This is a genomic window from Algoriphagus mannitolivorans DSM 15301 (assembly GCF_000429425.1).
Lineage (GTDB): Bacteria > Bacteroidota > Bacteroidia > Cytophagales > Cyclobacteriaceae > Algoriphagus > Algoriphagus mannitolivorans.
The window spans coordinates 115,343-230,685 of sequence record NZ_AUBV01000009.1; the positions used below are offsets into that span (position 1 = coordinate 115,343).

The window sequence follows — 115,343 nt, forward strand, 5'->3', positions numbered from 1 at the left end:
TCTCCCGGAGAAAAATAAAGATGATTGATCCCGTGGTGTAAGGAATCTGTGTAGGTTCCCACAAGGAATTGGTAACTTAGGTTTTCCACGGCTTGATTTTGGGTTTCGGAAGGAGAGGAAGGATTGCAGGCATAGCAAAATCCTGTCAATACCGACATCCAGACATATCTTAGTTTCATGAGATGAAAATAGAAAATTAATCTGTGAGAATAGTTTTAATTACGCTTCAAAAATGAGTGATGTTGTATGTGATAAATGAATTTTTTGAGCTAAAACATTGAAGAAATTTTAAAAATGATGCTAAAAAATACAAAAAATGCTAATTTGCTTAACCTATTAATTTGACCCTGATGCAGCAAGTTTATGACACCCAAGTCGCCAAGCGATTTACGATTTATAACAGTCTTTTTTTAGATCTTCCCTTTGATGATATCTATGTCACCGGAACCCTATTGCCATTTTTAGGTAAGGCCTGTGAAAAAGGATACCAAGAGGGAAAAACTCCCGTAGAAATCATTCATGGTTTTTTTGAGGAAATGATGCCGGGAGAATCTGAAAAAAGGAAGAGTGATTTCCTGTTTCAGATGATTCAATATGTGGAGCGCCAAGTTGTTCTTTTTGATTCTATTGAGGACGCAGCTTACGACAAGATCAATGACATCAATGGTAAAGGATCCATCAAGGCTTTGATCTCCCGAGTGGAAACAGACAAAAAGAAGAAAGAATTGGTCGAAAAGCTTAAGACTTTTTCCGTTCGATTGACCTTGACGGCTCACCCCACACAGTTCTATCCCGGAAATGTTTTGGGAATCATCACCGATCTGGAAAATGCCATACGGACAGATGATCTTGAAAACATCAATCTTCTGCTTCAGCAGCTTGGGAAAACCGGCTTTATCAACCGTGAAAAGCCGACTCCTTTTGATGAGGCAATCAGCTTGATCTGGTATTTGGAAAATGTATTCTACCAAAGTATTCCGGATATCGTGATTCGATTGCTGAAAGGACTTGGAGAACCTATTCATACTTGGGAAAACCCAGGGATTCTTAAGGTCGGCTTTTGGCCGGGAGGTGATCGAGATGGAAATCCATTTGTGACCCATGAAACTACCCTTCAGGTAGCTGATCGCCTCAAAAAATGGCTGATGAGATGCTATTACAGGGATTTGCGGAAGCTGAAGAAGAGACTCACCTTCAAAAATGTGGAGGAGCTGATTGCCAAAGCAGAGCGGGGAATTTTCGATACACTTTTTGAAAACAAACAGGTGTACAAATCCAAAGATGACCTGTTGGCTATTTTGCTGGAAGCCAGAGAGGCATTGATCACGCATCATGACGGACTGTTTTTGAATCTTCTGGATGAATTTATCCTGAAAGTGAGAATCTTCGGGTTCCACTTTGCCCATATGGATCTAAGACAGGATAGCCGAAAGCATGATGCTTTGTGGGAGGAGATTTTCTCCATTCAGGGGAAAGAGTTTACCGGAACCGAGGAGGAGTTGATTTCCAAAGTCATGAAGACCCGTGGTCTTCCTTCCTTGGAAGACTTCCAAGAGCCATTCCACAAGGAAATGCTCCAATCTCTGGGTACCGTAAAAGCTATTCAATCCCTAAATGGGGAGGAGGGACTTCACCGTTATATCATTTCCAATTGCCAGTCGGTCCTACATGTGCTGGAAGTTTTCCAGCTGTCAAGACTGACTTTGGGAGCCAAGTCAGGAAATCTCCCACTGGATATTGTTCCTCTTTTTGAGACCGTGGATGATTTGGCGATGGCACCTAAAATCATGGCCCAATTGTACGAGACTCCCGAATATGCAGAGCATATCAAGTCCAGAGGAATGAAGCAAAACATCATGCTTGGATTCTCCGATGGGACCAAAGACGGTGGCTATCTCAAAGCCAACTGGTCCATTTTGATTGCCAAAGAAGAGCTTTCTGAGGTTTCTAGAAAATACGGAATCAAGGTGGTATTCTTTGACGGAAGAGGAGGACCTGTAGCCCGTGGAGGGGGAAACCTACACAACTTCTATGCTTCCTTGGGAGAAAAAGTTGAGAATTCAGAGATCCAGGTGACGATTCAGGGACAGACGATTTCTTCGAATTATGGCAAGCAAGTGTCCTGCACCTATAATCTCGAGCAATTGCTCAGTGCGGGTTTAGAAAATCACCTTTATCCAGACTCAGAAAAAAATCTTAATCCAAAGCAACGGAAACTCATCCAAACCTTAGCTGATTCGGGATACGACTATTACAAAAAACTAAAAAATCACCCGAAGTTTGTTCCCTATCTCGAGCATGTGGCTCCTTTGAAATTCTTCGGTATGACCAATATTGGTAGCCGTCCCCTGAAAAGAGGAAAAGGTTCCGGATTGAAGTTCGAAGACCTTCGAGCGATTCCATTTGTCGGATCTTGGGCCCAAATGAAGCAAAATATTCCAGGTTTCTTTGGGGTAGGAGCAGCTATCGAGGCAGCCGAAAAAGAAGGAAGATTGGATGAAATCAAAAAGCTGTACCAGGAAAGCCTATTCTTCCGAACCTTGCTGAGCAATTCCATGCAATCCTTGAATAAGTGTTTTTATCCTGCAACAGCCTATTTGGAGAAAAACCCTGAATACGGAGAGTTTTGGAAAATGCTTTATGAGGAATACCTCAGATCGGTAGAAAAGATCAAGGCGATTTCAGGAATGAATGAGTTGTTGGAAGATAATCCTGTGACCAAAAAGTCCATCGAAATCAGGGAGAGAATTGTGCTTCCCTTGATCACGATTCAGCAGTATGCGATTCAGAGAATTTTGGATGAAGGGAAATCTTCAGAAACTCTGGACAAACTCATCCTTCGGGCCATGTTTGGAATCATCAATGCTACCAGAAACGCAGCCTAAGAGCTTGGACTAAACAGGAAAAGCCTCTTTGAAAATCAGAAATAGCCTAGGGTTCAAAAACCCCAGGCTATTTTTTTAGAAAGTTTCATTAATGTTCAGGTAAAACCCTCCATTTCCATTTTGGCCTATGCCGTAATCCGCGGTGATGGTCGTTCTTTTTTCTTTATTGATCATCACGCGGAGTCCCAGACCATAACCTGGATTGATTTTCTCAAAAAGTCGCTCCTGATTGTTGCTGACATTTAGTGTATTTTCCCTTGTTCCACCGCTAAAGCTTGCTCCATTGACAAATAAGGTACCTCCAAAGGTGTCCTTTTCCCTTTGTAATGGAAATCTCCATTCTGCTTCTCCATAGACCATATTTTCTCCCCGAAATCTACCTTGGGCATAGCCTCTTCCAGCTCTTCCAAACATATCCCATCCTAGAGAAGGAAGATTCATGTAAGGTAGTTTTCCAGTGACAAGGAAATTTCCCATTCCCCACACGCCTATTAAATGCCGTTTTCGGGCGGGGTTGAGGTTGAAATAATGCCGATAATCTAACAGTAAGGTGCTGGAGGATTGGGAAGACCCCAAAAACTCCGGATTGATTTTGTATTGAATCCAGGCGAAATTCTTTTCATAGGGAGAAACTGCTACGTCCCTGTTCTCCATAACCACATTCATAGATATTCCCGAGAGGGAATACTTTTCAGTCGAAAACCCTTTTTCTCGATTGTAGTCATCATGTGAAAAGTTGAAAAATTGCCCACGATCCTCGGATAAGTAATTTTGGATTTTGTGGTGAATGTCCAAATGATAGCCTGGTCCTAGGTAAAAGCTTGAATTCCCAATTCGCTTCAGAAAGGTCTCATAGAAACGGGTAAGCCTGAAGTCCATTTGTTGCTCACCCTGGAAAATCGGGAATTTGATCGGGTCGGCATCAAATCCATTGGGAGACGAACTCCCCAATCCATAGGTAGGTTGGGAGGTAATGAAATACCGCCAGTCTCCAAGAAGTATAGTCTTATTCCCTGCGAGGAAAATATTATGTCTGGAACTGAAAATCCATTGATTTTTTGTGGTGTACAATAGATTTCCAACCAAGTTGGACAATTTGGTAGCCAGAGGATCACCCATGTACCAAGAAGCTGAAGGAGCCAATCCAAACATCCAACCATTGGCAGGATTGGAGGCTACTGCCGGTAAAGGGATGAAACTGAAATGATACACTTTATTAGGGACATAGGAGCTTGTGTCGGATTGGGCAGATAGCCGAAGGGTGATAGTAAAAAATATCCCCAGAAGTAAGAGTGGCTTCATGATCGGAGTTGAGATGGTAATTTACTTCAATCTAGTCCAATGGAATGAGGTTCCAACGGAAATATTCCCAAAGGCGGAATAAAAATTAGGAATAGGGAATAATGAATGCATCATCCTCTGGCATAGCCTAGGGAGTAATCCCGGGCTATTTGGATTCTCCTTCTCCAAGATCGAGCAGGATTGCAAGAATGAAAATTTCTGGTATTTTTTGGCATGAAACCCAAACTATCCGAACCTCTGACGCCTCGCTATACTTTCAACCAAACTTACCTCTGGCTAATATCCTTGACCGCCGCCCTGGGGGGCTTTTTGTTTGGCTACGACTGGGTGGTCATCGGCGGTGCTAAGCCTTTTTACGAACCATACTTTAATGTCAGTAGTGTAGCGAATCAGGGTTGGGGTACCAGTTCGGCCCTAGTCGGCTGTATGATCGGAGCGGGATTGTGCATCTTTTTGAGTGATGCCTTGGGGAGAAAACGCCTGTTGATCGCCTCTGGGTTTTTGTTTTCCCTTTCTGCGATCGGCACTGCTTTGGCAGATAGTTTTTTTGCATTCAACCTGTACCGAATTCTAGGTGGAGTGGCTATGGGGATTGCCTTAAATCTTTCTCCATTGTACATCTCTGAAATGTCACCTGCGGAGAAGCGGGGAAGGATGGTCACCATCAATCAATTGCTAATCATGTTTGGGGTGCTGCTTGCCCAGCTGGTCAATTGGCAGATTTCTCTTCTGGATACCGAGATGGCGGATGAAGCGACTTTTGAACAGATTGCTCAAAGCTGGAATGGACAAACTGGATGGAGATGGATGTTTGGGGCGGAGACCGTTCCTGCAATGCTCTTTTTCGGGCTGATGTTTTTGGTGCCGGAGAGCACGCGATGGATGATCAAAAATGGCCAAACGGATCAAGCACGAAAGGTACTGGTTAAAATCGGAGGCTTGGACTATGCTCAAGACAGTATTCGGGAAACACAGGAGACTTTGGAGAGGGGAGATGATTCCCAGATCAATCTCAAAGCCCTGTTCCAACCTAAGATCATGAAGCTATTGGCTCTTGGGATATTTTTGGCATTTCTGCAGCAGTGGAGTGGCATCAATGTAGTGATCTATTATGCGGCGGACATCTTTCAGGCTGCAGGTTTTAACCTGAAGCAAATGATGCTGAATATCGTTGTGATCGGAGGAGTAATGGTAGCCTCAGTCTTTGTGACTTTGGCCACTGTGGATCGATTTGGAAGGAAATCCATCTTAATGACCTGCCTTGCCGCGATGTCACTCATCTATGCCGGAATAGGCTATTCCTTTTTTGCAGATTTGGGAGGGGGAGTTGTGGTGATTTTGGTTTTGGCTAACGTGATGTTTTATTCCATATCCCTGGCGCCTTTACTATGGGTTTTGCTTTCGGAGATTTTTCCAACCCGAGTACGAGGTGCGGCAATTTCAATCGGTGCCTTAGCCCATTGGGTTGGCAATTTTACCCTGACCTATTTTTTTCCTGCGATCAAAGAAAATCTTGGTTGGGCCAATAATTTCTGGTTGTATGGGATGATTTGTGTCTTTGGCTTTTTGGTCCTGTGGAAAGTGCTTCCAGAAACCAAAGGGAAGTCTTTGGAGCAGCTTGACAGGGAATTATCCTGATTTTTTGATAGAAAAAATCAGCGCTATTTCTTCAAAAAGCTTTTGACCAATTCCCTTTTCACAAAGACAATAAAAAACCAACACATCCAACCGACGATTGCTCCGATAGCTGCCCCAAGAAGGATGTCAAAAGGATAATGTACGCCCAAATAGATTCGGGTATAGCTTACCACGATAGCATAGAGGTAGAGCCAGCCCATGTATTTAAGCTTGCCTTTCATCTTAAAATTGAGGAACGTGGCTAGGCCAAACGTATTGGCAGCATGGGAAGACACAAAGCCATAAAGTCCGCCACATCTTCCGTAGTTGTGGATCATTCCTTCCCATCTTGGATCGTGGCAGGGCCGAAGTCTTTCCATCAGGGGCTTTAGAAATCCCGAGGTGAATTGATCTGAAATCAGAATAGTGAGCATCACTCCTCCATATACCCACCAGCAGTTTTTGGGATCGGCTTTGTAAATCTTGTAAATCAGAAATGCATACAAAGGAACCCAAGTGAAGGTTTGAGTCATTTGAAAAACGATCGGATCCAGCCAATCCCAATGAAAAGAATTCAGCCAGAGGAAAAACTCCTCATCCAGATTTTTCAGAGTTTCAATCATGGTACAAAAGTTAGCCAGTCCATTTCCTTTTTCAGATGCTCCAAAGTAAATGCCTCTGGGCTTCCATGCTTAGGCTCATGCATATAGGTCCATTCTGCCTGTGGAGGCATGCTCATGAGGATACTTTCGGTACGGCCATTGGTATCAAGCCCAAACTTGGTGCCTGCATCCCAGACCAGGTTGAATTCCACATACCGTCCTCTTCTCAGATTTTGCCAAGCTTTTTCCTGCTCCCCAAAAGGGATCTTGGAGTTTTTCTCCATAAAGTACCCATAAACCTCAGGGAATAGCCTACCAATGGACAAGGAAAAGTCCAGAATCTGCTGGAATTCCTCGTCTGTTTTGCCGCTGAGTCGATCATAGAATATTCCGCCTACTCCGCGCGTTTCATTTCGATGACGGATAAAAAAGTAGTCGTCAGCCCATTTTTTGAACTTAGGATAATACTCGGAATCAAACTCATCACAGACTTTCTTTACTTCCTGATGAAAATATTTGGCATCCTCCGGAACGACGTAGTGAGGGGTTAGGTCAATTCCTCCTCCAAACCAATTCACTCCGTTTTCCATTTCGAAATACCTGATATTCATGTGAATGATAGGTACCATTGGGCTGAAAGGGTGGAGGACTATGGATACACCAGTGGCGAAAAAGTCAGCTTTTTCCAATCCGAGCTTTTGGAGGATTTTTTCCGGAGTAGGGCCATGGACTGCTGAGAAAGCTACTCCTCCTTTTTCGATAATAGCTCCGGATTCAAAGATTCGGGTTCGGCCTCCTCCGCCTTCAGCTCTGTCCCAAGCATCTTCACGGAATTTGCCATTGCCATCAGCTTTTTCAAGACTTTGGCAAATATGATCCTGCATTTGGCGGTAGATTTCCGCAATTTCCTCTTTTGATTTTCTACTCATCAGCTATTAGAAGGGATATCCGATCCCAAAATTAAATACTGTTTGACCTCTTGTCCCAAAAGGTCTTCTGAAAGATAAATTATCCAAGACCCAGCGCTCTCCTTCGTCTTTGGAAGGGTCGATGGCTTTGGTGGCAAGGTCTAGCCTGATCACCAGGAAGTCGAAGTCCATTCTCAAACCGAGGCCTGCTCCGACAGCGATTTCTTTGTAAAAACGATCCCATCTGAAATCCGCACCGGGCCGAGCCGGATCCACTCCGATCATCCAAGAGTTGCCGGCATCCAGAAATACAGCCATATCAAAGAATCCGACTAAATTTCTGCGGTATTCCAGCATACTTTCCAAAATCATCTCTGCAGGTTGCTCGTTGACATAGTCATATTCTCCCCCAGCTCCCAGTACAGGTTTGGAGCTTCCCGGTCCGAGGCGTCGGGCCTGCCAGGCACGGATACTGGTACCACCACCGGCGAAGAAATATTTTTCATAAGGCAATACTCCCGCACTCACACCGTAAGGTCTTGACCATCCGAAATTAAGTCGATAGGCTACCGTTTGTTTTTGGTTTAAAGGATAATACCTTCTAAAATCCACCTGAGTTTTGAGCCACTGAAAGTTGGCATAATCGATACCCGGTTCATCATTACTCTGGACATTGAGGAAGTTCAGCGATGTCCCTCCGCTTTCTACAAATAACCGAAGCAAAGAAGCCCTTTTGGTACTGAAGTCCCCATATCGGTTGAAATTGATTACCGTTTGTCCTGAAAAACTGCTGACAAATGAGGGCAAGAAAGACCAGATCAGGTTGTTGCCATTGGATTGTAAATTCTCCAAGACTTGTAAGAATTCATTAGTAAGAACAGGAGTCCGGATATAATTGATATCTGCGGCATTCAGTGTAAAAGCTTGACGGTTGTTTCGGGTCTGCCAGGTGTAAGAAAGCAATCCGTTGATTGAGTTTCTTGTGTATTCGGGTCGGTTGGTATGAAGATAACCAAACTGAACCCGGGTGTTGGGATTATACTTTCCAAAAGTCTGAAGGGCTCCTGGCGAAAAGGGAATTAGAAATCTTGGGAAAATCACGGAAACTGACCCGTTGAGTTCGGTACTTTGATAGACTCCTTGACCGGTCGCGGAAGCCACCCCTTCCAATCCTGCTCGAAAATTAAACTCCAGTATTTCTCCGGCTCGGAAGAAGTTACGGTTACGAAGAGCGGTACTGAAAAATGGACCGGGAAGCTGCTCTGTGATGGTCAAGCCCACCTGATTTGTGAGTTGGTATTTTTGATTGGGTTGAGTGAAAATATTGGCCGTAAGAGAGGTGCCAAGTGTATCGAAGGAAATGTTGACAAACCGAAAGAGGTCCAGGTTATTCAGGAGTCTTTGAGTATCGATGGTGTTTTGACGGCTGTACCGGGCATTTTTTTGAATCTGGATTCTTGAAGCCAGGATTTTTTCAGAATATCTATCTCTGTAAAAGGAGAAATCTATTCCGTTAAAACTATTTCTGACGCTTCGGTCCACAAACTCGCTGCTTGGTGGATTTATTCTAAAATTGATGGAATCAATTGTATAGGGCTCATGCTTTTCTGAAAAAGTGGGCTTTTGGATGATTTCTTCCACATTCACTTTTTTCTCCGTCGTGTCTTTGAAAACGATGTAGTTGACATAGGATTTGGAAAACATGAAGAATCCGTTGTTTTTCAAAAGATCTTCGATTCTGTTTCTTTCTGCTATGATGTCATCTTGAGAATAAATAGCTCCCGCCTTTAGATGTGTACTTTTTTTATTGGCCTCCAGGATTCTTTGGATTTCCTCATTGTCTGTTTTCCGGTAGATCGTGTCCATGATGTAGGGTTCACGCTCTTGGATCTGATAGGTGACATATGCTTTTTGACCTTTGGTTTCAAGCATATAGTCCACTGAGGCATCAAAAAAGCCATGATTGACCAAATAGCCCTGAAGATTGCTGACGGATTTTGCGGTAAGTTCTTCATCAAAAATCTCAGCTGGATTGCCGGTTCTCATCAATCCGTTTCCAAACTCCAGCTTTTTCTCCAAGCTTTCTACTTTAGAATTGACCCGATAGAGTCTTTTTTCGATTTTCCTTGTGTTTTCTACCGTGTCCTCGGCTGCTCTCAATTCCCTGAGTTTTGCCTTGGTTTGGGTTAGTTTTTCAGCAACTTCCGCGCTGTCATAGAATTTTTTTCCAAAGCGATAGATATTGACTCCCAGAGAGGTGCCCAAAAACCTGGTGTTGGGTTCCTGTTCTAAAAGGTTGTAGAGTTGTTCCTGACTGGCCTTTTCTACCCCCTTCAGTTCATTTTCATAGACCACAAATTTGTCCTCAGGCACATTTCGGGTGAGGGAGCAGGCATAGCAAACCCAAAGCAGAGCGATAAAAATTATATATTTGGAAGATTTCAATTTGTGGTAATCTACAGGGATGCTGAGCAAAAATACGGTTAAGTTTATAAAATCCTTACATCAAAAAAAATACCGAACGGAGACAGGGAAGTTCTTTGTAGAGGGTGAAAAAAGTGTTTTGGAGGTTTTAGAGTCAGGATTTTCCATTGACATGATTTTGATGACGGAGTCTTTTGAACAAAAGCATTTTCGGAAATTAACCTCCTTCTCCGGACAGAAGCTGATACTTACCCAAAACCAACTGGAAGGATTGGGGCAGTTTCAATCCAATGATTCGGCTCTCGCAGTGGTTCAAATGAAACCCAACCAAGCTTTCCAGCCTGAGGAGGGTGAAATGATTTTGGCATTGGATGAAGTTCGTGATCCTGGGAATTTGGGAACCATCATTCGGATTGCGGATTGGTATGGGATCAAGAAACTCGTTTTTTCCCCTCATACTGCAGAGTTTTATAATCCCAAGGTGATTCAGGCGACGATGGGGTCATTTACCAGAGTTGAGTTTTTTTATGAAGATTTGGGAAAAGTTTTTAGCCGATGGAATCTTCCGGTGTATGGAGCCTTTTTGGGAGGAGATAATATTCATTCACTCGAGAAAATCACTCCCGGAGTAATTTTGATGGGAAATGAATCCAATGGGATTTCTGCGGATACTGCAAAATATGTCAACCAAAAAATAACGATTCCTGCATTTGGGCATGCAGAATCCCTTAATGTGGCCATTGCCACAGCAGTCATTTGTGATAACTTCAAACGACTGATAGGGAAATGAAATCCAAACTATCCCAGACTTTGGCAAAAGTCGGAATCAATGGCTTCCTGTTAGGTATTTTTATCGCCATTGCTTTAGCTTCCATTTTTCCCGAATTCGGATCTGAGGATTCTGGAATTCCCTGGAAACCAATGATCAATGTGGGCATAGCTTTGGTATTCTTTTTCTATGGGGTAAAGCTCGATCCTGTTCAAATCAAAGCAGGTCTTTCCAATTGGAAATTACACTTGTTAATACAATCTTCCACTTTCCTGCTGTTTCCGGCCTTGGTGTGGGTTTTGATGGGTATTTTTCCATGGATTGAGGAGGAGTTTCAATTGGGGATCATATATCTGTCTTCTCTTCCTTCCACTGTAAGTGCTTCGGTGGTGATGGTATCTATTGCCGGGGGAAATTTACCCGGTGCGATTTTTAATGCCAGTATTTCCAGTTTGCTGGGAGTCGTAATTACTCCGGCGTGGATGGGAGTTTTGGCCGGTGGAGTAGAGGGAGAGATTGATTTTTGGGCAACTTTGGGAGAATTGTCAGTCAAAGTGATTCTTCCGGTAACGCTTGGAATTCTGAGTCATGGATGGCTTTTCCCCAAACTTCAAAAAGTCCTCCCGAAACTAAAATATGTTGATCAAACTGTCATCATGGTGATTGTTTTCACCTCATTTGCAGAGTCCTTTGGTCAGAAGATATTTTCAGCTTTTTCAATCTCGTCGTTGCTCATTACCGCACTGACCTTGCTTGGGATCTTTATTCTGGTTTTGGTCATCATGTGGGGATTAGGGAAGGCGATGGGTTTTTCAAGAGAGGATCAAATTACCACCTTGTTTTGCGGATCCAAAAAGTCCCTGGTGCATGGTGTGGTCATTGGTAAAGTTATATTTCCCAATGCAGCAGTCTTGGGCTTGGCGCTATTGCCGGTCATGTTGTATCACATCCAGCAGCTGATCTTGGGAAGCATGCTGGCTGGCTATTTGGGAAGAAGGAAATAGCAATAGGGATAATTATCCAAAAGAAAAATAAAAAGCCAGTTGGCTGGCGTTCTGGTTATTTTCAGAAACAGTCAACTGGCTCATAAGCTCAGAGGTATTTTTTCGAAAGCTCTTCTACCAAGTCCAGATAGTCTTGTGTGGCTTCTTCCTTGGATTTTCCTTTGAAGGTGAGCCAGGAGTTGTATTTCGCGGCAGCTTTGAAGTCAAATCCTCCCGGTCTTTCTCCTAGATTATCTCCTTCGGTGGCTTGTTTGTATAATCCGTAGAGTTTTAGGAGCTCTTCGTTTCCAGGTCTTGTGGTGAATTTTTGTGTTAAGGCAACAGCTTCTTCTAAAGTGGATGGTTTCATGAGTTTATGGAAAATATTTTATGATTTTGTCAAATTTGGTTCCATTCTCTGAAATGAGGAATCCGCTAATAAAAAAAGCCAGCTGCGAGGCTGGCTTCTTGATAAATGTCAAAACGGATTAACGCTTGTTCATGCTAACATAGTCTCTTTCGGTAGCACCAGTGTACACCTGACGAGGACGTCCGATCGGTTCTCCATTTTCTCTCATTTCTTTCCACTGAGCAATCCAGCCTGGGAGACGTCCCAAAGCAAACATTACTGTAAACATGTCGGTAGGGATGCCCAAGGCTCTGTAGATGATACCGGAGTAGAAGTCTACGTTTGGATATAGCTTGCGATCCACAAAATACTGATCGTTCAAGGCTGCATATTCAAGCTCTTTTGCGATATCCAATACTGGATCTTTTACGCCTAGTTTGCCCAAAACGTCATCTGCAGCTTTCTTGATGATTTTCGCTCTTGGGTCGAAGTTTTTGTAAACTCGATGTCCAAAGCCCATCAATCGGAAAGGATCGTTTTTGTCTTTGGCTTTGTCTAGATATTTCTTGGCATCACCGCCGTCAGCTTTGATCGCTTCCAGCATTTCGATTACAGACTGGTTGGCTCCACCATGCAAAGGTCCCCAAAGGGCATTGATACCTGCTGAGATGGATGCATAGATAGAGGCCTGAGATGAACCTACAATCCTTACGGTAGAAGTAGAGCAGTTTTGCTCATGGTCCGCATGAAGGATCAACAGGGCATCCAAAGCTTTGGCTACTACCGGATCGATTTCATACTTTTCAGCAGGCAGGGCAAACATCATTTTCATGAAGTTGGAGCAGTAATCCAAAGAATTATCAGGGTAATTCACCGGATGCCCCATTTTGTTCTTATAAGCCCAAGCGGCAAAAGTTGGCATTTTTGCCAAAAGTCTAATGATGCTCAGGTTGATGTCTTCTGCACTTCTGTTTGGATTCAGAGAGTCAGGGTAGAAGGCAGAAAGAGAACAAATCAAGGAAGAAAGAACTCCCATTGGGTGAGCATTGGATGGGAAACCGTCCAGGATTTTCTTGATGTCCTCATGAACCAGTGTATGGTAGGTGATTTCCTTGGTGAAGTCTTCGTATTGAGCCTGGGTTGGCAATTCACCATAGATCAATAGGTAAGCCACCTCAATGAAACTGGACTTTTCAGCCAAATCCTCAATTCTATATCCTCTGTATCGAAGGATACCAAGTTCTCCATCCAAAAAAGTAATTGAGCTGGTGGTAGAGCCAGTATTTTTGAATCCAGAGTCTAGAGTGATCAGACCAGTGGCGCTTCTAAGTTTGGCAATGTCAATAGCAGGTTCGTTTTCTGTCCCGATGATTACGGGGAATTCAAATTCTTGTCCGTTGTAGGACAGCTTGGCGGAGTCAGACATATCGTTAGTTTGGATATCTATTGTATTTAAAACTTCAAAATCGGCCTTAAGTTAATAAAATCGCCCATTTTTTAAGGAAATTATTCCACCGGCTAGGGCAATATTATTTTAAGATATTAATTGTGATAAAAGGTTTTTACAACCACTTGTTTGTAAAGGTTTTGCAGTTCTTAAGTCTAAGAAATTTTCTTTGGTAGATTGGAGTGGTTTTCCAAAGAAACAGAAATAGCCCCGAAGGGCTAAAATTACTCGCAGAAATGCTCAAATACTTCTACCAAATGATCACCGATCATCTTGGCATTTCTTCCTTCGATGTGGTGTCTTTCGATGAAGTGAACCAGCTCCCCGTCTTTGAACAAGGCCATAGCCGGAGAAGATGGAGGATAAGGCAATACCATTTCTCTAAACTGAGCGACAGCATCGCGGTCATTTCCCGCAAAAACCGTTGCCAAGGTGCTAGGTTTTTTCTCAGCATGCTCCAGTGCATACCTTACCCCTGGACGGGCAGCACCTGCAGCACATCCACACACAGAATTGACTACCACGAAAGTAGTTCCTTTGTGATTTGGACCTAGATGCTCGGCAACTTGCTCTGCAGTTCTGAATTCTTGGAATCCTACATTGGAAAGTTCTGCCCGCATGGGAGCAATTAGTTCTTCAGGATACATATGGATAGGTGTTTTAATTGTTCGTTTTTATAAAAAGCCCAATTCAAGTTTGGCGGCTTCGGACATCATGTCCTGCGAGTAGGGAGGGTCAAAAGTGACTTCCACTTCCACGTTGTTTACGCCTTGAATCTGTTGGATTTTATCTTTGACTTCTGAAGGGATAAATTCTGCTGATGGACAATTTGGGGAGGTCAAAGTCATTTGCACATAGACGTTGTTGACTGGATACACGGTGATCTCATAGATCAATCCCAATTCATAGACGTCCACGGGAATCTCCGGGTCATAGACCTGTTTGATGGCTGTGACTACCTTGTCTCTCAAATTTTCCACTTGCGTAGTGCTTTCTGTTTTGTTTTCCGCTTCCATTTCAGGCGTTTTGTTTGGCTTGAAAAGCCAATGCGTAAAGTTTCATCTGCTTGATCATCGCTGCCAGACCATTGGATCTTTGACTTCCAATGATGCTCCCCATTCCGATTTTTTCGATAAAATCCAGCTCTGAATGAATAATTTCCTCAGGTCTGCGATTGTTCAAAACCCGAATTAGTAAGGAAATCAGTCCTTTGGTTATATCCGTATTCGAATCGGCCTGATAATGTACTTTTCCATCACGGTCATCGGCGATAAGCCATACTTTGGATTGACAGCCTTTGATGATATTTTGTTCCACTTTCTCCGCCTCAGGAAAAGGCTCCAAATTTCCGCCCAGCTCCATGATGTAGAAGATAGTGGACTCTTTATCGTCACCCAGAATTTCGAATTCGGATACAATCTCTTCTTGTACGTCTTTAATACTGCTCATTTATTCTTCAATCTTGCTATTCGGGCTACCCCCTCAGCCAGTTGTTCAATTTCTGATTTGGTATTGTAAACCGCAAAAGAAGCGCGGACAGTTCCCTCGATTCCAAATCGTTTCATCAGAGGCTGGGTACAGTGATGGCCGGTACGTACGGCAATTCCCCTTGCATCCAGCATTTGACCCACGTCAAATGGATGCATCTGATTGATATTGAAGGATAATACAGAGACTTTATCTTGAGCTGTTCCCACTGGGATAAAGCCTTTGATGTCCTTCATCAGCTCATTGGCGTAGGCTAGAAGTTCATCTTCATGAGCTTTGATTTCAGACTTTTTCAAGTTTTTGATAAAATCCAAAGCAGCTTTGAAAGCAATAACATCCGCGATATTGGGTGTGCCAGCTTCAAACTTGAAGGGAATGTCGTTATAAGTGGTTTTCTCAAAAGTCACTTCTTTGATCATTTCTCCACCTCCCAAAAAAGGAGGCATCGCTTCCAGTACTTCTCTTTTTCCAAATAAGACTCCCAAGCCTGTAGGGCCATAGAGTTTATGAGCTGAAAAAGCCATGAAATCACAATCCAAGTCCTGCACATCAATTTCCAAATGTGATGTGGATTGAGCTCCATCCAAGAGAACTTTTGCGCCAACCAAATGTGCGGCATCAATTATCTTTTTGACAGGATTGATAGTTCCCAAAGCATTGGAGGCGTGGACGATGCTGACGAGTTTGGTTTTTGGGGAAAGAAGTTTTTCGAATTCCTCAAAAAGGATTTCTCCGGCCTCATTGATAGGGATTACCTTAAGAATAGCCCCTTTTTCCTCACAGAGCATTTGCCATGGCACGATATTGCTATGATGCTCAAGGGTGGAAATGATGATTTCATCACCTTTTCCGATGAATTTTCGCCCAAAAGTCAAAGCCACCAGATTGATACTTTCGGTGGTTCCCTTGGTAAAAATTATTTCCGCTGACTCTTTGGCATTGATAAAGTCCCGAACAGACTCCCGGGTATTCTCATAATATCGGGTAGCACGATCAGCCAAGGCATGGGCTCCTCGATGGATGTTGGAATTGTCCAACTCATAATAGTTGACCAATGCCTCAATGACCGCCTTGGGCTTTTGGGTAGTAGCGGCATTATCAAAATAAATCAAGGGCTTGCCATGCACTTCTTGATGAAGTACAGGAAACAAGCCCCTGATCTGATCGATATTTAAATTCATAGCTTAGAATTTACTACCCAATCGCTCCTGAATCAGGCCGATTGCGTAGTCTCGGAAGCTTTCATCTTCGATTTTCTCCAGCACTTCACCGGCAAAGGCGTACAACAAAAGTCCTTTCGCAGAAACTTTGTCAATACCTCTAGCCTGAAGGTAAAACAGTGCTTCTTCATCCAACTGACCAACGGTACATCCATGAGAGCATTTCACATCATCTGCCCAGATCTCCAACTGAGGTTTGGTGTTGACGATGGCATCTTCTGAAAGAAGGATATTATTGTTCTGTTGAAAAGCATTGGTTTTCTGTGCATCCTGACGGACAAAAATCTTTCCATTGAACACTCCGCGACTTTGGTCTGCCAAGATCCCTTTGTACAATTCATTGGATTCTGCATGAGGAATGGTATGGTCCACGTTGGTGTGATTATCCACGTGTGTTTTTCCATTCAGCATATAGATCCCATACATGTTGCCTTCCGAGTTACTTCCCAGTAGGTTCAGACTTAGATTATTCCTAACCATGTCCCCTGAAAGGGAAAGATTTACTGAGGTAAAGCGGGCATCTTTCAGAATATCCGTCTCAATATTGCTGACTTCAATGGCATTTTTGCCTTCGTTCTGAATCCGGTAGTAGTTGATTTGGGAATTGATACCGCCTTTGATTTCAACTACTTTGTTGACAAAATAAGATTGCTCACCTAAGCTTACGGTCATATCCATGAAAGTAGCTTCGGCAAAATCCCCGGATTCTATCCATACTCTAGGCTGAATAACTTGCCCTTCGTTGGCTTGACAGAAAGAGAGTAATAAGATTGGCTTCTCTATTTGAGACTTTTTCGGAACAGAAATAAAAATTCCATCCTGAAAAGAAGCCAAGTTCAAGGCAGCGAAAGCGTCTTTTTCTGGCTTTGCGATGCTTCCTAAGGCAGTATTCTCTTTCGCTGAAATAAAATCAACTTCTACTCCTTCGATCTTGGAGGATAGCTCTGGTAAATATTTTCCATTGGAAAATACCAAAACGTCCCCTTGAAACCCCTCGAAAATAGCCGATTGAACCATTTCTGGCGTGACAGTAATCGGAAGGGCAGGGGAGAAGCTCAGAATGCTAGATTCCAGCTTTTTGGTGATCGGAGTGAATTTATATTCTTCGGCTTTTAGCGCAGGCAGTCCTTGAGCCTCAAGATTTTCTTTCCCTTTCAATCGAGAAGACGAGAAATTATCAGGGGCTGCAGCCAAAAGGCCTTGGATTGTATCTTGTATAGTCAAGGTACTCATGAGGTTTCGTTTTGTGTTCAGACAGTGGCGGAATCCACTTCTTCTTTGATCCAGTCGTATCCTTTTTCTTCAAGCTCTAGTGCGAGTTCTTTGGTACCGGATTTTACGATTCTTCCTTTATAAAGAACATGCACGTAGTCAGGTACGATATAATCCAACAAACGCTGGTAGTGGGTAACTACGATGGTTGCTGTTTGGTCTGACTTCAGTTTATTGACACCGTTGGATACAATTCTAAGGGCATCGATGTCCAAGCCAGAGTCAGTCTCATCCAAAATGGAAAGGGTTGGCTCTAACATGGCCATTTGGAAGATCTCATTTCTTTTCTTTTCTCCTCCGGAAAAGCCTTCATTCAAAGATCTGCTCAGTAGCTTTTGGTCAATTTCGACCAAGGCCATTTTTTCTTTCATCAAAGAAAGGAATTTCACAGCGTCCAAAGGTTCTTGACCTCTATACTCCCTTACTTGATTCAAGGCAGTTCTCAAGAAGTTGGTGGAAGATACACCAGGGATTTCTACCGGGTATTGGAAAGCAAGAAAAACGCCTTCGCGTGCTCTGTCTTCCGGAGCCATTTCCAGCAATTCTTTTCCTTTGAAAATAACCTCGCCTTCGGTCACTTCATACTCTTCGCGTCCTGCCAAAACAGAGGCAAGAGTAGATTTGCCGGAACCATTTGGGCCCATGATGGCATGAACCTCGCCAGCTTTCACTTCCAAATTGATGCCTCTAAGAATAGGCGTACCCTCTACAGAGGCATGTAGATTTTTTATGCTTAACATGATTTGAAATTTTTCAATTTTTGAATCTTCCAATTTTGCAATTGGATTACCCGACTGAGCCTTCTAGAGTTAAAGCCAGTAGCTTTTGAGCTTCCACAGCAAACTCCATCGGCAACTGGTTTAGGACTTCTTTTGCGTATCCGTTTACAATCAAGGCAACTGCATCTTCCGTCGCAATACCTCGTTGGTTGCAATAGAAGATTTGGTCTTCCCCGATTTTGGAAGTGGTAGCTTCATGCTCCACCTTCGCTGACGGATTATTGATATCAATGTATGGGAAGGTATGAGCTCCACATCTATCTCCCATCAATAGGGAGTCACACTGAGAAAAGTTTCTGGCATTATCTGCCCTTTTCATCACCTGAACCTGACCTCGGTAGGAGTTTTGAGACTTACCGGCAGAGATACCTTTGGAAACGATTCTGGATTTGGTGTTTTTACCAATATGAATCATTTTGGTTCCGGTATCAGCTTGCTGATAATTGTTGGTAACTGCCACGGAGTAAAATTCACCGATGGAATGATCTCCTTTTAGAATACAAGAAGGGTACTTCCAAGTCACCGCAGAACCTGTTTCCACCTGTGTCCAGGAGATTTTAGAATGATCTCCTTCACAGATACCTCGTTTGGTTACAAAGTTGTAAATCCCTCCTTTGCCTTCCTTGTCACCAGGGAACCAGTTTTGCACTGTGGAATATTTCACTTCAGCATGGGCTGCCGCGTAGATTTCTACTACCGCAGCATGAAGTTGATTTTCATCTCTTTGAGGAGCAGTACATCCTTCCAAATAGGAAACATAGGAAGATTCCTCGGCAACGATTAAAGTTCTTTCAAACTGACCAGTGTTGGCTGCATTGATTCGGAAATAGGTAGAAAGCTCCATCGGGCATCTTACGCCTTTTGGAATGTAGCAAAACGAACCATCTGAAAATACAGCCGAATTCAAGGCCGCATAATAGTTGTCTGTCATTGGGACTACTGACCCCAAATATTTCTTCACCAATTCAGGATGCTCTTTCACGGCTTCACTGAAGGAACAGAAAACAATACCCAGCTTACCTAAGGTGTCTTTAAAAGTGGTAGCCACAGACACTGAATCCAAAACCGCATCTACAGCTATACCTTGCAATCTTTTTTGCTCATTGAGTGAAATACCCAATCGCTCGTAGATCGCGATAAGCTCTGGATCTACTTCATTCAAGCTTTTTGTTTTCTTTGCCTGCTTTGGGGCAGAATAATATTTCAAGGCCTGAAGGTCGATCTTGGGATAAGTAACGTTGGCCCAAGATGGTTCAGCCATATTTAGCCAAGTACGAAAAGCCTTAAGCCTCCATTCCAAAAGCCATTCTGGTTCTTCCTTTTTTGCGGAAATCCATCGAATGATGTCTTCATTCAATCCAGCAGGGGCTTCGTCGGTCTCATAATTGACTGACCAGCCGTGCTCATATTCTTTGGAGGTAAGTTCTTCTAAAATCTGATTGTCTTTGCTCATGCGCTGAGTTATTTAGACTAATTACATTTTAACTGCGAAGGTACAACATATTCTTAAAAAATAATGTTCAGCCTCATTTGAAAAATCTATCAGTCATTAGGTTTTTATTTGCCTGTTGTCCTCAAATGCCCTGAAATTCAGTATGGAAGTACATGAATAAAAAAGTCCGGAAACTACCGGACTTCCTTTAGATAGATAGGTATATAGGACTTTTAGATTAAATTAGATTTAATCTAAATAGAGTTACTTTTCCTTATCGAAAAACTGAATTGGTCTATTGATACTTTCTTCCAAAACAATCAAAGTCTCCGTACGATCAATTCCGTCCACTTTTTGAATGCTGTCTAGGACCAGTCGAAGGTGGTTGGTATCTCTGCAGATTATTTTGGCGAAAATGGAATAATTCCCCGTGGTGTAATATGCACTAACCACTTCAGCAATTCCCTTTAGTCTTTCAATAACATTATCATACAAGGAACTTTTCTCGAGGTAAATTCCCAAAAAGGCTGAGATGTCATACCCAAGCTTTGAAAAATCAATGTTCAAAGTGGCGCTTTTGACAATTCCCATGTCTTCCAACTTTTTCATTCTCACGTGAACGGTACCAGAGGAAACGAAAACTTTTTTGGCAATTTCGGTGTAAGGAGTCTTCGCGTCTTCGTTCAAAAGCGAAATGATCTTTAGGTCTATGTTATCGATATCTAAAATTTTGTCCATTTTCCCTAGTAGGATTTAGATGATTGTTAATGAAAGTCGCCGTAAATTAAAGATTGTTCAAAATATTGCAAAATTATTTTTTCAATTTGTAATTAAAGGAAAAAACCTTTTATTTTGGCCTTGATGAAAAGTTTCAAATAATTATTTGGTTTTTATCGATTTCAATTCATCTTTTGTTTGAAATACGTCTTAACTCCAAATATTTGATAATCAATAGAAAACTTTTAATCTCTAAAGTTATATTTGGGTTTATATTCTGAAAAGGGTCTTGCTGCTGGCAAGACTTTTTTATTGCTCTTTTTTACATTTAAAATACAAAAAAATGTATTTCAACTTTGTTTATTTGTAGAATTGTTTTAATTTCGAACCGTCCACCCTTTGTGAATTATGAAACTTCTAATCGCTTCTGCTTTTCTTTTATTTTCCGGTTTCCCTTTGGAAAATCCTAGGGCCTCTGCTCAACAAAATACTGAACTTAGTTTTTTGGTAGAATCTTCGATTTCATTCAACAGGCTTATTATTAATAAGATAAAATCTTCTGAATCAAGAGAAGAAGGCCTCAATGAAAAAGAATTGAAGTTCGAGCCCCTGACCATGGTGGAAATGAACATGGCCAGAAACTTAAATTCGCATTGGGTTTGGCCTGAGTACACATTGGAAATGATTGACAGTTATTCTCCTTTTTTGTTTAGGACTAAGAAAAGTCAAGAATTGGAAGAGGTGACAATCATGCTAAATGTGAATTCGAAAGGAAGAATTTCCGGCTTTGAAGTACTTGGTGAGGTGGATAAAGGCACCAAAGAAAGACTGGATCACATGATTCGAAAAATGCCAGTCTGCAAGCCTGTTCCAGGTTTTGAATCCTATACCCCTTCGATTTTTGAATTGACGATCAAAAAATAAACGTTGAAAGTAGTCCCAGTCTTAGCAAGAACTACAAAGAAAATATTCATTGAAAATGCTCGGTATTGCACCGGGCTTTTTTTTTAAGCGGTTGGGTAGCCCAGCGAGTCAGTATTTATTTTTACACACCAACCTGATCCTTTACCATGAAAAAAACAATCTTGTTTTCAGCAGCTTGTCTTGTATCAGGACTTGCAGCTGCGCAGGTAAAATCTTTTCAAGCAGAAAAGCTTTTCCCTGAAAAAAATTCCAAACTGAAATTCCATACCGTTTCTGGCGAGAGGCATGGACCTTCATTTTTTAAAAAGTTTGAATTCCCGGAGGTAGAGTACACTCCTCAGGAAAAATTGACTTTCGATAAATACCATACGGTAGATGTCATGTACCACTGGTACGAAAAATGGGCTCAACAATTTCCTGAAATAGTGGATTTGTATGTAGTGGGAGAGTCTTACGAAGGTCGTCCGATTTATCAAATGACCATCACTAACAAAAAGACGGGAAAAGACACCAACAAACCAGCTGCTTATTTTGAAGGTGGGAGGCATTCCGGAGAAATTACTTCCAGCGAATCCATCCTATGGTTGACCCAGCATTTGTTGGAAAATTATGGGAAAGATTCTGAGATTACTGCTTTGATTGACTCCAAAGCCATTTACCTACGCCCACAGAATAATCCTGACGGCTCCAATCTATATCTCTACACAGAGCAAAGAAACCGAAGTACCGTAAAACCGGATGATACTGACCGGGACGGATTGATCGATGAAGATCCGGAAGAGGATATGGATGGGGATGGAGTAATCTATCAAATGCGTAAAAAGGCAGTTACTCCTGAAGAAAAAGAGAAGGCCAACTTTATCATTGATCCCCGTGATCCAAAAGGCAGGCTGATGAAAAGAACTTTTCCCGGAAAGGGAGAATATCTTATGTACACAGAAGGCATTGACAATGATGGAGATGGCAACTACAATGAGGATGGCATTGGAGGATTGGACCTTCACCGAAATTATCCTGAAAACTGGAGACCCAATACTGGAGGCGACTTGACCGGTAGAGGATTCACCCAGTTTGGGGCAGGCGAATATCCCTTAAGTGAAATTGAAACTAGGCATACCGCGCTGTGGGTGCTTAGTCATCCGAATATTTCAGTGGCAAATTCCATGGATACTCGTGTGCCTATGCACTTGCGACCACCATCTACCTCTAAGTCTGAAGAAAGAATGTATCCTGAAGATTTGGCGATTTACAAGGAGATTGATGAGTTGGGGCTTTCCTATACCAATTATCCTTGGGCAGGGGATGTATATGAAACCTATGCTACTCGCTACAAAGTAAACTCCATGACCGGGGATCCACTGAAGCCGGAGCCATTGTTTGGACATGGGCCAGATTTTGGATATTTCTATTACGGAAGTATCTGGTACGGAGATGAGCTTTGGAATAATGGAGCCATGAAAGACTACGACGGGGATGGAATCTACGATGACTATGATGGTCTGATGTGGGATGATGAAGCCAATGGAAGCAGAGGGTTCAAAGTTTGGACTCCATTTACTCATCCTACCTTGGGTGAGGTGGAAATTGGAGGGTTTCATCCTAAGTTTTTTGGGCAAAATGGTCCACCATGGCAATTGGAAGATTGGGCCAAAAAGCAGGCTCAGTTTAATCTTGCCATGGCGAAAAGACTTCCTCAGCTGACTATTTCAGATTTGAAAGTGAAAAAGGTAGCTAATGGTGAATATGAAATTACGTTGGAATGGTCTAATACCGGAAAGCTTCCGGTGGCATTGGAACAAGCCAAACTGGTAAAAATTGTCCAGGAAGATCGGGTTTCCTTGGAATTTGACAAGGAGTTGACCAAAGGATACGAAGATGCCAAACTTAAAATCACCAGCCCGGATCTTTATGACAAAACCATCTATGCCGGATATACCGGAGTTGGAGAGAAAAAGTCAGCTACTTTCAAAGTAAAAGTAGAAAGCACCGAACCTGTAAAAGGCAAGATTAAGCTTTCTTCTACCCGTGGCGGATATCTGGAAAGAGAATTTACCCTAAAACCCTAATTATAACTACAGATGTATTTCAAGCGAATTAGCTTGGGTCTTTGGATTGTTTTTGCTGCGCAATTGAGTTTTGCGCAGCAAAAAAGATCCCTGACTCATGCGGACTATGATGGCTGGGAAAGTCTCTCGGCAACTAAAATCACCAAAAACGGTCAATATGTTGGCTTTCAAGTTTCCCCTCAGGAGGGCGATTCCAGATTTGAGGTTTTTCCTTATAAAAACCCAAGCCAAAGAACTGTAATTCCCCGCGCTTCTGCGGCCTCATTTACCCCAGACGATGCGTTTTTGGTAGGAAAAATCGTCCCCCAAAAAGACTCCGTCCGGTTGTTGAAGTTGCAAAAAAAGAAGAGTGACGACCTTCCCAAAGACAGTTTGTTTATTTTCAACTTGGCCTCGGGTGATTTGGAAAAACTCCCAAGGGTAAAGTCCTTTGGTATTCCAACAGAAAAAGGTAGTTGGATTGCTATTCATTTTGAAAAGGAACTTCCAAAAAAAGCAGATCCAAGCGACTCCACTGCCAAGGCTGAAAAACCCAAAAAGACAGACGGAACCAAGCTTTTGGTCCGCTCTCTGGACGGCTCAAAATCTTGGGAGTTTGAGCGGGTGAAGTCATATTCTTTTGCTCCGAATGGAGATTATTTCCAATATACTTTAGCCGAAGAAGATACTTTGGACAACAGCGCAGTTTATGTGCTTAACCTTTCCTCTGGAGAGAGTAAGTTGGTTTTGGAAAAAATGACAACCTACTCCAGTACGACATTTTCTCCTCAGTCGGCAAAGTTGGCGCTGATTGCGACAGATGATTCGCTGAAGGCAAAAAAGCCTTTGCATACGCTCTATGTCTATGATATCAAGTCCGGAACCATATCCAAGAAACTGGAAAAGGCAGAATTGAAATTTAATCAAGGTCGTATCAGCCCGGATGGAAGTATAAGGTTTTCTGAAGATGAGAATCGGCTGTTTTTTGGAGTTTCGCCAGATTATAGGGACTACGCTTATGCGAATGATACCACCATTTTGGATGAAGAAAGAGTGAGTTTGGATATCTGGGGATGGCAGGATGCTGAGATCCAACCTATGCAGTTGAAAAACAAATCCCAGGAGGAGAGAAAGACTTATTGGTCGGTAATGGATCTGAAATCAGGAGCGGTAGTTCAACTTGCGACTCCAGAGATAGACATTATCACGCTGGAAAATAAGATCAGGCATGACATTGCTTTGGCTTCTTCAGATCAAGCATATAGAAGAAATTACAGCTGGGATATTCAGATTGGAAGAGATTTGTATGTAGTTGATTTGAAAACAGGTGCCAAAACTCTGATTGAGAAAAATGCCTCAGGATTTGCAAGGCTTTCCCCTGAAGCCAAGTATGCCTATTGGTACGATGGCAGAGACAGCAGCTGGGTAGCCTTTGATTTGGCTGCCAAAAAGAAAATCAATCTGACAAAAGCTCTCCCTGTTGGTTTCTATGAGGATTTGCATGATTCCCCATCACTGCCTGGTAGCTATGGGACCGCAGGTTGGTTATCGGGTGACGCCGCATTTTTGGTGTATGACCACTTTGATATTTGGAAAATTGATCCCAAAAATCCAGCGGCAGCGATCAATTTGACACAAGGAGAAGGAAGAAAAAACCAAATCGTTTTCAGGAGAGAGAGTTTGGAGTTTGACGAGAGATCGATTGACACTAAATCTCCTTTGATCCTTTCTGCTTTCAATGAGACTACCAAAGATGCAGGATTTTTTTCCGGAGATATTGAGGGAAAAAATGCTCCAAAACAGTTGCTTATGGCACCTGCCAGCTTCAATGGTTTTACCAAAGCCAAAGAATCTTTAAATGTTTTGATAAGGAGAAGCACCTACATCGAGAATCCTGATCTTTATCTCACGGATTTGAGCTTCAAAAATTTGACTAAAGTTTCCAATTTGAATCCTCAACAAGAGGGTATCAAATGGGGGAGTGTTGAATTGGTTTCTTATTTGACTACTGATGGAGATCCTCTTCAGGGATTGTTGTTTAAGCCAGAGGGATTTGATCCCGGTAAGAAATACCCAATGATGGTTTACTTCTATGAGAGAAACAGTGACGGTCTTCATAATTACAGAACTCCGGCACCAAGCCGATCTACCATCAATATTCCGTTTTTTGTGAGTAATGACTATCTGGTATTTGTACCGGACATCAAGTATGAAATCGGTCTTCCCGGACCAAGTGCTTTCAACTGCATCATTCCTGGTGTCCAGGCAGTGATCGCCAAGGGCGGCGTGGATACGGAGAATATGGCCATCCAAGGACAGAGTTGGGGAGGATATCAGGTAGCTTATTTGATTACTCAAACGAACATGTTCAAGGCAGCAGGAGCTGGTGCTCCTGTGGTAAATATGACCTCAGCCTACGGCGGAATCCGCTGGGGTACAGGAATGAGCCGAATGTTCCAGTATGAACAAACTCAATCCAGAATCGGTGGTACGCTGTGGGAGAAGCCGATGTATTATTTGGAGAATTCCCCACTATTCATGATGGATAGAGTGCAGACTCCTGTATTGATCATGCATAATGACGAAGACGGTGCCGTGCCATGGTATCAGGGCATAGAGATGTTTATGGCCTTGAAGCGATTGAACAAGCCGGCATGGTTGCTTCAGTACAATGGGGAGGATCACAACCTAACTCAAAGGAAAAACGCCAAAGATCTTTCCGTTCGATTGAGCCAATTCTTTGATCACTATTTGAAAGGAGCTCCTGCACCACTCTGGATGACAGAAGGTCTTCCAGCCGTGGAGAAAGGTAAAACCTTGAAATACGAATTGGGCAACTAAACGAAAGCCCCGGATTCTGAAGAATCCGGGGCTTTTTGTAATACTAAATCACGATTTTTAATCTATCAAACCGCCACTGCAGCCTTGATATGTGGATGAGGATCGTATCCGACTAATTCGAAATCCTCGTATTTGAAACCAAAAATATCTTTCACTTCAGGATTGATTTTCATAGTGGGTAATGGGCGGATATCCCTGCTCAGCTGCAATTCTGTCTGCTCTAAGTGATTCAAATACAAATGGGCATCGCCGAAGGTGTGGATAAATTCCCCAGGCTCAAGATCACATACCTGAGCAATCATCATGGTGAATAAGGCGTAGGATGCAATATTGAACGGCACACCCAAAAATACATCCGCACTCCGCTGATAAAGCTGGCAGGACAGTTTCCCCTCAGCCACATAAAACTGAAACATGGTATGGCAAGGAGGAAGGGCCATTTGATCTACGTTAGCCACATTCCAGGCACTGACTAGATGTCTTCTGCTGTCGGGCTTGGTTTTGATTTGATGGATGAGATTTTTGATCTGATCGATTTCTCCGCCTTTTCCATCAGGCCAGTGTCTCCACTGATACCCGTAAACCGGACCTAAATCTCCATTTTCATCAGCCCATTCGTCCCAGATGGAAACTCCGTTTTCTTTCAGCCATTTGATATTGCTGTCACCGCGAAGAAACCAAAGCAACTCTATGATGATGGAGCGTAGGTGAAGTTTTTTGGTGGTGACTACCGGGAATCCATCGGCTAGGTTGAACCGCATTTGGTGTCCAAAAATGCTCAGGGTTCCAGTCCCGGTACGGTCAGATTTCTTCACTCCTTCACGGAGAATTCTTTTCATCAAATCGTGATATTGCTCCATTTTTTTCTATTGGATTATTGCCGGCAAGATACCAAGTTCACTTAAAAATAGGAATCTCAATCCAACAAAGATCTCCTTAATCGATTTATATTGTCCGACGATTGTCTTATAAAATCTATTTTGCTAAGCCGCATGTTTACCAGGTCTGGAGCGAATATTCTTTTTGGTTTTGCCATCTTGTGTTCCATCCTGCTGCTTTCTTTAGGGCCAAAACTTAGGTTTGATTACGACTTTGAGCAGTTTTTTCCCGATTCGGATGCTGACTTGACTTTTTACAGAGAATTTTCCAAAACCTTCGGCACAGACAATGATTATTTGCTTTTGGCTTTTGAAAAAAGAGACGAAGAGGGGCTCTCTGATTTTTTGATCAACTTAAAGACTTTGCAGGAAGACTTGGAGTCCTCGGCTCAAGTAAATACAGTCTTAAGCGTTTGGGATATTCAAAAACCAGTCATAGGACTTTTTGGATTGAGAGTAATACCTGCTTTGGAGGTAAAGGAGGGAGCAGTAAACTGGAATATAAACCCGAATGATCTTAAGGGTACGTTTTCCTCAAAAACGGGAGATTCTTGGTTATTACTGGTAAAAAACCGAGCTGGGATTAGTAAAGAGGAGGGAGATCTTCTCTATCAAAAAATCAGAGGGCATATTGAATCGTCTCCACTTCACCTAAAGGCAGTGGCTGGAAAGATCCAGACGCAAGGGGATTTTGTGGTCTTGATGCAGCAGGAGTTTGGGATGTTTTTTGCCCTATCTCTCATTCTAATGCTGGGGTTATTGATCGCAGTATTTCGGACTTGGTGGGGAGTACTGATACCAGTTTTGGTTTTGGGGATTGGAGTGCTTTGGGCATTTGCCTTGATTTTGGGGATAGGCAAAAGTCTGGCGCTGATGTCCGTCATGCAGCCTACTATTTTCTTGGTTGTGGGACTGAGCGCTTTGGTACATATTTTCACCCATTTTCAAAAGAAAAGGAAATTGGGTCTGGCTCATGAGCAAGCAGTGCGGGAAAGTTTTCAGGAACTTTTTGTGCCTGTTTCCCTAACTGTTTTGACCACGGCTTTGGGTTTTCTTTCCCTTTATTTCACCACGATTCCCGCATTGAAGGATTTTGGTTTAACCACAGGAATTGGAATTTTGGCTGTCTTTGCTGCGGTTTTGGGCTTTGCACCTTTTCTGCTTTATCGTCTTGGAAAGAGCACAAAAACCAAATATTCATTTTCATCTGCGGAGATTGGAATGGCTCCATTTTTCATCTGGATAGTAGGCAATCGAAGATGGATTCCTTGGGCTTTCCTGAGCCTATCGGTCTTTGGAATTTGGGCGGGAAATCAAATCCCCGTCAACGGATTTCTATTGGACAATTTGCCAGAAGATCATCCGATCCAACAGGATTTTATCTTTTTCGATGAGGAGTTTGGGGGTTCTAACCCCATAGAAATTTACCTTAAAACAGGCTTGAATTCCAGTTCCTTGGTGGAATATGAGGTTCTTCAGCAGATAGAAACAGTTGAACATAAGCTTCAGGAGCTTTTTCCAAAAGCAGAATTCATTTCGCCGATTACCTTGGTAAAAGCACTCAACCAAGCCCAAAATCAAGGTTCGGAACGTGCTTTCACTTTTCCGTCTCAGGGGCAATTTTTAAGGATGAAGAGCTATCTGGGGCGATTTATCGATAGAAGCGGCAAAGAGGTATTAACCCTAGACCGCAAGGAAGGAAGAATAGGAGGGAGAATCCCAGACTTGGGGACTTTGGAAATGGAAAGAAAGCGGGCGGAATTTTTCAGCTTCTTAGAAAATGAAGTAGATCAGGATTTACTCCAAGTCCGCTGGACCGGCACTTCTTATTTGATTGATCAGGGGCACCAAACCGTGACTTTACAGATGGCTCGAGGATTGGGAGTGGCCTTCTTGTTGGTCGGTTTGATCGCTGGAGTTTTGTTTCGGTCTTGGCGTATTTCTTTCATTTTATTGATTCCAAATGTGGTGCCTTTGTTGTGGATGCTGGGAGTCATGTATTTGCTAGGTGTGGAGTTTAAGCTCACTACTGCAATTCTTTTCACGGTGGCTTTTGGGATCGCTGTGGACGATAGTATTCATTTCATGACTCGTCTACGTCTAGAAATGAGTAAGGGAAAAAGCTTGTTTTATGCTTTGAAAAGAACATTTCTGGAGACGGGAAAGGCATTGATTTGGACTACGGTGATTTTGGTCGCAGGCTTTTCCTTGTTTTTGTTTTCCAGGTTTGGGGTTACTTACTATTCCGGCTTGCTGATCGGCACATCTTTAATTTTTGCATTGGTAGCAGATCAAATTCTACTTCCTATAATGCTGATGCCTATGAAGAAAGTCTGGGAAAAGAAGCAAGAAAAAAAGGCTTATTCCGGCAATTGAAATGTAGCAGAAACAGGGTAATGGTCTGAATAATCCACTTCCCTATGAGTATGAAAATAAACAGGGTTAAGTTCTGGACTGGCGAAAATATGATCGATTCGAAGGAAAAACAGGATTCGGTTGAACGTAAATCCAAATCCCCTTCCCGCCAATTCAAATGCGTTTTTTAGCTTTTGACTCAGCTTGAAATAGGCGTAAGAATAGGGGATTTCATTTAGGTCTCCCATCAAAATTACCGGGTGAGGGCTGTTGCTTAGATGTTCGAAAAGAATATCCAATTGCTCGGCCCGGGCCATACTGCCACGGTGAAGTTTTCCCAGAGTTTTTCGATACACTTGCTTTGCTTGATCATAATTATCCAGAGCCTCAGCTTGTATGGCCATGGATTCCAGATGCGTATTGTAAATCCTCAAGGTGTCTGAACCAACCCGGATGTCGGCAAACATCGCCCCATTGGAATATTTGGTGTCAAACACGACTCCATCATGAACGATTGGGTATTTGGAAAAAATAGCCATGCCTAAGGAGCGTCTATCGCTGTTTCCTTCTCCTGCTTGATAGCTGTATTGGTATTCGCCTTCCTTGCTCAAGATCTTGAGAGAGTTTTTGGAAGGGGAGGTGTTGTCTTGGTAGAATTCCTGAAATACTTTGATGTCAGCGGGATGATCTCTAAGCCAGGTATAAATATTTGGGTCAAATTCTCCTGTAGTTCGTCTTTTGTAGTCAAACATATGGGCATTGTAGGTCAATACACGAAGCCCGGGTTCATTTTCAGAAGAAGAGTGAAATTGATAGGTGATTACAAAGAATTTATACCCGATAGCCAAAGCCAAAAGAGGAATCAAAGCTGATTTTTTCCATGAAATAGCCAAAATGATAAAAAGAAAAATATTGACCGCGATGATTACCGGGATCAGGAAAGGTAATAAACCTACGTAGGGGAAATTTGTGGGCGAAACCAAAACGCTCAGATAGAGTGCCATGGTAACCAAAAATACTATCCAGCAAATATATTTCATCAAAAATAATAGTGGTTTGGATTTCGTGAGCTTCCTTGGGCAATTTTAGGTCCAAAAAACCTAAAATTCAAAGTTGTTTATTCGAAGGTGCTATTTGCCCAAGGATACGGCAAAAATATAGATTCGTTTCTTTTGGCCTCTTGTTTGATTTGAATCCATTAACTTACCTTTACGTAAATACCCTATCGTCTATCAGCTCATCACCGACATGAAAAAGAACATTTTGTTTGTCCTAGCCACTTCCGCCGCAATGGCTTTTTATGGTTGTGGTTCCAAAAACACGGAAACAGCCGAAACCTCAGAAGCTGCAGTTGAAGAAGCCTCTGAGGAAGAAAAGAGGCCTAGCCCATTGGAGGTAAAAGAAGGTTCCATTGGCGCAAAATCAATAAAAGTTCAATACGGGTCTCCTGCGGTAAAAGGAAGAACCCTTTGGGGAGATTTAGTTCCTTACAATGTAGTCTGGAGGACAGGAGCCAATGAGGCGACATTTATCGATGTGCCTCAGGATATTACTGTGGAAGGAAAGCCACTAGCAGCTGGCAAGTATTCCTTGTTTACCATTCCCAAAGAAACGGGAAAATGGACTGTCATTCTGAACTCTGACTGGAATCTTGAGCATGGACATTTTCAGTATGATGAAAAAAATGATGTGCTTAGAGTAGAAGTGACCCCAGTTTGGGAAGAAACCACCACAGAGCGTCTTTCCATTGATATTGAAAGCCCGGGTTTGGTTATCCGTTGGGACAAATTAAAGCTTCCAATTACCATCCAATAGTTAATCTACTCATCGGTTCTTCCGGGGAGTTTTCTTTTCTAGCTAATTTTTTTTTAGTTTTCCTTTCTGGTACAAGAAGTTCTGGTTTGAAATTCCTGTGCCCTAGCTATTTCACCCCAAGCAAGCGTATGAAATTTCTTTCCTTTATCCTGGTATTCCTGATGACGGTAGCCTTGGCTATTGTCATTTCCATACCACTCGGACAGATTCCTCCCATTGCTCCTTTGTTGGATCCCAATCATGGATTTTGGCAAAACACCCTCAGTGAAGATCAACTGGCGAAAGAGGAAATTTCCTTGAAAAACCTATCAGCTCCAGTGGAGGTAGTGTATGATGAAAATCTAATCCCCCACATTTTTGCTCAAAATGAGGAAGATCTCTACCGAGCTCAGGGATATGTGACCGCTCAGCACCGGCTTTGGCAAATGGAATTTCAGACCATGGCAGCTGCAGGCCGAATATCTGAAATAGTTGGTCCGATGGCATTGGACTTGGATAGAATGACCCGGAGAAAGGGTTTGGCTTTCGGAGCTGAATTGGGATTGAAATATCTACAAGAAAAAGACCCGGAGACATTGGCCTTGGTAGAGGCATATGCTGACGGAGTGAATCAATATATCGCACAGCTTAATAATGCAAGGCTTCCGGTAGAATATAAAATTTTGAATTATAGACCAGAACCATGGTCTGCCTTTAAATCCCTGCTATTGCTCAAATACATGTCTGACATGTTGGTAGGAGACCGGGATCTGGAATTCACCAATTTGAAGGCAATTTTGGGAGAATCTAAGCTCAACAAGCTTTTTCCTGAATTTCCTAAGGATAATGACCCGGTGATCGAAGCAAGCAGGGTCTGGGATTTTACCCCAATTGCTATAACACGTCCAGATAGCATTGCCTATCCTATGGAGCAATTAATCGCATCACCTCTTCCTCAGCCTGTGGAGGGTGTAGGCTCAAACAACTGGGCAGTAGCAGGCAAAAAGACCAAAAATGGTAATCCAATTCTGGCGAATGATCCTCACTTAAGTTTAAATCTCCCCTCTCTATGGTACTCCATGCAGCTGACTACTCCCCAGCATTCCGTAAAAGGAGCGACCTTACCTGGTGCTTTGGGTGTGATTTCCGGATTCAATGAAAATATTGCTTGGGGAGTAACCAATGCGACCAAGGATGCCAGAGATTGGTATAAAATTGTATTTCAGGACGAAACCAGAGCTACTTATAAGTACGGTAACGAATGGAGACCCACTCAATTTCGGGTTGAGGAGATAAAAGTAAAAGGAGAAGCAACTTTTCTGGATACCGTAGTCTACACTCATTATGGCCCAGTAGTCTATGACAAAAGCTTCCGAGGAGACCGACAAGACACCAATTTTGCCTTGAAGTGGACCGTGCACGAAGGTTCAAATGAGCAAAAGACCTTCATTCTGATGAATAAGGCAAAAAATCATGCAGATTACAATGCTGCTTTAGACCATTACGCAGCACCTGCGCAAAACTTCGTCTTTGCGGCAAAGAATGGAGATATAGCTTTAAGGATTCAAGGTAAATTCCCTCTAAAATGGAAAGGCCAGGGGAAATACTTTATGGATGGATCCAATCCCAAAATGGAATGGCAGGGATATATCCCAAATTCTCAGAATCCCAGCACCTTAAATCCTGAAAGAGGATTTGTCTCCTCCGCAAACCAACACCCAGTAGATCCTTCTTACCCATATTATGTATTTGACAATTCTTACGAGCATTATCGAAATCGAAGAATCAATAATAGTTTGAGAGAAATGGAGCAGATCACGGTGGAGGACATGAAGAATCTTCAATTTGATGATTACAATCTTCAAGCCGCCGAAGCATTGCCTGTGATGCTCAGATATTTGGGCGAGCACAAAGCAGGTACTCCAGAAGCCGAGAAATACTTGAAGGAACTTTCGGATTGGAATTACAAAGCTGCTCCCAATCAAAAAGCTCAATCACTTTATTCAATTTGGTTTGCCGAAACCGCCGAGAGCGTTTGGCGGGATTTGAGAAGCTATGATGTGCCTCTGGTTTCTCCAAACTCCTACCAAACTATTCAATTATTGACGAATTCACCTAAAGACTCGGTTTTTGATATCAGAAATACAGAGGCATTAGAAACAGCAGAATTTCATGTCAGAGTAGGTTTTGATTCTCTTTTGGTAGCTATGAAAAAGTGGGAAGAAGAGGAGGGGGATTATTCATGGGCAAATTATAAAAAGACCACCATCCAGCATTTGGTACCAACTTTCAAATCATTCTCGGTATCCAATATTTACACGGGCGGTGGTTCGGGTATTGTCAATGCCACGGGAAGCCGTCATGGAGCAAGCTGGAGAATGGTAGTTGAGTTGGGAGACGAAGTAGAAGCTTATGGAATTTACCCTGGTGGACAATCTGGTAATCCAGGCAGTAAATATTACGCTAATTTTATTACCAAATGGGCTAATGGAGAATATTTGAACTTTAATCTCCGCACTCCAGATCAAACCGATGGTGTCTTGTTTAAAACCAGCTTAAAGTAATCAGAAATGAGATTTATTCTATTGACTATTCTAGTGGTACTGTTAGTGGTCTTCTTGGGGCCTTTAGTGCCTTTTTGGGGCCTGATGATCGGTATTGGGCTTTTAAGTGCACTGATCCTACCCACAGGATTTGGTGGGTTTATGGGAGGTGGATTAGGAATGGGGTTTACTTGGGTAGGAATCAGCATTTATCTGGGTTTGACCTCAGCGAGTGCCTTGCCAGACAAAATGGGAGAATTATTAGGTGGGGTTTCAGGGATGACTTTGGTAGGAGTGGTTGGCATTTTAGGCTTTTTATTAGGTGGCTTCAGTGGATTATCAGGAGTTCTTTTTAGAAAAATGATCAAGCCGAGCCCTAGAAATATTTACAGAGGTTAAGAACTAGTTTTTTGAGTATATTTTTCCACCAAAATTTCTTCAATTATTTTTCCAATTTCGCATAATGAGTACCTTTGTTACTCATTATTCCGGGATTTTTTATGTTAGAATCTTTGATCACATCCAAGACCAGGCTGAGGCTTTTGGTCAAGTTTTTTGTCAACTCCCAAAATCATAGCCATTTGAGGGGCTTGGCTGAGGAGTTTGGAGAATCCACCAATGCTATTCGTAAAGAACTGAATAATCTCACTCAGGCCGGGATTTTGGTAAAGCATTCGGATAAAAACAAAATTGAATATCAGGCAAACGTCAAGCATCCGTTCTTTACTAACATCCGGGATATTATTCGAAAGTATTTAGGTCTGGATATGCTATTGGAGCAGATCTTGGAAAGAATGGGAGAAGTGGAGCAGGTGGTACTAACCGGTGACATTGCCCGCGGTAGCGACACTGGGACTATTGACGTACTGGTAACCGGAACGAACCTGAATGATGAATATATCAATCATTTGACCAAAAGAATTGAACAGCTGATTGACCGTAAAGTGCTGTTTACCTTGGCCACTGGAAGAATTTCTTCTGGAGGACTCATTCTGTTTGATAGACAGGCAGGAGTTTGATTTTTTGACAATTTAAATGCCTTGGTAGGTTCCGATTGGGACTGAAAGGGCGAAGCTGTATCTAGATTGACATTATGTTAGGGAAATTTTGCAACTTTGACGTCTTGAATTCGGAATTGAAAAGCAAACTAATTTATCCACTTGTTTTGAAAAAATTTTTGGCTTTTGTCCTGATCTTTTTGGGATTAGGACTTATTGGATTTGCTCAGAGCCTGAGCAATTTAAGTACTCTAAAGGTGGACAATCTATCTGATGCTCAAATTGAACAGTTGATCAAGAGAGCTGAAGCCAGTGGATTGACAAGTTCGCAGCTGGAGTCCTTAGCTCAGGAGCAAGGTCTTTCACCCATTGAGGCAGGTAAACTCCGAGAAAGAATTTATGGGCTAAAAAGAAAAACCTCCGGGTCAACTGGTGTTAGTACTTCAGGTATGAGGTCATATGCCAGCGATGGAATGGAAAATGATCCATTTGACTCCATTAGAAGAGCGGATCCATACTATGATCTGACTCCTTATCAAAAGAAAATATTTGGCTACAAACTCTTTCATAACCGAAATCTCGATTTTAACCCAAGCTTAAATATACCCACTCCACAAGGCTACGTCATAGGAGGAGGCGATCAGATGTTGATCGATGTTTATGGAGTTTCTCAGCAGTCCTATGATGTAACCGTAACTCCCGAGGGTAGAATTATGATCCCAAATGTAGGAGTGATTCAGGTAGGAGGTAGTACAATTGAGGCAGCCAGCTCAAGGATCAAATCTGCATTGAGTAGGATTTATTCAGGTTTGGCAGGTAGTAATCCTAATACTTTTCTTGAGGTCAGAATAGGAAATATTCGGTCCATCAAAGTTTCAATGGTTGGCGAACTGAGCAAGCCGGGAACTTATACTTTACCATCTTTTGCGACTGTGTTCAATGGATTGTTTGCTGCGGGTGGGCCTAATGAAAACGGTGCATTTCGAAATATTCAGGTATATCGCGATAGCAGGCTTGTGGCGACAGTTGACATTTATGAGTTTCTCACCAAAGGTGTACAAAGTTCAAATATTACCCTTCAAGATAATGATGTTGTAATTGTCCCGCCAGTTCAGGCAAGGGTTGAAATCAGCGGTCTAGTTCGCCGGGAAGGTTTTTTTGAGGTTAAACCAAGTGAGCATTTGACCGATTTATTTGTGTACACCGGAGGATTTTTGCCAAATGCGTATAGGGATAGAGTGACTGTCAGAAGAATTGAAAATAAAGAAAAAAAGATTTTTGATGTCACTAAGGAGGAGTTTGATTCTTTTTCTCCAAAGGATGGTGATGAAATATTGATTAGCGAATCTTTGACTCGATTTTCCAATCGAGTTCAAATCGAAGGAGCTGTATTCAGACCCGGGGAATATTCCCTGGAAAATGGAGAGCTAACTGTAAAGCAATTATTAGAAAAAGCAGAAGGACTAAGACCGGAGGCCTTTGTAAATAGAGCAACTCTCTACAGGACCAATTCAGATTTAACTTTGGCTGCTGAGTCGCTGGATTTAAATGGGATTCTGAATGGAAGTTCACGTGATATTTCCTTGAAGAATGAAGACTTGTTGTTTATTCCGAGCAGATATGATATTCAGGAGGAGTTATATGTGAAGATTTCAGGAGAGATCAATAGCCCAGGAACTTATCCTTATGCCTCTTCCATGACCGTTGGTGATTTGATTCTCAGGTCTGGAGGTCTTTTGGAATCAGCAACCAATTCTTCCATTGAAATTGCTCGAAGAGTCAGGAATGCATCAAGTCCAGGTCGGATTGCTGAGATTATTACCTTGAACATTAATCCAAATTTGACCTTGACAGAAGCAGAGAAGAATATGCCTTTGCAAGCTTTCGATCATGTATTTATCCGAAGAAGTCCGGGGTTTGAAAGGGAACAATTGGTAAGAATCTCCGGTGAGGTGATTTATCCAGGTGAATTTGCTTTGGCCGGTGCCAATGAAAGAATTTCCGATGTGGTGAAAAGAGCTGGAGGCTTGACTCAATTTGCTTATCCAAAAGGGGCGAATTTAGTCAGAAGGACTTTATATTATAAAGGATTGACTGAGGACCAAAAAAGGGAACAGACATTGAAAGAGATGCGATCCAATTTGGACCCCGAGAAGTTTAGAAAAGGGAATGAAGCGGAGAACCTGCTTTACGAAAGACTGGATAAAAAACTAACCGAGCTTGAAACCAATAGAGCAGAGGAGGCAATGAGACGGGAGAAGGCTAGGTTTAATCAATTTTTTACCCAAGATAGTGTCGCCTTAGACTCTGCGGTAAATGCCCTGAGAAAGAAAGAACAGGATTTGGTAGGGATTGATTTGGAAAGCATTTTGGCAAATCCCGGAGGTCCCGAAGATTTGATCCTTCAGGAAGGAGACATTATCCAAATTCCAAAACAACTTCAAACAGTCCGGATGATTGGAGAGGTCTTATTGCCGACAACCACCCGATTTGTAAGAACTCAAGGACTAAGAGGCTATATTTCCAAAGCTGGAGGATTTTCAGAGAAAGCGCGAAGAAGCAAGACCTATGTCATTTATGCCAATGGAGATGCTCGAAGAACCCATTCTTTTTTGGGATTGAAGTTTTATCCAAGTTTGGAACCGGGAGCGGAAATTGTTGTCCCTGAAAAACCATATCGTGAAAGAATCACTGCAGGTACTTGGATTGGAATTGCTTCCAGTCTTGCTACCGTTGCCATTTTGGTTCAAACCTTAGTGAATAATTCCAATTAATTAAAAATTATGAAAATTGCTGTTGTAGGAACTGGCTATGTAGGCCTAGTTTCGGGAGCATGTTTTGCGGATGTCGGGATTGATGTCACCTGTGTAGACATTGACCAGAAAAAGATTGATAAGCTCAAAAATGGGATTATGCCTATATATGAGCCTGGACTGGAAGAAATAGTCGTAAGAAACTATAAAAGCGGGAGACTTCATTTTAGTACCGACCTGGGAGAAGCAATTCAGGGTGCAGAAGTTGCTTTCATAGCAGTAGGGACACCTCCAGGGGAAGATGGTTCTGCAGACTTGAAGTATGTCTTGGCAGTGGCAGAAGAAATAGGTACGAAAATGACGGATTATATTGTCGTGGCGACCAAGAGCACTGTGCCGGTTTCTACAGGGGAGAAAGTTAGAGCTACCATCCAATCAGCATTGGATAAGAGAAATTCTGATTTGCCATTTGCGGTAGCATCCAATCCAGAATTCCTGAAAGAAGGCGCTGCTGTTGAGGACTTTTTGAGACCAGACCGAATAGTGATCGGGGTAGATGATGAGCGTGCTGAGAAAATTATGCAGCGCTTGTACAAGCCATTCCAGCTCAGCGGAGAAAAGATTATCTACATGGATATTCCATCTGCAGAGATGACTAAGTATGCTGCAAATGCCATGTTGGCAACCAAAATCTCATTCATGAATGACATCGCGAATCTTTGCGAAAGAGTAGGAGCAGACGCGACTATGGTCAGAAAAGGGATTGGTTCGGACCCGAGAATTGGAACCAAGTTTATTTATCCCGGGGTAGGGTATGGAGGATCTTGTTTTCCGAAAGATGTCAAAGCCATCATCAAGACAGCCAAGCAGTATGGTTATGATCTTAGAGTTTTACAAGCGGTAGAGGATGTTAATGAGGATCAAAAGTTCATCCTAGCAGCTAAGGTGAAAGCTCATTTTGGAGATGACCTTTCTGGGATGACTTTTGCCATGTGGGGCTTGAGTTTTAAACCCAACACCGACGACATGAGGGAATCACCGGCTGCAGTGATCATCGACGAACTGCGAGCTGCTGGAGCTAAGATAAAAGCCTATGACCCTAAGGCCATGGACGAAGCAAGGGAACATTATATTTTCGACAAGGTGACGTATTGCAAGGACGCTTATGATGCCTGTGTGGATGCCGATGCTTTACTTTTGGTGACTGAATGGTCTGAATTCAGGATCCCAAGCTGGGATGCTGTAGGCAAGCTTTTGAAAAACAAAGTAGTCTTCGACGGAAGGAATATATACGACCGAAAATATTTAGGAACCTTAGGGTTTACTCACTACGGAATTGGACTTAAATAATCTGGTTTACCAATGATCATTGCTGGGGCTGGAGGACATGGTAAAGAGGTTTTGGCATTGATCCGAATGTTAGAACCAAAGCTGCCTTCTTGTATTTTCTTCGACCAAAACCAAGAAATCCCTTCAACATTAGACCGAGTTAAAGTCATAAAATCAATTCATGACCTTCAATCTTCCTTAACCAAATATTCAACCTATTTCTTAGGAGTCGGAAATCCCGAATGGAGAGAGAATCTTGATCTTTTATTGTCAGAAAACGGAGGAGTTTTGGGGTCAATTCATGCACCAACTAGTGTGATTCAATCCGAATTGAGTTTTGCTGATGTCATGTCATTTGGGTTTGTAGGCCCAATGGTCCAATTAGGCAGGGGGGTATTAGTCAATACTCGGGCTCAAGTCCATCATGATTGTCAGATCGGAGATTATTCTGAAATAGGACCAGGAGCAATAGTTCTTGGAAATGTCAGAATGGGAAAAAAATGCAGGATTGGAGCTGGTGCGGTAATTCTTCCGGGGATTGACTTGGGAGATGAAGTTATCGTAGGTGCTGGCGCAGTAGTGACAAAAAATATCCTAGCTGGTGAAGTGGTAGCTGGAGTGCCTGCGGCGTCAATAAACTCAAGAAAAACCAAAAACATATAAATTTTAAGTAACCCTCCCAATCATCTAGTAAAGATTCACTAATGCAAATAGATTCAGAACAATGGGATCTTATTATAGAGCCAAAAAACAAACTTTTTGACCTTAAACTCAAGGAGGTTTGGCGATATAGAGATTTACTTTTTTTGTTTGTCAAAAGAGATATTGTTTCCTTTTACAAGCAGACCATCCTTGGCCCTATTTGGTTCTTTATCCAACCTATTTTTACTACCCTGGTCTACATGTTCGTTTTCGGCAATTTGGCCGGATTATCAACTGATGGACTTCCCCAGCCGCTATTTTACCTAGCGGGGATTACTTCCTGGAATTACTTCGCTGACTGCCTGAATAAGACTTCTACAGTATTTCGGGACAATTCAGCAATTTTTGGAAAGGTCTATTTTCCCAGAATTGTGATGCCTCTGAGTATTGTCATCTCAAACCTCTTGAGATTTGGTGTTCAGATGCTTTTGTTGCTTGTAGTCGTTGGTTATTATTTACTATCAGGGTTATCTATTTCCTGGGATTTTCATTTGTTGCTGTTCCCGGTATTTGTTTTGGCGATGGCGATGCAGGGATTGGGGTTAGGAATGATTATTTCGTCTCTGACTACGAAGTATCGGGATTTGGTGTTTTTGCTGACTTTTGGAGTTCAACTCCTAATGTATGCGACGACTGTCATTTATCCTTTGTCTAGCCTGAGTGGGAAGTTATATTATTTGGTGGCTTTGAACCCAATGACCTTCATCATTGAAGGAATTAGAAAAAGTTTACTTGGAGTGGGAGTCTTCGATATTTATACTTTGACCTACACCTTAATTACATCTATTGTTTTGTTTTTTGTCGGATTGGTGATTTTTAATAAAGTAGAAAAAAGTTTTGTGGATACTATTTAAATAGGATTTAAGTTTCAAATGCCAATTGCAATTAAAGTAGAAGAAATTTCTAAAGCCTATCAGTTGGGAGAGTTTTCATCTGGTACTTTATCTAGAGATTTAGAACGTTGGTGGGCTTTATATAGAGGACGCGAAGATCCTTTTTTGGCTGTTGGTGAGACCAATGACCGATCGCAAAAAGGAAAAAGTGATATCGTTTGGAGTCTAAAGGATTTAAATTTTGAAATTCATCAAGGCGATGCGGTTGGTATTATCGGAAAAAATGGAGCAGGAAAAAGTACTCTCTTAAAGGTCTTAAGTCAAGTTACTGCCCCGACAACAGGTAAAATTAAAGTTAAAGGAAGAATAGCCAGCCTTTTAGAGGTTGGCACAGGCTTCCATCCTGAATTGACTGGTCGGGAGAATATTTTTCTGAACGGTGCGATTTTGGGGATGCGGAAAAATGAAATTGCTCGAAAATTCGATGAAATCGTTGATTTTTCAGGGGTGGAGAGGTATATCGATACCCCGGTCAAGCGATATTCTTCTGGAATGTATGTACGATTAGCCTTTGCAGTTGCTGCCCATCTGGACAGTGAAATATTGATTGTCGATGAAGTTTTGGCTGTTGGGGATGCTGAATTTCAAAAAAAGTGCCTCGGTAAGATGGGGGATGTCAGTAAGGGCCAGGGTAGAACGGTTTTATTTGTAAGTCACAATCTAGCTAGTGTAAAACAATTATGCACAAAAGGATTGGTAATGAGAAATGGCTCTTTGGTTTTTAATGGGGATTCCTCAAATGCAATAAACTACTACTTAAAAGAAGAAAAGAATTCCATAGTAAGAGACCTTTCTTGCTTAAAAGACAGGAGTGGTAACGGTTCGGTGACATTTAAAGAGTTTTATCTTGAGAATGAGGATGGAGATTTGATAAATACTATTTTGACTGGGCAAACCATTTTCTTTTGCTTTAAAATTGAAACCAATGTGGCCAACTCAAAGATTGATTTAGGTTTTTCAATTCATTCTGAGAGTGATGAGTCTTTATCTGTTTTATATAGTTCTTATCAAAATATCCTATTTAATTCCTTTGAAACAGGAACAAGGGTAGTGAAATGCAAGATTTCTGAATTTCCATTTGTTGAGGGTGCGTATTCTATTGGGGGGAGGTTACTCAATAATGATATTGAAGCAGATTGGCCCAAAGATCGTATAGGAGAAATAACTGTAGTAAAAGGTGATTTTTATAATACTGGTAATCTTGGTATTAAAGGTAAGGCGCAATATTTGATAAAAGGAGAATGGTTAAGTCATTGATTAAAAGTTTTGTAGATAAACTTACCCCAGCCCGGCTGAAACATTATTATCGGTCTGACATAGAAAGAGAACTTTTGTTTGGTACTATTTCGTATTCGCAAGAAGGTGAAGATTTATTATTACAGAGAATTTTTGAAAATAAGGCAAGCGGGTTTTATGTAGACGTAGGCGCACATCATCCAGAGAGATTTTCCAATACTTATTTGTTTTATAAAAAAGGCTGGAGAGGGATCAATATTGATGCTATGCCAGGAAGTATGAGACCATTTGAGGAGTTGAGACCTGATGATGTCAATTTGGAAGTTCCAATTTCGGATAAGGCACAAAAATTACTGTATTATGTTTTTGACGAAAAGGCCTTGAATTCTTTTTCTGGTGAAAATGCTGAAAAATATATTTTAAATGGATATAAAGTAGAAAAGAAAATTGATCTTTTCACCAAGCGCCTTGATGAAGTTTTGGATAAATATCTTTCAGACGGGCAGACCATAGATTTCCTTTCTATTGATGTAGAAGGTTTAGATTATCAAGTTTTATGCTCAAATGATTGGAAGAAATATAGACCCAAAATTGTTTTAATAGAAGAATTGGCGAGTAAATCATCGGTCGAGTTCCCGAAAGAAGGGCTGAGCTATAGATTTATGGAGGAGAATGGATACAAACTTTTTGCAAAAACTCTGAATACTTTGTTTTTCAAAGACAATCTGAACCCATGAGGACCCCGATTCTTTTTTTGGTTTTTAACCGACCAGATACCACTAAAAAAGTTCTTGACCGGATAAGGGAAATCAAGCCTGAATTCCTTTATATAGCGGCTGATGGACCTCGTCCTGATAAAGAAGGTGATGTTGAAAAGTGTCAAGCAGTTAGAAAATTAGTATTGGATGAAATAGATTGGGAATGTGATATAAAAACCAATTTTAGAGATCAAAATCTTGGCTGTGGAAAAGCAGTCAGTCAGGCAATTTCTTGGTTTTTTGAACACGTCGAGGAGGGTATTATTTTGGAAGATGATTGCTTGCCTCATCCGTCTTTTTTTTCCTATTGTGATGATCTATTGTCATTTCATAGAAATGATGATCAGGTGCTTATGATTTCGGGAAATAATTTTTTGAGTGGAAAAGTTAATATTCCTTGGGACTATTATTTTTCTTCATTTGTTCACATTTGGGGATGGGCTACCTGGAGGCGAGTGTGGAAAGAATATGATTTAAAAATGGTGAATTTGAATTCAAGCCAACTCAAAAAGCAGCTTGATCAAAGGTTTGGAGATAGAAGAATTTCTGAGCAATGGATAAAAAACCTTAGTGCATGCCAAAATGGGGAAATTGATACTTGGGACTATCAACTTCAATATTTGGTTTGGAACAGGAAGGGACTTACAGTTATGCCTAAGAATAACCTTGTTTCAAATATTGGTTTTGGTCCTGAGGCGACACATACCACGGAAGAATCAAAGTTTAGTAATTTACCATCAGAAGCTCTATCCCTTAAAACTAGACCTAAAAACTTTGCTGTTTTTGAAATCGCAGACAAAATTGCTATCGAGGAACTGTATGGAAGGCAAGATGATGAGGTTAGGAATAAATCATTTTTAGGAAGAAATGTATTAGACCCTTTAAAGACTTTTTTGGGCAATGCATTCCCTAAGTTTCTTTTGAAATATCGAGCCTATCGTCAACGCTAGGCAGTCTAAAAATGATATAAACTATAGAATATTCAACATAAAACTATCAGGTTTAAAGCGGTCTTTGAAGCTTATGAATTCTAATTTTTCAATGTAAAGACTTTAGAAGAGCTTGATTTAAAAAGTATTTGATTAAGATAATGAAGTGTCGTGTTTGTTCGAAGCCGGGTATAAGCCTTTTTAAAGCCATTGTTTTAAAGAGATACCACGTTGAGTATTTCAAATGTTCTTCTTGTGGATTTATTCAAACAGAAGATCCTTATTGGTTAAGTGAAGCCTATGAGTCAGCTATTACTCAACTAGACATAGGGCTAGTCTCCAGAAACCTTCATTTTTCAGAAGTACTTAGGGGATTTTTTGATCATAGAATCTTCAATGATAACGGTGTATACTTGGATTATGCGGGTGGTTATGGTTTGTTTGTCAGAATAATGCGGGATTTAGGGTTTAATTTTTACAGACAGGACACTTATTGTGAAAATTTATTTGCCAAACATTTTGATTTGGAGGACCTACCCCAAAACCAAAAGTTTGATATTTTGACTGCATTTGAAGTTTTTGAACACCTCCCAGATCCGAAAAGCGAACTCAAGAAGATGTTGGATTATTCTGACACCTTGGTTTTTTCGACTTTACTTCAACCACATGGGGACTTGACTCCTGAAAATTGGTGGTATTTTGCCCCTTCAACTGGGCAGCATGTGTCTTTTTATTCCAAACCCTCTTTGGAATACTTAGCAAAAGAATTTGAGCTAAACTTTTATTCCAACGGATCAAATCTTCATATTTTTTCTAGAAAGCAGCTATCCTCTAATCCTTTTATAGAGAATGAAAAATCTTTTTTGGAGAAAGTTCTTTTGAAAATTGGTAGAATAGTTAAATCAAATGCATCAAAAGTGGAAAGGGAAAGCTTGACTCAGAAAGACTTTGAATATATAAAGAGCATTCAGTAAAATGAGAATTCTTCTAGACCCAGAAATTTTTTCACTTCAAAAATTCGGAGGGGTTTCAAGATATTCGGCAGAGATAATCCAATTTCTTTCTAAGAAGAGAGATGTTGAGCTAATTTGTCCTATTTACTTCACTGAAAATTTGCATTTAAAGCAAAATAAAATTGCTAAATTTTTTAAGTCTGCTTTACCAAAAAGAGTTAAAGAGTACTTGAAAAGAAGGGGACAAAATGAATTTGAAGATTATTTGAACCAAGGATCTTTTGAGGTTGTAGTGTCTACTTACTATACAAAATCCTTGGTCAACTATTCTGGGGATAAGCCTTTTATTTTGACTTTGCATGATATGATTCATGAGAAATATCCTGAATTAGAGAAGGATAGTTCAATCATTCAAGACAAAAAAAAACTTATAGAAAAAGCCACTAAAATTATTGCAGTCTCAGAAAATACAAAGAGAGACATCATTAATTTATATCCAGGTGTATCCCAAGATAAAATTGAGGTAATTTATTTAAGCCATTCTCTTCAAAAGAACAAATCTGGAATCAAAAGCTTTTCTTTGGTGGATCTAGATTCAGACTTTTTACTTTTTGTGGGAAATAGGGCATACTATAAAAATTTCAACTGGTTTATTCACTCGATAAGTGATTGGCTAAAAGCCAATCGAATGCCATTACTTTGTTTAGGAGGAGGATCATTGACCAAAGATGAACTACAGGTTGTTTCCTCACTAGGATTAAGTGAACTGGTCAAGCAATATTCCTTCGAAGATGAGGAATTATACACTTTTTATAACAAAGCTTTTGCTTTTGTTTTTCCGTCAAAATATGAGGGTTTTGGAATACCTGTCTTGGAATCTATGTATGCAGAATGCCCTGTTGTTTTACCTAATCATTCCTCTTTCCCTGAAGTGGCAGGGAATGCAGGAGTATACTTTGATTTGGATGACCCAAAGTCCTTAGTTGCTCGCTTAGATGACCTATTAATGAATAAAATATTCAGGTCTTCCATAATTGAAAATGGGAAAAACCAAGTGAAGAAATTTTCATGGGGGAAAACGATGCAAGAATGCCTTTCCTTATATCAATCTGCGGCAAAGCCTAATCATAACCCACTTTGATAAATAATAAAATTTCAGTCATCACGATCAACCTAAATAACTTGGAAGGGCTGAAAAAAACGGTTGAGAGCGTTTTAAATCAAGACTATCCAAATTTGGAATATTTGGTTATCGATGGAGAGTCCAAGGATGGGAGTCAGGAATACCTCCAAGCTCAAGTTTCTGGTATTGATTACTTGCTCTGCGAAAAGGATTCTGGCGTTTACGAAGCCATGAATAAAGGAATCAAGAATGCAACCGGAGATTATTTGATTTTCTTGAATAGTGGGGATTTTTTTGAAAGTTCGAAATCGCTTTCCAAACTAATTCAACAATCGAATGGAGAAAATTTGGTTTTTGGAGATATCGAGGTTGTAGAATCAGAAGGGTCCTATGTCAAAAAATATCCCGACGGGCTGTCTTTTAGATACTTTTATTACGATTCTCTTCCTCATCCCGCCTGCCTGATTTCCAAAAGTCTATTTGACGAGATCGGTATGTATGATACCGAAATGAAAATTGCTTCCGATTGGAAGTTTTTTATGCTTGCGGTTATAAAAGGTGGGTGTAGCTATCGTCATGTACCTGAAGTTATCTCCGTTTTTGACGCGCAAGGAATGAGTTCTTCCCCTTCTAATTCAGATGCCTTGGAGCGGGAGAGGAGACATACGCTTAAGAGATATTTCAATATCAATTATAAGTTCTACAGCATTTATTTGAAGGTTCTTAGAAAGAGCTTTTACAAAAAAATATAATTGTCAGTTCATAAAATGAGTCTGGATCCATTGGTTTCTGTCATCATCACTTGCTATAATCAAGGGAAGTATTTAGCAGAAGCTATAGAATCTGTTATCAATCAATCCTATTCAAATTGGGAATGTGTGATTATCAATGATGGATCAAAAGATAACACGGAGGAAGTTGCCCTTTCCTTTGTAGGGAAGGACCCAAGAATCCGCTATTTCTCACAAGCCAATCAAGGTGTAGCTGCCGCAAGAAACAAAGGGCTTTCGGAAATATCCGGAGACTTTATTCAATTCCTGGATGCGGATGATTATTTGCATCACGGGAAATTTTCTACTCAGGTAAAAAGATTGGAGGAGGAACTAGAGATCGATGTGATTTTTGGTTCAAGTAGGTATTTCTTTGAAGACGAACCAGAATCCTTTTATCCTTTGCATTTTCGAGGGGGGCCTCCATGTGATATTACCTTTCAGGACAGGTTTCAGGTGGAAATGCTCTTCAAACATAATGTTTGTACGAATTGCGCTGCAATGTACCGAAAGAGTAAACTTGGTTCCTTGCAGTTTAAGAAAGTGATTTTTGAAGACTGGGTTTTCAATTTGGAATGTGCCTTACTGGGGATGAAATTTCATTTCGATAATTCCTTTTCAGCTCAATCCTATATTCGAATTACTTCCTCCAGCCAGATGGTACAGCATGCGCTTCAGGCCAAGGAGATCCAGAAATTTCAGGGTTTCCTATTGGGATTGGTAAAAGAATATCGATATCCTCTGGCGACAAAAATTGTTTTGGATGATACCTCCATCCTGCCAAACACCTGGAAAGATTATGTCAGAATGGTCACTCCTCCGATAGTAATTTCTATTGGGAAAAGCATCAAGAGCAAATTTTCCAATTGACCTATTTCCTGATTTAGGTCCCGTAAATGATTTCTAATTACCTTCACTTACCAATCAAGAGATTCTGATGAAAAAAACTTCCCGGGAGATTTTAGGCAAGCCAGAAATAAACCTAATTGAGTTAGGAGAATATTTTTATTTCCGTCGGAAAATTGTCTTTTGGAGTATCCTGGTGATGCTTTCTTTAGGTACTGCCAGATCCATCTTCTCTCCAAAATTGTATGAAGCGACCTCCATAAAGCTTTCAGAGGAAGAGACCTCTGGACAATTTGGGCTGGGTCAGCTTGGAGCCTTGGCAGGATTCTCTGGAATTAATTTTCAATCTCCAAACCAAACCGGAAGCATCTCCCCAGAGATGTATCCGGAAATTTTGGAAAGCAAGCCTTTCCTGATCGATCTCGTTCATGAGAAGTTTTATTTTGAATCTCAAAAGGACAGTCTAACCCTAGAAGAATATTTGGTGGAGGATTATTCCAGTAAGCCATTCAATATAATCATGGGAGCGATTATGGGTTTTCCTTCCAAAATAGGGACTCTGTTCTCGAGTAAGGAACCTCAAATCAGTCCGATTGTCCAGTCGGCACTTGAGGAAAAAGGAAGTTCATCCTATTTAAGAATCACCCCAGAGGAGGATTTAGCTAGTGAATTATTGAAGGCTCATATCAAAATTGAGGACGAAGGGAACATGATAACCTTGAGTACCAAAATGCCTGAACCTCTAATTGCCGCGGAATTAAATAATATCATTTTTGAAAAGATTGTCAAATATGTGACGGACTATAAAACCCGGAAGCTCCGAATCAACCTTGAGTTTATCGAAGAAAGAACTAAGGAGGCTGAAGATAAATTTATTAACGCTCAAATCGCCTTGGCTTCATTCAGAGATTCCAATCAGGGAATAATTTCCCAGCGAGCTAGGTCCAGAGAGGAGCAGCTACTTGCCGAATTCAACATTGCTTTTAATCTCTATAATTCAATGATGCAGGAATTAGAAACCTCCAGAATTCAATTGAAGAAAGAGACTCCTGTGTTTTCCGAATTTGCATCCCCGATTGTCCCTAATAATCCCACTCAAACTCCCTACTGGAAATCCTTCATCATTTTTACATTTTTAGGTGTCATCGTTGGGGTAGGAATTATCATCTTCCAAATGGCAAGAGAATATTTCAAGCCATTATTTAAAACTGCCTGAGAAGTCAAATTTTTAAAATCATCCATTGATTTCCCTAGTTGTTTCATCTTACAGAAAAGAAGATTTCACCAAATTTTCTAGTAGTGTCGAAGAAACTATCGGAGTTCCTTTCGAAATAATCAAGATTGAAAATCGCAATCAATTCAATCTATCCAAAGCGTATAATCAAGGAGCTCGCCAAGCCCAATTTGATTGCCTAGTTTTTGTTCACGAAGACGTCACCTTTGAATCCGAAGGTTGGGGAAGGAGTCTAATTTCTTTATTTGGGGATAATCCTGACGTTGGCATAGTTGGAGTCGCCGGTGCGATAAAAAAGAGCTATTTGCCGACTGGATGGGGCACGGGTACAAGTTTATTCGACCGGATTCATATGAACCAAGGCTCCCAAAACGGAACCGAATTTCAATCGACCCAAAAAGAGAATGCGGTATTTGAGAAAGTCAAGGTATTGGATGGAGTGTTTTTAGCAACACAAAAAGACATTTGGGAGGAGTTTCCTTTTGATGAATCTCTCGATGGATTCCATCTTTATGACATTGATTTTAGCTTGAGAATCACTCAAAAATACACGGGAATCATCTCTTACGAGATTTTACTTACCCATTATTCCACAGGCAACTATGACTCCGATTGGGTTCAAAAAACTCTAAACTATCATTCTCGAGTTGACAAAAGAGACCTTTTTGATAGAGATGAATCTTATTTTTCAAAGTCTCGAAGGGCTTGGTACAAGGCGCTGACTTTTCCTAAAATTCACCTAATCCAAAGAAAGAAATTTTTGGATCAAATGGGGATGGATTTGCTTTCCTCTGTTCATGCTTTTTGCTTCAGATTTCCTTGGATTGGGAGAATTGTTTTCAAAAGTTTGGCCGTTTTGGGCTTATAAATGCATCTAGGCACTAATGTCTGAGAAAGATTCCAAACGGATTTCAGTAGCCATGACCACCTATAATGGGGAAGTCTATTTGAGAAAACAACTGGATTCTATTCTTAATCAAACCAAACAAGTGGATGAAATTTGGGTGGGAGATGATGGTTCTACTGATGGTACCTTGTCTATTTTGGAAGAATATTCCCAGAAAACAAACCTCCAATTTTTTACCAATTCCAAAAATCTTGGGTTTGTCAAAAACTTTGAAAAAACCCTTCTCAAGTGTACAGGAGATTTGATTTTTCTTTCAGACCAAGATGATGTTTGGTTTCCAAAAAAGGTGGAAACCATGGTGGGGATGATGGGAGACAATCTACTAATTCATTCTGATTGTCGACTGATCGATGAAGAAGGACATGTTTTGAAAGAACTTTTCAAAGGAGAGATCAGGACCCATAATCAGGCGGAGGACTTTTTATTCGCCAATGTGGTCACCGGCTGTACGGCTCTGATAGACCGGAAATTATTGCAGATAGCATTGCCTTTTCCGAAGGGAGTTCTCTACCACGATTGGTATTTGGCATTGATTGCATCCTATCAGGGAAAACTCGCCTATATTCCCCAACCTTTGGTGGATTACAGGCAGCATTCCTCTCAGGATACTGGAGCAGGGGCAAGTGGGAAAAACAGTATTCTGAGAAATTGTTTGAAACGAATTCGAGGTATCGAGTTTCCAGCCATGATTGCTATCAAAAACCAGTTGGGTAATTTGCTTGCGATTCAGGGGAAATTTGAGAGTGATCCCAAGTTTCATCGATATCAACAGTTGGTTATAAAGTCTCTAAAAGACTACCTAGATCACTTTTTCCATTTAAGATTCGGAGCCTTTTATGCCCACCGTTTTCTTGGAAAAAATCGGTCCTTAGCCTATCGACTATTTCTCCAATTGAAGTTTTCTGTAGGATAATGCCAGAGAATAAACCTGAAATAATTCCAACAAATACAGCCTGTTCTGTTGCGCTTTGTACCTACAATGGTGAAAGGTATCTGGCAGAGCTGTTGGATTCCTTGCTCAATCAAACCCATGTTCCTGAGGAACTGGTCGTGGTGGATGATTGCTCTACAGATCGTACTGTAAAAATTCTTCAAGACTATTCCTCCAAATTTCAAGATTTCAAGTTAATCATCCAGGAAAAAAACACCGGGCCGATTGAGGCGTTCCGACTCGCCATCCAGCACACTTCCCACACGAGGATTTTTTTGGCTGATCAGGATGATAGTTGGCATAAGCAAAAGATTGAGGCTATGCTTCAAAAATCTTTCGGGCACCAGGAACACCTTCCATTGTTGGTTTTTTCAGATTTGGAAGTTGTAAATGAGGAAGGGGAATTTCTCCATTCTTCTTTTTGGAAAATGGCAGGGTTAAACCCCCATCAGACAACTTTTCAATCCTTGATGTTTGGCAATACTGTGACAGGTTGTGCCTCCATGATCAATGCCGGAATGCGAGAGCTTTTAAAAACCATTCCAAAAGGAGTCCTCATGCACGATCATTGGATTGCCTTGATCGCCTATGGATTGGGTCATGTGGAGATTGTAAATGAGAGTTTGGTGAGCTATCGGACTCATGCAAATTCAGTTACCTCAAAAGATTCAGTAGACTTATTTTGGAAATTAAAGACACAATGGAAGCAGTTTTGGAAGAATTCGGATTCTTTTTTATCTGCTGAAATCCAACAAATGATCCAATTTGAAAAGATGTTTGGTTCATATCTATCCTCGGAAAATTTGGCCTATCTAAAGGATTTTGTAGAAATGGAGAGCCATTCTTTTTTTCAAAAAAAGTTGAAAAGTCTCAAAAAATATTCCTGACCTAGAGGGTAAAATCCATCATTTATGCAAAAAATACTTGTAACAGGAGCAAATGGACAATTGGGTTCTGAAATAAAAAGTCTAGCAGACTCAGTTCCATTTGAATTTCTTTTCACGGATGTGGAAGAATTAGACCTGACTAATGCGCCTGCTATTGAGACTTTTTTGGATTCAAATCCAGTGGATGTAATTGTGAATTGTGCGGCGTATACCGCCGTAGACCGTGCCGAACAGGAAATTGAGTTGGCAGATCGAGTGAATCATCTTGCACCAAAGTTTTTGGCTCTGGAGGCGAAAAAAAGAAACCTCAAGTTTATTCATGTTTCTACGGATTATGTTTTTGATGGGGAAAACTTTCGGCCTTACCGAGAAACAGATCATTGCAATCCCAAAAACATTTATGGCAAGACCAAATGGGATGGGGAAAGGGCCGTTCTTGAGGTTGGATTGCCAAATTCAATGATCATAAGAACCTCTTGGGTCTATAGTTCTTTTGGACATAATTTTGTCAAAACCATGAGGAGATTAGGCAAAGAAAGACCCGAGATAAATGTGGTAAATGATCAAATAGGATCACCCACTTTTGCCCAAGATTTGGCAGCATGTATTCTGGATAGTTTTCCCAAACTAAAGAATTCCAGCACAGAGGTTTATCATTTTTCCAATGAAGGGATTTGTTCTTGGTTTGACTTTGCTAAAGCTATCATGGAAATGAGTGAAATTCCTTGCAAGGTGAATCCTATTCCTTCCAGCCAGTATCCTACCCCTGCCAAAAGACCATTTTATTCAGTTTTGGATAAATCCAAAATCAAAAAGGATTTTGGGATCACCATTCCCTATTGGAGAGATTCGCTTGCTGCATGTCTGGGTTTATTGGATTGATAAACAACTAATTATTCCTGTCAAATTTTGATTACTCCGGTAATTTCTAAATCAAAAATTCATTCCTTTTTGGCGACAGGAATGTTTTTTTTGGTGGTTTTGATCATGACCAGACAGGTTCCATTAAAGCCTTTTTCTTCGTTGATGAACTTGGCTCTTTTTGGTTTTTTTGCTTTTCAGGCCAATTTCATTCTCCAAAAAACAGAAAGATCCAGACTCATTCTTTTACAGCTGATTGTAGGTTGGGGATTTTTGATGTTGGGATATTCGGCTGCTTTCGGAAATTCTCTGGGCACTTCTTTGCGGTTTTTGATAATCCTTGTTTTGATTCAAGGTGCCTTTTTCATCAATCCAAAAACCAGCTATATCCGAATTTTGATTGGGTTTTTGGTTCTTCAGTCCGTTTTCCTGATCAGCCTACACTTAATTCTCAATCTTTTTTTCAACATGTCTTCCTACATGTTTTTGAGGCTTTTTTTCCAGGCTCAGGGTTGGGGAGATGTATACACTTTCAATGGATTGTTCTACAATATCCAAATTCTGGGGAATGCCTTACTTCCATTTGGGGTCTTTGTCTCCTTGATTTACTATACTGGAATCAAAAGAGTTATTTTCACCGGAATTTTATTTGTAGGGATGTTGGTTGCGGGGAATTTTGCCTTTCTTTTGGGGGTGACTTTTTTTATGATCAGTTTATTTTTAGTAACTGAAAAGTATTCCACGAAGAAATTTGTTGCTGGATTTTTCGTCCTGATAATGATTGGGATTTTAGTAGCTCAACCAGCGATGAATTACCTGGACAAAACTGTTTCGGCTAAAGCTCAGGAATCGAATCCAACCCGAATTGACCAAGCAGAAGTATTGTGGGGAAACCTTACAGAAAATCCCTTGAATTTTCTTCTCGGGAAAGGTCTTGGAAATACGCTGAAGGTAAAAACAAAATGGAGGGATTATACTGATAACATCTATTTTGAACTTCAGTCCCTTTACTTTTTAAACCAAATGGGGATTTTGAATTTCCTGATTTTTGTAGGAGCGAATATTGGATTGGTCTTCTTGTTTTTGACCAATACAAAAGTCAAAGTGATCTACTTCGCTTACATTTTATATGCCTTTTTCAATCCATATTTTTTGGACACTTCCCACATAGTGGTCATCATTACTTTAGTCTCCTTAAATCAAGCTTTGGAAAAGCGAGAATCCCATCTTCTCCCAAATGAAGTATAAGATTACTGCAATATTTGTAGCTTATAATCCTGATCTGGAGGCCTTAAAAAAGTCTGCCCGAATCCTAAAGGACCAAGGTTGCGAGATCTGTTTGGTAAATAATTCAGTGGAGGAAATTGAACCTTTCTTTCCTTATATGAAGGTGATCAATTTTGGAAAAAATAAGGGGATTGCTCAAGCCCAATCCACTGGAATGGAGTGGGCTTTTCAAGAAAATAAAAGTGACTTTATTCTTCAAATGGATCAGGATAGTATTCCTGCTCCTGATTTGGTGGAAAATTTACTTTCTGCTTGGGAAACCCTGACTTTGATGGGCCAAAAGATTGGTCTAATAGGATCCCTAGATATAGACAAGGATACTTTTATCTCATCCCAGGCTAAAATCAACAAAGGAAAGGAAATAGGGGAAACAGGATTAATAGCGGTAAGTGAAATTTTAAGCTCAGGAAGCCTGATCCCAAAATCCACTTTTCAACACTTAGGGGGGCCAGATCCAAAGCTATTTATTGATTTGGTTGATTTTGAGTATTGCTGGAGGATCAATTATTCTGGCCTTAAAGTAATTAAAAACCCTTCAGCTAAGATTTATCACAAATTAGGGGAGGGGAAAGTGAAAGTTTTTGGACTCTTGCCGGTAGGATTACCAAAGCCTTTTCGCCATTATTATTCTGTAAGAAATACCGTTTATATAGTTTTGAATGGAGAGGCTCCAATTTTTTGGAAAGTATCCAATATCTTTAAATTATTATTTAAACTAATTATATATCCTTTCGCTCTCCCTCAAGGGAAGGAGCGATTCAAGTTTATAGTTAAGGGATTAAAGGACGGGGTCATGAAAAGATTTGAAATTATCAATGCTTGAATTTAAGTTTTCGGTTTTATTACCGATTTATAACAGAGAAAATCCGGAATTTTTTAGACTCTCACTTGATAGTTTGGTGAACCAAACCTATTCCGCCAGTGAAGTTGTCATTGTCAAGGATGGTGTTTTGACTCCTGCATTGGATCAGGTCATAGAAAGTTTTACCGACAAACTTCCTCTAAAAATTGTTCCCCTCGAAAAAAACGTCGGGTTAGGAGAAGCCTTGAGAATTGGAATTTTACATTGTTCCTATGAATATATTGCCAGAATGGATTCTGACGATATTTGTATTCCAGAACGATTCGAAAAACAGGTAAACACCTTCCTCAAAAATCCAGGTCTAGATATCCTAGGAAGCTATCTTCAAGAGTTTGAAAATACCCCAGGTGACATTAACGTGATTCGAAAAGTTCCCACAGAACATTCTGATATTCATACCTATACTTTTTACAGATGTCCATTTAATCATCCCACAATTATGTTTAGGAAATCTGCAGTATTGGGTGTGGGATCATATCAAAAAATGCCCTTTTTCGAGGACTATTTTCTTTGGATCAGAATGGCAAATGGGAATTGTGTGTTCCAAAACTTGGACGAAGTATTACTTCATTTCCGAATAGGAAACGACATGATCAGAAGACGGCATGGATTAACCTATGCCAAACATGAAATGTCATTTTTTACCTATTGTTATCAACAGGATATGATTACGTTAGGTCAACTGCTAAGATTTTACACGAGATTTCCAATTCGCCTTTTACCAGTGCCATTTTTGAAGAAATTCTACGATATAGTCTTAAGAAAATAATATTTTCAGTGCAATTAAATTGCTCTTCGCGAATTAGTGTTTTAAAAGGAAAATTGATTTTTTGTTCCATTTTCCTGATTTCTTTATTGGGGAAAAGTCAGACTTTGCCAGTTGGAACGTCCTTTTATGAGGATAGACTCAGAAGATTGGATTTATCAGGCCAAACCGATAATGATATATCATTCTTGGTAAGGCCAATTGATTTCAAAGAGATAAAAACGAATTCTCCAGATTCACTTCAATATCAACCTTATTTAAGGGAAAATTTTGTTGGTAAAAGTGAAATTTTACTATTGCCGATGCAGGTTTCCTATAGGTTCAACCCGGATAACTTAACTACCTATGGGGATAGACTGATGGTTCCAGCAGCTGGGCATCAGGGATATTTGACTTTAGGATTTTTTGCAAGATTGGGACAGGTGAGTTTGCAAGTTTCCCCTGAGGTGGTTTTTGCGGAAAACAAACCTTTTCCCGGATTCTCCCAAAATTTAAGCCCAGAAGTGACCTATGCAAGGTTTATTTATTGGAACAATGGAGATAATCCTGAAAGGTTTGGGATAAGTACCTATTCAAAAATTTGGTGGGGTCAGTCAAAGTTATCCTGGAGTGGAAGAAGTTTGGAGTTTTATATAGGTACTCAAAATATTTCCTGGGGCCCAGGGCAATTTAATTCTTTGATATTCAGTGCTAATGCATCTGGTTTTCCACATGTGAGTTTCAATACAGTTAACCCATTAAAGACTTTTTTAGGGTCATTTGAGGGTCAGGTAATTGTGGGAAGATTGGAGAATTCATTTTTTGATCCCTCTCAGCATGATGCGCTAAATCAGACCTATTTTCTTCCTTTTGAGTCAGATTGGAGGTATCTAAATGGATTTACAATTAATTATCAGCCGAAATGGTTAAAAGGAATTTATGTTGGGTTAAATCGGACTTTTCAGGTAAACAATAATTTGTTGGGAAATAGCTTTAAGGATTACTTTCCAATATTTGAGATCTTTCAAAAGGAGAATTTTTTTGAAAATGGAAATAGCCTTGTTTATGACTCCAAGGGTACAGATCAACAGGTTAGTGTATTTGCCAGGATAGTTTCAAAAAAAGCGAAAGCTGAAGTTTATTTTGAATTCGGAAGAAGGGATCATTCATTTAATTGGAGGGAATTTATCCTAAATCCTGAGCATGCCAGAGCCTATATCTTAGGCTTTCAAAAGTTGGTTTCCCTAGCAAGACCAAATAATTACCTCCAGTTCAGAGGAGAAATTGTACATCAGCAGGAATCAGTAAATCGCTACATCCGATACTTGGGACTTGGAGGAAATTTAACCTGGCATACCCATGGAACTTCCAGAGGATTTACAAACTTTGGCCAGGGATTGGGGGTAGGAATCGGAACTGGAAGCAACAGTCAGCTATTAGAAGTTTCTAAAGCAAACAATGAATCCAAAATAGGAATTCGTTTTTCTCGGCTTGAAAACAATCAGGATTTTTTCTATCGGGCATTTGGGCAAATGCAAAATGCCAATCCATGGGTGGATTTTGGAATTGGGTTAATCTATGAAAAGCAATGGTCTCGTCTTACGCTGAGCTCTAAAATCGATGGGGTAGGTTCTAATAATTTTCAATGGGAATCCTACCAAAATCCACCACCATCTATAAAAGGAAGCCCTTGGACCCACCGCTTCATGGGACAAATCAATTTGATTTATTCCTTGAAAAGCCACCGTTAAATCGAAGAGCACCAAATCAATTTATAGTAAATAGGACACTTTAGTGATATTGGTCTAATCTTTTGAATGACCAATTAGGAGGTAAATGCAAAATGAGTAATTTTGGTACTCATTATAGTGCCCTTGCAGGATGTTTTGCGCCTTCCTTTTTTGATCTAAAATCTCTATATCCAAAAACGGTAGTCCAAAAAATATCTGGAAGTACTTTGCTAAGTCTAGGGACTGACCGGGCGAAGCTTTATATTATCAAAATTAAGAGTCTATTCATCATCATTTTTCTATGTTAAAGCCAATTAGAGAAGTAAAAATTGGAATCATTGGTTTGGGCTATGTAGGTCTACCTTTGGCAGTTGAATTTGCCAAAAAGTTTCCTGTAGTAGGATATGATATTGACAAAAAAAGAGTCATTGACTTGTTAGATGGCAGGGATTTTACTCTGGAAGTAGAAAATGAACTTCTTCAATCAGTTGTTGTTAGACAGTCTCCTAATTCAAAAGGGAAAGGTCTTTTTCCAACTTTTGAGAGTAGTGAACTGGCAGATTGTAACGTCTATATCGTGACAGTACCTACTCCGACCGACAGGTACAACCGACCAGTTTTAACTCCGATGCTTAAAGCTTCAGAGAATATCGGTCAGTATCTTCAAAAAGGAGATGTAGTCATCTATGAGTCTACTGTTTATCCGGGAGTAACGGAGGAAGAATGTGTGCCCGTATTGGAAAAAGTTTCTGGGCTAAAATACAATTCAGACTTTTTTGCAGGCTATTCTCCGGAACGAATTAATCCGGGTGATAAAGAGCACACGGTGGCCAAAATTCTAAAAGTGACTTCAGGAAGTACTCCGGAAGTTGCCGAGTATGTGGACCAGCTTTACCGTCAAGTGATCACCGCAGGTACTCATAAAGCTTCCTCTATCAAAGTAGCCGAAGCGGCAAAGGTTATTGAGAATTCCCAGCGGGATATCAACATTGCTTTTGTCAATGAGCTTTCCAAGATTTTCAATCTTTTGGGTATTGATACCCAGGAGGTGCTGGAAGCTGCTGGTACCAAATGGAATTTCCTGAAATTCAAGCCGGGCTTGGTTGGAGGTCATTGCATTGGCGTGGATCCATTCTACTTGGCTCAAAAAGCTCAAGAAGTAGGGTACCATCCTGAAATTATCCTGGCTGGCAGAAGATTGAATGACAGCATGGGTAAACATGTCGCAACAGAAGTCATCAAACTGATGATGCGAAAAGACCTAAAAGTCATTGACTCAAAAGTGTTGATTCTTGGCTTTACCTTCAAGGAGGATTGTCCTGATGTCCGTAACACGCGTGTGATTGACATTTACCAAGAATTGAAGTCCTTTGACATGGAAGTGGATGTTTATGATCCTTGGGCAAATCCTGCGGAAGTAAAGCATGAGTATGGGATTTCCATTACATCAGGTGATCATGCCCCAGAATTATCTGCCTATTCTGCAATCATCCTAGCAGTAGCTCATAGACAATTTAATGCCTTGTCTATTCAGAAATCCCCGCAACAGGTTGTGTTTGATGTGAAGGGATTTTTGGATAAAGAAAAGGTGGATGCGAGATTGTAAGAAGTCTGCTTCTATCTCGCTTAAAAATGTATATTTTTACCCAAATTTTAATTTGAATGATATCATCTAAATTTCAGAGCTTTTACCTTCCCGGTTGCTCTTCTATATTGCTGTTGTTTCTGATTTTCAGTAGTTCCTGTGTATCAAATAAGAAACTACTATATCTTCAGGATTTGGATACAGGTCAGCAGACAACACCCTATTCCAGCAAAATCTTTCCATATGAGGAGGAAAAATATAGACTTCAAAACTACGATATTGTTGAAATCACAATAAAAACACCAAGTGAGGAACTAAACAAAACCTTCAGCATAATATCTGGAGAACAATCCAATATGAATATGAATATGGGGCCGAATGGTGGCGATTTGTTCTATCTCAATGGATACACCTTGGATGAAGAAGGGATGGTTGAAATCCCGTTGCTTGGAAAACTGCGAATTGTAGGACTTACTCTTGATGAGGCAAAGGATTTAATCGGATCAAAGGTCCAAAAATATGTTCCGGATAATAACTATTTTATCAGAGTTAGGTTGGGTGGTATTAGGTTTTCTGCTTTGGGGGAATTTAATGCTCCCGGCAAAGTCACGATTCTTCAAAATAGGGTAACCATTTTTGAAGCATTGGCTTCGGCAGGGGATATGACCACAATTGCAAAACGTGATGAAGTGATACTTTTGAGACAGTATCCCGATGGAAGTCAAATCCATAGAATCAATTTGAATGACAGAAATCTATTGAATTCCGAATTTTATTTTATCAAACCAAATGATGTGATTTATGCCGAACCGCTTAAAGTCAGAGAGCTAGGGGCAGGAACGAATTTTATTCAATCTTTGGCTTTAATTACCTCCACCGTCTCCACTATCGCCCTTATACTAACGATAGTTAAGTAACATCCATTTCTTATGAATTTTGAAACAAACGAAAACGACTTCATAGTGGAAGAATCCGGTTATGAACTTAAAACTATATTTTTAAAAATTTTCCAAAAATGGCTATATATTTTAGGATTTATAGTTTGTTGTTTGGTTTTAAGCTTCTTCTATACTAAGACCTCCATTCCCCTTTACAAGGTGGAGAGTATGTTTTTTATCAAAGAGAAAGAATCACCTTTGGCCATTTTCGGTTCTCAATCTCTTATAGAAAATTCTTCGATGGGGCTTCAGAATGAAACCATAATCCTCAAATCTAAACCTGTAGCTTTAGAAGTTCTCAAAAAGCTTGATTTTCAAGTTGAATATTTTCAGGATGGTAGGTTTGTAGATACTGAATTATATAACAATAAACCAGTTTTAATAGAAGTTGATTGGAAAAGTCCTCAAGTAATTGATGGTCTTATAAATTTAGAATGGAAAGACAACAATCAATACGAACTTTCTTTCATCGAGGACCATTACAACAAATTACTTCCAGATGGAAGCAAAGTTTCTTTTGGATTCAATCCTGAACCAATCACCGGAAAATTCAACGATTGGCTCATAAATAATGAACTAAAAATAAAAATCATGAAGATATCCACGGAGACCTCAGGCTCTGTGATGTTCAAACTTCGGGATTTGAATTCTTTGGCTTCGTATTATTCAGGTTCCTTAGAAATTGAACCTGTCGAAAGAGGGGCATCAATTATGTTGCTTTCTGTAAAAACTCCAAATGCCCAAAAAGGCGAAATTTATCTCAATACCTTGATGGATACTTTTTTGGATATGGAATTGGATCAAAAAAATCTATCTGCCAGCAAAACCGTTAATTTCATTGATAGCCAAGTAGCTGGAGTTGCAGATTCTTTGAGGTTTTTTGAAAACCAACTCCAGAATTTCAGATCTTCAAATAGAACCTACAATCTTAGTTCCGAGAGTTCTTCTGTTTATGAAAGACTAATGGAATATGAAAATCAAAGAACTCAAGAGAGATTTAAACGAAATTATTACCAAAATTTAAAAACATATCTAACTCAAGAAAACTATCAGGATATTATTGCTCCTTCTGGTATTGGAATTGAAGATCCTTTTCTTAATGGTTTGATTACAAGCTTGATGGAACTTCAGGCTGAGAAGTCTAGAATGTTGGCGGTCCAAACTGAAGCTGCACCCGCTGTGATAGAAGTCAATAGGAAAATAAAAGATTTGAACCGCTCTATTTTGGAAAACCTTCAAAATATTGAAAGAAATTCTAATTCTTTATTGAAAGATCTTGACAACCAAATTGCACAAATTGACAGATCATTTTCAAATTTGCCAGAAACAGAACAGCAACTCATTCGACTTCAAAGGGAGTTTAGCTTGAGTGAGAACTTATATAATTATCTAATGGAGCGCAGGGCAGAGGCAGCAATATCTAAAGCCTCTAATGAAGCAAACAATAAGATCGTTGAGCCTGCGAAAGGTGGATATCAAATAAGTCCCACCCCATTGAAAAATTATTTGATAGCAATTATCCTTGGGTTGTTTTTCCCTATTGCGTTTATTGCGACTAGAGAATTATTTCGAACAAAAATTGAGGATGTACAATTTCTGGAAAATAAACTAAGAATACCTTTATTAGGTACCATTTTACTTAATAAAAAATCTAGTAATCCTTTGGTTGTTCTAGAACAAAAAAGATCAGGAATTTCTGAGTCCTTCCGCTCCTTGAGAGCGAATATGAAATTCATATTGAAAAAAGATACTCAATTAACCTTTTTAGTAACTAGTACAATTTCTGGAGAGGGAAAAACTTTCTGTGCAATGAATCTTGCTGCGGCATATAGCCTGACAGGAAAGAAAACAGTACTTGTAGGCTGCGACATGCGAAAACCAAAGATTTTTGAAAGCTTTGATCTCAACAATGAAATTGGACTTTCTACCTTTTTAAGTGGCCAGGAAAAAGATTGGAAAAATATTGTATCTACAACGAAGTATAAAAACCTGGAAGTTATCGTTTCTGGCCCAACCCCTCCGAATCCCGCCGAACTTCTCTTTGACAATAGTTTTGCTTCACTTTTGGAAACACTCAAAGAAAATTTTGAAGTAATAGTTTTAGATACCCCACCGGTTGGGCTTGTTAGTGAAACTTTGGATCTATTGACGCTGGTAGATTGTAGCCTCTTCGTCTTCAGACAAAATTATAGTCAAAGATCTTTTATTGATGCTGTTAATGGACTCAGAACAAATAAGGGAATAAAAAATATTTTTGCTCTTTTCAACGGTGTTGAATCCAATAAAGTAGCCTATGGATATGGATATTCCTACGGATACGGCTATGGTTATTATGAAGAGGATAAGAAGAAAAAGTAATAAATGAATTTTATATGGGGTTTGAGTTTCAAACCCCTTTCTTTTGGATATGAGATTGAATTGGAGTGAAAGCAGCTTCAAGTATTTTAAATACTTCTATAAATATTTAGGAAATAGGATTTTCATACTCTCTATTCTCAGTTTTATTGTTGGGGTTTTGGATGGTTTTGGATTAGCTTTATTTATTCCACTCATCCAGGTAGCAGTTGATAGGGATTCAAATTCAAATCCGGAATTAGGAGATCTTGATTTTTTAATTGACTCAATGGGAAATATTGGATTGGAGTTGAATGTGACCAATATTTTAATTTTCATGACTTTTCTTTTTCTCCTAAAAGGAGTATTCAAATTCATGGACTCCTATTACAAAGTTCAGCTTCAAATTTCCTTTGTTAAGAAACTCCGCTTTCAAATGTTGGACGGTTTGGGAGGAATAGGCTATCAAAATTTTGTTGGACTAGATGCAGGAAGAATCCAAAATACGCTCTCTGGAGAAGTTTATAAAGTAACCGGGGCATTCATTAGTTATTTCAATACCCTTCAATATGTGGTGTTGCTTTTTGTCTATTTTGGCCTTGCTTTATTTTCTGATTGGAAATTTGCTCTTTTGGTGAGTATTGGCGGGTTTCTCTCTAATATCTTCTTTAAAATTCTGTTTAAAAGGACTGAAACTGCCTCAATTTTGATTTCATCCAAAGGCCATCAATTTCAATCCTACCTGATTCAAGCTGTTCAGCATTTCAAATACCTAAAAGCGACTTCCTATTTTAAAAATTATCGGGAAAAACTAGTTGATCAAATAAACAATATAGAAAACCTTCAAAAGCGGATTGGTTTTTACAACTCTCTTTTAAATGGAATGCGGGAGCCAATTATTCTCATTATCGTAATAATAGTAATTGCCGTTCAAATTAATCTGTTTGGAGGTTCTATTGCTACCATTCTTTTGAGCTTAATGTTTTTTTACCGGGCTCTAAATTATGTCATTTCCATTCAGTCAAGTTGGCAAACCTTTATTTCCCAATATGGGGGAATTGTTGCCGCTAATGAGATGATTGAATTATTTGGTCAAGGTGCAGATAATCGCATGGTGCCAGATGAAAAGGTTCATTCCTTAAAATCTGTAGAATTGAAAGAAGTTTACTTTAGGTTTAAAGATGGATCAGATATTCTCAGATCGATAAGTATTTCTATCCAAAAAAATGAGGCTATTGCCTTTGTTGGACCTAGTGGAAGTGGCAAAACAACCCTGGTAAATTTAATTGTGGGTTTATTTACTCCGACCAGCGGAAAAATAGTAATTAATGGAAAAGACAGAGAAAAGTTGGATTTCCAATCTTTTCGGTCCAAGATTGGGTATATTACTCAAGAACCCGTCATTTTCAACGATACTGTTTATAACAATGTGACTTTTTGGGCCCCTAAAACTCCAGAAAATCTAAACAGGTTTTGGGAAGCAATCAGACTCGCAAATCTGTTTGAGTTTGTCTCTCAAGCCAAAGAAGTAGAAGATTTAATGTTGGGGGATAATGGTGTTAAAGCTAGTGGAGGACAAAAACAGAGAATTTCTATTGCCCGTGAACTATTCAAAGAGGTTGAAATTATTGTTTTTGATGAAGCAACCTCAGCACTGGATTCAGATTCCGAAAAAGTAATTCAGGAAAATATCCAATCCCTCCAAGGAAAGTATACCTTGATTCTTATTGCACATCGGCTCTCTACTATTAAAAATGTTGACAAAATTTACCTTGTTAGTAATGGAGAAATAAAGTCCTCTGGAAATTTTGAAAGCTTAATGGAATCAGATGTGGATTTCAAGAGGATGGTTCAATTACAGGAATTTTGAGTAATCCCAAGATATTATTGGTCGGCCCTCTAAATAAAGAAGGAGTAGGAGGAAGGCTAGAGGAAATGAAAGTTTGGGCCAAACTTTTTGCCCAACAGGAATTTGAAGTTTGTGTTTATACACCGAATTTCTCCGGAAAATATTTTGGGAAAATTGATTGCCTAGAGGCTCTTGATTTGATCCTGGGATTCAAAAAATCCGTCCCAAAAACCCTGAAAGCCTTCATTCTAAGGATATGGTATTCAAGAATTTTTAAGTTCAAACGTGATTCATTTTATCAATCGAATTCCTGGAAAAAGTTTGCCGAAGGGTTTTCTCATTTATTTCTGTTCATCACCGATGATTCCAAAGAGAGAAGGATTTTTGAATCAAATCTTCCCAACAGGGTAATGATTAGGTATACTGGGACACTTAACTCTTATAGTAAAATCCTGAAGGACAATCAATTTATTTCTCCGGAAAAAAGAGCATATATTTTTCATTCCACTGATCTAATTCCAGGTTTGGTTTCAAATTGCCCACAATATTTCATTGATCAAAGCTGCTTGCAAGAGGAAAGGCTCAAATTGATTCCCCTGACCAAAAGTGTAAAAAGATTTGCCATGGTGGGGCTTTTCATGCCTGTCAAACAGATTGAACCAGTTGTCAAATTGTTTTCTCAGTTACCTGATTTAACCTTATTTCTTTTTGGTCAAGGTGAACTAGAAAGCCATTTTAAGGACATCATAGCTAAGGAGAAAATTCAAAACGTTCAGATTAAAGGCTTTGTAAGTCCAGATAATATTGAAACAATTTACAGTCAATTTGATGTCCTTATTTTGAATTCTCTGCATGAGACAGGACCTATGATCGGCATTGAGGCCATGGCAGCTGGCAAGCTTATTCTAAGCAGGCCAATTGGTTCCATGAGAAAAAGGCTGACAGGATTTGATGAATTTATTTTCACCAATCAGGAAGAATTGCTATTTCAGATAAAGAAAATAAAAGCTTTGTCAGAAGATAGAATTTTGGATTATTCATCCAGGCTAAGAGAAAGGTACTTGAAGGAATATTCTTTGAATTCAATTTCTGAACAGATTATTTCCTTAATCCATAAATCATGAGACAAGGAGAGAACCCTTCCAAAAAAGATTTTAAAATTAAAATTGAAACTACCCATCGAATAATAATATCTGTTTATATCCCCAACCTCCAGGATGAATATTTCAAAAATTCTTCGGAGATTTTTTGTATGTGTTTGGATTCAGTATTAGCAACAATTCATTCCAAAACAAGGGTTTCAATTATTCTTAATGGTTGTTGCAATGAGGTAAATCAGTTGGTTTATTCTTATCAAGCTGATTATCCCCACTTGATTGATCAGGTTTTTTATACTCAAAATAACCTTGGAAAGATTAACGCGATTTATTCCATCGTCAAAAGCAATTTAGAGACCTTGTTGACCATCACCGATGCGGATGTCATGTTTCTTCCCAATTGGCAAAGTGAAGTTGAAAAGATTTTTGTCACTTTTCCGGAAGCTGGTATGGTTAGTCCTGTTCCAAGTAGCAAAGGTTTTCTTTACAGTACTGCAAGTACTCTTTATTATGGCTTGTTTAAGGGAAAAATAAAATTCAGGCCAGTCGTTGATCCGGAAGGGTTGATAAATTTCCAAGAAAGTGTCGGTTCCAATCTCTATCAAAAGATCCATTTGGAAAAGTATCTGGTGGTAGAAAATAATGGAAATGAGGCCGTAGTAGGCTGTGGACATTTTGTAGGAACTTTCCGAAGGGAAGTTTTCGAGCATTCACCAACAAAAGTTTGCCAGTTTAGAGTACAAGGAGGAAGTGAGGAAGCATACCTGGATGATCCAAATGACCTTTCAGGACGACTTCGATTGGCTACTTTGGGGAATTTTGCTTTCCATCTTGGAAATACACCTAAAGATTGGATGAGAGATACCTTGGCGAAAACCAAGTTAGAATCTTTTCCAAAACCTGAAATTATCCTTCCTCCATCCAAAAGTCTCGCCAAATGGCAGGTGAAAATTGGAAGAGTATTATTTATACTTTTATTCTATAAATTCAGAAAACAATTTTTTAAAACTCTGGGTATCCATGAACCTTATTGATTGATATGAATTCTCTAAAATTTAAAATTTGGCGAAAACTTCATCAATGGATTCATACTGAAATAGATATTGATAAAAAAGCCAAGGTTTCTTTCTGGACTAGAGGAGTTCACCATGTAGAGTTTCAGGGGGGAAATTTGGTTCCGGAAGGTTGTGTCTTCTCGGATTCCACCCAACTTGGCTTCAGAACTACATTGGGAACCAATAATTTTTTTGGAGGAAAAGTGAAGGTTGGAAAGTATTGTCAAATAGGTAGGGACGTAGCTTTTCATCCCACAAATCATCCCATAGATTACCTGACCACCTATATCAACTCCCAACTTTTCAAAGGGGACCTTAAATCATTGAAGACTGAAAAGCCAATTTTAATCGGTAACGATGTATGGATTGGACAAGGAGTGATTGTTTTATCAGGAGTTACGGTAGGAGACGGTGCTATTTTGGCTGCTGGTTCAGTAGTGACCAAAGATGTGGAGCCGTATACCATTGTGGCAGGCAATCCTGCTAGACCGATCCGAAAAAGATTCTCAGAAGAAATTATCCAGGAACTTTTAGCCTTACAATGGTGGGATAAATCCGAGGAAGAACTTGAAGCATTAAAACCGCTTTTTTTTAAAAGGCTAGTGGATTTTCCTAATCTAAAAAACATCAATATTCCTTAATGCACATTTGTTTTTTGATCCCTGACGGGGTTGGTATCAGAAATTACCTTTATTCCAATATCATCGGCGAATTGGAAAAAGACGGACATTCAGTGACTGTTTGGCATTCATTGGATGAGGAAGTTATCCAACAAGCCAAAAGGATTCATACTACCTCTGAATTCAATCAATATTTATTTTCGTTTTACAAAGAGGATGTTTTACCAAGATTTTTGCGGGACACGGTAGCTTTTAGCAGGCTAAAACTAAACAGCCAATTGAAAAAAAATCCAACTATCTTGGATAATTGGCTTCCGAAAAAAAACTTTAAAGGACGGATTTCCAATTTCTTCGCCAAATCATTGGCAAGCAGTTCCCCTTCTTTTGAAAAAATAGAAGGAGTGGAAAAAATGATCATAGCCCAACACCGAAAATCTCATGCCTACAAAAAGTATCAAGATGATTTGAAAAAGATTGGGCCTGATATAGTTTTTTGTACCCATCAACGAGAACCCAATGCAGGTTTGGCGATGCTTGCTGCCAGAGATTTGGGTATTAAAACTGTGACAGCCATTTTTTCTTGGGATAATCTACCCAAAGGTAGACTTCCAATGAGGACAGATTATTATTTGGTTTGGTCGGAGTACATGAAAGCTGAGTTACTTGAATATTTCCCAGATATTCAGGAAAACCAAATTCAGATTGTGGGTACTCCACAATTTGACTTTTATTCTAACTCCTCTCTTTTACTTTCCAGAGAGGAATTTGCAAATCAGTGGGGATTAGATCCTGAAAAAAAGTGGATTTGCTTTTCAGGAGATGATATCCTTACCTCTCCCCATGATCCAAAGTACCTTTGGGATATTGCTCAATCATTAATCGATGAGCCTTCAATCCAAGTGATTTTTAGGCCGGTACCGGTTGAGGGTTTTGAAAGATATCAATACGTACTGGAAAAATTTACTGAAATCAAGGTATTGCCTCCATTGTGGAAAAAAGGTTCACTTTGGAGTAGGTATTTTCCTTATCCAGAGGATATTCAAATGTTGGTCAATCTTGCCAAACATTGCGGAACTGTAATAAACGTGGGATCTACCATGGCATTGGATTTCGCCCAGTTTGATCATCCTGGGATTTATCTCAACTATGAGGTGAACCCTTCACATTCTTGGTCCATAAAACGAGTCTACAGATTCCAACATTTTAGATCATTTAAGGATCTGGATGCCGTGGTTTGGATCAATTCTAAAGAGGAAATCAAAGATAAAGTCTTAACGGTGCTTGAAATGCCTGCTGATGTGGCAAAAGACCGGATCATCTGGCGAGATAGAATTGTATCCCAACTATCCGATTTAAGTTCTTCCTCAAGGATTATTGGCTTTTTAAAATCCATACCAAACAATTAGTCCTCAATTTAAAGAGGGCATGGTACTCCAGATAGTTCCTATTTTATGGCTTCCGGAATAAATTCATCCTTTATCCTAAAAATTCTATGGTAGAATTAAGGGAAAATCCCCAGGAATTAATAATGCATATTTGTTTTTTATCTCATGAGTATCCCAAAAATGGCTTAAATCCAGGTGGAGTAGGGGTGTTTTTGAGGGGAATTGCACCAAAAATCGTTCAAAAAGGCCACCAGGTTACTATTTTGGGGGCTAATAACACTGATCAATTTGAAGAATACGAGGAGGAAGGAGTAAGGATAATACGAGTTGAAAACCCACAACTTGCTGGGATTAATTGGTTTTTGATAGCTCAAAAACTCAATTTCCATTTAAAAAGAATCCACAGGGAAACACCACTGGATATTGTGGAAGGGTCTGAACTTTCATTTGCCTTCCTTTCTAAAATTTCTGGGGTGAAATTTGTCATTCGCCTCCATGGCGGACATTATTTCTTTGCAGAATCAGAAAATAGAGGGATTAATTGGTGGAAAGGCTGGCAAGAAAGAAAGTCATTTTCCAAAGCGGACGGAGTGATCGCGGTTTCGGACTACGTGAGAATGCATACTGCCAAATTTCATTCCATTGAATCCTATCCTATAGAGACTATCCGATATGCAATAGACACTGATAAATTTTATCCCAGGCCAGAGATTCTACCCCCATCGTATTCCATGGTATTCTTGGGTACAATCTGCCAAAAAAAGGGGGTGGAAAATTTAATACTTGCCTTTGCGCAGGTAATTAAAACATACCCCAACGCCAAATTGGATCTATATGGAAAAGATTGGTTTTATCCAGATGGGTCATCTTATACCCAAAAAATGAAGACCCTAATTGACAGACTGGATTTAATCGGTTCTGTACGTCTTTTACCCCCTGTCCACCACGATAAAGTGCCAGAAACTTTCGCACACTATGAATATTGTATTTTCCCCTCTTTCATGGAAACCCAAGGCTTGGTGGCTCCGGAGGCTATGGCAATGGAAAAGGTGGTGATTTTTACCCAAAAGGGACCGGGACCGGAAACAATCACCCATTTGGAAAACGGATATTTATGCGATCCTCTTTCTGTTAGAAACATAGAGGAGACAATTTTAACGGCCTTTGAAAACAGAAATAAAAATTCTGAGATTGGTAAAAATGCAAAGCTTCAGGTTTTGAATACCTTTTCCTCAAAAGGTACTATTGATAAAAACCTAAATTTTTATAGGAGAATAATTCATGGGTAAATTTTTAATCATAACATGCGTTCAGCATTCTTCGGATGGGAAAGACTATTTTGGATATGGCCCTTATGTAAGAGAAATGAATCTATGGATCAGAAAAGAGGAGAAAGTATGTGTATTGGCTCCGATCTCAGATTCAAATGTTGTCCAAAAGATTGATCTGGCATACCAACACGGGAATCTTGAATTTCAAGAGGTCCCTGCATTTGATATTCAATCTGTAAGATCAATTCTGAAAGCAACCTACCAAGTACCTTACATTATGGTAAAAATGCTCCTGGCAATGGCAGCAGCAGACCATATTCACATCAGAATTCCAGGAAATATGGGGCTTTTGGGAATGTTTTGCCAAGTTCTTTTTCCCGGAAAACCAAAGACGATCAAATATGCAGGGAATTGGGATCCCCAATCCAGACAACCTTTGACGTATAGGATTCAAAGAAAAATTGCGAATTCTACCATACTGACTAAAAATGCGAAAGTATTGGTTTATGGGGATTGGCCGGATAGCACGAAAAATATTCTACCGTTTTTCACAGCATCCTACTGGGAAAGGGAAAAAGAATCGGTACAGAAGAAACCTCTAAATCAAGGGCTTAAATTGGTTTTTGTAGGAGCTTTGTATGAAGGAAAAAATCCTATTGTTGGGCTTCAAGTTTCAAAAATGCTTCAAGAAAAAGGAATTGATTTTACCTTCACGTATTGTGGCGACGGAGTTTTAAGGTCTTCTCTTGAAAAAATTTCCAAAGAATGGAAGCTCGAGAAAAAGGTTCGATTCTTAGGGAATGTTAATGCAGAAATTGTAAAAGAAGAGCTGAAAAATTCTCACTTTTTGATTTTTGTGTCCGAAACTGAAGGTTGGCCCAAAGCTGTTGCAGAGGCTATGTTCTGGGGATGTTTGCCCCTGACTTCTGCAGTTAGTTGCGTACCACAAATGGTTGGGATCCAGGAGGAACGTGGAATTTTGGTATCCAAAGACCCTAAGATCCTTGTAAATAAGCTGGAAGAATTGAAAAATAATCCAGCCAAATTCGAAAGAATGAGTCAACAGGCAATGGAATGGTCAAGAAATTTCACCTTGGAGAAATTTCAGACCGAAATTGAAAAGTTGAAATGAGAATCATACAGCTTATTGATTCTTTGGAGATAGGGGGAGGGGAACGAATGGCGGTTAATATTGCCAATTATTTTTCAAAGTCAGGGGTGCCCCATCGATTGGTAGTCAGTCGAAATAGGGGGCCACTGATTGATTTGATTCAAGATCAGGAAAATGTGGACCAGTTGTACAAACGAAGCTTTCTGGATTTGAAAGCTTTTTTCAACTTGATCCAAATTATCCGGAAATTTCAACCAACACATCTACATGCCCATGACAGTTCAATTTTTTGGGCAGCAATTGCCGGATTATTCTTCCCCAAAATGAAAGTAATTTGGCATGCACATTATGGAGGATTAGCCGGAAAAGATTCAAGATTCGGCAAATTTCTTCCTTTGGTTAAAAATAAGATTCACGGCTTGATTGCGGTCAACCCGGAACTTATTTCATGGTCTAACTTTTCTTTGCCAAACCTAAAGGCGAGAAAATTTATTGAAAATTTTCCGTCCATTCCCTCGTTCTCAAAATCAAAATCGAAGGAACCTAAGATTATATGTTTGGCTAATTTAAAGCCCCCCAAAAACCACAAACTTTTAATCCGTTCTTTTGCAAAGTTTGGAAAGAGATTTCCTGATTATCATCTAGAGTTGATTGGTAGCCTCCAAAATCTATCCTACCTAGAGGATCTAAAACAGGAAATATCGCTTTTACAGATAGATCAAAAGGTCACATTCCTTGGAGAACAAGTCAATATTTCTCCTTTTTTGGAAAGCGCTGAATTCGCGGTACTTGCTTCAGATGTGGAAGGATTGCCTGTTTCTATCTTAGAGCTTGGATTGGCAGAAATCCCAATTGTTTGTTCCAATGTCGGGTATTGCGGTGAACTATTGGAATACGGAGATTTGGGCTACCTGTTCCCTCCTGGGGAAGAAGAAAAGCTGGTACAATGCATGGAAGAGGTGGTCTTAAATAAAGAGGAGGCAAAAACAAAAGCGTCTTATTTCAGAAAAAAAGTACAAAGCCAATATGGAGATGAACAATTTGGAAAAAAATATCAGACTTTTATCCAAGAATTGAATTAATATGGAAATCTTTCTTTCCTCCATAAAAAAGCAAAAACTGTCGTTTTTTTGGTTCTGTGTACATGCAGTTCTCGGGATTTCTGCTGCATTTACCCCATATCCAATGATCTTGTTTTTTTATGTGGCATTGGGGTACTCCTTTATTAATTTGTTTTGGATTCATTCTAGGCAAAGACCTAGACTGATAGCTGAAATTATCATTTATTTTGCCTCATTCGAAGCATTAGGAAGGTTGGCAGGTTCGGATCCTTTTCTTCCTTATGAACTTGGGAAATATATTCTCCTTTTTTTATGTCCTCTTGGATTGATATTAAGCAGAAATTATTCATGGAAAGGCATAATTGGTCTTGTTGTCCTCCTTTTGTCTATCCCTGCCGTGATTTTTGATGAAAGTGGATTGGTGACATTCAATGACTTGAAATTTAATCTCTTAGGATTATTGAATATCGGAGTTGCGATTTGGTTTTTTTCCTCACTTAATATTTCACTCAAGCATCTGATTAATTGGTCGAAACTCATTGTTTTACCCATTATTTCAGTTTTGATCCTTACAATTATTCGAACTCCGGATTTGGATGAGGTTGAGTTTTCATTAGGAGCCAACTTTGCCACTGCTGGTGGATTCGGCTCCAATCAAGTTTCGACAATTCTTGGATTGGGCGTCTTTATCATGGCGATCTGTTGGCTTTTAAATTACCGAGTCACCGGATTCAAATCTCTCGATCTGGTGATTTTGTGTTTGTTTACCGGGCAAGGATTACTGACCTTCTCCAGAGGAGGAATGATTGGAGCTTTTATTGCGATTGTGGTGGTCATGTATTACTTAGGAAAACTCAGTCAACAGGAAAGGCATAGATTGGGAATTCCCAATTTCAAAAAATATATCCTCCCGGTCACAATAGTCCTCATAGTCGTCATGAGCGTCGCCAATATGGTAACAGGAGGGATGCTATTGTTGAGATATATGGGTGAAACCCAAGGAACACTTAGCGGTAGTGCAGAGAAAAATTTGAATAAAATCACGACCAATCGCTCGGATATCTTTTTAGAAGATGTGGACCTTTTTCTGGAATATCCGATGCTGGGAGTAGGAGTAGGGGCCTCTACTTACTTGAGGCAGGAGTATAAAAATTATGCTCCGCATGTTGAACTTTCCAGATTGATAGCCGAACATGGATTTTTAGGAATTGTTATATTCTCCTTATTTATTTTGATTTACTTTTTGAATAGAAATCAGGCTCCTGATACCATCTCTAAAGGATTATTGATTGCCTTTTATTTTTTGGGTTTTTTGGCAACATTTCATTCGGCTACCAGAACTTATATCACGCCCTTATTAATGGGGGTTTCCTGCGTGGTAATAGGCCAAAGTTCAAAAAAAAGCAATAAACCCCGACCGCATTCTGATCCTTCGAAGCTTGTTTTAGCGCAAAAGCCTCTCAAACAACTTTAAATGGTATTTCTAATCCACCCATGAAGATTTTTGCTTACAATGACTTCATCCTGAAGGAATATGAATCGAACATTTATGGAGATGACTCCCATGTTCTTTTTATTGATCATACGGGCACCCAATACTTCGAAAAGTACCTACTAGGTTCAAGGGTAAAAAGCTCTCCCCAAAAAGGATATTATCTGGTTAAAGATGGAAGTGAAAAAATCCTGCCTCTACCAAATTATTCTTCAGTGTCTGATTTTCTCAAAAGGCCGGGCTTATTTGGTGAAGCCAGAAAGATCCTTAAGCCTAGGATTTTTCAATTTGATGTTTTTTGGCTTACATGGCCACACCCCATTAGTTTCTTGATCCTTCTCCTAATTGGAAAGGATAAACCTAAGGTTCTTTTTATCAGACAAAATTTGGAAGCACTTATTCAAGTTAGGTATAGTGGAATTCAAAGAAAGATGGGGCTATGGTTTACCAAATTGATGTATGCCTATGCCAAAAGATTTCACCCCGAAGCTTTGATCGTTACAGTTGGTGAGGAAATGTATAAAATCATGCGGGGCCAATTTCAAAAGGTCCACTTGATCAGTGATTGTATTGTTCCTTCTGAAGTAGCTCAAGCTCCCAGAAAATTTCCTCAAGAAAAGTTAAAGTTGATTTTCGTTGGGCGACTCGAGGCAGAAAAAGGTATCCCTGTTTTGCTGCACGCTTTAAAAATTCTTCGGGAAAAGTTCCTTCTTCAATTAACCATAGTGGGAGAGGGAGCCTGTCAGCATGAAATTGACCAAATAATTGCTGCAGAATCCCTTTCGGAAGAGGTAGTTCTTTTAGGGTATGTGCCCTTCGGTGAGCAGCTTTTTGAACTGTATAAATCTCACCATCTGATGGTAATTTCCTCGTATAGTGAGGGGCTTCCAAAAATCATCAATGAAGCCAGAGCTTTTGCTTTACCGATCGTTTCTACGGAAGTGGGAGGTATTGCAAAAGAACTGAGAAATGAAAACACCGTGATTTTTTCTCCACCCGGAGATGCCTTACGCCTTGCCCAGGGGATAGAAAAAATCTGGACAGACAAATTTCTTTACGAGAAAATCTCCAGAAATCTTTCAGAAGAATTTAAAGCCAATTCTTTAGAGTATTGGAGCGGGAAATTCGCATCTCTGGTTCGGGCTCACGTTAAGAATCAACAAAATTAACAAGAATGGATGCTTTGGTTTCAATTGTGGTTCCAGTCTATAATACAGAGAAGTATGTTTCTGAAACAATCAACTCGATAACCAGGCAAAGCTATTCAAATTGGGAGTTGATTTTGGTTGACGATTGTTCTACTGACCATTCATTCGAGATTTGCAACTCCTTTGCTCAAAAGGACTCCAGAATTAAGGCACTCAGGCTGGCCAACAACTCGGGAGCATTGGCAGCGAGAAATAAAGGGATTGAACTTTCAAAAGGGAAGTATCTTTGTTTTTTGGACTCCGATGACACTTTCGAACCCAATAAGTTGGAGATTCAGGTGGATTTTATGAAAAAATTTGAACATGCTGTCTCTTTTACAATGTTTCAAAGAATCACCGAATCAGGGGAGTTTTTGGGGAAAAGCAATGTTCCTTTCAATACCAGGATCGGATATAAAGACTTGTTGGGAAACCCGGCATTTTCAATCATTACGCTAATGATTGATAAAGAAAAAGTCACGGTGCCTCTTGTTCAGGAAGATTTGGTGAAAGCTGAAGATTATGTGTTTCATCTAAGAATCCTAAAGCAAGGCGTGGATGCATTCGGAATCAATCAGCCTTTGTCAAATTACCGTTATAGGCCAGGCTCTCAATCCACTTCTTTCTTTGGTAATTCTGCTGACCTATGGAAAGTTCTGAGTAAAGTTGAAAAGCTTCCAATTCATATGGCTTCGTTTTATTTTGGACGATACTTGGTCAAAGGAATTGGCAAACGACTTACTTTATTCAAACAAGTCATTTCAAAAAAGGGATGAATTTTTTCCAAAAAGTACAAGGGAAAAGCAGAGCGATTTTCCGAAAAAGTAAGAATAAGGCCTATGGAATTATTGATTATTTTTTTCCGATTCAGACCAAGGAATTGGCAGGGAAAAGAATTTTCTCTTTGGGATATGCTTATCCAGATGAATTGTTTGTCGAAAATATACCTGAAAAAAACACCATTTGGGCTGAAGTAATCCCGGGTTTGACGGAGACCTATCGATTTGATCAGGAAGACGAATATTACCGGATGTATCAAAAGGCTAGATTCGCATTCACCTGGAAAAAAGGTGGATGGGATTGTCTTAGACATTATGAAATAATCGCCAACGGATGTCTTCCTGTTTTTAGAGGTATTGAGAATTGTCCCAAAGGGACTTTGGAGCATTTTCCAAAGGAACTCCTTCAGGAAATTAACGAAAAGTTGCTTCCATGGAAAGGAACCAAGACTCAAGAATCGGAGTATCAAAGGCTTTCTGTTGAACTCTTAGCCTATTCCAAAAATCATTTGAGTTGTTCTGGGCTTGGAAGATCTGTTTTCAAGATGTTTGGCTTAGAAAAAGCACCTTCAATTTTACTGTTGACCTGTGATCCTCGGCCAAACTATTCCAGAGAATTTGCCTTCATTGGACTGAATAAAGAGGCAAAAAAATCAGGTGGGATCTGTATTTCTTATCCAAGATTGAATGCCGTTTATGAGGATTTTCCAAAAGAAAAAGCATCTCAACTATACGGTCGGGGGTTTGGTTATACCCGAAAAATTGAAGCCCAGGCCGGAGAATCTCAACAGGATTGGGACGACGACAAAATCAGGAAAAGTATCCTCGACAAAAATTGGGATCTTGTTTTGTACGGAAAAGTAGGTTTGGACGAAGGTGTATTGGGATCATTGCCCAATCTTCCGTTTTGGTCTGAAGTATCTTCGGTTTATTCAAAAAATCAAATCGGGTTTTTGTATGGTGGTGATCATTCCCACAATTTGTCAGAACGAAGCAGCCCCTATACCCGTCACCTGCTGTCACACAGTAAACATGGAATTTGTTTGGTTAGAGAATTGGAATTGCCTTGAAAAAATTTGAATTGCCTATAGTTTTTTGTTCTGACAGCAATTTCACAGAACATGTCGCAGTTACTATTTTATCCATAGTAAAATCAAATCCTGAATTTTCTTTTGATTTCCATCTAATTTCTTCGGAATCAAACCTTTCAAAACTTTCCAAACTAGAGCGGCTTAGTGAGGATTATAACTCAAACTTCCAATCACATCATCCGGATTTTTCTGTTTTTGATGCCTTCCCAAAGGTCCATCATTTAAATCTTGCCTGTTACTATAGACTGCTCGCGCCTAAGCTCATCCAAGAAAAGAATTACCTGTATCTGGATATCGATATCATAGTTAGTGGAGATTTATCAGTTTTCCTGAAATTCTTACATTCCAAATTTGTCTTGGCCGCTGCTGCAGATCCTGTTTACCGCTGGGAAGACGACTTAGGAATGAGTCCTGAAAGCCTCTATTTTAATTCAGGAGTAATGCTGGTCAACAGAGAAAAATGGAATTCAGAAAAAATTACCGAAAGAGTCATGGAGTATATTGCCAGCCATCCTTCTACGATTAGATTCGGAGATCAATGTGCTCTCAACGCCATCCTAGATGGGAAATTTGAAGAATTACCTCCTGCTTTAAATCAACAGGCTATCATTTTTAGAAACGATATTCCAAAAATGGAAAAAATATGGACTCGGGAAGAGATTGAGGAGGCAATCAATAATCCCGTGGTCATTCACTTCACTGGACCCAGTAAACCTTGGCAATATCAATGCTCACATCCTGAAAAGGGGCGCTATTGGGATTTTCAAAAATGGTCTCCTTTTAAAAGAAATTTCCCTGAGGGTATGAAAAGACTGGATTACCTCAAAATTTTGATCCCGAATTCTTTTAAGAAAAAATTAAAGGAGATTTTTAGCCGAAAAAAGTAAGCCAAACCGGACTTGTATGAATCATTTTCCAATACGTCATTATTCCATACAGGGATAAAAGACCCAGACTAACCTGGTTTATTAGATTCCAATTTTTGTTCTTCAATCGCTTTATTCCAAGATTAAAGGCCACAATTCCGATTAGGAAAATTGGGGCAAGCCAACGGATTTCTATGTAGGAAATGATGATCAAACTGAAAATGCACATCATCGCAAGTTGACCAATGCCAACGAAATAGTTTCCAAGGGAAGGTTTCTTAAAGTTGATCACAAAGACCAAAATTGGAAAGAAGATGGGCAATCCAATATTCCGAAATCCTGCTTTGATCAAAAAAAGAAAGTCCTTGACAAACTCTTTTAGGGTCAACTTTACATCAAAAAAAATGGATTCGGAGAATGATCGGGGAAGTGAATTTTCCCCATTTTGATCTAAATATGCCCTGGTTTCTTCCCAGGTAACATGACTGAATTCCGGTATTTCATGAGCATTGGCTTTAAGCTGGGAAAGATATTGCCGCTGAGTCCAGGTACAATTCATCTGCTTGTTTTCAATATTCTTATTATCATACCCTATTTTGCCTTGATGGATCAATGGTGGTAAGTTTAAAACAAACCAAAATATCGACGAACCGATTAGAATCTTCATCCCAGAATAAAATTGGTATTTATCTCTGAAAATGAGCAACAAAGCAGTGGCCACCAATGGGAAATAAATGATGGAAAACTCTCTTGTAAAAAATGCCGAAACCAGGGAAAAATAGGCATATGCTGGCAATTCCTTTTGATATCCTTCCATGACCAGGTAGCTTTCAAAAAGAAAAACTACAAGAAAGCAAAAAAGCAGAGTGTCATTGGTCCCTATCAAGAAAGATCCTGATGCGATATAAAATGCCAAATGAGGCCCTGCAAAGGAGTTTCGCATGAGACTTTTTCGACTTAGATAAACCCAGATAAAAATGCTTCCTATAAGACTGATTAGCCTTAAAGCGATAAAATTTGGTAAAATAAGAGAGAGCGGATAGGCTAGAAGTCCATGAGGAACCGAAAAATTGGCTGAAGAAAAGAAAGAATAGAAGCCCATTTGTTTTCCTTCATCTAGATAGAGACTCATGAGTCCTTCATCTCCTAATCCTTCGGGCTGAAATACCAACCAAAATATTATGCCCAATACACAGTAAACCCCAATTGTAGCCGAACTTAAAAAAGAAACTTTTGACATACCTGAATGGCAAATTCATTACAGCTCGTAAATCAACAAAATAATGCATTAAGTGTTTCTATTTTGCACCAAAGAAATTCCGATAATTAAATTTTAAATGAGTTTTTTTCCTAAAGTATTGGTAATTGGTATCGGCTCGATCGGGGCTAGGCATGTCAACAACCTTCTGAATTTGGGTTATGGAAATATCACCTTGGTAACTCGGCGGAAAGATTTTTCAAAAGATTGGCCAGAGTTAACGGTTTTTGAATCACTTGAATCGGCCCTCGCCCAAGGGGAATTTACACATGCTGTAATCAGTAGTCCTACCTCAAGGCATATAACTGACTTAAACCTGGTTTTAAAAGCCGGGATCAAATATGTCTTCCTGGAAAAACCCTTGAGTCATTCTTGGGAAAATGTTGACGAGGTTATTCAACAAATATCTCCCGAACATAAAATTTCATTGGGATTCGATTTAAGATTTGACCCGGGCTTGATGAAAGTTCAAGAGTTAATTCGTTCTGGAGTTATTGGGCCGGTTTTTTCAGCGGTAGCATTTGTCGGACAATACCTTCCTGATTGGCGCCCTCATGAAGATTATAGACTAGGAAGTAGTGCCAAGATATCGGCTGGGGGAGGTGTTTTATTGGATCTGGTCCATGAGTTTGATTATCTCCATTGGTTATTGGGAAAGGCAAAAATGATCGGAGCTTTTTACCAGAATTCCCATTCTCTTGAAATTGAGACTGAGGATTTGGCGGATGTCCTTATAAAATTTGAATCCGGGGCACAGGCTACCGTTCATTTAGATTATCTGCAGAAGAAATTAGTCCGATATTGCCACTTGACTGGGGCTGGGGGTATCATCAGGTGGGACCTGGCTCAAAGAATGGTCTGTATAACCAAAATCAATGGAGAAGAAAAAACATGGGATTTTAGCCAACATGAAAGGAATGATCGATTTGTAAAGATCATCAAAGCGTTCATAGAAAATACCCAAGAAGAAAACTTGGCCTCTTTGCCCGATGGATTGAGTAGTTTAAAAATGGTGTTGGCTGCCAAGAAATCTTCAGAAACCTCTACTTTTGTCCATCTTTCCTAGTTCCAAAGCAAAATACAAAGGAGAAATTTAGTTCAAGGTATGATTCTCGCCACCATTTGTTGTAGAGGAGGCTCTAAAGGAGTTCCAAATAAAAATATTAAACTTTTAAACGGTCATCCGCTCATTCACCATACGATTAAGCAAGCCTTAGCTTCTAACCTTATCGATGAATTAATTGTATCCACCGATAGTGAGGAAATTGCCGAAATTGCCAAGGATGCCGGGGCGAAAGTTCCATTTTTGAGACCTTCCGATTTGGCATCAGATACTTCCAGTAAATGGCCGGTATTTGTTCATGCACTTGAATTTTTTGAAAAAACAGAGGGCAAGGAAGTGAAATATTTGGTGGATTTGGACGTAACTGTTCCCTTAAAAACTCCGGAAGATATTGATGGATGTATTCAAATGGCCTTGGATCATTCCGATGTGGAAGTGGTCATCACCGGTTATGAACCGGAAAGAAATCCATATTTCAACATGATGGAAGTTAGAACGGACGGTTTGGCCGAGATTGTAAAAAAATCATCCAAGCCTATAGTCAGGCGACAGGATGCCCCGGAAGTATACAGCCTTTCACCGGCTGCTTTTGTAATCAAGAAATCAGCCCTTTATCACTACCCCCATTGGAGTACAGCACCTTGCATGATTTATCCCATGCCCAGGGAAAGAGCAATAGATATTGACTCGGAGTTGGATTTTGAACTTATAGAATTTTTGATCAACAGAAAAAAATGAAAGATATCTTTGACCTGAGTGAAAAGACGGTCCTCCTCACGGGAGGAGCAGGTCTACTGGGACCAGAAATGGCGAGCGCACTTCTTCAGAAAGGTGCCCGAGTCATTTTAGCAGACATCAATGCTGAAAAATGTAACCAAATAGTTAGCGAGAGAGCTTGGGACCAAAAGATGGTGAAAACCGTCTCCTTGGATGTCGCTTCCCAGGATTCCTGGAAAAACTCCGTGAATCAAATTGTTTCAGAATTTGGAAGAATTGACGTCCTCATCAATGGTGCAGCTAGTACCAACCAATCTAAGACTGCAAATTTCGAGGCAGGATTTGAGAATTTTCCGGAAGAAGATTGGGATAGAATCATGGATATCAATCTAAAGGGTACATTTTTGGGCTGCCAAGTGGTTGGAAAACAAATGCTTCTTCAGCAAAAAGGCAGTATTATCAATGTTGCCAGCCTCTATGGTGTAGTTAGCCCAAATCATCGGATTTATCCGGGTACTGGTATTTTTCAGCCTGTGGCCTATAGTGTAAGCAAACATGGAGTAATCGCACTAACCAAATACTTGGCGACCCTTTGGGGGGATAAAGGAATTCGAGTAAACTCCTTGACACCAGGTGGAGTATGGAACCAACACGAAGGTCTTTTTTACGAACGATACAAGCAATTGAATCCTTCAGGAGATATGGCAGATAAATCAGACATGAATGGGGGAGTGGTCTTCCTGGCATCGGATGCCTCCAAACATGTCATTGGACATAATCTAATCATAGACGGAGGGTATTCCGTCTGGTAATCAATTTTTATATGAACAATCCTTTTATTGAAATTTCAGGTAGAAAAATCGGGTATGATTACCCGCCTCTGGTAATTGCCGAAATAGGTATTAACCATGGCGGATCTATTGCAGTGGCGAAAGAAATGATAGATGCTGCAAAAAGGGCAGGTGTCGAAATGATCAAACATCAAACCCACATTGTAGATGATGAAATGAGCCGGGAGGCAAAAAATACCATTCCTGCTCATACCAAAGAAAGCATTTACGAAATCATGCAAAGTTGTGCTTTATCCGAAGAGGACGAATTGGAGTTAAAAGAATACACAGAAGCTCAGGGCATGATTTTTATCTCCACTCCATTTTCCAGAGCTGCGGCAGATCGCTTGATTAAATGGGATGTACCTGCTTTTAAAATTGGATCGGGAGAATGTAACAACCATCCATTGCTTGAGCATATTGCAAGTTTTGGAAAGCCCATGATTTTGAGCACTGGAATGAACGATTTGGAAAGCGTCCGAAAGTCAGTGGCTATTTTGGAGAAGCATAAAGTGCCATTTGCCTTGCTCCATACCACAAACCTTTATCCAACACCCAATCACCTCGTAAGACTGGGTGCGATGGTTCAATTGCAAGATGCATTTCCCCAAGCTGTTGTGGGACTTAGTGACCATACACTCACCAATCACGCCTGCTTTGGGGCCGTTGCTTTGGGTGCCTCTATTCTTGAAAGGCATTTCACAGACCATATGCAAAGAGTAGGTCCGGATATTGTCTGCTCCATGGATGAAATTGCTTGCAAAGAGCTAATCGAAGGCTCAAAACTAATTCAACTTCAAAGAGGAGGAGAAAAGAAGCCTGTTGCTGAAGAACAACCCACCATTGACTTCGCCTTTGCAACGGTTTGCACTATTAAGCCCATTCAAGCGGGTGAAGTATTCACGAAAGAGAATATCTGGGTGAAAAGACCAGGAAAAGGCGGAATTTTGGCCGAACATTACGATTCCATTTTGGGAAAGAAAGCCGCAGTCGACCTCGAAGTAGATATTCAGGTCCAATGGGAAAACATCCTTTAATCAATTATTCAAAGAAAGAATTACACCATGAAAGTTTTTGTACTCATAGAAAGAAGAGCAGACTATAGCCGATACAAACCAATTTTGGAAAAAATGAGAGAGGACTCATTTTTTGAAATTTACCTGGTGGTCACCGGGATTTGTCTTTTGGACTTGCACGGTAAGGATGTGAATTACATTGAAGACGATGGCTTTACCATCAATGCCAAAATCCCGATGTTTGATTCTAATGCCCCTGATTCCGGAGCAGAAATGGTACGATCCATGGCTAAGGTTCTTCGTGATGTGACTTTCGAACTTGAAAAAGCCCAGCCTGATTTGGTACTCTCAGGATTTGACATTGGTGGAAATTTCGCAGTCACAATTGCGGCAGCCCACATGAATATTCCTGTTGCACATATCCAAGGCGGAGAAGTCACAGGTAGTATTGATGAGGCAATAAGGCATGCCATGACCAAATTTTCCCATATTCACTTTCCAGCCACTGAAGATGCCCGGGATAGGCTGGTGAGACTTGGAGAAAATCCAAAGGATATTCATGTGGTAGGTTGTCCTTCCATTGATGTGCTTGTAAATACCCCTTCCTACCCAGCAGAAGAATTGGAGAGTGAATTTGGATTGGATTTTTCAAAGCCTTTTGTATTGGTTATCCAGCATCCGGTGACTACAGAGGCAATGTCCTCTATAGATCAAATTCGGGAGACGCTTCAGGCCTTGAAAGGAATTGATGCTCAGGTGGTATTCCTGCTCCCTAATAACGATGCGGGCCATTCCAGAATAATTGCCGAGATAAAAGCTTCTGGATTTAAATGGATCCCATCACTTCCTACGCTGAAGTTTGTGAACTTGTACCGAAATGCCTGGGCCCTAGTCGGGAATTCAAGTTCTGGTATTCATGAAACTCCAACCTTGAAAATTCCAGCTGTTAATATCGGGAACCGGCAAATGGGTAGGGAAAGAGCTGCCAATGTTTTGGATGTGCCGAATGACGCCGCCAAAATCAAAGAAGCAATTCACAAAGCCTTATTTGATCAGGGATTTAGAAAAATGGTATCTGAAATAAAGAACCCCTATGGCGAAGGGAATTCAGCAGAACAGATTGTCCGAATTTTGAAAAACCTAGACTTATCCAGTGTCAGCATCCAAAAAATCTTTTACGAAGGAAAGTAAAATTTTATTGCTAGGAGGAAGTGGCTATATCGGTAGTCACTTCCTCCGTTTTTTATCCGATCAGGGCTTTACCAATGTCTGGATTGGTGGAAGAAATTCTTTGGGCCCTAAATCCCTAAAAATCGACTTGATTAATCCTTCCAGTGTTTCCTTGATTAAGGATCAGAAATTCGATTTTATATTCAATTTTACGGGACAGGTGACTAACCCCATCAAAAAATGCCTGGAGATCAATACCCTTGGAATCAAAAACCTGATCCGATCCTTAGGTACGTCCACCAAGTTAATCCAATTGTCCAGTGTGGGGGTATACGGATCTGGGGATTTTGCCGATGAATCGACTATTTGCAATCCTGAAACACCTTATTCAACCTTGAAGCTGGTCGCAGAGGAATTATTGCTCGATGGACTTAGCCATGAAAACCTTCTGATCCTCAGGCTATCCAATATTTATGGTTCTTCACAACCTAAAGGAATTTTCGCCTATTTGCAAAGATCCGGGAAATCTGACCAAATTTTGGATTTCAACAATGATGGAAGTCTTTTCCGCTTTTTTCTTCATGTAGAAGATTTAGTTCAGGCGATATTTTTGATTTCTCGGGAAAATGAATGGGGAAAGCAGGTGATTCTTAACTTTGTCGGCAGAGACAAATTTACTATTCCTGGATTGATTGATCTGTTTGAGAAAAACCTTGGCTTCCACTACCAAAGAAATTTTTCACCTTCGAAACCTTATGATAATATGATGAATATTTCAGATGAATTATTCAGAAAGATGACTGGGTTTGAGGAAAAGTATAATTTGGAATCTTATATCAAAGAATTAAAATAAAATGTTCATCGATAAAAATGCCCTCCATCTATTTTCAGCAAAAGATTCTCTGTCCATAAGAGAAGCAATGAGGCTCATCGAGGGAAATAAGAAAGGACAACTTTTTGTAATCAATGGAGAAAATAAATTGGTAGGTTCTCTCAGTGACGGAGATATTCGAAGAGGAATATTGGAAGGAAGTCAGTTGGAGGATCCCATTTCTAAGGTGATGAACAAAAAACCCTTCTTCATCGGAATCGAGGAGCAAAAAACTTTGGACCTCAGAAAAGTTGAAGAAAAAGGCATCAAGCTAGTTCCAGTAGTGGATTCCTCGGGAGAGATTCATCACATTTTGAGCTCTGATCCTGAAAAAAGCGCAATCGCGATTCAGAATCCGGTTGTATTGATGGTCGGTGGAAGAGGAATAAGATTGGAACCCTTAACGCAAACCATCCCTAAACCTCTGTTAAAAGTGGGGAACAAACCCATTCTTCAGACCATTTTGGAAAGACTTTACTTGTTTGGGTTTAGAAATATTTACCTCATCACCAATTACCTTTCCGAAAGCATTGAGGAGTTTTGTGGTGACGGGTCCAGATTTGGATTGAATATCCAGTATTTCAAGGAAGAGAAGAAATTAGGAACAATCGGAGGGGTGAAATTCCTGGAGGATCAGTTAAATCTTCCTTTTCTGGTCATGAATGGGGACCTATTGACTTCCTTGAATTACAAATCTGTTCTGGATTTCCATCTGGAACATCAAGCTCAATTGACTATAGGCAGCGCTTCATTCGAAACAAAGATACCCTATGGGGTCATCCAAACCGAAGGCTGCAAAGTAAAATCCATCCTGGAAAAACCAACCTATACTTTTAGGATTAGCGGGGGAATTTATGCCTTAAGCCCGGAAATCCTATCATATATTCCCAAAGGACATTTCTTTGATATTACAGATCTTATGGAAATTCTCCTGAAAGAAAACCATTCGGTAGTAGCATTTCCCATCGAAGAATATTGGTTGGATATAGGACAACATCAGGATTATGAAAAGGCAAATCATGATTATCAATCACTTTTCAATAAACCAAGTTTATGAATTATAAAGGAAAAAAAGTCCTAGTAACAGGGGCAGCGGGCTTTATTGGAAGCCATTTGACAGAAGAGTTAGTTAAATCTGGAGCCAAAGTCACCGCTTTGGTTCATTATAATTCCAATTCTTCATTGGCAAATCTGAAATACCTTTCTCAGGATATACTCAGTCAAATCGAGGTTGTCTTCGGGGACGTCCAGGATGGATTTTTAATGAATTCCCTCTCTAAAGACAAAGAGATTGTTTTTCATTTGGCTGCATTGATAGGAATTCCCTATTCCTATGTAGCGCCTGCTGCTTACGTTTCTACCAACATTAATGGTACCTTGAATATGTTGGAGGCAGCAAGGAATCAGGGAGTGAAAAAGTTAATTGTAACTTCTACCTCGGAAACCTATGGCACAGCGCTCTACGCGCCAATAGATGAAAAACATCCCATGCAGGGCCAGTCGCCGTATTCGGCCACCAAAATCGGAGCCGATAAAATCGCTGAAAGCTATTATCTATCTTTTGGATTGCCAGTTTGTGTATTTAGACCCTTCAATACCTTTGGTCCAAGACAGTCCAATAGAGCTGTAATTCCTACCATCATATCCCAGGTGATTTCCGATTCAAAAGAAATCCGTCTTGGATCTATTGACCCAGTGAGAGACATGCTTTATGTAAAGGACACTGCAAGAGGATTTATGATGGCTGGTTTGTCTGATAACACCATTGGGGAAGTCGTAAGCGTTGGAACCGGCAGAGGCGTTACGATTGGTGAAATCGTTAATTTGATTCAGGAAATTTGTGGGACTAATAAACCAATTCAGGTAGAGGATACCAGAATCAGACCTGAAAAAAGTGAGGTCATGAAGTTGATTTGTGATTATTCCAAAGCAAAAAACCTTTTTAATTGGGAACCGACGTTCTCCCTTGAACAAGGATTGACTGAGGCTATAGAATTTATGAAGAAAAACCGAAATGAGGTGGATCCTGGAAAATACTCCATTTAATTCTTTTCATCCGTTTTTCCATAAAAAAAGCACTCCTTTGAGTGCTTTTTTTATTACCAAGGATTCTCTAAATCCTTTGCTTGATATTGCTTATTGATAAGTTGATAGGCACTTTCTGAAGGCTTTTTAAGCAATAAAGAATCCTTTTTCTTGAATATGGCCGCAAAAAAAGCAATTGGAGTTAAAATCAGAAAAAAAACTAATCCCAAGAGGATATTAGGAACAATTAAACTCAATAAATAGGTGAGTTTAAACCAGAGCCATTCCACTTTTTCACTAATCCATTCTGATAGAATGCTGAGAAGGCCAATTCCGAACGAAACATAAAGAATCCAGGAGATTGAGGTAAGGAAATAAACCAAAACTAAGCCCGTGCATATTACTAATACGGTCTTTCCTGGATTGCTTTTTAAATTATTCATGTGAAAATAAAATTAGAAGAGCGTATAAATAAATGGAGCTAGGGCACTTCCTCCTCCGAAAATAATCAATACACCTAAGAGAAGAAGGATGAATATTACCGGTGCAAGCCAGAATTTTTTCCTCTCCTTCATAAACGCCCAAAGATCTTTTAGAAAATCCATATCTCAGTTTAATTTAATTTTAAAGTAATATAATTACCAATCACTTTTGCAGCCTCTTGTACACCCCCCAAATTGAAGTGGCAATCATCATAAAAGTAATCGGTTGTTTTGGGAATTGATTTTTCCAGGTCCAGGAGAAAAACACCTTCCTCCTCCGCTACCTGAATAGTGATTTGATTCAGCTTACCCAACTCTTCGGCTAGTTTTTCACTAGGGTATCGTTGGTTTCCAATTCCTACCATCCAGTGATTTTGGTTTAAGTACGCATCCTTGGAATCCCAAGTATGAGTCTGGGTCATCAATAATACTGGAACACGGTTGGATTTCGCAGCTCCAACGAAACTTCTGATATTCCTTTCATAAATTCCGTAATCAACGGAAGGAAGTGTCTCTACCAAAGGCAAGGCTTCGACTTCTTTGACTTTGGCTGCGTAATTGGTTTTCAGGAAAATGGAGGTTCTGGCATCACCTTTTTCGGGATTGATAACATTGATCAACCTTCTGATAATCTGGAAATTACTCAGGAAAAACTTGATCGATTGAATCATGGAGCCTGATTCCTCAACATTTTCTACAGGAAAATGTAGGTAATCGTAATTTCCGATAAGTCGATTCAAATCATTTATCCCAGCAAACAAAATCACCAAATCCGGATTCAAGTGCTGAATTCTATGCACCAACATGGATATATGGTCTGGAGTCGCGTCTCCTGATTTTCCCGCATTGAAGACCCTTACGGTTCTGTTTGGAAGGGAATCTTGCAAAACTCCCTGTAGTTGCCTTTCAAACCCTTTTGAATCATCAATGAAAAGATTTTCTGTAGTACTTCCCCCAATGATAAAAACTCTGAATTCACTCAGAGGCTTAGGATAAATCAAAGAATCTCCACGATAGCCAAAGTTGTTGGTTGTAAATGTAGCACTGGAATCCATGTTGGGAAGCCCTGATTCTATCTCAAAAGTAAATTCAGCATTGGGTTTAAACTGGGATTCGATGTACTGGGAATTGCTTAGATTTTTTTTCTTATACCTTGCAAACGGGTCCTCGACAGGTGCTAACCAATATAGAGCCAACTCCACAATGACCAGCATAAGAAGTAGAGTAGGTAAGGTAATGGTGAAGAAGGACTTGATGTCCTTTTTTGTCAGCAAGGCCATTTAATCCATTTTAAAGTTTACCATCCACTTTTCCCGATTTTGCCAATCAGGCTGTTCTTCTTTGAAAAAGACAAAATCATTGATGACCAAAACATCCATTTCAGTACTCATAAAACACCTGTAAGCATCATGGGGAGTACAGACTATGGGTTCCCCTCTCACATTGAAGCTGGTGTTCACCACAAGACCATATCCAGTCTGCTTTTTAAATTCTTCTATAAGTGCATAATACCTAGGATTGGTGTCTTGGTGTACTGTTTGAATTCTTGCTGAAAAATCAAGGTGCGTAACAGATTGGATATCACTTCTTTGGTAATAAAGTCTATCCCAAAGACTTTGATCGTAATAATTAGCAGGCAATTCCTTCCTTCTATTTTCTCCTACCGGAGCCACTAACAGCATATACGGCGAGGCTTTGTCCAATTCAAAATAGGTACTGACCTCCTCGGCGAGAACAGAGGGCGCAAATGGTCTAAAGCCTTCTCGGTATTTTATTTTCAAATTGAGTTTTTTCTGCATTTCCGGATTTCTGGCATCCCCTAGAATACTTCTGTTTCCCAGAGCTCTGGGACCAAACTCCATCCTTCCCTGAAACCATCCAACCACTTGCCCCTTGGCCAATTCTCCTGCCACTACCTGATTTAGTTCTCCCAACGAATCATAGGAGCGATATACTCCTTTTACTTTTCGGATGGTCTGAAGGATTTCTTTTTCAGAATATGAAGGACCCAAGTAGGAACCACTCATGGCATCAGGTTGTACCACTTCTCTGGATCCCTTGCTAAAGTATAGATGAAATGCAGCCAATGCTGCTCCTAGGGCACCCCCAGCATCCCCTGCGGCAGGTTGAATGTAAATATCCTTAAATATGCCTGTGGCTAGAAGTTTCCCATTGGCCACACAGTTTAAGGCAACCCCACCTGCCATACACAAATAGTCGGAATTGGTTAATTTTTTGGCTTCTTGAGCCATCAGGATGACAATTTCCTCCGTCACTCGTTGAATAGCCAAGGCTAAATTGCAATGATGCTGCTGCAATTCGCCCTCAGGCTTTCTTCTTCCAAACCCAAACAAGGTTTCCCATTTGGACTCATTAACCATCTTGAGACCAGTAGCATAATTGAAAAAGGACTGATTCAGCCAGATAGATCCATCTGGGTAAATTTCAATCAACTCTTTTTTAATCAGCTCTTCAAAATTTGAGGTTTCGGAGGAGTTTGGGTTTCCATAGGGCGCTAAGCCCATCAATTTATACTCTCCGGAATTCACCGTAAAACCGAGAAAATAGGTAAAGGCACTGTACAGAAGCCCTACAGAATGTGGGAAATTCAGTTCTTTCAATACCTTTATTTCTTTCCCAACCCCGTGAGATATGGAGGCTGTACTCCATTCACCCACACCATCAATGGTCAAAATGGCTGAGTTCTGAAAAGGAGATGGGTAAAATGCACTGGCACTATGAGAAAGGTGATGTTCTGGAAAGAGTAACTTGAGCTCCTTCTTGGAATACTTTTCTATTTCAGAAAGCCCTTCATGAATTAATTTTTTCAAAAACATCTTTTCCCTTAACCAAACAGGCATTGCTTTGGCAAAGGAGATAAAGCCTTTTGGGGAAAACCTGTAATAGGTCTCCAAAAGTCTCTCGAACTTCAACAAGGGCTTATCATAAAAAACTACTGCATCCAGTTCATCCAGGCTAAAACCAGACTCCTCTAAACAATATTTAATGGCCTCTTTCGGAAAATCTGGCGTATGCTTATCTCTGGTGAATCTTTCCTCCTGAGCGGCAGCAATAATTTTTCCATCTTCAAGAATGGCAGCAGCGGAATCATGGTAGAATGCAGAGATTCCAAGAATTTTTATTGTTTTATTTTGCATGGAAGGTTTTTCAAAAAGTTATTTTACCTCTTTTTGATTATTCATATGGGTCAATTGCTCGAGAGTATCCACCGTAAACCATTTTTCTGGAAGTACACTGGAGGTATATAATTGCTTTTGAAGGATTAATTGATGCCATAATTCACCAAAATCCTCCACAGGATCCAGGAGGGAATTAATTCTGGCAGGATTTAAAACCTGTATCCCCGAACAATAGGTTGGCGATGGATCATTTCGGTCCAATTTGATTACCTGATTATTGGAATGGTGGATAAAGTCCCCAACCAAGCCCTCAATCGGTTGGACAGGAACCACCATACAGGCTGGATTGCCCAATTTTTGGTAATCCATTAAAATGGAATCAATATTCAAATCAGTGACATTATCTGAAGTTAATACCAAAACCGGCTCATCGATTAAGCGCATCAAGGTGTTAAAAATCCACCAAGAATTCCCTTTACCTTCTGTATTAAACACCGAATTCACTCCCAGTTCAATTACATGCTTGGCCAAATCCGAACCTTTGTATCCAACTGTGATATGCAGATGGGGCACATGAGGAATTAACTTTTGAATTCCATTGGCGATCAACGTTGATCCCCAAAGTGGCGCCATGGGTTTAGGAATCACATTAGTGAGAGGCGCCATTCGGGTACCTCTTCCTGCTGCCATAATCAGTGCGTGATTGATCATCCTAATTTATTGTTCCTCGATAGGAGGGTTGTTGATGATTGACAGGATTTCCTCCCTGCTCAGCCGATCTGTATTGGCTGAAGAAAGCCCAAACTTCACAGGATTCTTTACTTTGTCATTGAAGGAAATCAGGTAATGTTTTATTCCGTCAAATTCAAGCTCTTCGGTGTAGGGTAGCTCCAAATCTCCAATCAAAAATTCATCATCTCTTTCTCCCGGTCTTCCCTCTATTTTCTCCCATTTCCCGCCTTTTTCTTCAATCCAAGTCTGGAGTATGTCTTCAATTTGCGCAGCCTTCATATGTCTGGATAAGACCTTTCCTTTCACTTGGTCAATATGATTCATGGCCGTTATGACCAACTGGGCGGCTTCATCGACACTAAAGAAGAACCTCCTCATTTCAGGACCTGTCGTACCAATGACACCGGTTTCTTCATGCATCTTTTTCCAAATTGTCAATACGGAACCAGTGGACCAGGCTACATTTCCATATCGAACGGCTGTAAATTTAGTCTTGGTTTTACCGTCCATTGCACAGAAAATTCTTTCCATGACACTTTTAGACATCCCGTAAATATTTCTGACTGGAGGAGCAGCTTTATCCGTGGAAATTCCAATGACAACCGGAATTTCTCTTTCTACGGCAACCCGGGCCACATTCTGAGAGCCCAGCACATTTACATCCACACATTCCATAGGATATTTCTCTGCCAAATCCACAAATTTTGTGGCAGCTGCATGAATTACTATGTCCGGCTTGAATTCCACAAAAACATCCCGGACAGATTCAATACTTGAAATATCCAAAGGAGCCACTTGGCAACCGGTATACTTGGAAGCAAAAAGATTTTGTTTGTTGTTTCTGCCCGTCAGGATAACTTTATATTCATTTTTTAATTTCAGAGCTAAGTTTCGGCCCAAAAATCCAGTGCCGCCTGTGATTAAAATTGTTTTCATTCTTGCTTTACTTTTTTTTTATTGGACGCAAATCTAATTAATCATCTCAATTAATGAATATTTCCATTTCCTTAAATCAGTCTAATAGTAAATCCATCTCCTTTTTTTCATTTTGAAGTCGATGAAAACCATTATCAGAGAAAAAATTTCCAAAGCAATTAAAGTTCTTTTTGGAAATAAATGGATTTGGAAAATTTACGCCCCCTTTGCCGAAATCAATGCCGAACTCTATCTTCAAAGAAAGGCAGTCCAAAAACTTGCTGACCAGGAAAAATTTTTTGAAAAATACCGAGGCCTGATTTCCAATGAGGTTAAGTCAGGGCCATTCAAAGGGCTGAAATATCCCTTTATGGAAGCAAAACATTCCATGATTTTTCCGAAACTCTTGGGATATTATGAAAACGAGATTCATGAAGTATTCCATTCAATCAAGAATGTGAAGTTCCATTCTATTATAGATGTGGGATGTGCAGAGGGTTATTATGCCGTAGGAATGGCCTTGATTTTTCCGGATACTAAAATTTTCGCGGCAGACATTGATCCAGAAGCAAGGGAAAAAACCAGGCAAATGGCGGAATTCAATAATATCTCTGTTCTTGACCAGGTAGAAATCATCAGTGAAATCTGTCCTCAATTTCTACTGGAATTGGATTCTCAGCATAGGTATTTCATATTTTCCGATTGTGAGGGATATGAGGAATCTCTTTTCTCCCTAGAAGTTATATCCCATCTCAAAAAATCCTATTTTCTAATTGAAATTCATGACTTTATTATTTTGGGTCTTGGAGACCGCTTAAAAAATAGATTTGCTGAAACCCATCGGATTCAATCCATTCAAAGTACAGATGATATTTTTCGTTACCGAAAAGTTCAGGATCCTGAACTGAAAAATATCCCAGGAAAAGATCTGAAAATCTTGTTGGAAGAAAAGAGGCCAACCCAAATGGAATGGCTATTTTGTATTCCTTTGAATGGCTAATCCTGTAATTATTCGAAATATTTCAAGGATTGGAATTAAACTGGTTCTATTTTTGAAAGATCAGAAAGTTGGCAGATAAAAATGCGTTTAATCCAATCTGAGATGTCCTGGCCAACCGTAAATTTCACATGAGGTCAAAATTTTACTTAAGTCTTTTTTCTTCAATTCTTCTGGTCTTTGGGATCTTTCAGATACTGTTTGCCTTAAACTCAACTTCTGCCACCTTTTATTTCCCATTTTTATCCAAGAAAAATTCTGAAATTACCCATCAGGATACTTTAGTAAATCAAAATTCTTTTAGGGTTTTAAATGATATTGCCATTCCCATCCGGGAAGGTTTTCCATTTTGTGAAACATTCATTGGGTTTGATCCCAGACCAAATGCCATATGGGATGGCTCCTTAATGAGCGGAGCCCCTAACCCAAACGTCCAACTTACAGGAAACGCTTTACAGCTTACTTCAAATGGCAATGATGAAAACGGATATGTGTTTGTGGATATTCCGTTTTCCTCTGCATTTGGTTTAAAGGTTTCTTTTGAATTCTCAAGCTTTGGGGGGACAGGAGCAGATGGTTTCAGCTTTTTTATGTTTGATGGAACCATAACAGCAGCAGATTTTGACATTGGGGGTACTGGTGGGGCACTTGGCTATACCCCTGTAAAATTTCCCAATGATGATACCCCAACCTTGTTAACACCTGGTTTAAAAGGAGCTTACATCGGTATTGGATTTGATGAATTGGGGAATTTTGGGAACTCTCGGGATGGTAGAAATGGAGGATTTGAAGATCCGGTCAATGGACCAAATACCCAAAACAGACCGCTTTTCAAGCACTCGGTAGTTATTCGAGGCCCTTCGGATGGTGACCCTTCAGTTCCACTCCGAGATAGAGATCGAACAAACGGCTTTAAAAATGGTTTTGCCGGCATCAGGTGGGATTCCTACAAGTTTATTGACGGGAGAATATTTGATCCAGCAGCCACTGGAATTGCAGTTACGAGTGTGGTGCCACCGGTTACTGTCGACGTAAGCTCATACCTTCATCCTGACCGATTTGAATTGGATACCGATTCATTTTCAGATTCGTGTCCTGATGAGGGGTTTAGAAAAGTTTTCATCGACCTTAATCCCATAGATATTAATGATAGAAGTAAAGGCTATCAGGTTGAAATCCAAATGTTAGTTAATGACGCAGGGCTTGGTGGGGTAAGACTAATAAATGTATTCAATGGACCAATTAATTATCCTTTCGGTGCCCCTGAATTGCTCAAAGTAGGTTTTGCTGCGGCCACCGGAGCTTCTACCAATTTTCACCATATTAGAAATGTGACCGTACAGGTTTCTAATGAAGATGTCCTAGAAAAACCCTTGGTAGAGCCTTTGATTGAAGAAGTCTGTGATGGTGAAGCCAATACTTTTGAACTGGATGTCCAGTTAAGAAATGATACCGACAACGCATTTATCAGATGTTTGCAGTTGTATTACACAGAGCAGGAGGCATTTGACGTTTTGGCTGCCAATGGAATTAGTATTCCTTTTCCTCCTTCAGGAGATGTAAACTCCCTTTGTCCAACCGGAAATTGTGTGGATCTATTGTGTAGACCGGAAAGAACTTCTAGACCGGCCTACGACACTATTACCGGAGAATTGGCTGGGCAGTTTGAAGTATTCCTGGTGGTTGAAAACGGAAAAGAAGTCCCAAAAGTAAGGTTTGTGGCTACTCCCGGCTACTCTGGAGTAACCACTATATACTATACTGTCACGGATAACTTTGGTCAAGTCTCCGATCCCAAACCAATTACCATCACCATCAACGCTCAGCCTGAGCCAATTATCACAACTTTAGATCCTTTAGTCTGGGAACAGCAAGAGATTAATAATATCAGGGTCTTATTGGAGTCAAATATTACTGACCCAACTTATTCCTACCAATGGTTTAAGGATGGGGTTTTAATTCCGGGAGCCACTTCCACCACATATTTGGCAACCACCCCAGGCGATTATGATGTGGAAGTAAGCACGCCCCAAGGATGTATTGGCCTTTCAGATGAGGCAGTGACCATCATTTTGGTTGAAAATCTCGAACCGAATTTCCAAGATTCCCCGGTTCCGGAAACCTGCTCAGCATTGGGACTAGTCAAGGTGACATTCAAAGATTTTGCAGTTTCGGGGATAGATTCTAACGGAAATCCTGGGAACGAAAAGTGGAAAATCATTACCGAATCGGGAGTCGTGATCCAAGATTGGACCTTTCTTGCTTCGGGTCAAAACGAAGTGATATTTACCGGTTTGACTGCAGGCAAATATGTTTTCCTGATTGGAGATGAATTTAGATCCGGTCAACTTGGAAGTGATGGAAATCCACTATATAGACACTATTTGCCTTTTGAAATTCTTCAAATTCAAACTCCCCTTCAATTAGTCTCAACGGTACCGTCTCCTGAGCTATGTTTCGGTGAGGGAGGAGAATTGACCGTTCAGGTTTCTGGAGGGGAAGGGCCTGGATCCTACACTTTTTCCTTGACAAATCAGGCCACTGGGCAGGCGCTATCGCCGGGCTCCGTTTCTGGGGGAACAGCGACCTTCCTAAATCTCCCCCAAGGAAATTACACGTTGGAAGCTAATTCTTCAACAAGATGCACGGTGACGGACAACATTGTCATCACGGGACCTGCCTCACCTCTAAACTTGAATTTGGTAGATTCAGACGGGATTTCCTGTGGGATAACCGATAGTGGATTTATTCAGTGGCAAGTTCAGGGAGGAACTCCGCCGTACTCTCTTGTATCTTTGACTAGGAACGGTACCTCTGTTTCCAACCCGAGTTCGACCCAAAATAATGGCCTTTTTGATTTTCAAAAACTTGTTGCAGGCCAGTATATTTTTACCGTGAAGGACTCAAACAATTGTGAACTCACTTCTTCTCCAGTTGACCTTGCCGAATTGCCTGCCCCTGTTTTTGAAATAGAGGATATTCAGGTGTGTGAAGGCGATCCTGCTCTTTTGACCATTGATATTGTGGAGCTAAGTAATTCCGATCCTGATTTTGAATGGATTAATCATGAAGGAAATCCTATCGCCGCTTCCGGGACCATCAATGGGATAACCTATAACTTCATTCCAGACGCCGACCCAAATACACCTGATGATTTGGAAATTATTGGCCTTGCTCCCGGTCAATATGAATTTACCCTGAAAATTGCAGGTTCAAATATCTGTGCCCAACCAGACCAGAAGGCAATCATTTCGGTTAACCCCAAACCTGTGGTGGAGGAGGTTTTGATAGGAAATCTGTCATGTTTTGAAAGCGGTGACGGAAAAATTGAAGTCCGTTTGGATTCCGGACTGGATCCAAAGGATTACTCATTTGAGCTGCTAGGCTTCGGTCCTCCTCAGGATTCAAATATTTTTGAAAATTTGAATGCAGGGGTATATGAAATCAGGGTGATTAACAAAAATACAACCTGTGTTAATTCACTGATTGATTTGGAAATCACCCAGCCTGATTTGTTGGAATTAATCAATATCAGTCAAATTGATCCCTCCTGCGATCAGTTGAACGGGTCAATTTCCTTCTCAATTATTGGTGGTACCAAAAGTTACACGGTACTGATCAACGGGCAGGATATCAGTGAATTTACCTTTACAAATTCTGCAAATGAGTATGTGCTCAGTGATCTGGAGCCCAATGATTATGTTATTGAGGTGGTAGATGATAATTCCTGTGAGGTTAAATCATCTGTTATTACCTTGGTAAATGATCCAAAAGATCCTGTTTCTGTGGAGCCTTTGGCTGATTTGATTTGTGAAGGAAATGAGGCCGAAATAATTCCCATTGTCACTACTCCTGGAGTCTACACCTTGTCCTGGTTTAAGGATAGCAATGCCACCCAGCCAATTTCAAGCACCAATGTTCCGGATGGAAACGGATGGACTTACCAAGTTGATTCTTCTACCGGCAAATTGACAGTAAATGGATTAAAGGCTGGCCAATCGGAATTTTTCTTATTGGTAACCGGACCGGATATTTGTCCCATTCCTCCTTTCAAAGCCGTTGTGGATATACTTTCCCCGATCGATCTGACTTTGGACATTCAGGATGAAATTTGTATTGGGGCATCTGATGGGGTAATTAGAGTCAATGCCACTGGAGCCGATGGAAATTTTGAATATAGCATCGACAATGGACCTTTTGGAAGCAGCAATACCTTCTCCAACCTGGCTCCCGGAGATTATACCATCTCGGTTAGGAGTACAGGACCCAATGGATGTGAGGCCCAAATCAACGGAACCGTAGCCGGTCCTCAGGCACCAATTACTATCAATACCCCTGATATCATCAGAAATTCATGTGATTTGCCCAATGGGGCAATTGAAAATCTCCAAATTTCAGGAGGTTGGGGGGCTTATACAGTAGAATGGAGAAGGGGAAGTTTAACCGGCCCCGTAGTTCCGGGCGATTTGACAGGAGCCCAGAATTTGATTTCAGATACTTACTATTTGAGTGTAGAAGATGCCAAAGGCTGTGTGGTAAACTTCAACTTTGTGGTATCCGAAATGCCTGATCCAAATTTTGTGGTCGCTCCCGTGGAAGTTTGTGCAGGGGAAACTGTCACCTTGATCCCTGTCAACACAGTGACTGGATCTGCCCCAACCGAGATAAAATGGTATAAAGACGCAGCCAAATCCCAGGAAATTGCCAATGGTCCGGATAGTTCAAATCCTAACATCCTGTATGAAATAGATCCAAATACGGATCATCTTAGTATAACAGGCCTTTCTGGAAATGCTCAAGCCTATACTTATTACTTCAATGTACTTTGTACCAATCAGCTAGTAGAGGCTAAAGCCTTGGTAAGAGAGGTTCCGGCCCCTGTTTTTTCCACCAATCCCGTGGCATGCTTTAATGGGAATGACGGAAAAATCGAAGTAACCTCAGGAGGAAATCCGAATTTTGTTTATTCGGTTAACAACGGACCTTCTTTGACAGAAAGTCAGTTGGAAAGCCAAAATTTTGCTGCCGGAATTTATTCCATAAAAGTTAACAATCAAGGATTCTGCGAACAGGTATTCACTGTAGAAGTAGAGCAGCCATCAGCCGCTTTGTCAATTTCTCCTTTGGTCAAAATTGATCCTGCCTGTGGTCAGGATATCGGTAAAATAACTACTCAAATTTCCGGGGGATGGGCTCCCTATACTGTAACCCTTAACAAAAACGGGGTGTCAGGTCCTCCTCAGACCATCCAGGGGCCTTCATTTGAAGCCACTAATTTGTCTCCCGGTGATTATTCTATCACAGTGGTGGATAAAGAAGGCTGCTCCATTTCCTCCAATATCATCCAACTGGTATATGGGCCTACCATTATCGAGGTAACTGATGATGAAATCTGCGAGGGTGAGCAAGTTGTTCTAAAACCAATTGCTTCTCCTAACCCTACTGGGGCAATTTTTGAGTGGTACAAAGACAGTAACCTTACTCAGAAAATAGTATCAAGTTCTACTCCGGACTCAAATGGCCATATTTTCACTATTGCATCAGACGGAACCCTAACGGTAGATGGGCTGTCTTGGACAAACTCACCGATTACCTATTATGTCATCCTGAATGGTGGAAATTCATGTCCGGGATTTGTAGAAAGCGCTGAAGTTAAAATCAACAGAATACCTACCCTGAGCGCTCAAATTGAAGATGAAATTTGCTTTGGTGCAAAAGGACGAATTATGCTTTCCGGTGGGGCAGGAGATGGAACATTTACCTACTCTCTGGATGGAATTAACTTCCAATCTGGATCAACCTTTGACGTTAATCCCGGAACTTACACCGGATATGTAAGATCTGGTAGTGGCTGTGTGGTAAGTTTACCAAACCTCGTGGTTCTTGGTCCTCCCTCTGCCTTAACCTTAGGTTCACCCATCATAAAGGATTCGGAATGTAACGCCTCCAACGGTTCTGTAAGTTTTGATATTGATGGGGGATATGGTCAATACACCATAGATATTGCCAGAAATGGCGCATCATATTCCACAACCTCATTTGGAGGAGGAATCTTTAATTCCGGCAATATCCCTCCAGGTTCTTATCAATTTGTGGTGACTGATGCAGGAGGATGCTCCGTATCCCTTGCTGCATTCACTGAAGTTAAGGAATTGCCTACGCCTTTGAATTCTACTGATGACGTGATATGCGTAGGGGAGACTGCAGAATTGGTTCCTTCCACTACCCAAACCGGAATCAACCCTACTTTCACTTGGTATACTGATCCTCAAGGCACGAATCCAATCTCCTCCGGAACTTCAAATGGAATTACCTATCAAATCGCGTCTAATGGAACTTTAAGTATTACCGGACTTCAAGGTAGAGATGCTGAATATCTTTATTATGTTAAAATTACCGGAGCAAATATCTGTGAATCGGATTTGGTACCGGCTAAAGTGAAAGTTTATCCTTTGCCAAATCTTAGAGTTTCCAATCCTTCCATTGTCTGTGATCCTTCTGGCACGGTGGACTTGACTTTGCATATTGAAGGCTTTAACCCTTCGCTTTATGACTACCAGGTGATTAGTCCAAATGGATCTGCAATGAAGCTGGATGATATTGATCAGGTCAACCTGAGCGGAAATTATTTGGTATCCAGTTCGATCAAAGGAGCAAATTGTTGGACTCCGAACCAACGAATCCAAGTAAAAATTGCCGAAGAGGAGTTGATTTCAAACTTTGAATACCAAGCAGATTTGGGAGGAGGAATTTTCCTTCCAAATGATGTCGCACAAATGCTTGAACCAGTCAATTTCACTGATTTGAGTACAGGAGATGCCATTATTTGGAACTGGGATTTTGGCGATGGAAATACCAGCTCCTCCCAAAATCCAACCCATATCTTCACCAAAAAAGGATTTTATACTGTAAGCCTGACAACAATAGATAGTATTGGCTGTATTTCGGTAATAGAAAAAGTAATCGAAGTTAAGGATGATTATACCATCATTATTCCTAATGCATTTACTCCAGATGGGGTCAAAAATCAATACTTCAAGCCGCAATTTAGAGGAATCGCCACAGTCGAGTATTTCATCTTCAATACTTGGGGTGAGCTGCTTTTCCATACCACCAATGCCGAAAATCCGGGATGGGATGGCACTCATAACGGACAAAAAGCACCTGGAGGTAATTATGTATACCGTGCAGTCTTTACTACCAGATCAAATGAAAAAATAGAACGATCTGGGGTGTTTCTTTTGATTCGGTAGTCCAGGAGGAATTTACAAACCCCAATCCCTAAAACTTTCTAACCTTAATTTTCATTGATGGTAGGGGTCTGGATACACATTAGGATGTCTGAAAAAAAACTCAATCCAAATAAAACTCAAACACGGACATGAATTTTAACGCACAAAAGATTTTTTTCACCAGAAACTCTTTGAACCTTAACCTTTCAGGATTTGTCAGACTAGATAATTTTGGAAAGGCTTGCTTCAAATCTTACCTTCGGTTTGAATAGGGAAGGGCTCTCTGGTTGAATTCATAGAAAAATAGTCCCCTGTTGGAAAAAAAACATGATTCTTAATTTTGTAATAGTTTTTTTAATTCTTCTCCTTTTGGCCCTCGTCTACCAAAGACTTGCCCTAAGGTTTGGTATTATCGATGTCCCCAACGGTAGAAGTTCTCATGCGCTTCCCACCGTGAGGGGAGGAGGGATTTTATTTCCTTTTGCCGTGATTTTTTGGTGGATGGCGTATGATTTTATGCATACTTGGATGGTTTTGGGCATAGTATGGATTGCTACGATCAGCCTCTTGGATGATATGTATTCCATTTCCAGAAAGCTTCGTTTTGGAGTTCAAGCGCTGGGCTTGACCATGGCTTTCTTTGATTTGGGACTGTTTGAGCAGGAGTCTATGATCATGATTCCTTTTCTGTATTTCGTGGGTTTGGGAATTATGAATGCCATCAACTTCATGGATGGAATCAATGGAATCACGGGGATCTATGGCCTGGTCTTTATGGGCTCTGTGTTGGCGATCAACCAGTATATGCCGGTTTTTGAGGAAAGTCTGATTCGATATCTGATTATTTCTCTGGTAGTCTTCCTGATTTTTAACATGCGGAAAAAAGCCATCATGTTCGCCGGTGACATCGGCAGTATTTCTTTAGCCTACATGATGATTTATTTCCTTACCCAATGGTACTTAGCCACCAAGGACTGGACCATCATCCTGATGCTTATAGTTTATGGTGTGGATTCTTTTGTGACCTTGACTCAGCGAATATTGAGAAAAGAGAATCCGGCGATTCCCCATCGAACCCACCTTTATCAATTCTTGGTCAATCAATGCAAAAAAGATCATGTTATGATCGCACTGCTTTTTGGAGTGCTTCAGTTTGCATTCAACTTCTTCCTTTATATCTATCCCCAGTCCATGCCATCCAATACTTTGGGGGTAATAGTTCTATTGGCGACCATTGCAGTTTATCTCTTGATCAAACTGCCCATTGAACGAAAATTTGCTTCCAGTTGAGTTTAAATTTTTGGTAATCAGGTTAAAGACGACCGAAAAGAAGGCATAAAAAAATCCCCCGGATACCGAAGGGATTTTTTGAGGCTTATGCCTTTTTAAAACTTAACACAATTCAAATGTCAGGGAAATAAAACTGGAAGTAAATACCCTATATAGGGTATATTTTGGCCTTTTTTTGCAAAATTTTCAATTTGCACCCCTTATTTGACTCGAAAAATAGCTTTTAAGCATTTAGGAGCTATCCTATTCAAATTTTAAAAAAGGATGTTTTGGGATTTATTCTTGAATATTTTGCTTGAGAAATCCCCATTCCAAGCCTTGAATCGGGCTTTAAACAAATTTTAACATTTTTTACGATCCATAAATAAAAATATATGACCTGCTAGGCATAGCGATTGTCCGTAAGTGGTATGTTTTTATTTACTTTGTCCACCGAAAAATCACCCAAGCAAGGGAAATCAAATTAATTTCTTAAAAATCTATCTATTCAAAATGAAACAGTCCGTATCTTCCTTTTCCCTGAAAAGAATCCTTTTCATGGGACTTGTGGTTACCCTAGCTATGGGTGCCTGCAAAAGCAAAAAGAAGGCCGTTCAGCCAGCACCAACTCCGGCTCCTAAGGAGGAAGTTGTACAGCAGGCTCCACCGCCGCCACCAGCCAAATCCGCAGAGGAAATCGCGGCTGAGAAATTGGAAAACAGTTTCAATGCTGTTGCTAGAGCATCTTCAGTGAATGCTGCTAACCAGACTATCCAAGAGACCTTGGCTATGTTTTCCAATCAGGAAACTCCTGTGTTGATCGTGATTCACGAAGAGAATGGCATCAAAGATTACGATGAGCCTACTACGATCAAGAAGTACCTAGAGTATCTGAAGGACACCAAAAAGAACCTGAACTACATCTCTGATATCCGTATGGATGCCAATGGTAAGGTTTCTGAATTGGAACTTAGAAGAAAATAATTCGAACCTGAAATCTGTAATTTTAACATGAAAAATAAATTTATCCTCTTCCTAGGTTTGTTCCTTTCAGCATCCCTAGCAGTAATGGCTCAGGACAATATCAGCCCTGCTCGTAAGCAGGCGATTGACTCCTTGGCGCTGGAAAAAGTAAAGGACCTTTCTAAGTACATCGCCATCATCGGTAGCAAAGAGACACAATTCTCTGAAGCAAACCGCGTTATGGATAGAGCAGAGGAGCTATTCGCTCCAGGTGCTGAAATGGGTGTATCTTCAATCAACACCAAAGAGATCGCTTACTATAAAGTGAGAAGATACTTTGAGCGTCTGATGGCATTGAATTATGACCGAGTAAACATCACTTGGTATGATATTCAGTACATTTCCGATTTGGAAAGACAGCCTGATGGCCGTTACGTTGGTGTAATTACAATCTATCAAAGATTCGAAGGTACCTCTATCGAAACAGGAATGAACTATAGAGATACAACCAAAAAAGACATCACCATCTACGTAGAGAAAAAGCAAACTCAAATCGCTGGTCGTACCATCGAATTTTGGGACGTAATGTTGGGTGATGTACGAGTGACTGAAACCTCAGCATGAGATTAACCTTTCTGATTTTTGCGTTTTTTATCGCAATCATCTCTTCTGTCCCGGGGCAAGGCATAGGCGGCCCCGGGACAATTAAGGATGACGGCAGATTTGCAGCTTCCACCAAACAGCTGAACCAATTTTTTCGAAGATTCAACGGAGAAGAATCTGTGGATGGCAATATCCGATTCTACCCCGGCGACTCGCTCTATCAAAATCCAGCCCTGAGAAAAGGATTCTTAAGCATCCTTTTTGACAACCAAACTTCCTCTATTTCTCCACAGCTTAAGCAGGAGTTTATTTCCTATGTGCTTTCGGACACCTATCCTTATTTTCTTAATTTTCAGAGAGAAGGGTGGTATGCCGAGGTAGATACTGAGTTTTTCTTCAAAGGAAAAAGGGAAAAAGTTACTTTGATCATGAAAATCCAACCCGAGCGTCTTGGCTTTGAGTGGGTTATCGATCAGGTGATTTTTCCTCCTTTCAAGAATCTCTTCAATAAACCCGTGGGTGAATCCAAGGATTTTCTCCATCCTCTGAGTCATGAGCTGGGTTTTATGAACCTCCGGAGAGCTTTTCAGGATTCCAAACTACCGGAGTCCTTCACGGCTAATTCCTACAAGCCGGATTACCTTTCTATTTTTTTGTACGAGATGAAGCAGAATAACCTCCGCTTCGATACCGTATCAGGTGTTAAATTTCATTTCTTTCAAATAGGTGGCTGGTATTTTGAGGTAAACCAGTTTAACCGCCCGGGATTTAATACCGGCTGGTTGATTTCCAACCTGGTAAGATTAGGACCAGGGGACAAAGAAACTATTCTCAAGTACATCTATGACCAGGATTAAATTTATCCTTTCCTTTTGTCTAATTACCTTTCTGGCTTTCTTTACTAGTGCGCAAAACCTGAAAGGATACTCCAAAGACCAAGTGCAAACCTTGTCTTCCAAAGTCGAGGATCAAATCAGGTTTTTGGAATTCTTACTGAATACCTTGGGCAACAAAGAGACCTCTGCCCGGGATAAAGATGTGATCATCCGTGAGAGCTACCTGAAGATCTTCCGGGATGAAAAAGTACAAGTTGAGGATGATTTGCTACAGGATCGAAAAGTAGTCACCAACAAAGACGTCACTGCTTACCTCAAAGACATTGAGTTTTTCTACAAAAATGTAGAGTTCAAGTTCAAAGTCCGCGAGATCAAACCAGCCCAAAAAGACAATGGACAGGTTTACTTTGTGGCTTCCTTGGATAGAACTATCGAAGCTCAAGGCATGCGTGGAGAGAAAATCTCCAACACCAAACCAAGATTCGTTGAAGTCAACTTGGATGAAAAGTCTCAGGAACTCAAAATCGTAAGCATTTACACCACCAAAGTCAGCCGTGATGAGGAATTGACCGCCTGGTGGAAAAGTCTCAGCCCTGCATGGGTATCCTTCTTCAAGCAAAAGTTTTCTCTCAATCCCTCTGATTCAGTGGGGCTGGAGTGGTTTTATAAATTCGTGAGTATCGATACCCTGAATATCTCAGGAAACACCGGTATCCGGACTCTGGCACCTTTGTCAGAACTTCGAGATCTGAAAGTAATCGACATCTCCAATACTCAGATTCGGGATTTGGGTCCTATCTCCAATGTGACTTTCTTGGAGAATCTAGACATATCGCATACACCGACCCGAAATATCAAATTCATCAAATATTCGGACCGGCTCAAAGCCTTGAATATTTCCCACACCCAAGTGGACAGTATTCAGGAGCTCTTGAACCTCAAAAGCCTTATTTCATTAAAAGCTGACCAAACTCCAATCTCAAGCTTTTCGGTTCTTAACCAATTCAAAAACTTGGAAGAACTCTCCTTGAGAGAAAGTGGATTTAACAATCCGGAAAATATTCAAGAGTTGAAAGGCCTGAAATCCTTGGATTTGAGCCGAAACTATATGGTAAACCTTTCCTCCTTAGCAGGATTCAAGGAAATGGTCAACCTCAACCTTTCCCAAACCAATATTCAGGATTTAAGCCCTTTGAAGGAATTTGAAAACCTGGAATTCTTAGATGTTACTGCTACGCCAGTCAGTGATTTGACTCCGCTTCACGGCTTGTCTAAACTCCGAAAGGTATTGGCGGACGAAACTCAGCTGAGCAATTTGGCTGCGGATAACTTCGTAAGACAAAATCCAGATGTCTTACTGATTCATCACGTGAAAGATCTGGAAAGCTGGTGGAGTACCCTCAGCGATCCTTGGAAGGCAGCTCTGAAAAGAGCCAATCCAGCCATCACCAATGATAGTCCAGGAGTAGAAACCCTGACCAAAACTGTTACGGTAAGCCATCTGGATCTCAGTGGTCTAGGTGTGGAGACGCTAAATCCTCTAGTGAAATTTGTAAATCTGCAAACAGTGGATTTTTCGGATAATCCTATTATGGAATTGCTTCCTCTTACAGAAGTGAAAACCCTGAAAAAAGTCACGGGAAAAAATACGCAGGTTACAGATGCTTCCACTTTGAAAACTTTGGAAAATCTCGAGCTCTTGAACTTGGAGGGTAGTCCGGTAAAAAGTATCTCTGAGCTTGTAGGCTTGGAAAAACTGAAATTGATCAATGTGAATCGCTCTTCCGTCGAATTAAAGGAAATCCCTGATTTCCTGATCAGACGTCCCGATGTAAATGTGATTTTCCGAACCGATGAATTGCAGACTTGGTGGGCAAATTTGGCCTCCGAATGGAAGGATTTATTCAGAAGACAGAATTCCCTTACTGATAGTCCGAGTGAGGAGGAGCTGCATAGCTTGACTGCCAAATCAGAGCTTGTATTTGACCGCATTCAGGTAGCTGATTTAGCGCCTTTGCCTACATTTATTAATCTTCGTTCCTTGCAGATCTTCGATGCTCCGATCTCTTCGATCTCCCCACTTAGCGGAATGGTTCTCCTTACCAAGTTAAGGTTGTCCCAAGTGCCGGTTATTGATTTTATGCCCATCTCTGGACTTCTTTCCATGGTGTCTCTGGATATTTCCAATACAGGTATTGAAGATCTAAGTCCGATTAGTAACCTCACCAATCTCAAATACCTGAACATCTCCGGGACAAATCTTAAAAATCTTAAAGGCCTGGAGACTTTAGCAGCTTTGGAAGAGTTGGATGTGGCGAGTACCAATTTAAGGTCCTTAAAGCCTATTGAGGATTTGAATAATCTCAAGAAGCTTTCTTGCTTCAATACCCGATTGACCTCAAGAGCTGTGGATTCCTTCAAAAGCTCCCATCCGGATTGTGAAGTGAGGTTTTATTAAGATGACCTAGCAAAAAAACAGGCTGTCCCAAAAAGACAGCCTGTTTTTTTTACTTAAACCAAATAGAAAGGGCCAAAAAATGCTGAAAAAAATCCCTTAATATATTTTCCTTCAAAAGTGATGGAAAAGTCGCTTAATCACCCATAACAAATTTAGCCTAAGTGCTACCTCGAAAAAATACCCACTAGTGGGTATTTTTTGGGAAAGATGCCATAAAGTTTTCCCCAAAATTGTACTTTGTCTATGCCTGATTTTATTATTCTCATATCTCCCTAATGTCTTAATGAAAATACCCTTCAAGCCTATTTCTCAAGGATTGGTCTATCCCAAAAGGCCTATTTGTAATAGACTAAAGCCAATAGTTTTTTAGGATTCTTTTTAACAATTCAACTATCTCCGGTAATTTGGTCTAATCGTGAAGCCACTTTATTTCCTGCTTTTTTTCGCTGTGATTCTTGTCCTTGGTGGAGTGGATAGGGGCTTTGATATCTCTGATGAGGGATTGTATGCTTTATTGGCTCATCCTCTTCAAGACAACTTCGCAGGAATCTTCAATTACGACCTGTTTTTTAAGGCATGCTATAAACTATTTAATCTTCATTTTGGGCTGATTGAGCTTAGGATCATTCGCCTTTTGAGCTATTTCTTGGGAGCATTTGCTCTTGCCGTTTTCTTAAGAAATGTCACCAAAGCCAATAAAATCCAAAACTTGGATTTCGGAATCTCTCTATTAGGACTCCTGGCTGCCTATGCATTTTTACCCCAAACGCTTTCCTATAATCATTTGAGCGTTGTATTGACTTGTTTTTGGTTGGCCTTGATCTCTGGAAATATCCAAAAACCAGCTGTCTTAACTCTTTTGGGATTAGTCTTGGCCCTTTTAGCTTATGTGAAAATCCCGACCGCAGTGCTCCTGTTTTTGGGAACATTCATTTTCGTGATCCTTCAAAAAGCCCCTAGGGGCTACTTAGTCTTATTGCTGATCCCATTTGTTTTATTGGAACTCATCTTTTTCTATTTTTTGCAAAGCTCGGCAATTCAAAGACTTTGGTCAGGTCTTGGGCTAATGATCGGACGTCCGGATTATGCACTTATCACTCTGGTCAAACATACCCTAGTTGGTGTATTTTGGATTGGACTTTCAGTTGGGGGTTCTTGGATGATCCATCGCCTCCTTAGTCATAAAAGCTTCAAATTCATTTGCCTTTTCCTCTGGCTATCGGGTTTGATTTGGCTTACTCATATTACCGAGGAATGGAATCATGTGGCATTATTATTTACTGCGCAGCTTTTTGGGATCCTTGGACTTCGGCTCGACATGGATTTTTGGAAAAATCCCGCCAGAAATTGGATACTGCTGCTCGCTATAATGCCCTTTTTACTTCACTTTGGCAGTAATGTATATTGGTTGAGAATAGGGATTCACTATTGGGTATTTTGGATCCTTGCGCTTTTTATCTGGACGAGAAATACTCCCGGATTTCAAGCAAAAACCTTAGAACTTGGCCTTGGAATATTGACCTGCATCCTGATTTTTACCGGAGTTTGGTGGAGGCCTTTCGAGCAAAAATCACTTTGGAATTATCAGGTCAACTGGGAATATTTGCCCGGAAAAAGTATAAAACTAATGCCTGAACAGGTTCAAAAGCTTAAGGACTTGCAAAGCAGGGAGGATATTCAGTCCCAGCAACAACTACTAGCAGTTTATAGGATTTCTGGCATTCCTTTCCTTTTGGGAAAGACCATGCCCAAAAGCCCCGGGTTTTGGGATGAAAATCAGTTGAAAGGCTTTTTTCTAAAAAACTTGCCTGATCTACCTCTGATTTACAATCCCATTTCCGATTTGCCCTATCGTCCCGTTCAAGACCCAATCCTTTTAACCGAATTCTGATGGAGCGAGATCGATTTTTCACATCAATTCAATTTTGGATCGGTCTGGGCCTCTTTGCGGTGGTATTGATTTGGTTTTTGCCTTGGCGGTTTCAAGTCAACGATGATGAAGTCATGATGTGGCTGGTTTCAGGGGCCTATACTGGCTCCCCGGAGGCCTATGCTGTCTTCCTTCATCCTTACCTCTCGGTCTCCTTTTCAGCCCTGTATTCTTGGATCCCAATGGTTCCATGGTATCCTTTGATTTGGTTTGCTTTGCTCTTTCTTTCCTATGCACTGCTCATTGAGTCTGTCAGGATTCATTTTGGATCTAGCCCCAAAAGGATGATTTGGAATTTACTTTTATTGGCAGTCTTAATTCATTTTGCCTTTTTCCTCCAATTCTCCATTGTGGCAGCTTTTTGCATTACTGCTGGTATGATTTACCGATCTGAACAAAATAGAAATACCTCAAGGAGGGCATTTAATTTATTCCCTTCCGACCTGCTGCTGCTGGTTGGGATTCTTATCCGCTGGGAAGTAGGAGTAGTGCTGATCGTTGGGGGATTTGGCCTGATGCTGGTTTTTGGAAGGGAGAAAACATCCATCCGAGCTTCTGTACTTCCACTGTTGTTTTTGGCCCTCGCACTAGTTACTCATACACTTTGGATAAAAAGGGCAGGTTTGGAGCAGTTTTCGGATCTCAACCGCCTTCGTTCTCAGGTTTTTGATCACCCCATGCTTCAATTGCAAAAAGAATACTGGATGGTGGAGGAGCCTGAACTCTACCATTTTTCGAATGGACTGCAAGATTTTCAGTCCGGGGAATTAGGAGAGAAAACACTTCTGGATTGGAAAGAGAAGTTGGATTCATCCCGGTATGAATTTATTTCACCCCGATATTTCATCCGATCTTGGGTGACCTTTGTGAGACATGAGCATTTCTTCCTTTACCTTTTGGCCACTCTCTTGGCTTTGGTATTTCTGGAGAAAAAGAAATCCATGCTTTGGAGCCTTTTCTCCATTTTTCTGGGATTTTGGATCTTGGCTCCTTTTTACCTATTGAAAATTCAGGTCTTTGTATTGGCGTTTTTCCTGATCCTTTTTCTTCAGTTCCATTGGGAGTCTCCAAAAGTCCAAACTTCCATTCGGATTTATAAGGGAATAGGGGGAATGTTGATCTTGGGAATCGCTTGGCATTTGACTTCCCTATTTTCCTCCGGGAAAAACATCCCGGAAAACTTTGAAATCCGGGAGGTTCTCACAGAATTAAAAGGAGTAACAGAGGTTTATTTAATAGGGGAGAACAAGTGGTATCATTCCTTGGTGTTTGAAAATCCCCTTCCATTCCGGGTTCTGGGTTGGTCCTCACTTCTGGAAAGTGTTGATCCCAAGACCATCTCCGGCCAAAAAGCCTTTTTGGTGCAAAACAAGACCTACTTTCCCAATGAAGGCTATTTTCAAAAAGGAAATCCAAGCATTCGGTTTCTGGAAGAATTCGTCTTGATCACCTATCCATGAACAGGCATTTCCGAAATATCCCTTGGTTTGAGCTGCTTTTGGGTGGGATGATTTCCTTTACACTCTATTTCCTGATCAAGTACATCCCTTATGGAGTGGATATCAAAGTCCATAATTTTTACCTCGTGGAATACTTGGAAAAGGGCCATTTTCCAATTCCTCCGGGATATTATGCGATGATCTATTTCGTGGATCTGCTGCTAAGGATTAAGTATCCTTTTGTACTGAGTTCTATCTTGGTCCTGACTTTATTTTTGGTCTGGAAGTTTAGGATCTTAAGGAACTGGATTTCCTCTACTCCGGGTTTGTCCTACAAATACTCCTATTTACTTACCTTTGGCTTGATGTTTTTTGGACCTTTGGTGGCTCCTTGGGTGGAAACAGATTTATGGTATTTAGGAAAATTCACTCCTACCATCTGGCATAACTCCACCCTGATCGCATCCTTGCCTTTTTCGCTTCTCCTTTTTCATGAGACTTTGAAATGGTGGCAAAATGAGACCCCCGCATCTTTTGGGAAAATGATCCTTTTTGGGGTTTTCATTCTTTTGATCAAACCCAGTTTTCTATTTTGCTTTATTCCTCTTTTGCCACTTTTTACAGGGAAAATCAAAGGCATCCGATCTCGGGAATTCCTATTTTCCTTGGGGTATGCGGTTTTGTTTCTGGGAGGAATTGGACTCGAAAAGCATCTTATTTATGCCTGGGATCCCATGATCGTAGAGGAATACGCCATTGCTGAGCAGCCTCAGATTCAAATTCGTCCGTTCAAAATTTGGCTTCACTATTCCTTCGAGCCTATTTGGGACTTTATCTCCAGCTTTTTACTCAGCATTTCTTTCTTTATCCTTTGGGGGAAAAGACCTTTTTCAAAACCAGCCTTCTCTTTCTCTTTTGCCTTATTGGTCCTTTCCATGCTTATCTTTTGGACCTTTGCAGAGTCAGGTTTTCGGGAATGGCATGCCAACTTCTACTGGCAGATTCCGATTGCACTTTTGCTTCATATTTGGGCGATGCTGGATTTTGTGTTGGATTTTCAGAGGAAAAAAGGAAGTGTCATCCATTGGAAAACCAAGCTCTTTTTGTTGCTCTTCGGAATCCATGTGCTCTTTGGCCTCGCTTATTGGGGGAGAATCTTTGTGGAGCGAATTATCAGCTGATTTTCTTCCGCTTCTAAAAAATAATCCGGCTTAGCTTCCTCCATTTCATAAAAGGGGAGGGTGTAGCGAATCAACTTCCCGTCTTGATTTTTGACAGGCAGATCCCTTAGATCATATTCTTTTATCAGAATGGTGTCCAATCGAATCAAAGAGGGATCAAGTCTTTCCATTTTCTGAACAATTTCCTGACCAATAGGCAGCGGGGAGTATTCGTTTCTGAGTTTGAGGACTTTTTGTTGAAAAGGAATCATCAATGCCAAACTAGTCAGGGAGCACAGCACCAGAATCAGGCTCTCTGTCCGGAATTTCAGCTCATGAATCAAGGCTAAGCTCAGGAAAATCCCAGCAGGACTCAACATCCTCCAATCTGTCCAGCGGTAGGTTTTATACAAAACAATGGCAAAAACCAGATGAATCAGAAACTGGAGCAGACCCAGCTTCAGCAATGGGGATTTTTTAAAAAAGGCGATCCCCAAAAGGAGCGTAACCAAAATCCAGATCTTCCAAGCCCAATAAAACATGCCCTCTGAGTAAGTGGCAAGGAAGTAAATGTTCCTTTTGGTATTGAAGCTGATTTCCTTCCAGATCAATCCCCAATTCCCTTCCGAGAACTGATGTAAGGATTCAGAAAAAACGTTGGGCGTTTGTTCGTGAAAATAGGCTGGATAAATCAGCATCCCGAATAGTCCCATGCCCAGCAATCCCAGTCCAAGGATTTTTCTTTTGGGAAAAAGTACCAGCGCCAGCGCAAAGAACATAAATAGCCAAGTACTTCTGATCCAGGAAAAAACCAAAATCATAAGAATGATTCGTATAAGATCGGCTTTGGAGGGATTGACCTGAACTTTGCGGAGTCCCAAAAAGAGAAAGATGGCAATGCCGGCCTGAACCAATTCAGGCAATAGGCTTTGTCCATAAAAGAGAACATAGGGACTTCCGGTCAATAAAATTCCCTGGAGAAGCTTGATTTCAAATTTTTCATTTTGAAAAAATATCAACATTAAGCCAATCCCGAATATCAGGTAATTAATGGTCACGATGTGCCTTCCGGACCAAGATCCACTCCAGTTGAGCAAACCATATAAAATAGGATAGGAGGGGCCATGGGCATCAAAACCACCGATTTGGGAACCTTCACCCGAATAAGTAAAAGAAGCCTGAAGGTTACCGGTCTGTTGGAAGGACTTTGCATTCTGGAGGTAGAAATATTCGTCCCCATAGTAAGGACCAAAATCCCTTTTTAGCTGCCGAATCTGGCCAAATTGATAGGCTAAAAGAGACAAAAACGCCAATAAAGGCAACCACCGCTTTATTCGATTGGGGTGAATCAGGAATTTGATAAAACTGGGCAATAGCGACATCGAACCTATTTCTAAAATGAATATAGGAAAAACATGGAACCATTGACGAATTGGGATTTACGACGTAGTTCTTCGCCATTGAGCTGCAGGACAACTCAATCGCAAATGGCAAAAGGCAAATAGCAAATAGCAAAGGGCAATAACCGACATCCGACATCCGACAACTGACAACCATTTACGATATACGACTTACGATTTACGAGGTGGTTACACGCTATTGAGCTTCTGGACAAGCCAATTCCAAGATGCAAAAGACAAAAGGCAAAAGGCAAATAGCAAATAGCAAATGGCAAAAGGCAATAACCAATAACTCACAACACACATCGGTCATCGGAAATCGGACATCGGACAACTAGCATCCCACAACCGACAACCATTTACGATTTACGACTTACGATTTACGAGGTGGTTATACGCTATTGAGCTTCTGGAAAACCCACAACCGACAACCCATAACCGACAACCCATAACCGACAACTGACATCGGACATCGGACATCGGACAACTGACATCTCACATCCGACACCCCACACCCCACATCCCCACATCCCAAAAAAATCTCCAAGTCTTGCAAAAATCCCAAACCTGTTTTACTTTGTATCGAGTAATTTTTTTACTCAGTTCGCTAGTTCCTGATGGGAGTGAAAGGGCGAAGCTTTGGAAACGGAAGTTTAAAGTTTAAAATGAAAAGTTTAAAGTTTTAGGATTTCGACTTAAATCTGTATCCAAAAAATGTGATTTAAATTTTGTAATTAGTTATTTTACAATAAGTTAATTAATAGATTTTTAAATCAATTTTTATGGAAAATCCAATTCAATCCCGAGCTTTTCATTTTGCTGAAACTATTCTCGACGCGTACTTCGATTTGAGAGAAAAAGGACATTATAGGCTTGCTGACCAGTTGGTTGGAGCAGGGACTTCTATCGGAGCCAATATCGAAGAGGCTCAAGCCGCACATTCAAAATTGGACTTCATTTCAAAAATGACTATAGCCAATAAGGAGGCCAGAGAAACAAGGTACTGGTTAAGGTTATTTGATCGTAAAAAGCTCCTTCAGGAGTTCGAAGGGATAAATTTTCTAAAAAAAGAGATCGAGGAAATTATTCTGATTCTCAACTCGATTATCAAAAAGTCTCGGCAAAACCTGTAACTAATCTCCAAGACACAACCTTACCCTTTAAACTCTAAACTCTTCCCTTTAAACTTTAAACTCTTCACTTTAAACTCTAAACTCTTCCCTTTAAACTTTTTTGCTAGACTCAATAGTGACTTCTAAAACCCGAATCAAACTTCTTCTGAAGTTTTTTTCACACCAAAATTCAGGATACTTGCGCTCTTTGGCCAAGGATTTTGATGAGTCCACCAACTCAGTTAGGGTAGAGCTTAATCGGCTCACGGATGCCGGACTTTTGCTGCAGGAGGATGAAGGAAAAACCAAAATCTACCGGGCTAATGACCAACATCCCTTTTTCTCCGAAATCCGGGCTATGGTCAGTAAGTTTTTGGGTTTGGACGAACTCATGGAACGAATTGTCAAGCGGATGGGTGAGGTGGAGAAAGCCTATATCGTAGGAGATTATGCCAAAGGTATTGATTCCGGTACCGTGGAAATGATCCTCATCGGCAAAAACCTGGACACCAATTACCTGGAATTTATCCGGGAAAAGACCTTCGAAAAAGTAAAGCGAAAAGTAAACGTGAGCATTTTCGAAGAAGAGCCCGAAAGCATTTCCGGAATCTTGGTTTTTGGAAAATAGATGGTAGAAGCGGGAAGACGGGAGTGGGAAGACTGAAGCTGGAAGAAGGGAGCGGGAAGTGGGAAGCCAGAAGTAATTCGTTAAATCTCAAAAATTTACGAATTACAAGTAGTTATTCGCTAAGAAGCATCTTGACAAAAAATAACCAATAACCCTCAACCGAAAACCGACAACCATTTACGATTTACGACTTACGATTTACGAGGCGGTTATAACCTATTAGGCATCTTGACAAAAATTAACCAATAACTAATAACCCTCAACCGACAACCGACATCGGACATCCGACAACCTTTTTAAACTTTTCACACTCTAAACTTTAAACTCATAAACTCCCCGCATTACAAAGTCATTGAACCAAGTTCCGGATGGAAAATGGTGGATTTCAAGGAGATCTGGAGATATAAGGACCTCCTGTATTTTTTGACTCTAAGAGGAATCAAAGCCCGATATGCCCAGTCGGTTTTGGGTGTGGCTTGGGCTATCATCCAGCCTCTATTCACCACTTTGGTTTTCACTTTGGTTTTCGGTGGTTTGGCAAAGGTGGATTCTGATGGGATGCCCTATGTGCTTTTCTCCTATTTGGCCCTTTGGCCCTGGAATTACTTCAGCGGTACTCTTACAGAGTCGGCCAACTCCCTGATTCAGAATGCCAACATGATTACCAAGGTGTACTTCCCAAGGATGGTTCTTCCGCTTTCAGCAATACTTTCCAAACTCCTCGACTTTACCATTGCCTTTGTGGTGGTGATTTTCATGCTGATCTATTTTGGTCAAATGCCGGGTTGGGGCGTTCTGTTTTTGCCCTTGTTGATTATTCAGTTGCTGATGTGCAGCTTGGGAATCGGGATGTTTCTCTCCGCCTTGGCCGTCAAATACCGGGATGTAAAGCATGCCTTGACCTTTGTCGTGCAATTGCTGCTCTATGCAGCTCCGGTGGTTTATAGCACCTCCGCTGTGCCGGATCAATACCTGAAGTTTTACATTCTCAATCCCATGGTAGGAGTCATCGAAGGCTTTAGAGCCGCCTTCCTTAATCGCCCCATGCCTTGGGAGTGGATTTGGCCAGGAAGTATCGTGGCACTGATCTTCTTTGTATTTGGGATGTTTTATTTTCGAAGAATGGAACGAATCTTCGCCGACGTCGCATAGCCTCTTTTACCCCTCCCGGCCTCCCCTTAAGGGGAGGAGATTGGTCTAGAACTCCAAATATTAATCTTCATTCAATTGAAGACGAATGAATGAGAGCAAAAAGTTTGAGTTAGAATATTTATTTTCTTGGAAACGAGTTTAAAGCCCCCCTTAAGGGGGATTTAGGGGGTTAAAAGTAAATGTCCTACGCTGAAAACCTCTTTTTCGGAGCCTCTCCAGAAATCCATAAAAGAGCAAGGGAATTAAGAAAGCAAATGACTCCAGCAGAGAAGGCTCTTTGGAATATACTTAGGAATAAAGCTTTTTCTGGACTTAAGTTCCGGAGACAGCATCCGATCAAAAGGTATATAGTTGATTTTTATTGCCATGAGCAAAAACTTGTCATAGAGCTTGACGGAAGCATTCATGATGAGTTTAACCAGTCAGAGTATGACAAAGGTAGAACCACTGAATTGGAAGAACTCGGTTTAAAGGTGATTCGATTTAGGAATGAAGAGGTATTTGATGGGATTGATGATGTTTTGAAGATGATTTCTCAATACTTATCACCAAGTGACTTTACTAAAAGTGAAGAAAATCATTCCAGTTAACTGCCAGAATTCAATGTACATGGGACATAGGTCCCCCTCAAGTGAATTTTCAGAGATTCAAGTCTTGGGAATGGATTTGGACCAAAAGTAAAGTGAAATAGGTTCTCTTTGTATAAACGCATTTTACCGATATCACTTAACCTCCCCCAGCCCCTCCTGAAGGAGGGAAGTTAGTCCCAACAGAGAATAAAAGTAGAGTTCAAACCAATAACAACTATAAACTTTAAACTCAAAACTTTAAACTTCAATTTCATTCCTAATTCTTAATTCCTCATTTAAAACTCTCAAGTGCACCTCTCCATCATTTCTCCTGTTTACCGCGCTGAAAAGGTTCTCGACCAACTCGTCGAAAGAATCAAAGCTGCTGTAAGTCCCTTGACTTCGGAGTTTGAGATTGTGTTGGTGGATGACTATAGCCCGGATGCTTCTTGGGAGAAAATCGAACAACTCGTTCAAATTCACCCTGAGCTCAAGGGAATTAAACTTTCCAGAAATTTTGGACAGCACTATGCCATTACCGCTGGATTGGATGCTGCCCAAGGGGAATGGGTAGTGGTGATGGATTGTGATCTCCAGGACAGACCGGAAGAGATTCCAGCTTTATACCAAAAAGCTCTAGAAGGCTACGATGTGGTTCTGGCCAAAAGAGCAGACAGAAAGGATAGTTTATTGAAGCGAATGTCATCCAAGTTATTTTATCGCACTTTAGCCTGGCTGACCGGATCCGAGCAAGATGAGACTATTGCAAATTTTGGGATCTATCATCAAAAAGTTATCCGAGAAATTACGCAACTCCGGGAAAGTATCCGGTATTTTCCAACGATGGTGCGTTGGGTAGGATTTAGACAAACTGCCATAGAAGTAGATCATGCAGGCAATCAGGAAAGAGAAAGTAGCTATAATTTCAAAAAACTATTTAATCTGGCACTGGATATCATCTTGGCCTACAGTGATAAGCCTATTAGGTTGACCATCAAATTAGGTTTGGTAGTTGCTTTCACCGGCTTTTTGTTTGCACTTATCACCCTGATCAATTATATCCAGGGAGAAATTATTGTAGCAGGATACGCCAGTTTGATCATTTCCCTTTGGCTATTAGCTGGAATCGTTTTAATTACCTTGGGCGTAGTGGGATTATATGTCGGGAAGACCTTTGAAGGAGTTAAAAATCGCCCTATTTATATCGTCGAACAAAAAATTGGAGGAATTGGCTTGGTTGCAGAAAAAAAAATAACACATGGGTAACTGGAAACGCATTGTCATTTATGATTTACGAGGTTGTTAATATGCCATTGAGCTTCTGAACAACCCACAACTGCCAACTCT

General features: G+C 40.4%; 95 protein-coding genes (1 of these 95 cut by a window edge). 71 read left to right on the forward strand and 24 right to left on the reverse strand.

The genetic code is table 11. From position 1 onward, the window contains the following. Nucleotides 1–179 carry the 5' portion of a lactonase family protein gene (locus G458_RS0111765; protein WP_026952088.1) on the reverse strand. 973 nt of this gene lie to the left of the window's left edge, so 179 of the gene's 1,152 nt are visible here — the first part of the coding sequence; it begins with the start codon at nt 177–179; the stop codon falls past the left edge of the window. A 171-nt stretch (nt 180–350) separates the two neighbouring features. Between G458_RS0111765 and G458_RS0111770 the strand changes: the two genes are divergently transcribed. Beyond that, nucleotides 351–2,885, forward strand: a complete 2,535-nt coding sequence (locus tag G458_RS0111770) for a phosphoenolpyruvate carboxylase (RefSeq protein WP_026952089.1) — start codon at nt 351–353, stop codon at nt 2,883–2,885. Between the two features lie 75 nt (nt 2,886–2,960). On the opposite strand, the gene G458_RS0111775 is transcribed toward G458_RS0111770, so the two are convergent. Continuing rightward, a complete protein-coding gene (locus G458_RS0111775; protein WP_026952090.1) occupies nt 2,961–4,187 on the reverse strand; it encodes a BamA/TamA family outer membrane protein in 1,227 nt (408 codons plus the stop codon). A gap of 213 nt (nt 4,188–4,400) precedes the next feature. Between G458_RS0111775 and G458_RS0111790 the strand changes: the two genes are divergently transcribed. After that, on the forward strand, nt 4,401–5,825 hold the full coding sequence (locus tag G458_RS0111790; RefSeq protein ID WP_051287209.1) for a sugar porter family MFS transporter: 1,425 nt from the start codon (nt 4,401–4,403) through the stop codon (nt 5,823–5,825). Nucleotides 5,826–5,848: 23 nt separating this feature from the next. On the opposite strand, the gene G458_RS0111795 is transcribed toward G458_RS0111790, so the two are convergent. Genes G458_RS0111795 through tamL form a run of 3 tightly spaced genes read right to left on the reverse strand, consistent with a single transcriptional unit; the run spans nt 5,849 to nt 9,759 of the window. Continuing rightward, the gene (locus tag G458_RS0111795; protein WP_026952092.1) at nt 5,849–6,427 is read right to left on the reverse strand and encodes a phosphatase PAP2 family protein; all 579 of its coding nucleotides are present in this window, start codon (nt 6,425–6,427) and stop codon (nt 5,849–5,851) included. Then, nucleotides 6,424–7,335 (reverse strand): oxygen-dependent coproporphyrinogen oxidase, encoded by a 912-nt coding sequence (gene hemF / locus G458_RS0111800; RefSeq protein ID WP_026952093.1) that lies wholly within the window; start codon nt 7,333–7,335, stop codon nt 6,424–6,426. The genes G458_RS0111795 and hemF overlap by 4 nt, the downstream gene beginning before the upstream one ends. A gap of 6 nt (nt 7,336–7,341) precedes the next feature. Further along, on the reverse strand, nt 7,342–9,759 hold the full coding sequence (gene tamL / locus G458_RS0111805; RefSeq protein ID WP_026952094.1) for a translocation and assembly module lipoprotein TamL: 2,418 nt from the start codon (nt 9,757–9,759) through the stop codon (nt 7,342–7,344). Between the two features lie 19 nt (nt 9,760–9,778). Here tamL and G458_RS0111810 point away from each other — a divergent pair, with 19 nt between their 5' ends. Beyond that, nucleotides 9,779–10,528 carry a TrmH family RNA methyltransferase gene (locus G458_RS0111810; protein WP_026952095.1) on the forward strand — a complete coding sequence of 250 codons (750 nt, stop codon included), beginning with the start codon at nt 9,779–9,781 and terminating at the stop codon, nt 10,526–10,528. Continuing rightward, entirely contained in the window at nt 10,525–11,511 is a 987-nt protein-coding gene (locus tag G458_RS0111815) for a bile acid:sodium symporter family protein (RefSeq protein WP_026952096.1), read from the forward strand. Before G458_RS0111810 ends, G458_RS0111815 begins: the two co-directional genes overlap by 4 nt. 88 nt (nt 11,512–11,599) lie before the next feature. Here the strand turns inward: G458_RS0111815 and G458_RS0111820 are convergent, their stop codons facing one another. The 10 genes from G458_RS0111820 to G458_RS0111870 all read right to left on the reverse strand — a co-directional run bounded on the left by G458_RS0111820 (nt 11,600) and on the right by G458_RS0111870 (nt 20,215). Next, nucleotides 11,600–11,860: an acyl-CoA-binding protein gene (locus G458_RS0111820; protein ID WP_026952097.1), complete on the reverse strand. Its 261-nt coding sequence runs from the start codon at nt 11,858–11,860 to the stop codon at nt 11,600–11,602. Between the two features lie 118 nt (nt 11,861–11,978). Continuing rightward, nucleotides 11,979–13,265 carry a citrate synthase gene (locus G458_RS0111830; RefSeq protein ID WP_026952098.1) on the reverse strand — a complete coding sequence of 429 codons (1,287 nt, stop codon included), beginning with the start codon at nt 13,263–13,265 and terminating at the stop codon, nt 11,979–11,981. A gap of 245 nt (nt 13,266–13,510) precedes the next feature. Next, the gene (locus G458_RS0111835; RefSeq protein WP_026952099.1) at nt 13,511–13,933 is read right to left on the reverse strand and encodes a BrxA/BrxB family bacilliredoxin; all 423 of its coding nucleotides are present in this window, start codon (nt 13,931–13,933) and stop codon (nt 13,511–13,513) included. A 27-nt stretch (nt 13,934–13,960) separates the two neighbouring features. Beyond that, entirely contained in the window at nt 13,961–14,302 is a 342-nt protein-coding gene (locus G458_RS0111840; RefSeq protein WP_026952100.1) for a DUF59 domain-containing protein, read from the reverse strand. A gap of 1 nt (nt 14,303) precedes the next feature. Further along, nucleotides 14,304–14,735 (reverse strand): SufE family protein, encoded by a 432-nt coding sequence (locus tag G458_RS0111845; RefSeq protein ID WP_026952101.1) that lies wholly within the window; start codon nt 14,733–14,735, stop codon nt 14,304–14,306. Then, on the reverse strand, nt 14,732–15,955 hold the full coding sequence (locus G458_RS0111850; RefSeq protein WP_026952102.1) for a cysteine desulfurase: 1,224 nt from the start codon (nt 15,953–15,955) through the stop codon (nt 14,732–14,734). The genes G458_RS0111845 and G458_RS0111850 overlap by 4 nt, the downstream gene beginning before the upstream one ends. A gap of 3 nt (nt 15,956–15,958) precedes the next feature. Beyond that, nucleotides 15,959–17,227 (reverse strand): Fe-S cluster assembly protein SufD, encoded by a 1,269-nt coding sequence (gene sufD / locus G458_RS0111855; protein ID WP_026952103.1) that lies wholly within the window; start codon nt 17,225–17,227, stop codon nt 15,959–15,961. Between the two features lie 17 nt (nt 17,228–17,244). Beyond that, entirely contained in the window at nt 17,245–18,006 is a 762-nt protein-coding gene (gene sufC / locus G458_RS0111860) for a Fe-S cluster assembly ATPase SufC (protein ID WP_026952104.1), read from the reverse strand. A 46-nt stretch (nt 18,007–18,052) separates the two neighbouring features. After that, nucleotides 18,053–19,498, reverse strand: coding sequence for a Fe-S cluster assembly protein SufB (sufB, locus tag G458_RS0111865; protein WP_026952105.1), 1,446 nt, complete (start codon nt 19,496–19,498; stop codon nt 18,053–18,055). A 243-nt stretch (nt 19,499–19,741) separates the two neighbouring features. Then, complete coding sequence (locus G458_RS0111870) at nt 19,742–20,215, reverse strand: Lrp/AsnC ligand binding domain-containing protein (RefSeq protein WP_026952106.1); 474 nt, start codon at nt 20,213–20,215, stop codon at nt 19,742–19,744. 387 nt (nt 20,216–20,602) lie between these two features. Here G458_RS0111870 and G458_RS20625 point away from each other — a divergent pair, with 387 nt between their 5' ends. The 3 genes from G458_RS20625 (at nt 20,603) to G458_RS0111890 (ending at nt 26,004) form a co-directional block, all read left to right on the forward strand. Then, entirely contained in the window at nt 20,603–21,118 is a 516-nt protein-coding gene (locus tag G458_RS20625) for a hypothetical protein (protein ID WP_051287211.1), read from the forward strand. A 146-nt stretch (nt 21,119–21,264) separates the two neighbouring features. Then, nucleotides 21,265–23,184, forward strand: a complete 1,920-nt coding sequence (locus G458_RS0111885; protein WP_026952107.1) for a M14 family metallopeptidase — start codon at nt 21,265–21,267, stop codon at nt 23,182–23,184. 12 nt (nt 23,185–23,196) lie between these two features. Beyond that, nucleotides 23,197–26,004 carry an alpha/beta hydrolase family protein gene (locus G458_RS0111890; RefSeq protein ID WP_026952108.1) on the forward strand — a complete coding sequence of 936 codons (2,808 nt, stop codon included), beginning with the start codon at nt 23,197–23,199 and terminating at the stop codon, nt 26,002–26,004. 65 nt (nt 26,005–26,069) lie between these two features. Here G458_RS0111890 and G458_RS0111895 read toward each other — a convergent pair whose 3' ends face one another. After that, nucleotides 26,070–26,864 carry a thymidylate synthase gene (locus tag G458_RS0111895; RefSeq protein WP_026952109.1) on the reverse strand — a complete coding sequence of 265 codons (795 nt, stop codon included), beginning with the start codon at nt 26,862–26,864 and terminating at the stop codon, nt 26,070–26,072. Nucleotides 26,865–26,996: 132 nt separating this feature from the next. On the opposite strand from G458_RS0111895, the gene G458_RS0111900 reads away from it, so the two are divergent. Continuing rightward, the gene (locus G458_RS0111900) at nt 26,997–29,258 is read left to right on the forward strand and encodes an efflux RND transporter permease subunit (RefSeq protein WP_026952110.1); all 2,262 of its coding nucleotides are present in this window, start codon (nt 26,997–26,999) and stop codon (nt 29,256–29,258) included. Here the strand turns inward: G458_RS0111900 and G458_RS0111905 are convergent. After that, nucleotides 29,243–30,277 (reverse strand): endonuclease/exonuclease/phosphatase family protein, encoded by a 1,035-nt coding sequence (locus G458_RS0111905; RefSeq protein WP_035468101.1) that lies wholly within the window; start codon nt 30,275–30,277, stop codon nt 29,243–29,245. The two genes, G458_RS0111900 and G458_RS0111905, sit on opposite strands and share 16 nt — an antisense overlap. A gap of 208 nt (nt 30,278–30,485) precedes the next feature. On the opposite strand from G458_RS0111905, the gene G458_RS0111910 reads away from it, so the two are divergent. The 40 genes from G458_RS0111910 to G458_RS0112105 all read left to right on the forward strand — a co-directional run bounded on the left by G458_RS0111910 (nt 30,486) and on the right by G458_RS0112105 (nt 76,050). Next, nucleotides 30,486–31,052 carry a DUF2911 domain-containing protein gene (locus G458_RS0111910; RefSeq protein ID WP_026952112.1) on the forward strand — a complete coding sequence of 189 codons (567 nt, stop codon included), beginning with the start codon at nt 30,486–30,488 and terminating at the stop codon, nt 31,050–31,052. Between the two features lie 128 nt (nt 31,053–31,180). Then, complete coding sequence (locus tag G458_RS0111915; protein ID WP_026952113.1) at nt 31,181–33,595, forward strand: penicillin acylase family protein; 2,415 nt, start codon at nt 31,181–31,183, stop codon at nt 33,593–33,595. Between the two features lie 6 nt (nt 33,596–33,601). Next, on the forward strand, nt 33,602–33,973 hold the full coding sequence (locus G458_RS0111920; RefSeq protein WP_026952114.1) for a hypothetical protein: 372 nt from the start codon (nt 33,602–33,604) through the stop codon (nt 33,971–33,973). 101 nt (nt 33,974–34,074) lie between these two features. After that, complete coding sequence (locus G458_RS0111925) at nt 34,075–34,593, forward strand: DeoR family transcriptional regulator (protein WP_026952115.1); 519 nt, start codon at nt 34,075–34,077, stop codon at nt 34,591–34,593. 146 nt (nt 34,594–34,739) lie between these two features. Then, complete coding sequence (locus G458_RS0111930; protein WP_035468136.1) at nt 34,740–37,346, forward strand: SLBB domain-containing protein; 2,607 nt, start codon at nt 34,740–34,742, stop codon at nt 37,344–37,346. Nucleotides 37,347–37,355: 9 nt separating this feature from the next. Continuing rightward, a complete protein-coding gene (locus tag G458_RS0111935; RefSeq protein ID WP_026952117.1) occupies nt 37,356–38,675 on the forward strand; it encodes a UDP-glucose dehydrogenase family protein in 1,320 nt (439 codons plus the stop codon). A 12-nt stretch (nt 38,676–38,687) separates the two neighbouring features. Beyond that, on the forward strand, nt 38,688–39,317 hold the full coding sequence (locus tag G458_RS20630) for a NeuD/PglB/VioB family sugar acetyltransferase (protein ID WP_051287213.1): 630 nt from the start codon (nt 38,688–38,690) through the stop codon (nt 39,315–39,317). A gap of 41 nt (nt 39,318–39,358) precedes the next feature. Then, a complete protein-coding gene (locus G458_RS0111945) occupies nt 39,359–40,210 on the forward strand; it encodes an ABC transporter permease (protein ID WP_026952118.1) in 852 nt (283 codons plus the stop codon). Nucleotides 40,211–40,228: 18 nt separating this feature from the next. Continuing rightward, on the forward strand, nt 40,229–41,506 hold the full coding sequence (locus G458_RS0111950; protein ID WP_026952119.1) for an ABC transporter ATP-binding protein: 1,278 nt from the start codon (nt 40,229–40,231) through the stop codon (nt 41,504–41,506). Continuing rightward, nucleotides 41,491–42,222: an FkbM family methyltransferase gene (locus G458_RS0111955; protein ID WP_026952120.1), complete on the forward strand. Its 732-nt coding sequence runs from the start codon at nt 41,491–41,493 to the stop codon at nt 42,220–42,222. Before G458_RS0111950 ends, G458_RS0111955 begins: the two co-directional genes overlap by 16 nt. A 17-nt stretch (nt 42,223–42,239) precedes the next feature. Next, nucleotides 42,240–43,193 (forward strand): nucleotide-diphospho-sugar transferase, encoded by a 954-nt coding sequence (locus G458_RS20635; RefSeq protein WP_157359767.1) that lies wholly within the window; start codon nt 42,240–42,242, stop codon nt 43,191–43,193. 140 nt (nt 43,194–43,333) lie between these two features. Further along, a complete protein-coding gene (locus tag G458_RS20640) occupies nt 43,334–44,146 on the forward strand; it encodes a class I SAM-dependent methyltransferase (RefSeq protein ID WP_051287217.1) in 813 nt (270 codons plus the stop codon). Between the two features lies 1 nt (nt 44,147). After that, nucleotides 44,148–45,266, forward strand: coding sequence for a glycosyltransferase family 4 protein (locus G458_RS0111970; RefSeq protein WP_026952121.1), 1,119 nt, complete (start codon nt 44,148–44,150; stop codon nt 45,264–45,266). Then, nucleotides 45,263–46,000: a glycosyltransferase family 2 protein gene (locus tag G458_RS20645; protein ID WP_084438856.1), complete on the forward strand. Its 738-nt coding sequence runs from the start codon at nt 45,263–45,265 to the stop codon at nt 45,998–46,000. Before G458_RS0111970 ends, G458_RS20645 begins: the two co-directional genes overlap by 4 nt. Nucleotides 46,001–46,015: 15 nt before the next feature. Next, nucleotides 46,016–46,888 (forward strand): glycosyltransferase family 2 protein, encoded by an 873-nt coding sequence (locus G458_RS21430; protein ID WP_051287219.1) that lies wholly within the window; start codon nt 46,016–46,018, stop codon nt 46,886–46,888. A 67-nt stretch (nt 46,889–46,955) separates the two neighbouring features. Continuing rightward, nucleotides 46,956–48,080 (forward strand): GumC domain-containing protein, encoded by a 1,125-nt coding sequence (locus G458_RS0111985; RefSeq protein WP_026952122.1) that lies wholly within the window; start codon nt 46,956–46,958, stop codon nt 48,078–48,080. Nucleotides 48,081–48,105: 25 nt separating this feature from the next. Continuing rightward, nucleotides 48,106–48,966 carry a glycosyltransferase gene (locus G458_RS20655; protein ID WP_051287221.1) on the forward strand — a complete coding sequence of 287 codons (861 nt, stop codon included), beginning with the start codon at nt 48,106–48,108 and terminating at the stop codon, nt 48,964–48,966. 16 nt (nt 48,967–48,982) lie between these two features. Further along, complete coding sequence (locus G458_RS20660; RefSeq protein WP_051287222.1) at nt 48,983–49,918, forward strand: glycosyltransferase family 2 protein; 936 nt, start codon at nt 48,983–48,985, stop codon at nt 49,916–49,918. Beyond that, nucleotides 49,918–50,823, forward strand: coding sequence for a glycosyltransferase family 2 protein (locus G458_RS0112000; protein WP_026952123.1), 906 nt, complete (start codon nt 49,918–49,920; stop codon nt 50,821–50,823). Before G458_RS20660 ends, G458_RS0112000 begins: the two co-directional genes overlap by 1 nt. A 24-nt stretch (nt 50,824–50,847) precedes the next feature. After that, a complete protein-coding gene (gene rfbD, locus G458_RS0112005; RefSeq protein ID WP_026952124.1) occupies nt 50,848–51,705 on the forward strand; it encodes a dTDP-4-dehydrorhamnose reductase in 858 nt (285 codons plus the stop codon). A gap of 144 nt (nt 51,706–51,849) precedes the next feature. Further along, complete coding sequence (locus G458_RS0112010; protein ID WP_157359768.1) at nt 51,850–52,932, forward strand: hypothetical protein; 1,083 nt, start codon at nt 51,850–51,852, stop codon at nt 52,930–52,932. Beyond that, nucleotides 52,922–53,794: a glycosyltransferase family 2 protein gene (locus G458_RS0112015; protein WP_035468104.1), complete on the forward strand. Its 873-nt coding sequence runs from the start codon at nt 52,922–52,924 to the stop codon at nt 53,792–53,794. The genes G458_RS0112010 and G458_RS0112015 overlap by 11 nt, the downstream gene beginning before the upstream one ends. Then, on the forward strand, nt 53,787–54,602 hold the full coding sequence (locus G458_RS0112020) for a glycosyltransferase family 2 protein (RefSeq protein WP_035468106.1): 816 nt from the start codon (nt 53,787–53,789) through the stop codon (nt 54,600–54,602). Before G458_RS0112015 ends, G458_RS0112020 begins: the two co-directional genes overlap by 8 nt. A 299-nt stretch (nt 54,603–54,901) precedes the next feature. Next, nucleotides 54,902–56,329: a capsule assembly Wzi family protein gene (locus tag G458_RS20665; RefSeq protein WP_157359770.1), complete on the forward strand. Its 1,428-nt coding sequence runs from the start codon at nt 54,902–54,904 to the stop codon at nt 56,327–56,329. A gap of 280 nt (nt 56,330–56,609) precedes the next feature. After that, nucleotides 56,610–57,914, forward strand: coding sequence for a nucleotide sugar dehydrogenase (locus G458_RS0112030; protein WP_026952128.1), 1,305 nt, complete (start codon nt 56,610–56,612; stop codon nt 57,912–57,914). 56 nt (nt 57,915–57,970) lie between these two features. Then, entirely contained in the window at nt 57,971–58,810 is an 840-nt protein-coding gene (locus G458_RS0112035) for a polysaccharide biosynthesis/export family protein (RefSeq protein WP_051287226.1), read from the forward strand. A gap of 12 nt (nt 58,811–58,822) precedes the next feature. After that, nucleotides 58,823–61,189 carry a GumC family protein gene (locus G458_RS0112040; RefSeq protein ID WP_026952130.1) on the forward strand — a complete coding sequence of 789 codons (2,367 nt, stop codon included), beginning with the start codon at nt 58,823–58,825 and terminating at the stop codon, nt 61,187–61,189. Nucleotides 61,190–61,238: 49 nt separating this feature from the next. Beyond that, nucleotides 61,239–63,035 (forward strand): ABC transporter ATP-binding protein, encoded by a 1,797-nt coding sequence (locus tag G458_RS0112045; RefSeq protein WP_026952131.1) that lies wholly within the window; start codon nt 61,239–61,241, stop codon nt 63,033–63,035. A gap of 389 nt (nt 63,036–63,424) precedes the next feature. Next, entirely contained in the window at nt 63,425–64,138 is a 714-nt protein-coding gene (locus G458_RS21885) for a glycosyltransferase family 4 protein (protein WP_169719266.1), read from the forward strand. Then, nucleotides 64,135–65,145 carry a glycosyltransferase family A protein gene (locus tag G458_RS0112055; protein ID WP_026952133.1) on the forward strand — a complete coding sequence of 337 codons (1,011 nt, stop codon included), beginning with the start codon at nt 64,135–64,137 and terminating at the stop codon, nt 65,143–65,145. Before G458_RS21885 ends, G458_RS0112055 begins: the two co-directional genes overlap by 4 nt. Before the next feature lie 5 nt (nt 65,146–65,150). Further along, complete coding sequence (locus G458_RS21435; RefSeq protein ID WP_051287228.1) at nt 65,151–65,807, forward strand: CatB-related O-acetyltransferase; 657 nt, start codon at nt 65,151–65,153, stop codon at nt 65,805–65,807. Beyond that, on the forward strand, nt 65,807–67,192 hold the full coding sequence (locus G458_RS0112065) for a glycosyltransferase family protein (protein WP_026952134.1): 1,386 nt from the start codon (nt 65,807–65,809) through the stop codon (nt 67,190–67,192). Before G458_RS21435 ends, G458_RS0112065 begins: the two co-directional genes overlap by 1 nt. A gap of 122 nt (nt 67,193–67,314) precedes the next feature. Continuing rightward, nucleotides 67,315–68,460, forward strand: a complete 1,146-nt coding sequence (locus G458_RS0112070; RefSeq protein ID WP_026952135.1) for a glycosyltransferase family 4 protein — start codon at nt 67,315–67,317, stop codon at nt 68,458–68,460. Then, on the forward strand, nt 68,453–69,574 hold the full coding sequence (locus G458_RS0112075) for a glycosyltransferase family 4 protein (RefSeq protein ID WP_026952136.1): 1,122 nt from the start codon (nt 68,453–68,455) through the stop codon (nt 69,572–69,574). Before G458_RS0112070 ends, G458_RS0112075 begins: the two co-directional genes overlap by 8 nt. Continuing rightward, nucleotides 69,571–70,635 (forward strand): glycosyltransferase, encoded by a 1,065-nt coding sequence (locus tag G458_RS0112080; protein WP_026952137.1) that lies wholly within the window; start codon nt 69,571–69,573, stop codon nt 70,633–70,635. The genes G458_RS0112075 and G458_RS0112080 overlap by 4 nt, the downstream gene beginning before the upstream one ends. Before the next feature lies 1 nt (nt 70,636). After that, complete coding sequence (locus tag G458_RS0112085) at nt 70,637–72,088, forward strand: O-antigen ligase family protein (protein WP_026952138.1); 1,452 nt, start codon at nt 70,637–70,639, stop codon at nt 72,086–72,088. Between the two features lie 20 nt (nt 72,089–72,108). Next, a complete protein-coding gene (locus tag G458_RS0112090) occupies nt 72,109–73,275 on the forward strand; it encodes a glycosyltransferase family 4 protein (RefSeq protein WP_026952139.1) in 1,167 nt (388 codons plus the stop codon). A 5-nt stretch (nt 73,276–73,280) separates the two neighbouring features. Further along, nucleotides 73,281–74,069: a glycosyltransferase family 2 protein gene (locus tag G458_RS20675; protein ID WP_035468109.1), complete on the forward strand. Its 789-nt coding sequence runs from the start codon at nt 73,281–73,283 to the stop codon at nt 74,067–74,069. Further along, complete coding sequence (locus G458_RS0112100) at nt 74,066–75,142, forward strand: hypothetical protein (protein WP_026952140.1); 1,077 nt, start codon at nt 74,066–74,068, stop codon at nt 75,140–75,142. Before G458_RS20675 ends, G458_RS0112100 begins: the two co-directional genes overlap by 4 nt. After that, the gene (locus G458_RS0112105; RefSeq protein ID WP_026952141.1) at nt 75,139–76,050 is read left to right on the forward strand and encodes a glycosyltransferase family 8 protein; all 912 of its coding nucleotides are present in this window, start codon (nt 75,139–75,141) and stop codon (nt 76,048–76,050) included. The genes G458_RS0112100 and G458_RS0112105 overlap by 4 nt, the downstream gene beginning before the upstream one ends. Here the strand turns inward: G458_RS0112105 and G458_RS0112110 are convergent. After that, nucleotides 76,034–77,161, reverse strand: coding sequence for a hypothetical protein (locus G458_RS0112110; protein WP_157359772.1), 1,128 nt, complete (start codon nt 77,159–77,161; stop codon nt 76,034–76,036). The genes G458_RS0112105 and G458_RS0112110 overlap by 17 nt on opposite strands. Nucleotides 77,162–77,366: 205 nt before the next feature. Here G458_RS0112110 and G458_RS0112115 point away from each other — a divergent pair, with 205 nt between their 5' ends. The 8 genes from G458_RS0112115 to G458_RS0112150 are packed head-to-tail and all read left to right on the forward strand — an operon-like array spanning nt 77,367 to nt 85,000. After that, entirely contained in the window at nt 77,367–78,353 is a 987-nt protein-coding gene (locus tag G458_RS0112115) for a Gfo/Idh/MocA family protein (protein WP_026952143.1), read from the forward strand. A 39-nt stretch (nt 78,354–78,392) separates the two neighbouring features. Continuing rightward, complete coding sequence (locus G458_RS0112120; RefSeq protein ID WP_026952144.1) at nt 78,393–79,088, forward strand: acylneuraminate cytidylyltransferase family protein; 696 nt, start codon at nt 78,393–78,395, stop codon at nt 79,086–79,088. Next, complete coding sequence (locus tag G458_RS0112125) at nt 79,085–79,879, forward strand: SDR family oxidoreductase (protein ID WP_035468112.1); 795 nt, start codon at nt 79,085–79,087, stop codon at nt 79,877–79,879. Before G458_RS0112120 ends, G458_RS0112125 begins: the two co-directional genes overlap by 4 nt. A gap of 11 nt (nt 79,880–79,890) precedes the next feature. Beyond that, on the forward strand, nt 79,891–80,934 hold the full coding sequence (locus G458_RS0112130) for an N-acetylneuraminate synthase family protein (protein WP_026952146.1): 1,044 nt from the start codon (nt 79,891–79,893) through the stop codon (nt 80,932–80,934). A 27-nt stretch (nt 80,935–80,961) separates the two neighbouring features. Next, complete coding sequence (neuC, locus tag G458_RS0112135) at nt 80,962–82,104, forward strand: UDP-N-acetylglucosamine 2-epimerase (protein ID WP_026952147.1); 1,143 nt, start codon at nt 80,962–80,964, stop codon at nt 82,102–82,104. Continuing rightward, nucleotides 82,067–82,936 carry an NAD-dependent epimerase/dehydratase family protein gene (locus G458_RS0112140; protein ID WP_026952148.1) on the forward strand — a complete coding sequence of 290 codons (870 nt, stop codon included), beginning with the start codon at nt 82,067–82,069 and terminating at the stop codon, nt 82,934–82,936. The genes neuC and G458_RS0112140 overlap by 38 nt, the downstream gene beginning before the upstream one ends. A 1-nt stretch (nt 82,937) precedes the next feature. Continuing rightward, nucleotides 82,938–84,011 (forward strand): nucleotidyltransferase family protein, encoded by a 1,074-nt coding sequence (locus G458_RS0112145; protein WP_051287232.1) that lies wholly within the window; start codon nt 82,938–82,940, stop codon nt 84,009–84,011. Next, nucleotides 84,008–85,000: a GDP-mannose 4,6-dehydratase gene (locus G458_RS0112150; RefSeq protein ID WP_026952150.1), complete on the forward strand. Its 993-nt coding sequence runs from the start codon at nt 84,008–84,010 to the stop codon at nt 84,998–85,000. The genes G458_RS0112145 and G458_RS0112150 overlap by 4 nt, the downstream gene beginning before the upstream one ends. A 434-nt stretch (nt 85,001–85,434) precedes the next feature. Here G458_RS0112150 and G458_RS21890 read toward each other — a convergent pair whose 3' ends face one another. The 5 genes from G458_RS21890 to G458_RS0112180 are packed head-to-tail and all read right to left on the reverse strand — an operon-like array spanning nt 85,435 to nt 90,269. Further along, on the reverse strand, nt 85,435–85,584 hold the full coding sequence (locus tag G458_RS21890; RefSeq protein WP_169719267.1) for a DUF5989 family protein: 150 nt from the start codon (nt 85,582–85,584) through the stop codon (nt 85,435–85,437). An 8-nt stretch (nt 85,585–85,592) separates the two neighbouring features. Next, nucleotides 85,593–86,741: an SGNH/GDSL hydrolase family protein gene (locus G458_RS0112165; protein WP_026952152.1), complete on the reverse strand. Its 1,149-nt coding sequence runs from the start codon at nt 86,739–86,741 to the stop codon at nt 85,593–85,595. Then, a complete protein-coding gene (locus tag G458_RS0112170; RefSeq protein WP_245579269.1) occupies nt 86,742–88,619 on the reverse strand; it encodes a carbamoyltransferase family protein in 1,878 nt (625 codons plus the stop codon). 18 nt (nt 88,620–88,637) lie between these two features. Next, nucleotides 88,638–89,312, reverse strand: coding sequence for a nucleotidyltransferase family protein (locus tag G458_RS0112175; protein ID WP_084438858.1), 675 nt, complete (start codon nt 89,310–89,312; stop codon nt 88,638–88,640). A gap of 6 nt (nt 89,313–89,318) precedes the next feature. Next, nucleotides 89,319–90,269, reverse strand: coding sequence for a polysaccharide biosynthesis protein (locus G458_RS0112180; RefSeq protein ID WP_026952155.1), 951 nt, complete (start codon nt 90,267–90,269; stop codon nt 89,319–89,321). 121 nt (nt 90,270–90,390) lie between these two features. Here G458_RS0112180 and G458_RS0112185 point away from each other — a divergent pair, with 121 nt between their 5' ends. From G458_RS0112185 to G458_RS0112240, 10 genes are all read left to right on the forward strand, one after another. After that, nucleotides 90,391–91,248: a class I SAM-dependent methyltransferase gene (locus tag G458_RS0112185; RefSeq protein ID WP_026952156.1), complete on the forward strand. Its 858-nt coding sequence runs from the start codon at nt 90,391–90,393 to the stop codon at nt 91,246–91,248. Between the two features lie 128 nt (nt 91,249–91,376). Beyond that, a complete protein-coding gene (locus G458_RS0112190; protein ID WP_026952157.1) occupies nt 91,377–98,498 on the forward strand; it encodes a PKD domain-containing protein in 7,122 nt (2,373 codons plus the stop codon). 348 nt (nt 98,499–98,846) lie between these two features. Next, the gene (locus G458_RS20680; RefSeq protein ID WP_169719268.1) at nt 98,847–99,767 is read left to right on the forward strand and encodes an MraY family glycosyltransferase; all 921 of its coding nucleotides are present in this window, start codon (nt 98,847–98,849) and stop codon (nt 99,765–99,767) included. A 492-nt stretch (nt 99,768–100,259) separates the two neighbouring features. After that, on the forward strand, nt 100,260–100,730 hold the full coding sequence (locus G458_RS0112210; RefSeq protein ID WP_026952158.1) for a hypothetical protein: 471 nt from the start codon (nt 100,260–100,262) through the stop codon (nt 100,728–100,730). A 27-nt stretch (nt 100,731–100,757) separates the two neighbouring features. Then, entirely contained in the window at nt 100,758–101,333 is a 576-nt protein-coding gene (locus tag G458_RS0112215) for a hypothetical protein (protein WP_026952159.1), read from the forward strand. Beyond that, nucleotides 101,330–102,169, forward strand: a complete 840-nt coding sequence (locus tag G458_RS0112220; protein ID WP_026952160.1) for a hypothetical protein — start codon at nt 101,330–101,332, stop codon at nt 102,167–102,169. The genes G458_RS0112215 and G458_RS0112220 overlap by 4 nt, the downstream gene beginning before the upstream one ends. Next, nucleotides 102,156–104,606, forward strand: a complete 2,451-nt coding sequence (locus G458_RS0112225) for a leucine-rich repeat domain-containing protein (RefSeq protein ID WP_026952161.1) — start codon at nt 102,156–102,158, stop codon at nt 104,604–104,606. Before G458_RS0112220 ends, G458_RS0112225 begins: the two co-directional genes overlap by 14 nt. A gap of 415 nt (nt 104,607–105,021) precedes the next feature. Then, nucleotides 105,022–106,497 carry a hypothetical protein gene (locus G458_RS0112230; protein ID WP_026952162.1) on the forward strand — a complete coding sequence of 492 codons (1,476 nt, stop codon included), beginning with the start codon at nt 105,022–105,024 and terminating at the stop codon, nt 106,495–106,497. Further along, nucleotides 106,497–107,996, forward strand: coding sequence for a hypothetical protein (locus G458_RS0112235; RefSeq protein WP_026952163.1), 1,500 nt, complete (start codon nt 106,497–106,499; stop codon nt 107,994–107,996). The genes G458_RS0112230 and G458_RS0112235 overlap by 1 nt, the downstream gene beginning before the upstream one ends. Further along, nucleotides 107,993–109,156: a hypothetical protein gene (locus G458_RS0112240; protein WP_026952164.1), complete on the forward strand. Its 1,164-nt coding sequence runs from the start codon at nt 107,993–107,995 to the stop codon at nt 109,154–109,156. Before G458_RS0112235 ends, G458_RS0112240 begins: the two co-directional genes overlap by 4 nt. On the opposite strand, the gene G458_RS0112245 is transcribed toward G458_RS0112240, so the two are convergent. Then, a complete protein-coding gene (locus G458_RS0112245; RefSeq protein WP_157359774.1) occupies nt 109,117–110,517 on the reverse strand; it encodes a hypothetical protein in 1,401 nt (466 codons plus the stop codon). The two genes, G458_RS0112240 and G458_RS0112245, sit on opposite strands and share 40 nt — an antisense overlap. Before the next feature lie 800 nt (nt 110,518–111,317). On the opposite strand from G458_RS0112245, the gene G458_RS0112250 reads away from it, so the two are divergent. From G458_RS0112250 to G458_RS20690, 5 genes are all read left to right on the forward strand, one after another. After that, complete coding sequence (locus G458_RS0112250; protein ID WP_035468115.1) at nt 111,318–111,668, forward strand: four helix bundle protein; 351 nt, start codon at nt 111,318–111,320, stop codon at nt 111,666–111,668. 100 nt (nt 111,669–111,768) lie between these two features. Further along, nucleotides 111,769–112,275 carry a winged helix-turn-helix domain-containing protein gene (locus G458_RS0112255; RefSeq protein WP_026952167.1) on the forward strand — a complete coding sequence of 169 codons (507 nt, stop codon included), beginning with the start codon at nt 111,769–111,771 and terminating at the stop codon, nt 112,273–112,275. Nucleotides 112,276–112,650: 375 nt separating this feature from the next. Further along, nucleotides 112,651–113,427, forward strand: coding sequence for an ABC transporter permease (locus G458_RS0112260; RefSeq protein WP_051287236.1), 777 nt, complete (start codon nt 112,651–112,653; stop codon nt 113,425–113,427). 179 nt (nt 113,428–113,606) lie between these two features. Beyond that, on the forward strand, nt 113,607–114,017 hold the full coding sequence (locus tag G458_RS20685) for an endonuclease domain-containing protein (RefSeq protein ID WP_051287238.1): 411 nt from the start codon (nt 113,607–113,609) through the stop codon (nt 114,015–114,017). 288 nt (nt 114,018–114,305) lie between these two features. Continuing rightward, on the forward strand, nt 114,306–115,262 hold the full coding sequence (locus G458_RS20690; protein WP_051287240.1) for a glycosyltransferase family 2 protein: 957 nt from the start codon (nt 114,306–114,308) through the stop codon (nt 115,260–115,262). The last annotated feature ends 81 nt before the right edge of the window (nt 115,263–115,343 follow it).

Coding starts and splice junctions, on each gene's coding strand:
- G458_RS0112170 (WP_245579269.1), bottom strand. CDS start 88,619: ATGCAAAATAAAACAATAAAAATTCTTGGAATCTCTGCATTCTACCAT.
- sufD (WP_026952103.1), bottom strand. CDS start 17,227: ATGAGTACCTTGACTATACAAGATACAATCCAAGGCCTTTTGGCTGCA.
- G458_RS0112075 (WP_026952136.1), top strand. CDS start 68,453: ATGGGTAAATTTTTAATCATAACATGCGTTCAGCATTCTTCGGATGGG.
- G458_RS0112020 (WP_035468106.1), top strand. CDS start 53,787: ATGCTTGAATTTAAGTTTTCGGTTTTATTACCGATTTATAACAGAGAA.
- G458_RS0112260 (WP_051287236.1), top strand. CDS start 112,651: ATGGTGGATTTCAAGGAGATCTGGAGATATAAGGACCTCCTGTATTTT.
- G458_RS0111835 (WP_026952099.1), bottom strand. CDS start 13,933: ATGTATCCTGAAGAACTAATTGCTCCCATGCGGGCAGAACTTTCCAAT.
- G458_RS0111770 (WP_026952089.1), top strand. CDS start 351: ATGCAGCAAGTTTATGACACCCAAGTCGCCAAGCGATTTACGATTTAT.
- G458_RS0112120 (WP_026952144.1), top strand. CDS start 78,393: ATGATTCTCGCCACCATTTGTTGTAGAGGAGGCTCTAAAGGAGTTCCA.
- G458_RS0112175 (WP_084438858.1), bottom strand. CDS start 89,312: ATGATCAATCACGCACTGATTATGGCAGCAGGAAGAGGTACCCGAATG.
- G458_RS0111910 (WP_026952112.1), top strand. CDS start 30,486: ATGAAAAAGAACATTTTGTTTGTCCTAGCCACTTCCGCCGCAATGGCT.
- G458_RS0112215 (WP_026952159.1), top strand. CDS start 100,758: ATGAAAAATAAATTTATCCTCTTCCTAGGTTTGTTCCTTTCAGCATCC.
- G458_RS21430 (WP_051287219.1), top strand. CDS start 46,016: ATGAGTCTGGATCCATTGGTTTCTGTCATCATCACTTGCTATAATCAA.
- G458_RS0112225 (WP_026952161.1), top strand. CDS start 102,156: ATGACCAGGATTAAATTTATCCTTTCCTTTTGTCTAATTACCTTTCTG.
- G458_RS0112245 (WP_157359774.1), bottom strand. CDS start 110,517: ATGTCGCTATTGCCCAGTTTTATCAAATTCCTGATTCACCCCAATCGA.
- G458_RS0111850 (WP_026952102.1), bottom strand. CDS start 15,955: ATGAATTTAAATATCGATCAGATCAGGGGCTTGTTTCCTGTACTTCAT.
- sufB (WP_026952105.1), bottom strand. CDS start 19,498: ATGAGCAAAGACAATCAGATTTTAGAAGAACTTACCTCCAAAGAATAT.
- G458_RS0112115 (WP_026952143.1), top strand. CDS start 77,367: ATGAGTTTTTTTCCTAAAGTATTGGTAATTGGTATCGGCTCGATCGGG.
- G458_RS0112220 (WP_026952160.1), top strand. CDS start 101,330: ATGAGATTAACCTTTCTGATTTTTGCGTTTTTTATCGCAATCATCTCT.
- G458_RS0112190 (WP_026952157.1), top strand. CDS start 91,377: ATGAGGTCAAAATTTTACTTAAGTCTTTTTTCTTCAATTCTTCTGGTC.
- G458_RS0111905 (WP_035468101.1), bottom strand. CDS start 30,277: ATGAAATATATTTGCTGGATAGTATTTTTGGTTACCATGGCACTCTAT.
- G458_RS0111950 (WP_026952119.1), top strand. CDS start 40,229: ATGCCAATTGCAATTAAAGTAGAAGAAATTTCTAAAGCCTATCAGTTG.
- neuC (WP_026952147.1), top strand. CDS start 80,962: ATGAAAGTTTTTGTACTCATAGAAAGAAGAGCAGACTATAGCCGATAC.
- sufC (WP_026952104.1), bottom strand. CDS start 18,006: ATGTTAAGCATAAAAAATCTACATGCCTCTGTAGAGGGTACGCCTATT.
- G458_RS0111955 (WP_026952120.1), top strand. CDS start 41,491: ATGGTTAAGTCATTGATTAAAAGTTTTGTAGATAAACTTACCCCAGCC.
- G458_RS0112035 (WP_051287226.1), top strand. CDS start 57,971: ATGATATCATCTAAATTTCAGAGCTTTTACCTTCCCGGTTGCTCTTCT.
- G458_RS0112030 (WP_026952128.1), top strand. CDS start 56,610: ATGTTAAAGCCAATTAGAGAAGTAAAAATTGGAATCATTGGTTTGGGC.
- G458_RS21890 (WP_169719267.1), bottom strand. CDS start 85,584: ATGGATTTTCTAAAAGATCTTTGGGCGTTTATGAAGGAGAGGAAAAAA.
- G458_RS0112180 (WP_026952155.1), bottom strand. CDS start 90,269: ATGAAAACAATTTTAATCACAGGCGGCACTGGATTTTTGGGCCGAAAC.
- G458_RS20665 (WP_157359770.1), top strand. CDS start 54,902: ATGCAGGTTTCCTATAGGTTCAACCCGGATAACTTAACTACCTATGGG.
- G458_RS0112165 (WP_026952152.1), bottom strand. CDS start 86,741: ATGGCCTTGCTGACAAAAAAGGACATCAAGTCCTTCTTCACCATTACC.
- G458_RS0112130 (WP_026952146.1), top strand. CDS start 79,891: ATGAACAATCCTTTTATTGAAATTTCAGGTAGAAAAATCGGGTATGAT.
- G458_RS0111795 (WP_026952092.1), bottom strand. CDS start 6,427: ATGATTGAAACTCTGAAAAATCTGGATGAGGAGTTTTTCCTCTGGCTG.
- G458_RS0112090 (WP_026952139.1), top strand. CDS start 72,109: ATGAAGATTTTTGCTTACAATGACTTCATCCTGAAGGAATATGAATCG.
- G458_RS0111970 (WP_026952121.1), top strand. CDS start 44,148: ATGAGAATTCTTCTAGACCCAGAAATTTTTTCACTTCAAAAATTCGGA.
- G458_RS0111775 (WP_026952090.1), bottom strand. CDS start 4,187: ATGAAGCCACTCTTACTTCTGGGGATATTTTTTACTATCACCCTTCGG.
- G458_RS0112125 (WP_035468112.1), top strand. CDS start 79,085: ATGAAAGATATCTTTGACCTGAGTGAAAAGACGGTCCTCCTCACGGGA.
- G458_RS21435 (WP_051287228.1), top strand. CDS start 65,151: ATGAATTCTCTAAAATTTAAAATTTGGCGAAAACTTCATCAATGGATT.
- G458_RS0112015 (WP_035468104.1), top strand. CDS start 52,922: ATGAAGTATAAGATTACTGCAATATTTGTAGCTTATAATCCTGATCTG.
- G458_RS0111870 (WP_026952106.1), bottom strand. CDS start 20,215: ATGGACAAAATTTTAGATATCGATAACATAGACCTAAAGATCATTTCG.
- G458_RS0111810 (WP_026952095.1), top strand. CDS start 9,779: ATGCTGAGCAAAAATACGGTTAAGTTTATAAAATCCTTACATCAAAAA.
- G458_RS0112055 (WP_026952133.1), top strand. CDS start 64,135: ATGAGACAAGGAGAGAACCCTTCCAAAAAAGATTTTAAAATTAAAATT.
- G458_RS0111935 (WP_026952117.1), top strand. CDS start 37,356: ATGAAAATTGCTGTTGTAGGAACTGGCTATGTAGGCCTAGTTTCGGGA.
- G458_RS0111945 (WP_026952118.1), top strand. CDS start 39,359: ATGCAAATAGATTCAGAACAATGGGATCTTATTATAGAGCCAAAAAAC.
- G458_RS0112240 (WP_026952164.1), top strand. CDS start 107,993: ATGAACAGGCATTTCCGAAATATCCCTTGGTTTGAGCTGCTTTTGGGT.
- G458_RS0112040 (WP_026952130.1), top strand. CDS start 58,823: ATGAATTTTGAAACAAACGAAAACGACTTCATAGTGGAAGAATCCGGT.
- G458_RS0112185 (WP_026952156.1), top strand. CDS start 90,391: ATGAAAACCATTATCAGAGAAAAAATTTCCAAAGCAATTAAAGTTCTT.
- G458_RS0112150 (WP_026952150.1), top strand. CDS start 84,008: ATGAATTATAAAGGAAAAAAAGTCCTAGTAACAGGGGCAGCGGGCTTT.
- G458_RS20675 (WP_035468109.1), top strand. CDS start 73,281: ATGGATGCTTTGGTTTCAATTGTGGTTCCAGTCTATAATACAGAGAAG.
- G458_RS0111900 (WP_026952110.1), top strand. CDS start 26,997: ATGTTTACCAGGTCTGGAGCGAATATTCTTTTTGGTTTTGCCATCTTG.
- G458_RS0112210 (WP_026952158.1), top strand. CDS start 100,260: ATGAAACAGTCCGTATCTTCCTTTTCCCTGAAAAGAATCCTTTTCATG.
- G458_RS0111920 (WP_026952114.1), top strand. CDS start 33,602: ATGAGATTTATTCTATTGACTATTCTAGTGGTACTGTTAGTGGTCTTC.
- G458_RS0112110 (WP_157359772.1), bottom strand. CDS start 77,161: ATGAGTCTCTATCTAGATGAAGGAAAACAAATGGGCTTCTATTCTTTC.
- G458_RS0111885 (WP_026952107.1), top strand. CDS start 21,265: ATGAAAAAAACAATCTTGTTTTCAGCAGCTTGTCTTGTATCAGGACTT.
- G458_RS0111925 (WP_026952115.1), top strand. CDS start 34,075: ATGTTAGAATCTTTGATCACATCCAAGACCAGGCTGAGGCTTTTGGTC.
- rfbD (WP_026952124.1), top strand. CDS start 50,848: ATGCAAAAAATACTTGTAACAGGAGCAAATGGACAATTGGGTTCTGAA.
- G458_RS0111790 (WP_051287209.1), top strand. CDS start 4,401: ATGAAACCCAAACTATCCGAACCTCTGACGCCTCGCTATACTTTCAAC.
- G458_RS20660 (WP_051287222.1), top strand. CDS start 48,983: ATGTCTGAGAAAGATTCCAAACGGATTTCAGTAGCCATGACCACCTAT.
- G458_RS20625 (WP_051287211.1), top strand. CDS start 20,603: ATGAAACTTCTAATCGCTTCTGCTTTTCTTTTATTTTCCGGTTTCCCT.
- G458_RS21885 (WP_169719266.1), top strand. CDS start 63,425: ATGATTAGGTATACTGGGACACTTAACTCTTATAGTAAAATCCTGAAG.
- G458_RS0111830 (WP_026952098.1), bottom strand. CDS start 13,265: ATGTCTGACTCCGCCAAGCTGTCCTACAACGGACAAGAATTTGAATTC.
- G458_RS0111985 (WP_026952122.1), top strand. CDS start 46,956: ATGAAAAAAACTTCCCGGGAGATTTTAGGCAAGCCAGAAATAAACCTA.
- G458_RS0112100 (WP_026952140.1), top strand. CDS start 74,066: ATGAATTTTTTCCAAAAAGTACAAGGGAAAAGCAGAGCGATTTTCCGA.
- G458_RS20685 (WP_051287238.1), top strand. CDS start 113,607: ATGTCCTACGCTGAAAACCTCTTTTTCGGAGCCTCTCCAGAAATCCAT.
- G458_RS0111890 (WP_026952108.1), top strand. CDS start 23,197: ATGTATTTCAAGCGAATTAGCTTGGGTCTTTGGATTGTTTTTGCTGCG.
- G458_RS0112085 (WP_026952138.1), top strand. CDS start 70,637: ATGGAAATCTTTCTTTCCTCCATAAAAAAGCAAAAACTGTCGTTTTTT.
- G458_RS0112235 (WP_026952163.1), top strand. CDS start 106,497: ATGGAGCGAGATCGATTTTTCACATCAATTCAATTTTGGATCGGTCTG.
- G458_RS0111845 (WP_026952101.1), bottom strand. CDS start 14,735: ATGAGCAGTATTAAAGACGTACAAGAAGAGATTGTATCCGAATTCGAA.
- G458_RS0111915 (WP_026952113.1), top strand. CDS start 31,181: ATGAAATTTCTTTCCTTTATCCTGGTATTCCTGATGACGGTAGCCTTG.
- G458_RS0112070 (WP_026952135.1), top strand. CDS start 67,315: ATGCATATTTGTTTTTTATCTCATGAGTATCCCAAAAATGGCTTAAAT.
- G458_RS0112065 (WP_026952134.1), top strand. CDS start 65,807: ATGCACATTTGTTTTTTGATCCCTGACGGGGTTGGTATCAGAAATTAC.
- G458_RS0111815 (WP_026952096.1), top strand. CDS start 10,525: ATGAAATCCAAACTATCCCAGACTTTGGCAAAAGTCGGAATCAATGGC.
- G458_RS0111840 (WP_026952100.1), bottom strand. CDS start 14,302: ATGGAAGCGGAAAACAAAACAGAAAGCACTACGCAAGTGGAAAATTTG.
- G458_RS0112000 (WP_026952123.1), top strand. CDS start 49,918: ATGCCAGAGAATAAACCTGAAATAATTCCAACAAATACAGCCTGTTCT.
- hemF (WP_026952093.1), bottom strand. CDS start 7,335: ATGAGTAGAAAATCAAAAGAGGAAATTGCGGAAATCTACCGCCAAATG.
- G458_RS0112145 (WP_051287232.1), top strand. CDS start 82,938: ATGTTCATCGATAAAAATGCCCTCCATCTATTTTCAGCAAAAGATTCT.
- G458_RS20640 (WP_051287217.1), top strand. CDS start 43,334: ATGAAGTGTCGTGTTTGTTCGAAGCCGGGTATAAGCCTTTTTAAAGCC.
- G458_RS0112010 (WP_157359768.1), top strand. CDS start 51,850: ATGAACTTGGCTCTTTTTGGTTTTTTTGCTTTTCAGGCCAATTTCATT.
- G458_RS0112045 (WP_026952131.1), top strand. CDS start 61,239: ATGAGATTGAATTGGAGTGAAAGCAGCTTCAAGTATTTTAAATACTTC.
- G458_RS0111895 (WP_026952109.1), bottom strand. CDS start 26,864: ATGGAGCAATATCACGATTTGATGAAAAGAATTCTCCGTGAAGGAGTG.
- G458_RS20630 (WP_051287213.1), top strand. CDS start 38,688: ATGATCATTGCTGGGGCTGGAGGACATGGTAAAGAGGTTTTGGCATTG.
- G458_RS0112080 (WP_026952137.1), top strand. CDS start 69,571: ATGAGAATCATACAGCTTATTGATTCTTTGGAGATAGGGGGAGGGGAA.
- G458_RS0111820 (WP_026952097.1), bottom strand. CDS start 11,860: ATGAAACCATCCACTTTAGAAGAAGCTGTTGCCTTAACACAAAAATTC.
- G458_RS0112250 (WP_035468115.1), top strand. CDS start 111,318: ATGGAAAATCCAATTCAATCCCGAGCTTTTCATTTTGCTGAAACTATT.